Below are 115,343 nucleotides of genomic sequence, written 5' to 3'. Positions count from 1 at the left end.
CGAGAGCCCGAGCGATCTCCACCATCTGGCCCTCATGCAGGCTGAGGCTGCCGACCAATCGATGGAGCGCCTTGTCGGCGAAATTCCTGTCGATCATCGACAGGGCCGCGTGCGCATGCTTCATCCCAACATTGCGATCAAAAAGACCGATGCCGCGGTTGTAGTGCGGCAAAGCGATGTTTTCGACGACGGTCAAGTGCGGCAGGAGCGCGAGTTCCTGATGGACGACGGCGACCCTACGGCGACCTTCGCTTTCGTTCCGCAAGAGGCCTTTCGGGCTGCGAAACTCGATCTCGCCGCCATCCTTCGCTGCCGTACCGGTGATGATTCGGATCAGCGTCGACTTGCCCGCCCCGTTGCCGCCGAGCAGCGCATGTATCTCCCCTCTGCGAACGGAAAAGTCGACGCCCTTCAGGACGGATGTCGCGCCGTAGGTCTTCGTAAGGCCGCGTGCCGCGAGGATGATCTCGTTGGTCTCCAACTTAGGCACCCTCTTCAATGCAGGCGACCGGGGAATAAACCCACGACGAAGAGGAGACGCATGGCCATCAGGAGGTCGGACCGCTGCTTCCGCATGGTCTCGCCTGGTTCAGCCTTCGCAACGGAGGATGAGGCCAGAAACGTGGTTCTGGTAAGCGACGTGTCTAGGCCAACACCAAGGCCGGCCACCATCACCAGTCGGGACCGTATCCGGTCCAGTTCGAGATGACGCGAAGGCGAGGCGAACGACGTTGCCGCAGTTCTCGAAGTCACCGGTCGATCGATCTGCAAGTTCATTGTATCCTCCCTACCCATTGCTTGGCGTCGTCTCCCGGCGTCCTCCTAGCCAGACAAACGATTCAGTGATTACTCATCAAGCCATGCTTTCAGCGAAGCGACGACGCGTTCCGTGGAAAGTCCATATCGCTCGTGAAGCGTCGGCAAAGCCCCGGCCTCCAGGAAGGCATCGGGCAGCGCGATCTGGCGAAAGGCTGAAGGTCGGACGGCCGAGCGCATGAGCGTCGCCGCCACCGCCTCGCCAAGACCGCCGACAAGCGTATGGTTTTCCGCAACGACAACTAGCCGGTTCTGCTTCCCGCATTCTGAGAGGATTGTTTCCTCATCGAGAGGCTTGATCGTCGGCACGTGAAGCACGGCTGCGTCCACGCCGTCGCGCTGCAACAGCTTTGCCGCCTCCAGAACTCGCATGGTCATGATACCGGACGATATGATGAGTGCATCGCGCCCGTCGCGGATGCGCTTCGCCTTTCCGAGCGTGAAGCTGTAGCCGTATTCTTCGAGGACGAGCGGCACGTTGCCACGTAACAGGCGCATGTAGACCGGACCCCTGTGCGCCGCGATCTGCGGAATCGCCTGCTCTATGTCGAGCGCGTCGCACGGATCGATGATCGTCAGGTTCGGCATGCCGCGAAGAATTGCCAAGTCCTCGGTCGCCTGATGGCTTGGGCCGTAGCCGGTGGTCAGACCCGGCAGGGCGCAGACGATCTTCACGTCCAGCTCCTCCTCGGCGATTGCGAGGCAGATGAAGTCGTAGGCGCGCCGGGAGGCGAACACCGCATAGGTGGTCACCCATGGCTGGAACCCTTCCCTCGCCATGCCAGCGGCCGACATCATCAAAAGCTGCTCCGCCATTCCCATTTGGTAAAAGCGGTCAGGATGAGCGGCGCGGAAGACATGAAGGTCCGTGTACTTTGCGAGGTCCGCGGACATGCCTACGATGCGATCATCATTACGCGCCAGCGCGGCCAGTGCATGGCCGAACGGTGCGGCCCGCGTCGGCTGATCGGGACCGGCGATCGAAGCAATCATGGCCGACGTGGTCAGGCGCGGCCTTTCACCGGCGGGCGCAGACAGAAAGTCCGGGCGGACATATTTCGAGCGTCTCATGGAGCGACCCTCTCGTCGATGATCTTGAGAGCCTCGGTCCATTCGCCAGGCTCGACGCGTAGGAAATGGTTGCGCTCCCGCGCTTCCAGAAAAGGCACTCCCTTAGCCATCTTCGTGTCGCAGATGATCACGCGCGGCACCGGGCCCCCGTGACGTCGCGCCTTGTCGAAAGCAACTACCAGCGCGTCGATATCGTTGCCGTCGACACGTTGTGTGTACCAGCCGAAAGCTTCGAACTTTGGAGCGAGCGGCTCGAAGTTCATGACGCCGAGCGACGGACCATCTGCCTGCATCTGGTTGACGTCCACGATACCGATGAGGTTGTCGAGCTTGTGGGAACCGGCCGACATAGCAGCCTCCCAAGTCGATCCTTCGTCGAGCTCACCGTCGGAGAAAAGAGTATAGATGAAGGAAGAAGAACGCTTGCGCTTGAGGCCCAGGCACATCCCCACGGCTATGCCAAGACCGTGACCCAGCGAGCCGCCGGTGATTTCCATGCCCGGCGTGTAGGCGGCCATACCCGACATCGGCAAGCGGCTGTCATCCGTGCCGTAGGACTCAAGCTCATCCTCCGGCACGATCTTCGCCTCGATCAACGCGGCATAGAGCGCAATTGCATAGTGGCCGATCGACAGGAGAAAGCGGTCTCGTTCTTCCCATTCCGGGTCGTCCGGCCGATAGGCCGTGGCGTGGAAATAGGAGACAGCCAGCACATCGGCGATACCGAGCGCCTGGGCGATATAGCCCTGCCCCTGGACCTCGCCCATTCGCAGGGCATGGCGGCGAATGCGTCGCGCGCGCTCGTGCAGGCTGATGTTGTGACCGATAGAGCTCATGTCTGGACCATTTCCCTCTTCAACGCGGGCCTGACACGCAGGCTCAATGGATGAGCATTCCGCCGTTCACGTCCATCACGGCACCGGTCACGTAAGCCGACAGATCCGAGGCTAGGAAAAGATAGATGTTGGCGACATCACGCGCTTCCCCCAGACGGCTTAGGGGGATCCCCTTCAGGATGTCGGTGCGCATTTCGGGGGTGAGCTTGTCGCCGGTGATATCCGTCTGGATGAGCCCCGGCGTCACCGAATTCACGCGGATGCCTTCGGGGCCGAATTCGCGCGCCATCGCCTTGGCAAGACCGAGCACGCCGGCCTTGGCGGCAGAGTAGTGCGGCCCACCGAAAATGCCACCGCCGCGCTGCGCGGAGACGGACGACATGCAGGCGATCGAGCCTCCGCCATGCTGACGCATATTCGGAATGATCGCCTGGCTGAGATAGAGCACGCCGGTCATATTGACTCCGACGATGCGCTCCCAATCCGCTGAAGAGATGTCCAGCGTTTTCACGGGCTGCGTGATGCCAGCGTTGTTGATGAGGATGTTGATCGCGCCGAAGGCGTGGGCCGCCTCTTCGGCCGCGGCGACACACGATTGGCGATCCGCTACGTCGCAGCGGATCCCGATATGATCGCCTTGCTCGACTGGTGCGAGCGTAGCTGCCGCATCCCGTGCAGCGGCTGCATCGAGGTCGAAGATGGCGACGCGCGCGCCGTGCTCCGCGAAAAGCTCCGCCGTAGCCCGGCCAATTCCACGCCTGCTCGCTGCGCCGGAGATCACGGCGGTTCTACCCTTCAGAAGCATGTCTTTCCTCCCCGGTGCCGCGCCGGTCTCCCCCGTGCCGCAACCCCGCATCCTCATCCGTCGGCGCTGCCTTGCCAATGACGACACCCTTGCCTCCTCGTCCGCGAACGGACAAACGCGAAGTTTACACCGTGAGGTGAATCTGGTTCACTAATCATATGCTAAAAATGCCTTCGCTTTCCGCTATGCGTATTTTCGAATCAGCCGCGCGTCTCGGATCGTTCCGCAGCGCCGCGGAGGAACTGCACCTTTCGCCAAGCGCGGTCAGTCACGCGGTCGCTAAGCTCGAGAGTGATCTTGGAGTCGCTTTGTTCGAGAGAACGACCCGTCACGTGCGACTGACGCTCGCGGGTCAGACCCTGCTCGCGCATACGGCTAGCGCTTTCGAAGAATTGCGTCGTGGAATTGAGCGAATTTCATCGAATGCAGCTTCGCTACTGAGATTGCACTGCGCGCCTAGTTACGCTGCTAAAGTCCTTTCCCCCCGTCTTCCGCAGTTCCTGCGCGAGAATCCAGGCGTGGAAGTGCGCGTCGCGGCGAGCACGAGCTATGCGCGCTTTGTAGATGGTCTCTTTGATGCCGATATTGTCTATGGCGAACCTGTCGATCGAGGAGATCTCATCGTCGTTCCACTGGGTGAGGAGATTGTTTCCCCGCTTTGTGCCCCCGATGTAGCACTGAGACTCAATTCGCCCATTGACCTACTGTCGCAGCCCCTGATCCGAAGTGACCTCAAGCGAATCCAATGGATCGACTGGTTCGAAGCTAACGGTCTTGGTCCAGCGCCGGGTCCGTCGATGAGCTTCGACCGAAGCTTCCTGGCTATCGACGCCGCAGCGAACGGCCTTGGCGTCGCTCTGGAGTCGAATGTCCTAGCACACAGAGAACTAGCGAACGGTCAATTGGTCCGCCCATTTGGGCCGACATTCCGGCACAATCGATATATCGGCCATTATCTCGCATATCCGAAGTCAGGATCTCAACGACGTCTGGCCAGGAAGTTTGCCGACTGGTTGGTGGACTTCAGGTAAATGAAATAAATCTGCCCGTACGTTGACGCGCCGGACATCACCTTTCAGCCTTTGGCGAACGACATAGGCGACTTGATCTCCCGAACCACATCAACAGACGCGATGGTCTCCAGCGGAACGTTCTCGAGTTTCTTGCTAGCTAGAACGATCTGATGGCGTGGCAACTCAGCTTGAAAACGGTGCGAACCGTCGCCCAAGAAATCCCTCGACCAGCCGTAGAATATTCCAACTCTCAGAAGAGCGGCCGACCGGCAGTAGGAGCCTTTCCACGATACGCGGTGACAGCATTTCCTATGACAGGTCTCGGCATCAGCACGGAAACAATGGAAGCGGCTGCGAATAGGCGGGCGTTATCTGGATTTCGGTGTTCCGCCGGTCGAGCCAACACCTCGATCCAGAGGCTTCCGTTCCAGTGTCGCCACCCGGCAGCCTAGGAATTCGACGCCGCTTACGCAGTGGTGAAGGCGATGCGCCACCTCGAAAAGAGGCTATCGGATCCTGGATCCGCCTTCGTCGAAGAAGCGGCGGCGATCGAACGGCAGCGTCAGCCGCACCGTCGCTCCGTTGGCAATTTCCGCGTCGCCGGTCAGCTCGGCCGTCAGGCTCTGGCCATCCTCGAGCGTAGCATAGAGGAAGCGGGTAGATCCCAGATACTCCGTGAACTCCACCCGGACCGGAATGCCTTCCTCGTCGGCCCTAGCAAGCGACATATGCTCGGGGCGGATGCCGAACCACAACGGGTCGCCGGGACGGAGGTCCGCCCGCTCGGGCAAGCCGGAGAGCTCTGCTCCGGCCAAGGAAATCGTGCCCTGTCCCCGCGAAACAGCATTGAGGAGGTTCATCCGCGGCGAACCAATGAAGCCCGCGACGAACATATTGTCGGGATCCTCGTAGATCCGGCGCGGCGAGCCCACCTGTTCGACCCGTCCGTCGCGCAGCACGACGATCCTGTCGGCGAGCGTCATGGCCTCCGTCTGATCATGGGTCACGTAGACCATGGTGTTGCCAAGCTGGCGATGGAGCTTGGCGATCTCGATGCGCATCGATACCCGCAACTCGGCGTCGAGATTTGACAGCGGTTCATCAAACAGGAAAATGTCCGGCTCGCGGACGATCGCGCGGCCGATCGCCACGCGCTGCCGTTGGCCGCCCGAAAGCTGTCCCGGCCGGCGGTCCAGCAAGGGCTGGATCTTCAAGATCGAGGAGGCGTGCGCCACCCGTCGGGCGATCTCATCCTTCGGTGTATCTGCCATCTTCAGCCCAAAGGCGAGATTGTCGCCGACGCTCATATGCGGGTAGAGCGCGTAGGACTGGAAGACCATGGCGATGCCGCGATCCGACGGATCGAGATCCGTCACGTCACGCCCTTTGATGGCGATCTCGCCGTCAGTCACTTCCTCCAGCCCTGCGATCATCCGCAAAAGCGTGGACTTCCCGCAGCCGGAAGGGCCGACGAACACCACGAATTCGCCATCCTGCACCTTGAGGTCGATGCCGTGGATCACCTGAAGCGCGCCGTAGCTCTTGCGCACGTCGCGCAAGACGAGACTGGTTCCTTTCATAGCCGTCAGCCCCGATCAGTCCGCCTGCATCCAGACAAGCATCTCTCCAGGCGTCCGGTTATCCCACAGGTGATAGGGAATGAGCCGGACCCTGGCGTCGCTTCGGTCCGCCGGACGGCTGCGGTAAAGGGCGTCGCCCCAGCGTCCCGCGTCCTCGCGCTGAAGGGTCAGGTCGATAGCGACCGCACCGTTCAGTTCCGGCAGCATTACGGTCGAGCCTTCGGGGATCGTTTTCGGCACGACGATGGCATTGAGATCGTCACCGTTGTCGGTCGTCTCGACGCAATAGACGAGCGGGCCGCGCATGAGGGCCACGCGACCCGCATCCTGGCGCACGCGGGGATTTGCGAATTGCGGCCTGAGCACAAGCGGTAGGACAAGCTCCACCCGATCGCCATCCTGCCAGTCGCGATCCAGGCGCGCGTAACCGTCGATCAGTGTCGAAGAGACGTCCACCGGCGTACCGTTCACCGCGAGCGTCGCACCCTCCGCCCATTCGGGGATGCGCAGCGACAGGGCGAAGCGAGCAGGCGATCCCAGACCGATCTCGAGACCGATCGCGCCGTCCCAGGGATACTCGGTCTTCTGCTTCAGCGTCACCTCGGAACCGTTCGCAAGCTCGCAGGTCATCGTGCTTTCGCCGTAGAGGTGGATGGCGATCTCGTCATCGGCGACCGCATACATGTAGGAACCGATCGAGGTGACGAGCCGGGCGATATTCGGCGGGCAGCATGGGCAGTGGTGCCAGGTCCAGCGGTGATGCTTGCCGGTGCTTTCGAGCGGGTTCTCGTAGAAAAACGTCTTTCCGTCGAGCGCGAGACCCGGCAGGGCACCGTTGTAGAGCGCCTGCTCCATGACGTCGGCATAGCGGCGGTTCGGCCCTCGACCGAGCATGCGGTTGGCCCAGAAGACCAGTCCGACGGAAGCGCAGGTTTCGGCGTAGGCCGTGTCGTTCGGCAGGTCGAAATAGTCGGTGAAGCCCTCGTTGGAAGCGGCCGGTCCGATCCCGCCGGTGATGTACATCTGCTTCGTTGTCAGATCGTCCCACAGCCCCTCCAGCGCCTCGGTGAGACTGTCGTCGCGATACTCGGTCGCAATATCCGCCATACCCGAATAGAGGTACATGGCCCGCACCGCATGGCCGACGACCTTGCGCTGGTCGCGGACAGGCTGATGCGCCTGGCCGTATTCGTAGGTGCGCTGGTGGAAGTCGGAAGCGTCGCGGCCATCGCGCTGGGCCTCCTCGGTGAAGAAGTGCGGCTCGGTGCCGCGCTGGTCGACGAAGAACTTCGACAGATCGAGATATTTGGGTTCGCCGGTGACGCGGGCCAGCTTCACCAGCGCCAGCTCGATCTCCTCGTGCCCGTCATAGCCGGGCATCTGCCCCTCGCCCTCGCCGAAGACCGTCAGCATGTAATCGGCGTAGCGGCACATGATATCGAGCAGCTTGCGCTTGCCCGTCGCCTGGTAGTAGGCCACCGCGGCTTCCATCAGATGGCCGGCGCAGTAGAGTTCGTGATGGTCGCGCAGATTGGTCCAGCGACGGTCCGGCTGCACGCGCTGGAACCAGGCGTTCAAATATCCGTCCTTGTCCTGCAGCTTCTCATAGAGATCGATGATCGCGTCGGCCCGCGCTTCGAGTTCCGGGTTCGGCTTGCGGTAGAGCGAGAAGGCGATCGTCTCGATCGACTTCCCGAGGTCGGAGTCCCAGAACATCTGGGTCGAGCCGCCCCACGGAGCGATCGGAATGACGACGCCCGGAGAGGGCTGATCGACGTCGATCGCCTGGATCATGCCGGCGGCCTCGCAGCGGTCGAGCAGGATGGCGGCTGTCGTCTCGCTGACGGCATCCTGCCACTGACCCCAGAAGCCCGAGAGCGTGACGGAGGGGACGGTGACGGGGCGGAACTGGCGGTCTTTGTGGCTCATGTCTAAGGTCTCTCCATAGGTCTCAAAGGTTATTTCACCGCGCCGGCCATCAGCCCGCGCATGTAGTAGCGTTGAAGAAGAAGGAACATGATCAGGCATGGCACGACCATGACCGTGACCCCGGCCTGGACGGCACCCCAGTTGATCGCGCCGAGGCGACCAGCACGTACGGCAGTCATCAGAACGGGCAGCGTGTAGTTGTCGTTGGACGAGAGCAGCACGAGCGCGGCGAAGAACTCGTTCCAGGCGTTGAGGAACGCGAAGATCGAGACGGTCGCCACTCCAGGCATCACGAGCGGCAGAAGCACGCGGGCGAGGAGGCGCAGGTCGCGCGCTCCGTCGATCCGGGCCGCCTCCTCGATCTCCTTCGGCACCGCGTCGAACGCGTTGCGCATCATGAAGACCGAGAACGGCAGTTGCAGCGTCACGTAGACAAGCATCAGCCCGAACAGCGAGTTGTTGAGGCCGAGCTTCGCGAGGATGATGAAGAGCGGCGTCAGGATCGACTGGAACGGGATCATCAGCGTCGCGATGATCAGGACGAACAGCGCGTTCTTGAACGGGAAACGGTAGCGGGAGAACCCGTAGCCGGCCATGACGCTGACGGCGACGGTCAGCACAACCGTGCCCAGCGAGACGACGAGCGAGTTGACCGTGTGCTGCCAGATGCCCGCGCCGAAACCGTCGAGCGCGCGATAGGCATCGATACTGAAGCCCATCCGCGGCCAGGGCGGCAGCGGCGGCGTGCCCGACTCGGCATTCGAGCGAAAGGACGAGAGCACCATGACGATGAAGGGTGCGAGGAAGAAGATGGCCGTACCGATGCCGACTGCATGATATGCGACTGCATCGATGGCGGCCCGCCGCGCTCTGCGCGCTCGCCGGTCGGTCATTGTTCTCCCTCCCGCACCCGGAGCAGCCAGAGCTGGACGACGCTGAGCGACACAAGGATGGCCAGGAGCACGATCGACAGGGCCGCGCCGTAGCCGAGATTGAACGAGACGAAGGACTGATTGAAGATGTAGTAGACGACGGAGATCATGCGGTTCTGCGGCCCACCCGAGGTCATGATGTAGAACTGGTCGAATGCGAGGATCGAGCCGGTCACCGACAAGATGAGCGCGAGCGCAAGCGTGCGCCGCATCAGCGGCAGGGTCAGGTGGCGGAAGCGCTGCCAGCGCCGCGCACCATCGATCCGGGCCGCCTCCGTGAGGTCGGCCGGAATGGCCTGAAGGCCGGTCAGCAGGATGATCATGGTGAAACCGGCGATCTTCCAGACCACCATAACGATGATGGTGAGGAAGGCCGTGTCGAAACTAGCAAGCAGGTTGATCCGGCCATTCGTCAGCCCCAATCGCTGGAAGAGCGGTGCGAACAGGCCGCTGTCGACGTTCGCGAGCCACACCCAGAGAAGAGAGGCCGAAGCGAGTCCGACGACCACCGGCAGGAAGATCACTGTCCGATAGGCGGAAACGAAGGGGCGCTGCTTTTCGACCAGGATGGCCAGGGGGAAGGCCACCACGAAGATCGCGATCGTCACCACCAGCGTATAGTAGGCGGTGAAGCCGAGGGCGGCGAAGAAGCGCGTATCCGTCATGAGGCGGGCGTAGTTGGCACCCCAGTTGAAGGTCGGGAGGCCGAGCAGCGGCCACTTGTGGAAGCTCATCCAGACCGTGAACAGTACCGGCAGGACGAAGAAGACCAACACCAGCAACATGGCCGGCGCGATGTAGGCGAGCCCGCGCCAGCCCGTACGGCGAGACCGCCGGCGCGGGGCGCGCATGGTCGAGGATTGCATGATCGTCTCCAACTGGGTCCGGCTTGGGTCAGGGCGCAGGAGGCCGGCTTTCGAACGGCCGGCCTCCCTTTTCGCTCACTGCGCGTTGTCGATGATCGACTGCATTTCCGATTGGGCGTTGGAGAACGCCGAATCGACGTCATCGCCGTAGATCGCGGCGTTGATGAACGTGGCCCAGGGGCCGTTCGAGGAGTTGATCAGATCGTTGAACTGGAGCGTGTAGGGCGTCTTGGCGACAGAGATCGCCTCGATGCCGACCTTGAGCCGCGGATCTAGACCCTGAAGGACTTCGTCGGCGATGTCGCCGCGGGTCGGCAGGCTGCCGAACTTGGCCATGATCTTCTGCCCGTCCGGCGAATAGACGTAGTCGAGGAAGCCCTTGACCGCGGCGAGCTTCGGCGTGCCCTTCGTAACGACGACGTTGTCGCCACCGGCAAAGGAGGATGGCTTCCCATCGACCCCCGGAATCAACGTCACGCCGAAGTCGATCTCGGGATGCTGGGTGACCAATGTGCCGATCGCGAATGCTCCGAGGCTCTGCTGGCCGATCTTGCCGTTGGTGAAGCTCAGGAAGTTGACGCCGTTGTCGCTAGCCGATCCGGCGGGCACGGTGCCTTTGGCGACAAGGTTGCGATAGATGTCGATCGCTTTGCGCATCTGCGGAGTGTCGAGCGTCGCCGTCTTGCCGTCTTCCGACAGGATGTCGGCACCCGCTCCCCACACCAACGGCGTGAAGGTGAAGATCATGCAGCCGCCGCAACCGCCGCCGGAGAAGTAGAAGCCGTACGTGTCATCGCCAAGCGCGCGGATCTTCTCGGCATTCGCGGTGATCTCGTCCCATGTCTTGGGTGCCTTTTCGGGATCGAGGCCCGCCTTCCGGTAGAGGTCCTTGTTCCAGGCGAAGATGGACGTCTCCACCGAGAGCGGCAGCCCGTAGATCTTGCCGTCATAGGTGCCGAGCTTCACGTGCGAGGGCGACAGAGAGTTGAAGTAGGGCAGCGACTTCGCCCAGTCGGTCAGGTCTTCAAGCTGGCCGGCGGCGGCGAAGGCTGGGTTGTAGATCAGGTCGAGCGACAGGGCATCCGGGGCCTGACCGCCGGCGATCGCGGTCGCATACTTCTGCACCAGTTCGGCGAAGGGGACCTCGGTCATCTCGACCGTATCGCCTCCCTTGGCATTGTAGGCCTTCACGACTTCCTTGAAGGAGTCGCCGATACCGGAACGCACCCACATGGCGATCGTCTCGGCAGAGGCCGCTGTCGTCATAATGGCAGATATCACGGCCGTAGTGGCCAGTAGTTTCTTCAGCATTGTCCTTCTCCTCCTCCAGTCGAACCCGCTCCACCGGATTCGCTCTCCTTCACAACGGCTGGCCATCCCCTCCACAGGATTGGCGAACCACGAGCTTGCATGGCAGGCGTCGGAGACCCGGCTCCACGTTCTTGCCTTCTGCCAGCGCGAGCACGGTGAGACCGGCCTCGCGCCCGAGTTCCTTCAGATTCATGTCGATGGTGGTCAGCGGCGGCCGGGTCTGCGCCGCGACGATCTCCCAGTTGTCGAAGCCGATGACCGAGACATTCTCCGGAACAGCGACGCCGCGCTCCCGCAACGCATCGACGACGCCGCGCGCGATCTGGTCGTTGCCGCAGAAGATGCCGTCCGGCTTCGCGTCGCCAGACGACCAGAGGGCGGCGACCGCCTCGTGCCCCCAGGCCTCCGACCACGCGCCGTTGAGGACCCGAGCGTCTGATCCTGCAAGTTCGCGGAACGCGGCAGCGCGCTCGCGGACCGAGACGAAATCGGACGGCCCCGTCACGTGGACAAGTCGCCTTCGTCCCAGCTTTCGCAACCACTCCGTCGCGAGAGCTGCGCCATGCCCATCGTCGGAGGTCAGCGTCACGCTGTTCGGCTCACCTTGAGTGAAGGCGTATACGACGGGAACCGGCAGTCTGGTCAGGTCGACCGGCAGGCTTCGATCGATGCGCTTGCCAGTCGCGATGATCCCGTCCACCTGCTTGTCGAGCATCGCGTCGACGTGGATCTTGCCAAGGGCCGGATCGTCTTCGATCGCGCAAAGGAAAACCGAGACGCCGTGATCGACCAGCGCCTCGGAGATCCCGGCCATTACAGGGAGGGTGAAACGGCCGTAGGTATCGTTTGTCAGAAGCCCGACGGTTAGGCTGCGGTTGCTGAGCAGACCTTTTGCGAGCGCGTTGGGCCGGAAGCCGATCTCGCGGGCGATCCGCTTGATACGCTCTCGTGTGTCGAGAGCCATGCGACCGTTGTCGTTCAGCGCTTTGGATACTGTCGACACGCTCACATCTGCTGCCCTGGCAAGATCGTGAATCGTCACTCGACTGCTTTTTGTCCGCTGCGCCACTTCCAACTCTCCCGCTTGCGGAAGAGAAAAGCTTTTCCCTATTAGAAAGTCAATATGAGAAAACGTTTTCTCATGAAATTTGGCCGATAGTAATGTTATGTGGTCGGGGGAGCGGGCTGGATCGCTACGCAGTTCCAAGTACGCTCTGATGCATGAAGTAGTCTGGAACCATACCGCCCTGGCTGGCCACGTCCGACGGCACGTTGTTGTTGTTCAGCTCGCGCCGCGCCTAGATCCGAAACTGGAAGATGATGTCGCGGAAGCCCGCGACGTCAGATAGCCCTGATAGGGACCAGCCCGATGATCGGTTTCAATCCAGCTTCATAGACTGCAGTCTGACATGTAAGGCAAGTCTTACGAGGTGCGGAGGCTCGGATCGTCCTGGTAGGGACCACCTTGGGTCCGTTCGACACGCAGCAGTCCCCGCTGCCAAATATCCAGGCTGGCTTCCTGATCCCACGCGGTATAGGCACGGTAGGAACCGCATCCTCGAACCTTCAAGCGCCACCGTCGATCCGAAGCCAGGGCCAGCGACCGGCATATCGTTACCATCAAATTCCCGGCCGCCTATGAACAGCAAGAAATTCGGTTACCTGTACGTCCTTCTTGCAGTCGCAATCTTCGCCGGGCAGGACGCTTTCTCGAAGATCCTCGGTGAGAAGTACCCTCCGATCATGGTGACGATGATCAGGTTCTGGGCCTTCGCAGCGTTCGTGACGATCCTGGCTGCGGCGGCTCCGGGCGGGATCCGAGCCGCTGCCAGCACCAAACGTCCCATCCTGCAGGTGCTCCGCGGACTTCTGCTGGTCGGCGAGGTCGTGGTCGTGGTCATCGCGTTCACGACGGCTGGGCTTGCCATGAGCCAGTCTATCCTGCAGGTGACACCGCTAATGGTGACTCTGCTGTCTGTTCCGCTCCTCGGCGAACGTGTCGGCTGGCGGCGCGGGCTGGCGGTGGTTGTCGGCCTCCTCGGCGTCATGGTCATCCTAGACCCTCTCGACGTCTATTTCGACCTGCGCCTGATCATTCCGCTTGGTGCAAGCCTTCTCTACGCTCTCTACGGCATTGCGACACGAGCGGCGGGCACCAGCGACAGCGCGGTAACCAGCGTGTTCTACGCAGGCGTCGTCGGCGCGCTGGCGGCCTCGGCGATCGGACCGTTCTTCTGGACGCCGATTGCGATAGAGGACTGGCCGGCCATGGCGGCGCTCTGCATCTGCGGGGCGACGAGCCACTATTTCCTGATCAAGGCTTATAGCCATCTGACCGCCGTGGAAGTGCAGCCTGTCACATATCTTCAGCTCGTCCTGAGTGTGGTTTTGGCAGTCCTTGTGTTCGACGAGCGACTGACACCGAACATGATCGTCGGAGCCGTCATCGTGGTGGGAGCTGGCCTCTTCACAGTGTGGAGGGAGCATCGGCGGGAGCCGCTCCAGACGCAACTTGCTGGAAGTGGCGAACAGGGCGATCCGTAGCCAGCCTGGAAACTGGGACAGCTCACCTTCATTACGGTCTGCGCGTTCCGCCGGTCACGGGCAGACCGAGGTGTTCTAATGGTCGATCGGAACGCTGAAGTCGCTCGGAGCTGCGCATGGACCTCGAACGCGGCTGGCATCTCCCTACCCTCCCGCCTCTTGTTCACTTGCGCGCGAAGGTCGGACGCCACACCCCTATCGTATCGGCGTCCGGATGCATCGTTTCAGTACATCCGGTGTTCCAGCCGGTGCGGTCGCTCGGACGGGCGCTGGGCAGACGAATAGGGCACAGTCTGTTCACGGCGTCCCGAAACGGAACCACTTTCCTGCCGCCTGCTCGAACTCCTGAAAGTCCGTAGCGGTCCGAGCTACCCAGGCCACGACACCGTCCGGTCTTACGAGCAGCGCCGAAAGTCCGAGCCGATCCTTTACGCCGCTCCTTATGTATTCCACCTCTCCTTCGAGATCGCATCGGCGGAGCAGACCGGCCCCGAAGTCCACTACGAGTCCTTTGCCCTTCCTCAGATGGTCGCCGGGCCTGCTGCCGTCTTCGAACTCGAAGTCTGGTGCACTCGCTCCAACCAGAGGATCGGTACTGCCGAGGTCATAGCGCAGACAGGTCCCCCATACGCGTTCGGCGAAGTATGTCGCACCGTCGCTAGTCTCGATAAGATCGCGGACGATCGCCTCGAGCGCCCTCGAACTGCGACTAGGTCGCATGAGCGCGACCTGCGCACGGGACCAGTCGAGGACCTGAGCGCCGACTGGATGCCTTTCATGCGTGTAGCTGTCGAGAAGACCTCCGGGTGCTGTCCCAAGAACGGTGGCCGCAAGTTTCCAGCCGAGGTTCATGGCGTCGCCGAGCCCGAGGTTGAGCCCCTGGCCACCGAGTGGGGAATGGATATGGGCGGCGTCGCCCGCAAGTACTATGCGTCCGCTGCGGTAGGCCGTTGTCTGGTAGGCACGATCGGTCCAGGTCGCCGCCAGCCGCAATGCCTTGAGCGTGATGTCCATTCTGCACACGTGGCACAGGACCGACTGGACATGATCGAGGGTGAGCGGCTGCGTGCGGTGCGAAGCGCCGCCGTCGAAGTCGACCATCGCGATCGTGCCGGGCTTCTGGTATGTATACATCCCGGTCTCCGTGTAGTGTCTGCCGACACGAAGCCGGTCGGGATCCTCCATTTCCACGAGAGCGGAGTATCCTGTGAACTCAGGATCGGTTCCGACGAATTCGAACCCGCCAAGTCTACGCACCATGCTCCGGCCGCCGTCGCAGCCGACGAGCCAGCGGCCGCGGAACGTCGAGCCTCCTGCTGTGAGGGTCACACCATCGGCGGACGGCTGAAGATCATCTACTTGGTGATCGAACAGGATCTCGATGCCCTTGACTTCCAACCGAGCCGATAGAACGGTCTCGACCTGTTCCATCGTTGTCGCGAGGTGCGTGCCGGCGGAGCCGGCCAGCCTATGGGACCATCGTTGTTCATCGATCATGTCGTGAAAGAACTGGATACCCGCGAAGTGACCGGCGGGCCTACGTGACTGATGCGACCAGTGTGCCGCGGAGACATCCCTGCCAACATCGGACTTGGGAGTAACCGAAGGCATCGAGATCTCATCAAGCATTCCCCGGCGGTAGAATGCTTCCAGGCTGGGAGCGGAAAGTCCGCGCATGCCGAAGGGGAGCTTCTTGAGGCTGGAGCCGGGGTCCTTTGCCTTTTCGAGTACGAGAACCGAGACCCCTGCAATGAGAAGCTCGTTTGCGAGAAACAGGCCAACCGGTCCCGCTCCAGCAATCACGACATCGTAGATTGGATGGATTCTGTCCATGAAGCGCTCCCGTGTCATTGTCCGACCGGAGCAGTTGTCGATCTGACGACCACACGGACGAACATCTGGACGCGTGAAAGCGTCCGTTGTTCGTCGTGGGACTCATGCATCGCGCATGGACAGAGCTTTCGTTTCCGAAAGGACTTGGGCTAGACCACACCAAATCTGCCTTTTTCGACGGCTTCGTTCTACCACTGCCGCTTACCCTGCGCAACGCCTGGCTTCCGGATCTGCCGTTGACGGCCGACGGAACCCTCTCAAAGCTGCTGACTCTGAATTGACCTACATCTCAGCCCGGCTAGATCCCTGCGGGGCCATCCGGACTTTAACGACATCGCAACATGTGGAATGCAATCAGTCCTTGAAACGGGAAGCTGACATGCATGCTAAAGGATGACGTCCACACCTTCGCGATCGGCGATGTCCATGGGCGGGCCGATCTGCTCCGGGACCTTCTAGAAGGAATACGGTGCAAAGCCCGGACGAAGCGGTTCAAGTACCGGGTCGTATTCCTCGGCGACATCATCGACCGAGGTCCGGACAGCCGCGGGGCGATGGACCTAGTGATCGAGACACTGCGTGAAGTGCCCGGCTCCGAGCTAATCCTCGGAAACCATGAGTCGCTGCTTCTGCGCGTCATTGATGAGGGCGACGGCAGGTTCTACAACTGGTTCACCCAAGGCGGAATGGAAACCCTCAGGTCCTACGGGCATCCCGTCGGCGTAGTAGCGAACTCTGACACTGCACGGCAGCTCATCCCAGATGAGCACATCGGGACAATGCGCGCAGCGGCGCACTATGTCGAACTCCCAGACTATGTACTCGTCCATGCCGGCATCAGACCGGGCGTCCCGCTGGAGCAGCAGGACCCCTACGATCTGATGTGGATCCGTGCCGGGTTTCTCGATCACATGCGGCCGTTCCGGAAGCTGGTCGTCCACGGGCATTCCCCGACCAGATCGAAGCTAGTGGAGCAATGGCCGGGCAGAATCGCGATCGACACGGGAGCCTGCCGCGATGGCCGGCTCTCCACGCTGCATATCCAGCCTTCCGGAGGTCTGTCGGTGATCTACGCTTCCGGCTGTGCCGAGGGCGGCCTCCCCACGACGACGGAAAGCGTTCCGACATGCATGGAACTCGAAGCCTCGACGGAGGAACAGGTCAAGCGATGACGGCGTTCGAAGGGCGGGCCATACCGTGATGAGTGCCGGCGCTGGCGCGCTTCGAACTGGAACAGGCATCGGAGTAGGGGCACGAGGCTTGGAACGTCGAAGGGCGGGTCGCCGCCGCATTTCGATCGCCGTCTCTAGTGCTTGGATTGACGTGGTCAGCAACTCGGAGCTCGATTCCTCGCTCACATGGATGCGGAGGCTTGCGTCTCATGCTCTGGCGAAACGATGACCATACGGCCGGTCTTATCGACGAGAGCAGACCTGCTCGACCATGTCGAGCATCATCTGATGCTGACGGTCGGAGCCCCTGTCGAGCCATTCGCTGCCGCATCGTCGTCGCGGATATGCGACCTTACTTCAGATCGAGATGCCGTGTCGGCGATATGTCTCCGAGCAAGCACGGTGGCATGCCTGCGTTCATCGGCAACGATGAGGATTTCATTCGGTTCGTTCAACCGCCGCTGGATTCCAGCCATAGGTGAGATAGATTCCGTGGTCGAGATCGATGCCATGATCTGGGTGGAAACGGAGAGTGATGAAGATGCCATCGGCTCGACCGCGCGATGTGGGATCTCACTTCGAGAAGGCAGCCGGATGGCACGCTTGTTGCTGGCGCTCCCAGCTCTGCCCTCGAGAACGGCGAATTCTGCTCGATCGCGCTTGCTCAGGTCAAGGGTGATGCCGACAGGAGGTATGAGATGGCTCGCCGTCATCTACCTCTCCTGGCAGCGTGCAGTGGTCACGGCTTGAGAAGTGGAACGACCGCCTCGGCGATCGTAACCTCGCCGACGAACTTCCGCCGCTCGTCCTGAATGAGGATCGCGGTAATCAGAAGGCGTTCTCCCTTTGGAAGCTGCTCGGCGGCGAGAGCGCGGAGCGACGATGTCGCCGATATCGTCGCGGCAGCCACGTCCGGCAGCAACATCCCCTCCCAGTCTCTGGTAACGACGTTCTGCGAATGGAAGTCCAAGAAGAAGCGCTGCATTCCGGCGATCCGTATGGAGGTATCCGAGTCCCGCGACTTCGACGGAGCGCTATCGCAGGGCCGCACTCGCGTAGCCAAGCCAACCGCCGTAGACACGCGAGAGACCGATGTAAGTGACCTCGGATCTCTCGTTTTCAATGCAACGGGACGGTAGCGTACGGTCCAGGGGTCATCGGAGATGAGCCCGGCGAGAAGATGGCTTTGTGTTTCCGCGCAGACCTATTCCATGACTTGGGAGAATGCGGGATAGGCTGACAGGTCCGGTGACTTCGGCTGTCCTGCGAACAATCTCGCGGCCGTATCGCGCACGAGCGGCTTGCTGGCGACATCCAATGCGCCATGGAGCAGGTGGATGCCGAGCCTGCTGCGTGGATGCATGAGCCTTGGCGCGATCTTCGGGACCCCCTGACCATCTTCAACCATCGGGCGCATCGTGGCCTCATAGCGCTGCAGGGCGGACGTGATGTCCCCGCCGCGATGCAGTTCTCCGGCCAGCACGTAGGCTCCGGTGATCGCCAGCGTCGTGCCGATGCCGTCGAGCGGCGTCGCACACCAGGCGGCGTCCCCCGTCAGAACGACGCGCCCCTTCGACCAACGCTTCATGCGAACCTGCCGCAGGACGTCGAAATAGAAATCCTGCGTATCCTCCATTCCCCTTAGCACCCTCTCCGCCTGCCATCCGGCGTCGGCGAAACGATCGCGGAGGTAGGCCTTCTGACGCTCGGCATCCCACTCCTGTTCGCCCTCGGGCGCTTTCTGGATCGTGAGATTGGCCCGCGTCGTACCATGGTTGTCGGGTCGCAATGAAATGCTCCGTCCGCAGGTGGCATTGTACCATCGCCACATACGGTTATCGTCCGGCGCGCGGGGGATGGTGAAGTAGGCGATGGTCAGATCCATCCATCGCGGATCGTTCTCTCCCGGAAAGACGCGGTCGCGTGTCTTGGACCCGACCCCTTCCGCGACGATAACCAAGTCATAGCGCTCGGTCGCGCCACCGGAAAAGGTCACGATCGCAGACTCGGCGTCGTCGTCGATGCGTTCAATCGTCTCGCCGAAGCGAAACGTCGCGCGCTCGCCTGCGGGCTCGTAAAGAAGGCGCGCCAGATCGCCGCGCAGGATCTCCATCTCGGCGGTCGGACCATCGCCCTCGATGTCGTCGGTCGCGAACTCGGCGACGACCTCGCCCTTCTCGTCGACCCAGGTCGTGCCCTCTTCGCCGGTGCCATGGTCGAGAGCCGCCTGTTCAAGGTTCATTCGGCGCAGAACCTCGCGGCCGACACCCCGCACGTCGATGTTCTGGCCCCCGTCTCGGAACTCAGGTGCGCGCTCGACCACCGTAACGTCATGGCCAAGGCGGCTCAGCCAGAAGGCTGCCGTGTTGCCGGCGATACTCGCACCGGAAATCAGAATACTATGAGTCATGACGCGTGATCCTCTCGATCATAAATATCACGCGTGATGTAGTTCCTGAACGTTATCGGTCAAGGTTGGCGATCAATCGTTGGAGAAGCGCAACGAGCAGGCTGGCCTCCTCGGTCGAGAAACCTTCGAGACCGCGGGCGTTACCGTCGAGCAAGGCTGTGCGGCCGACCCCCGCGGCCTCGCGTCCGGCCTTGGTCAGATCGACCAGGGATGCACGGCGATCAACGACAGACGGCTCGCGGGCAATCAGACCCATGGCCTCCAGCCTGTCCAGCAGAGCTACCATGGCCGGCTGCCGGACCGCAGACCACCGCACGATGTCACGTTGGAGAAGCGGCCCTTTCCACGAGAGAAGCAGGAGCGGTCCGATCAATGCCATGGTCAACCCATGCGGTTTCAGAGCCGCATCGACGCCTCGATTGAAGGCGCGTGCAGCGTGGTTGGCGAGATAGCCTGGGGCGACCGCGGCCTCCGGGTGGATGTCGTCATGATTATGCATGATGCCAATCTGCGCCATCGATGCGGCCGTTGTCACCCTCGCCATGTTTAGAAACACGATCTTCGCAGCCTGACTTCGCAGCTCCGCAATCTTTTCCCGAACCAGCCGTCTGCTCGAGCCGCGGCGCGGACTTTTCGTCTATTCGCCAGACCTCGAGACAATGAACGAGGGCGAGACACTACCCAGGGGCAACATGTGCCCGCATGCCCAATCCTCCGAAATTCGCACTGCGTCGTTCGTACCAGTGTCCTTCGAGATCGCGGTTCTCGGATCAACCGATCTCCCGTCGCTCGCACTGACGGCGCTCGCGGCCTTCGGCGGCATTGTCGCCGGGGTAGTTGCCTCTCACTCTCTCTGGTTCATGAGAGCGTCAACCGGTCACCTAGCACGGAAAAGCGGGACGATGGCACGCATCCCACGGAGTTAGGGCGAAGGGAGTGGGTCAAACCGCTTCCTTTCGTTTTTCGGTAGTGGTTTTCAGATTCGAATGTACCGGAATCACGCTCGTCGGGATCTCCAAACTCCGAATAGACCTGGACTTCGGTGGCGGGCCGAGACCGGCACATTGCTTTCTCAGTAGGCTTGTCGCCAAACGCCGAAGACGGTGCACGCCTACTTCGGGAGCCTATCGAGCGGAGGCGATCGCTACCCAAATGGATCGAACAACCGTATCGATTCAGGCCATTCCCTGGGGCGCGAAACTAGGACAAAGCGAACTCGGCGTCATAGCCAAGCATGACGAATCGCTGCTCCACCTGACCCGCGTCACTCCCGCCGGCACATGGTATCCTACCATCACGGGGACGCGATGCCGTCCTCCACGGAGGCGGAGTCCCGGCAACCGCCCGGCGTGTTAGGTCCTCGTCTGGGCGGCTGAATCGACACTCTTAAGGACACGCCTTTCCAGACCTACCCCGATACCGATCTGCCATCGGGTGAAGGCTGCTTCGACGGGTGAGTTCGGAAGAACACCGAGCGTCGCTACGATCATCCCCTGCGACAGGGCACCGGCCATCCCGGCAGCGATGCCCACAGCTCCCTCCGTGCAGACGACGGAGCCGCGCGGTGTGTTCCACGGATCGAAGGGGGCGATGCTGGTCTCGTCGACCGACACGGTGACTGCGGGTACGATCAGACCCTTGTAGCTCTTGTTATCCTTGCAGGGAAAGGCTTGGAACCTATGGTCCCCGTCAAGGATGACGAAGAAGGGCACCTCCCCGGATGACGCCACGACTCCGCAAACATCCTTCGCGGACCGGGGAAGTATCAGGCTCACTGGAGCAGCATCCGCCAGCGTTCCAGGAAAGAACTCTTTTAAGGCGAGCATCGATCTCCCTCCTCAACGCTCTCGCTGAAGCGGTGACATGAAGATCGACCAGAAATATTCGGCCCCGCCTTCCGGCGCGAGCTTCTCCCTGCCATTGTTCCCGGCGGCGAGGCGCATGCCTAGTCCGGTCAGGAATAGGGACTGGTCATCGGAGCCTACGCGCAGCATCTCGCCGAAGCTGTTGCTCTCGCTTGTCTCGCCCTCGGTGAAGGCAATCCCATTCGCAAAGCCGCTGTCACCTCCCATGTATATAGTGCAGCGGCTAAGGGCCCTGCCGTTCCGGTAGACGGAAGCATGGAAGCGGTTCGCGTCGATCCGGCGGAAATCGCCTTCGATGCCATCGTTTCGCCTCGAGAGTTCTTCCAGCGAGTTCTCGAAGAATTTTGCAATTAAGTCGAACGCCTCCCGCTTGAAGCGGTCCTTGTCCCGGTCGGTGAAGGTCTTCGCGATACGTAGGTTCGACGACCGCGGAGCGTCGTCTGCGACCGGCGGCCTGAGCTGGCGGGCGGCGGACTGGCGTGGGGAAGAAGGTTCGGCAGACGTCCGACCGCCACTCAGCTTCCTCGCCGCCGCCTGAACGGCGTTGGCGACCTCAAGGAAAGCCTGGTCCCGATCCACCGCCTGCGTGATGGGACGGCCGTCCGGCGGGGTCGCATTCAGCTTCCCGAACGGAGCACCGTGCCACTGACAGGCCCTGAGGATGACCGGAATGACGATCGCGTCGCCGCGCTCATGGCGTTCCATGGCGACCATCATCTCCCGATCGTAACAGTAGTCGGAGTTGATGAAGTCGGGACTGATGAGGAGAAGGATGATGTCCGACTCCATCAGAGTCCGACTGATGGCCGCGTCGATTTCTTCGCCCGCCTCTATACGGCGATCGTGCCATGTTTCGATGGCTCCTTGCCGCTTGAGGATGGACAGTTGCTTCTCGAGCTGGTCGCGGAGATCCTCGTCCGCGTGTGAGTAGGAAAAGAATACGATGGCCACGTTTTGCTCCGGGATGGCTGCCGTGAGCACCCTTCGATGCCTGCATGCCGCGGGTTGAATCCTTCATCATGCTCCAGCGAGCCGATACCAAAGCGCTCTCGACGCCTCGCATCACCATCACGGTCGCCCCCGCCTGCCCCTCATCAAACGGGACAATATAAGTATGACCGACAAGCCCCCGGACAAGACCTCATCGTGGCTTTCTCGAAGCCCTCGCCTCACCTCCCGCCCGTGCCTTCCCTCCGAGTGCTCGCTTCACACTCCATACCGTGTCGTGCAGCCGCGGAGCGGTTTCCGGCCATGACCCGTGCGGCTCCGGCCGTCCAGGCGGCGCGGGGTTATCGACCCCCTCACCGCCCCTCTGATCCCAATCGCCAAGTTCTTTGCATCAGCCAGTACTGCATCGCAATAAACCGCTGCCGAGCTGGTTTGATTAACTTCGATTTAATTAGATTTGTTTCGAATACACACTGCCGTGATCCGAGCGTCGGCGTCAAGCCAGGAGCCTTACGAAGAGGGATGAGCGATGTTTAAGAACATACCTGCTTCTGCGTCGTTGCAGGACGATTCCGACTTCCGGTCGATCTTCAAGTTCCATCCCTCCCCGATGTGGGTGTACGAACCGGACACGCTGCGCTTTCTGGCGGTCAACCGTGCCGCACTGCAGCTCTACGGATACCCGGCTGACAGCTACCCCTCGATGACCGTGCTCGACCTCCGCCCTGAAAGCGAGCGGCAGCGGATGCGCGAGGCGGTACGCCGGCGCGACGATATTGAACGAGCCGAGAAGTGGACGCACAGGAAAGCCGACGGATCGCTGTTCGAAGTGCTGACGTACGGCCGCGAGATCCGCTTCGGAGGACAGAACGCCATACTCGCCATTGTCCAGGACCAGTCTGAACTGCAAAGCGCTCGTCAGACCGCAAGCGACACGCGCGCTCTTTACGACGCGATCGTCGATCACCTTCCGATCGGCATCTTCGTCAGGGACATGCACTACGATGGCAGGTTCGCCGTCTTCAATGCCGCATGCGGCGATCACTTCGGTGTCGACGCATCCCAGGCACTGGCGAACAAGGGAGAACAGATGCTCGGCTGGCTCGGCACAGACGCCTCCTTGTCCACCGAAAAGGCCGCGCTGCAAGCGGGAAGCGCGGTGACACTCGAAGAGAGGATCTGCGGCTCCGATGAAACGGTGCGCTTCATCCGCACGACGAGGCAGACTCTTCCCGTTTCCGAAGACGAACATGGCCGGTACGTGCTCGGTCTTTCCCAGGACATCTCGTCGGAACGTGCCGCCGCCGAGCGGCTGTCCCACATCGCGCTCCACGACGGTCTCACCGGGCTGCCGAACCGGGCGAACTTCACGGAGGTGCTTGATCGTCGGCTCCGGCACGCCACCCCGTCCGCCGGACTCGGCCTGATCTACATCGACGTCGACAATTTCAAGATGATCAACGACACCTGGGGACACAGCGCTGGCGACGCGGTCCTGCTCGAGGTCGCAGCACGGCTGCGGAGACAGTGTTCGCGCGGAGAGCTGCCGGTCCGGCTCGGTGGGGACGAATTCGCAGTGGTGTTTTCCGCACCGGCGGAAGCTCAGGCGGAGTCGCTTTGCGGCGAGATCCTTAAGACGCTTGAGAAGCCGTTCTGCTTCGAGAACAGACTGATCCCGGTGACATGCAGTCTTGGTGCTGCCATGGTGTTCGGGACTGACGGGGGTGCGGAAGCACTGCTGAGGAACGCGGACTTCGCACTCTACGCCGCGAAAGGGAGCGGGCGCAATTGTTTCCGTCTGTTCAAGCCCGAGATGCGGATGAAGGCGGAGGAGCGTGCCGTTCTTCTTTCGGAAATGACCCACGCACTCGCGCACGATCCCGCACAGTTCGAGGTGTTCTTCCAGCCGGTATTCGACGTCTTCGAGGGCAGTCTGAGCGGATACGAGGCCCTCGCGAGGTGGAACCATCCCGACCGCGGGATGATCCCGCCGCTGCAGTTCATACCCATCGCCGAGGAGTCCGGCCTCATCGTGCAGCTCGGCGAACTGATCCTCGACAAGTCCTGCACGGCAGCCGCGGAATGGCCCTCCGAGCTCACGGTGGCGGTCAACGTTTCCGCCCGGCAGTTCGATGGGTGCGGGCTCGTCGCATCGGTCGTCTCCGCGCTCGACCGGTCGGGACTCGCCGGGCCGCGTCTGGAGATCGAGATTACAGAGTCGATGTTCATCCGGGACACGGTTAACTTCATTCCGACGCTTCGGTCCCTCAAGGCCTTGGGCGTGCGTATCGCGATCGACGATTTCGGTACGGGGTATTCGTCGCTGAGCTACCTGCGTTCGTTCGAGTTCGACAAGATCAAGCTCGACCGTAGCTTCCTTGCCGGCATCGAGTCGAACGCGCCGAACTTGTCGATCATCCGGGCAGTGATCGGCATCGGCCGGGGGTTCGGAGCGGCGGTTCTGGCGGAAGGCGTGGAGACATCCGACCAGCTCGATCTCGTGACGAAGGAAGGTTTCAGTCACGTCCAAGGCTATCTGTTCGGCAAGCCTGCCCGCCATCCCGCTAGGCCTGCATTCCCTATACCGGCTAGACGCGTCGCGGGATAGAAGGACAAAACGCCAAGGTGGCTTCCCCGCCCGCCGCGTGCCTCTACGACTAGCGAACGGAAGAATGCGATCATCGGACCAATTTCTTCCAACCTGCTGATCGTCGAAGTGAAGGTCCTCATGAAACAAAATGCTCTTTAGGGCATAGTTCTTGCGAACTGCCGCGTCCGCCGTCTGTCCTGATCGGGCGCTCTGGTCGCAATCACAGAAAATCTCAGACGCGGCTGTCCTCCGCGACGTAGTGGGATCAGGTCTCTTCGCGGGAGCTGCGGAATATATCGCTCACTATTGGCTTTATATTATGTATATCGGATATACTTAAATTGTGTCGATATTTTACGACATCAAACGCGATTATGTCGTTTATTACTGACTTTTGTTGACGGGAAAAGTTGGACGATATACAGTTGTTCGTACCCTGCGACACCCCTTTGCGCTACTGGAGACGGGACGACACGATATGCCACGGAAGACAGTGCCATTTCAGGTCGAACAGGTTCTCAAGGAGCTTGGGCACAACATTCGAAAAGCCAGAGTGCGCCGCAACATCTCCCTGGCGGAAATGGCCGGGCGTCTGGGAGTTCACCGTACCCTGCTCTCCGACGTCGAGAACGGCAAGCCGGGCACTTCGATCGCCGCCTATGCAGGAATGCTCTGGGCCATGGATCTACTGCCCGGCCTGCAAGCCGTGGCGGATCCTGAAAGTGACAGCCACGGTCTTGCCCTTGCGAGCCGTGAGGAGCGCGAGCGTGCGTCCTCGCCCAGAGGAATGGACAATGACTTCTGAGTGCTTTGTCTACATCACGCTGCCCGGCACGACCGACATGGTAACCGCCGGACGCTTTCGCCTTGAAACAGACCTGCAAGGCAACGCTGTTGGCCGGTTCGTCTACGGCAGGACATATATGGCGCGGGCAGATCGCGTCGAGTTCGATCCACGCGAACTGAAGATCGCGCAGACTGTGTTCACTACGGCAAAGCTGGGCGGGGTCTTCGGCGCTTTGCGCGACGCGGCTCCCGATTCCTGGGGCCGCCGCCTCATCGATCGCCAGATCGGCGTTCCGGGGCTGAACGAGATCGACTATCTCCTGAAGTCTCCCGACGACAGAGCGGGTGCGCTGGGCTTCGGTCTGAATCAGCAGCCGCCGGCTCCCGTGTGGAAATTCAGCAGGACCGTCGATCTGGGATCTTTGATTGATATTGCCGACAAGATCGTCGCAGATGACGTGGATCCCGATGCGGGACCAATCGACCGGGACGATCTAGAGCAAGTCGAACGGCTTCTGCAGGCGGGAACTTCGATGGGCGGGGCGCGCCCGAAGGCGACCGTGGAGCATGACGGGCATCTTTGGCTCGCGAAGTTTCCGATGATCGGAGACAAATTCAACAACCCGCGTGTCGAGCACGCCGCCATGACGCTCGCACGCAGATGCGGCTTGGAGACGGCCAAGTCGGACGTTGTCAGCGTCGGACAGCGCGACGTGCTTGTCGTCCGCCGGTTCGATCGTGATGCCGCGGAGAACGGCTACTACCGCAAGCGCATGGTCAGCGCTCTTACGATGCTCCAAGCCGACGAGACGAGGGACAGTCGCTGGTCCTACGTCGCGCTGGCCGAGGAGATGCGGCGGTTCGTATCGGGCAACATCGACACGCAGCTTCATGAGCTTTTCCGGCGCATGTGCTTCAACTGCCTCATCTCCAACACCGACGACCACCCGCGCAACCATGCATTCGTCGCTGACGGCAATGGGTGGCGGCTATCGCCTGCGTACGACATCACACCAGCACCTACGTCCTCGGTGTCCCGCCGGGATCTTGCGATGGACATCGGCCGGGCGGGACGGTACGCCAACATCCACAATCTCATCTCCGAAGCTGCGCGGTTCAGTCTCTCGCGCCAGGATGCGGAGTCGATCATCCACACGATGGCCGACCAGGTCCGCAGCACTTGGTACGCAACGGCGCGCGCGGCCGGGGTCAGCGAGCTCGACTGCGAGCGGATCTCTTCGGCGTTCGTGTATGATGGCTTCTCGTACGAGGGCGAGCCACGTGACGAACTTCTATTCGAAGCGTCATTCGGGCGGTAGCAGGCAAAGGAAGTCGTTACATGCACTATGTATGATACGACTTCGGTAGGGGGCCTTGGAGCCTTCCAGGCCCGCTCCGGTCCTGTTGCAGCGCTGTGGTAGCCTGACGGATCAGTTGAGTTGCGGAAGCGAGGCAGAGCACAGAAGGGCCACCTCCTCTGGCGGAACGGTCAGGAGACCGATGCAGCCTCGATCGTGGATCTCATAGCGTCGAGCTTCACCAAGCAACATGTCATGGGACCTTCTGAGATCCTGCACCGCGGCCGCCGTGGGCGCGCGTTGCGTCCTGCATGCTGCCGTGCCGGATTTCGGTAGGATCATCAAGCCTGCCGTCGCTCGCAATCAGGTTGAAACTTCGGGCCAATTTAGTAGACAGCCAAATGCCCTTCATCCGAGCTTCTATTCGGCTGAAGCATACGACACGCGTTATACTATGTTGCCCAAAAATAGTATAACCCGCGAAGCAAGCTGATCGGCCGGCATGCGACCGTGGGATTGCCGTCGTCCTGCCCTTTCCGCTGTGGTGGTGACGCTTTCAACCTGACATACTTGCCCATGCCGTCTCCTGTCCACCATCGAATGCCGGATGGACCGCCGCAGTCGCAAACTCCACCGAAATGCTCACCAGGCATGCCCTACCAGTTCGCCGGCCGGAGTGCAGGCCTGGAATGCGGCAGTCTGGCCGAACGGGCCTATCATGGCCAGGGCGACGGCCGAGCGCGCGCCGATGTCGGGTGCATGACCGGGGCCGTTGCCGGTTAGATCCGTCGAGGTCAGGCCGGGGTCGGCCGCGTTCACCTTAATCCCGTGGGGATCAAGCTCCTTGGCAAGCTTGACGACCAGCATGTTTAGGGCGGCCTTCGAAGCGCAATAACCCGCGAAGCCGACGCCCCAATTCTCGCTGCGCATGTCGAGTGTCTCACCAATGGACCCCAGACCGCTGCTGACCATCACTATCCGGCCCGCGTCTGACTTTCGCAGAAGCGGTAGGAAGGCCTGCGTGACGCGCAGCGCGCCGAAGACGTTTGTCTCGAAAATGCGCCGAATGTCTTCGATCGATTCTTCTGCCGCCGGCGGGGGAGGTCCGAAATGGATGCCCGCGTTGTTGACAAGAACGTCGAGCCGTCCCTCGTCTCGCTCGATACTCCGCTCCGCCTCCTCGACCGCGTCCCCGACAGTAACATCGAGGACGAGCGCTCGCGCTTCGATACCGGCAGCGCGAAGAATGCCCGCCGCCGACTCACCGCGATCGGCGTCGCGGCACCCCAGTATCACGGCATGACCGCGTTCGCCGAGCTGTCTAGCGATAGCGAAGCCGATCCCCTTGTTAGCACCCGTGATCAGAGCGATACGTTTACTGCTCATCCGAATAGTCCTCCGTTACGTCCGCGAGAATAGCATCCGTCCGTCATCAGTGGATGGGCGATCCACTCGATGCCTTGCCTGATCCTCGCAAACATGGTCGTGTCAGCGGATGGACATGGAAACTGAGATCGCGTCTCTGGGAGTTCTCGCGGACCCGCTGACCCGGCCGGGACAGGAATGCGCGAGCACGGGACTGGAGGTACCCGGACTGGGCGTCTGGCACAGCTCGGTGTCTACGGCCTCCGAACCGGCCATGTTCGATCCGAGGCTGTACGTGGTCCTGCGCGGGACGAAGACGATGGCGTTCGCTGGCCGGCACACACGGTTGACGCCGGGAATGTGCGCTCTCTCGTCGATAGGGGTACCCTTCGTTACCCGAGTAGAGGCCGCGCCCTACCTGGGCATCGGCCTACAACTGAACACTGAGATCGTAGGCAGGATAATGCCGGCCCTACCCGAGCGCCGGACGGAGTCCGCGGCTTCGATCGATGTGGGCCAGATGGACGAATCGTTGATCGACCCCCTGAAGCGGATGTTGGCCATGTGCCGTTCGCAAGGGGAAGCCGAGATACTCGGGCCATTGGTCGTGGAGGAAGTTCACTACCGTCTGCTGACTGGCCGTTTCGGTGACACGGTTCGCCAACTGATGGGTGGAGGCCGTCGAATGGAGCAGATCCGGGAGGCTGTCGCAGTGATCAGGGCCATCGACGACCCGCTTCCCGATGTGGGTGAGCTCGCGAGGACGGTGGGCATGAGTGTCGCGTCGTTCCACCGCCACTTCAAGCTGATCACCGGCCATGGCCCGCTCGACTACGCGAAGCACCTCCGGCTTCTGCGGGCGCGCGAGCTGCTGTACGGTGGAGGCGTGTCGGTGGCGGAGGCCGCGGGACAGGTCGGATATGTCAGCGCGTCGCAGTTCAGCAGGGAATACAAGCGCAAGTTCGGAACCGCGCCGCATTGTCATGCCCGGAGGCCTGGCCAATCTGTCGCGCTGCCGTGATGCGGCAGGTCACCTTCGCTTGTAATGCCGGAGGGTGCGATGTCATCTCACGGAGCCTGCATCCCGGCGACTTGACGGCGTGCTACGTCAGAGTCCGGCGTTAGACTCGATCCTTGTAAGAACCCGCTTTTCAAGACCTTCGCCGATACCTGACATGTTGAATCTAGTCGTTGTCTTATATTTTCGAATGTGCCAATGCCAAATACCTTAAGAAATGGGCGGGTATCGCGCGAGCTCGAGTCTCGCAAAAGCGCTCGCCGGCTCCTTGAGGTCCACCTCTGATACCTACATCCAATTGCGCGCGAAGCCCCTCGATCGACGCGAGTGCATCACGCAACAGGCTGCTGCCGTATCTGTCAGGATCAAGTAGCCCTTGGCCTTGTGACACGAGTGAAGCTGCCTTCGTGCTTCCGCTTCCTTCTCCCACCGCGAATCTTCGCGGAGAACGCGAGCAGTTACAGTCGAAGCTTTGGGGACGAAGGCAGTGCTGAGCCTGTTCCGACCGGAATTTTCGATCATCAGAGCAGCGAACCGCCATCCAGCCGCTTTCCACTCGCACTGTCGAACAGGTGCAGCTTTTCCGGCGGAAACCGTAGGTCAACCGCCGAACCTAGCGTGTAGTTACCATTATTCGGAGTGCGGGCGACGATCCGGCCCAAGGCGGTTGAGAAAAACCAGAGCGTCTCGTGACCGAGGTTTTCTGCAGCGTCGAGGGTACCCGCAATAGCCGGTCCGGCTCCGCCATTGATTGACACGTGTTCGGGACGGATGCCGACCGTGATGCTCGGAGGTAGCGACATGCCCATGGCCACACGCGTGTCGCCGATCAGGATATCATGGCCGTCGCCACGGAACTCGAAGATGTTCATCGGTGGCGAGCCGATGAATTTCGCGACGAACAGATTGGCGGGGCGGCTGTAGACTTCGTCCGGAGTCCCGAACTGCATGAGATTTGTGTTGCCAACCTGCTTCAAAGGGGCGAGCACCGCGATGCGATCGCCCATCGTCATGGCCTCAACCTGATCGTGGGTAACGTAGATCATGGTGGACCCGAGTTCGCGATGGAGTCGGATCAATTCCTGGCGCATCGCCGCGCGAAACTCGGCGTCCAGATTGGAAAGAGGCTCGTCGAACAGGAAAACCTTCGGCTTGCGAACGATAGCACGTGCCAGCGCCACGCGCTGTCGCTGGCCGCCTGAAAGCGCGCCCGGACGCTTGTGGAGATGCTCGCTAAGCCCGACCATCCGCGCAACATTTGCAACGTTCGCCGCGATGCTGCCCTTCGCCTCGCCACGAAGACGCATGCCGAAGGAGATGTTGTCGGCCACCGACATGTGCGGGAAAAGCGCATAGTTCTGGAAGACCATCGCGACGTCCCGCTTGGCCGGATCGATGTCGTTGACGACGCGTCCGCCGATCGACACCTTGCCGGAGCGGCCTTCTTCCAACCCCGCGATCAGGCGGAGCGTCGTGGACTTGCCGCAGCCGGACGGGCCGACGAACACGACGAACTCGCCGGAGCGGATGTCCAGATCGAGATTGCGGACGACATCGACAGTACCGTAGGAGATATCGATGCCCTGAAGGGAAACGGCGGACATGGCTGGCTTTCCTTGTTGGATCGTTTGCGGCGTCACTTGACAGCACCGAGGCTGAGGCCTTGGACGATGCGCCGCTGCGCTAGGATGGCGAACAGCGCCATCGGCAAAATGATGATGATTGAGGCGGCAGACATAGCGCCCCAGTCGATGGACGCGTAGCCGCGGAAGCCGGCGACGGCGAGCGTCACCGTCTGCGCGTTCTCGAACGTCAGCGCCAGCGCGATCGTCAGCTCGTTCCACATCTTGATGGAGTTGAGGATGACTGTCGCGGCGATGCCGGGGGCGGCGATCGGCACGTAGATCCTCCATACGATCCGCCATGTGCCCGCGCCCTCGAGCCGTGCCGCCTCGGCCAGCGCTTCGGGAATGTCGGCGAAGAACGCACGCAACAGCCAGATCGTGAAGGGCAGCGTGAAGACCTGATAGATCAGGGCTAGCCCTATGACGGTGTCATAGAGCCCGATGGACTGGAAAAGCACGTACATCGGAACGATGAAAAGAAATTCCGGTAGCATGTACGAGATCAGGAGCCAGATCAGGATCGTCCGTCGTCCTGGTACGTGCCGCTTGTTCAGATAGTAGGCGGCCGGGATGCCGGCAACGAGAGCGATAATGTTCCCAAGTGCGCATATGATCAGGCTGTTGAAGAAGGCCCCGGAAAATCCTGTCGAGGACCAGGCCCGGCCAAAATTCTCCCATACCGGCGAGAATAGCCAGACCGGCGGCATGGCGAATGCATCGACACGGTTCTTAAGCGCGATCGTCAGTATCCAGAAAATCGGAAAGATCGATACGGCGACTGCTGGTAGGGCGATGGCATAGGGCCAGAAGGCGTGTTTTGAGGAGACGCTCATGCCTTTTCTCCGTCGTCGGTATCGATCACCAGATAGATGATGCAGAGGGTGAGGATGATCAGCGCGAAGACGACGGCAATCGCGGCTGACTCTCCGAACTTGTAGGACTTGAAGGCCGTCTGGTAAGCGAGCGTCTGCACACTTTCAGTCGATCTGAGCGGTCCGCCGCCGGTGGTACCGAAGATGATGTCGAACACCTTGAGGGTGTCGATGGCGCGGAAAATCACGATGGTCACCAAAACGGGTTTCAGCATCGGCAGGGTGATATGTCGGAACGTCTGGATCGCGGTTGCGCCCTCGAGCCTCGCCGCTTCGAACGGTTCGGAAGGAAGGCTCTTCAGCGCCGAGGACAGGATGATGAAGGTGAAGGCAGTCTGCCACCACGTATCGATCATGACGATGGACGGCATTGCTGTCGGCACCGTGCCGAGCCATGCCGGTCCGGGGATCCCTACCAGCGACAACAGATAGTTGACGATACCAAGCGTCGGATCGAGCATCACCTTCCAGATCAGCGACACCGCGATACCGGATACCATAAGCGGAAGGATCATGAGCGTTCGAATGAGACCGGCTCCGTAACGGATGCGGTTGATGGCCAGCGCGAGCGCCAGGCCGAGGATGGTCTCGATCACCACTGCGAAGACGGCAAAATAGAATGTGTTGAAGAGTGCTTTCGGAAAGCCGCTGCCGGAAAGGATCCGTACGAAGTTCCTCAGGCCGACGAACTTAGCTTCACTTCCCCAGTTCCACTGCAGCAGCGAGAGATATCCGGCGTAGATCACCGGGTATAAGGTTCCTGCAGCAAGCAGTGCGAGGGCCGGCACGATGAGCCAGCGAATGTTTCTTTCTCGGCGCATGGTCGATACCATCCTGATGTCGGGAAGTGCGGGACCGGCAATCCGGCCCCGCCGGGAGAACTGGCTATTCCAAAGTGTCCTTGACGTTGGTTTGCAGTTCCGCGACGGCATCCTCGGGCGAAGTGCCCTGATACATCTGGTGGATCGCGTCGACGATCAGCAACACGACGTCGCTCCAACCTTGACGGAACACCGACGTGGCGCTGGTATGCTGCATTTGGTCCTTGACCGCCGCGACATAACCCGCATTCAGCGCCTTGACGTAGTCGGCGTCGGCCCAGGCAGAGTCACGCGGCGCGCCCCCGGTTGCGACGCCAAGTGCCGCTGTCATATGCTTGTTGGTCGCCCACTGTACGAAGAGCCATGCGGCGTCCTTTTTCGGCGAGTTCTTGGCGATGGAGATACCCCAGGACCAGTGCCCGCTATAGCCGATCGACCCTTCCGAGGGCGGCAACGACGCGTAGCCCACCTTGCCTGCAATGGCCGAGGTCTTGGGATCCTCGAAACCGGGGCCGAACACCGAGGCATCGATGAAAAAGGCGGCATTCCCTTGCGAGAAGAAGCGGCTGGCATCTTCCCAGCCATAGGCCAGGGCACTCGGCGGACCTGCCTTCAACAGACCGGCATAGTAGGAAAGGCCCTTGGCGATACGCGGATCGTCGAAACGCGGCTTCGTCCAGGCACCGTCGAACCAAATGTTGTAGGGTAGAGCCGCCGGCTGATCACCCCAAGCGTCGAGCACTATGCCGGTCATTGTATCGACGAGTTCTGCAGAACGCTTGCCGCGCATTGATGCGCCGAAGATCTTGCCTTCGCCTTTGGCGCTGATTTCGTTGGCTGCAGCGACCAGCTCGTCCATTGTCGCGGGCACCTTACCGTTGAGATATCTGTCGACGAGCTCCTTGTTGTAGAAAAGCGTATAGGCTTCGAAGGAGATCGGGATCGCATATAGCTGCGGATCTGGCCCGCCCACCGGGAAGGACGCTCCGGCTCGGAATCCTTCGGGGTAGTCGGTAAGGTCGTAGGCCGGATCAGTTTTGACGGGATCATCGAGATATGGCGTCAGCGGCTCGACGACGCCTGCTTCCCACTGCGTGTAGAGCGCGGAGTCCATCTGAATCATGTAGACGTCGGCGACCGATTGCGTCGAGCGGACCGCAAGGTTCATGCGGTCGGAGTAGAGGTCCTCGGCGAATGCGTCGATCTTGACCTTGATGCCGGTCTCGGCCTCGAACCCGTCGATATGTTTGCGAAGCTCGGCTGTCCACGGATGCTCGCTGAGCAGCACCGTGATCTCCTGACCTGATTGCGCTTTCCAGTCGATCGCGTAGGCACCCGTGGAAAAGACGGAGGCCGCCAGCGCGGCAGACAGCGTGAGAAATCCCCTTCGTTTCATTTTCTTATGCTCCCGGTTGATTTGACCACATGCAGCGCGTTGTTCGCTTGACAACTTGTTACTACATGTTAAAGACCAGCTAACACAGGCTCGAAACGCTGTCTAGTGGCCTAGCCAACAGGAAAGCGCGGAGCTGGAGGTCTCAATCGGGAGAGGAGCCGCAGAATGACTGAAGGTTACGAGAACAGGACGAAGGCCAACGCCAAGGAATTCGACTTCGTTATCGTCGGCGCAGGGTCGGCTGGGTGCGTTCTCGCCAACCGCCTGACTGAAGATCCGGCCGTATCCGTGTGTCTTATCGAAGCCGGCTCTAGCGATCGCAGCATCTTCATCCAGATGCCGGCGGCCCTGACCTTCCCGATCGAAAGCGATCGGTACAACTGGAAATTCGAAAGCGAACCCGAACAGGAGCTGCACGGCCGCAGCATCGGCCAGGCTCGCGGACGCGGCCTCGGCGGCAGTTCGTCCATCAACGGCATGGTGCACGTGCGAGGTTCCCGGCAGGACTATGATGGCTGGCGCGCCCTCGGGGTCGAGGGCTGGGACTTCGAAGAGTGCCTCCCCTATTTCAAGAAACTTGAAACTTTTGAGGGTGGACGCGACCCGATGCGCGGCGGTTCCGGCCCGATCAGCGTGACGCGCAGCAAGGCCGATCACCCGCTATATCGGACCTTTCTCGACGCCGGCAAGCAGTTCGGACTGCGCGATGCAGGCGACTATAACAGCGGCGATCAGGAAGGCGTCCATATCACACAGGCGACCATCCGGGATGGAATACGCTGCTCGACCAGCCTTGCCTACCTGACCCCGGCGCGACATCGCAAGAACCTGACGGTCATGACCGATTGCCTCGTGGAGAAGATCCTGGTTGATGGCCGTACGGCAGTCGGCGTCGTTTTTTCCCGCAACGGCGGGCGTCAGACGGTCCGCGCCGCACGCGAAACCATACTCTCGGCTGGCACCGTAGGGTCCCCGCATCTGCTGATGCTGTCCGGCATTGGCAATCGGGAGGACCTGAAGACGCATGGGATTGCCAATGTCGCGCACCTGCCGGGAGTGGGTGCCGATCTGCAGGACCATGTCGTCGCGCCTTTGCGCTTCAGTTCGCCCGGCGGCGTTTCGATCCGACGACAGTTGAACATGGTTGGTCGGATGAAGCTCGGTGTAGAATGGCTGCTCTTCAAGCGCGGTCTCGGCAGCACGAATTTCTTCGAGGTCGGGGCCTTCTTCAAGAGCAGCGATGCGGTCGACTATTTCAACATGCAGCATGAGTTCCTGCCTTTCTTGGCCGACTTCCAGTCCGGGAAGGTGACGATCTCCGATGGCTTCCAGTATTTTGTGAGCCAGATGCGGCCCTTCAGCCGAGGTCGGGTCGAGCTGAAATCCGCCGACCCGAAGGCCAAGCCCTCGATCCGCTTCAACTATCTGACGGATCGCCGGGATATTGCGGAAATGGTCGATGGCATCCGCCTTACGCTGGAGATGGCGAACCAGTCCGCCTGGTCGCGCTACAAGGGCAGCGCCGTCGACACGCCAGATCGCACCGCTAGCGACAGCGAGCTTGAGAGGTGGTTGAGAACCGTCGCAAACACTGAACACCATCCGACGAGCACCTGCCGCATGGGATCGGACGATCTTTCCGTTACCGATTCCACCGGCCGGGTACATGGCCTCGAGAAGCTCCGAATTGTCGACGGTTCCATCCTGCCTCGCGTGCCCTCCGCCAACATCAACGCCCCCATCATCATGGCCGCGGAGAAGATCGCCGCTGCGATGAAACGGGGCTGAACCGGAAAGGCAATCCCGGCAGAAGGCGATCTTGCCCACTTGTCTCGACATGTTAGAGACTGGGCATCCAAGTCTTGAAAGGGAGGAAGCGATGAACGAAACCTGGCTGAAGAAGAAACCGATCCGCAAGAGTGGTGCCGTCCCGATGTACGTACAGGTGGCGGAAATTCTCGATACTGAGGTCAAAGCAAGAAACGGAGCCCATTTCGCCCTTCCTTCGGAAGGCGAACTTTCACGCGAGTTCGGTGTCTCACGCGTCACCATACGGCAGGCGCTGAAGCAGTTGGAAACGCGGGGCGTTATCTACAGCGAACATGGGCGCGGCTATTTCAGTACAGCCTCTCGCATGCGCGGCGTATCCGGCTTCCATAGTTTCACGACAGAGGTACGGAAGCTCGGCGGCGAACCCGGTTCGACGATCATCGCCTATGAAGAAGAACGGGAGCTGTCGCCCGCATTCCGTAAGCACCTACAAACGGAAGGTAAGAGCACGGCCGACTTTATCTTCCTGCGCCGCGTGCGCACCATCGATGGCGACCCGGTCGCGCTCGAAGACGCCTATCTGCCGATGGCGCTCTTTCCGTCAGCGACCCGAACGATCTTCGAAGGTGCCTCCCTTTATCAAGAGATGACAGCGACCTGGGGTATCGTTCCCACTTGGACCGACGCCCTGTTCGAACCGGCGGCTGCATCAGTCGAGGAAGCCGCGCATCTCCGGATAGAGGCTGGAGCACCGATCCTGATCGTATGGCGGGTGACCGTCACCGACACCGACCAAGCCGTCGAATACGTGCGGTCGGCCTACAAGGGCGATGGCTTCATGTTGAACGTCAACCGATATCGTCTTTAGGAGCCTCAGTGTGGATTTCGCAATCGGCATAGATATCGGCGGAGGCAGCACGAAGATCGGTCTGGTTTCCGCAGACGGCACCGTGATTGATCGACGCCGCATTCCCTTGGCCCGCAGCCGTGACGACAACGCGCCGCGCATCATCGCGCTTTATGCCGACGCGATCCGGGATCTGACGTCCACACATCCACGTGCGAAGCCGTGTGGCATCGGCATCGGGTTTCCAGGACCCGTCAATCCCGATCATCTGTCCGGCACGCTTGGCAACATTCCGGCGCTCGACGACATTCCGCTGGCCGCCATGATAGGCGAACAGTTCGGGTTGCCAGCCCGCATGGAGAACGATGCGACCGCGGCCGGGCTTGCCGAAGCACAGTTCGGTCGCGACCGCGATGCTGGCCGGCTGCTCTTGATCGCCGCCGGCACGGGCATCGGCGTCGCCTTCACGGTCGGCGGAAAGCCGTTCGTCACTTCGGGTGGATGTCTCGGCGATGCGGGGCATCTGATCGTGCGGGCAGACGATGTCCGCCGCTGCCGCCAAGGCTGTCTCGGATGTCTGGAGTCGCTCGCGTCCGGCGACGCGTTGAACGGCACTGCCGCTCGCTACTGCGCTGACCGTCCCGAGAGCGCTCTCGCAGGCCGCGCGCACCGGTTGGGTCGTAAAGTGGATGCATCCGACGTTATCGCCTGCGCGAAGGACGGCGATCCCGCATCCATGGAGATGTTGAACGAGGTCGGCCGGTGGCTTGGGCGAGGTGCTGCGACCTGGGCGCATATCTTCGCGCCAAACGTCATCCTGCTCGGCGGCGGATTGAGCGCTGCTGGCGATCTGATCCTGGGGCCGCTCGAGGAGGAGGCGCGCAATTGCGGCCTCGATATGTATCTCGGACACGTCCGCTTCTCGCTCGCCTCGCTCGGAAACGACGCCGGCATGATGGGCGCTGCAGCGCAAATTTTCGCCATAACCTGATTGAAAACGGAGCCTCCATGTCAAAATCCTATCTCGACGAAATCGCCGAACAGCCAGCGGCGATCCGCGGGCTCGGCCTGCTTATCACCCCTGCCATGACCGCCGCGGTAGAGGCGATCCGGGCCAGGATCGACGCAGGAGAAGTTCGACACATCATCCTGACTGGGATGGGCGGATCTCTGTTCAGCGCCTATGGCACCTCCCTCCGCCTAAGCCACTCGCTTTCGGTGCCGGTGTCGCTTTGGGATTCGTCTGAGCTCATCCAACAAGCGCCGTCCGTTCTGCGGCCCGGCACGCTCGTCATAGCCATTTCCCAATCCGGTGAAAGCATCGAACTCCGCCGGATGGCGGAACTTGATCGTGGCACGAGCGTCAAGGTCGCTATCACGAACACGCCCGACAACACGCTGTCGCGCTGGGCGGACCTGAAACTGGCGACCAACGTCGGCCCAGAACAAACCGTCTCGACGAAGACCTATACTGCAGGTCTCGTCGCCCTCTACATCCTTGAGCGATTGCTGATTGGCGATACAGGAACGCTGGCTGTCGAAATCGACACACTGGCCAATGCGATCGAAGACTTGCTATCCACCTTGCCCGGCAAAATGGAGGAGACTCTTGCCTTCCTCGGCCATGACATGCCGCTGTCCTTCATCGGGCGAGGCGCGAGCTATGCGAGCGCGATGATGGCCGCCCTCGTCACGGCCGAGGCTGCCAAGGCATCGACGCAAGCCTTTTCCGGAGGCCAGTTCCGTCATGGCCCATTGGAGCTCGTGCGTGAAGGCTTCCGTAGCGTATTGTTCATTGGCGGCGGGGATGCGACGTTCGACCTTAACTTGAAGACGGTCTCAGACATTGCCCGCCTCGGCGGCCGCTGCCTTGTAGTCGCGCCGGAGCATACGGCGGCCGCCCTTCCCCACGACCAGATCGCTTTGATCCTACCGAGCGTTGTCGAAGGCCTGCTGCCCGTCTTGGAGATCCTGCCGATCCAACTGCTGATGGTGCCTATGGCCAGCGCTCGCGGCTTCGAACCCGCGAAATTCCTTAACGGGTCGAAGGTTACCGTGATTGAGTAGACCACTCGTCGGTGTCTCGCCAAAGTTAGGCGGGACACCGACTCCTGAACCGCACCGGGGTTCCCGAAGACTAAAACTTATCCGCAAGTGCCGTCGACATGAGCAAGACAACGAGCAAGTCTTCGCTCGAAATCTAAGGACGTGCTATCTGCATGGTACTGGATCACGAGGCGGAACACTCATCGCGACGGGTGGCGGTTTCATCTACTGCAGGTAAGACTGGTTGCCCGCCAGCCACGCTGCACGAGTGGTGAAGGAACCGAGGTTGATAGCGACAAAGAAACAGCCCCGCCGAGCGACGCGGCCGAGAATATGAATGCTCTTAGGCGAGAGACCCGCCAGCTTCGTCAGGCCAGCCGATCTTGCGAAAGGCATCCGCTTACTTCGCGGTGGCACAGCAGACGGATGCAACCATTCGCCTGCTGGGCTAAAGGAAGCTTGAGCGCACCTTCAATCGATTATGTAGTCCATCTACGAATACCGTGGCGTGTTCGAAGTCGGGCCGATCTGCAGGCTCTTGAACGTTGCCTTGTCGAACTACCGCGAGAACGTCGCGGCAGTTATGACAATGCTCTCGCCAAACAAGTAATGGCTTCCAGATCGCTACTTCCTTCGCAGCGTGATCCTGATCAGCTCCGAAGTAACACCAAGCCTCAGCGCGAATCCAGGCCAGAGACAGGTCCCGTCGCTGACGTACAGCGTCATGGCACCGATTTCATAGCGACCGGAAGCAAAGCCGTTGTTGACTCGGGCCACCAGGAAATCCAGTCCGCGGATCATGCCACCGAGAGTATGTCCGGAAAGCTGAAGAACAACACCTGCCAGCGGATCTCCGAGCCATCGTGGGCTGGTGATCGAGCAGGACTACGGGAACGTCGGGCGGTGCAACCGAAAGGGCCTTCGTCAAGTCAGGCGGCAGTTCTGTTGATTTCCACTGAGAATTGACCCGGCAAGTTCCACCAAGATTTGACCCGCCTTTTATGTATGGTCCTGATCTGTTGTGCCGGTCAAGGTTCGTGCTTTTTCCATTCTTTTCTGGGTTCCTGGGCTGAGCTGACCGGTCTCGTCTCCACCTGCAAACCAATCCTACCTTACTCCGATTGCTTCCTGACGGGCCATGTGCGTGCCATCGAGGCCGTGTCGGTCGAACCGCGACCGGCAATCATACAATGGAACCATCTATCGCCATGGATCACTGTCGCGGAGGGACGGTGCTGGTACCGGACCAGCACCGTCAGTCACTGTTAGTTCGGGTTAATCAGATCGAACACCTTCTTGAACTGTCCTGCCCGCTCGGCTGTCCTCTGGGGAATTGCCCGCTGGACGATCACTTCTTCCGGGGTCACATCCGCGCATAGCAGGCCGACGGCCTCTTCGATAAACGCGTCCAGCGGCATCGCGTGCGGATTGCGCGACTGGCCGGGCGTGAGTTCCGTTGCCACCAGCGGAGGCGCGATCTCGACCACAGAGATATTCGTACTGCGCAGCTCATGGCGAAGGCTCTGGCTCCAGGAGTGCATACCGGCCTTACTCGCGCTGTAGGCTGACGCAGAGGCGAGCGGTACGAAGGCCAGACCTGACGAGACAGTGACGATGGCAGCTTCCGGCATGGCGCGCAGGTGTGGAAGGAGGGCGGATGTCAGCCCGATCGGCGCGATCAGGTTGGTCAGGACCACCTTCTCCACGGTCTCCATGTCGTATCCGCCGAGGACGCTTTCGTAAGCGAGGATGCCGGCGTTGTGGATGACGGCGTTGAGTTCGGGGTGTTCAGTCGTGACCTGCGCCGCAAAAGTATTGATACCCAAGCTGCTTGTCACGTCGAGCTCGTAGGCAGACATACCAGGGTTCGCCTGGACAACATCGTCTAGCCGATCCTTGTCTCGCCCGGTGATGATGATCTTTGCGCCTAAGTCAGCGAGGGCTTCGGCGAGTCCGCGGCCTATGCCCGAATTGCCGCCTGTGATGAGGATGGTTGCGTCTCGAAAGTTCATGTCATTTACCCTTTGCTCGTTCTTAAATGTGGCCAGCCTGCAATCGGAACCAATAGTGGTCGGATGTCAGGTAGGACCGCAGGAAACGCCAAACCGCTTCGCCGACGTCCGGAAGAAAGCGTGCTCAGTCGCACGCACGCCAGGTGCCTGATGCGGATCGATAATATACAGCCCTCGCCGATTTCTGCATGAGTGGGCGGCTGACAAGAGTCAGCTAACTGTTGCACCGAACACACTGCTGGAAGCCCATCTCCAATCGACGAGATGCAACGATAGCCGGACGCCGCATGATGATAATCAGGTGTCAGTTGACATCATTGTTCCGTTGTCGATAACAATGCAGGCATGAACCTGCTGGACAGTATGAACCTCTACCTTCGGATTGTGGAGCGAGCGAGCTTCACTGCGGCAGCCAACGATCTCGGGGTTCCCAGGGCTACAGCCACGAACGCGATTAAGGCTTTAGAACGCCGTCTTGGCGTTCGGCTTCTTCAACGGACGACCCGGCACGTAGCTCTGACATCCGAGGGCGAGGCCTACGCTCAGAGATGCCGTGCACTCCTAGCCGATCTCGAAAGCATGGAGGACGAATTCGCGACGGTATCGGTCAAAGGTCATCTGCGCGTCGACATACATGGCAACCTCTTCCGTCAGTTTCTCCTGCCTCATCTGATGGGTTTCACAACGGACCACCCACAACTGACACTGCACGTCGGAGACGGTGACAGGCTCGTTGATCTCGTTCGGGAAGGCGTCGACTGCGTCGTGCGTGCCGGAGAGCCGGTCGAGAGTGGCATGATCGTCCGCCGCCTTGCCTTGTTGGATGAGATAACGGTCGCCAGCCCGCAATATCTCGCGAAGCATGGAACACCGATGTGCATCCCGGATCTGCATACGCAGAGTCACAGGATGATAGGGTTCGCTTCTTCGAGGACCGGCACCGTGCTCCCGCTGGAGTTCGTCGAACCCCAAGGGGTCCGCCTTGTAACGATTTCTTCACCGGTCACCGTTAACAGTTCAGATACAAGTGCGGCGCTGGCGCGAATGGGATTCGGCCTGACACAGGCACCGAGATTCCGGTTCGAACAGGATCTGGCATCGGGTGTGCTCGTTGAAGTTCTACCGAACTGCCCACCTACCCCGACGCCGGTATCAGTCTTGTACCCTAGCCAGCGATATGTCCCCCGGCGACTGCGGGTCTTCATAGACTGGCTTGCCTTAGTATTTTCGCAAATGAAGGTGGTCGGAGAGATCGCCGAAACGCCGTCGTCTCAAGGGAAGTCCAAGGCTGTCGGTCATCAAATGGTTCCGGCTGCTGGTTCCCCGGAGGTCGTGTCGCCTAGGCCAACAGGGCTCGACGCCAGCCGCCCTAGAGGGGCCTCGGGCAGTGCGGGATCGGAAAGCATCAGTCGACACCGCCGTCGGTCTACCTGACGTCCTGAACAAGACGCCATCCGGCAGCTTTCGCTTGGAGACATCGCCGGACCAGCTCATGTCACAGACTGCGTCGCAGCGTGATCCTAGTCAGCTCCGAAGGAACACCAAGCCTCAGCGCAAATCCCGGCCAGAGACCGGTCCCGTTGCTTACGTAAAGCGTCATGGCACCGATCTTGTAGCAGCCGGAAACGAAGCCGTTGTTGGCTTGAGCCACCAGAAGATCCAGTCCGCGGATCATGCCACCATGAGTATGGCCTGAAAGCTGAAGAGAAACACCTGCCGATGCAGATCTCCGAGCCATCATGGGCTGGTGATCGAGCAGGACTACCGGAACGTCGGGCGGTGCACCCGCAAGGGCCTTCGTCAAGTCCGGCGGCGGTGCGCCGTGTTCGGCCGCCGACAAGTCCGTGACACCGGCGAGGACGATCGCCTCCTTGTCTCGCTCCAGTACGGCATGATCATTCAACAGCAACTTCATGTTCATGGTGGCCAGATGGCGCATCCAGGTGTCATAGCTGAAGAAGTACTCGTGGTTGCCGGGTATGGCGTAGACCCCATCTCTGGCACGCAGTCCGGCGAGCGGCGTGATATCTTCCGTCCGGTCTCCCACGCTGCCGTCGATGAAGTCGCCGGTGATAACGATCAGATCGGCGTCCAGCGCATTCGTCCCCTCAACGACCTTCTCCGCCCAAGAGGCTGGAAAGAGGCGGCTGAGATGCAGGTCGGTCAGTTGCACCAGTCGATATCCGTCGAACGCTTCGGGCAACCCGTAAATTTCAACTTCCACATCCCTAACGGGCGGAACCCGAACTGCCTGGCTGACCCCCAGCGCCGACAGTGTGAGCGCCAATACGCCGATTGCGTATCGAAACGGCGTAGGGACCGGCCGGAGTCCCCCCTTGACGGCCGCCGCTCCGAGAAAGAGAAGATCCGTCACGATCTGGAACACGGCAAGCAGCACCAGCGCGCCGAAGAGGATATTGAAAGCGAGGATCAGCGGCCGGGGGAACTCGGGGGAGAACACCGAACCGGACGAGATCCGACTGAATAGATGGTACTGCGAGGCGATCAGAAGAACGACCGCCACCGTTACCTTCACCGACCAGAGCCACGGTAATGGCTGGAGGTAGCGAAGGACGACGACCAGCCATGGGAGGGCGAAAACCAAATGGAACATCACTCGCCTTCAGTTGCCGATTCCGCTAAAGCCGCGACAAGCGCAGCGATCTTTCGTGCCCGCGTATCAGGTCGTTTCACGGTGACGATTGGAAGCAGCAGATCGTATCGCTTCGATCTGCCGAGCGCCTCGAACGCGGCGTGTGCGGTTCCATTCACAGATAGCGCCATGGCCACGTCGTCGGGAACTCCGATCCTGCTCGGCGACGCGTATGCGGCTTCCCATCTGCCATCGGCTTTGGCAGCCTCCACCTGCGCCAAGCCACCAGGCAGCATCCTACCCTCGGAGACAAGCCTGTCGACGTGCACGCGGTTCACCTGCGACCAGAGACTCCTCGCCCTCCGCGGGGTGAAGCGCATCAGGAAATGCCCTTCGTCATAGGTCGCCGCCTGACCATCGATCCACCCGTGGCACAAGGCGACATCAAGGGCGGAGCTCTTGTCCAAGGTAGGTAGCACGTCCGCCTTCTTCTTCGCGAACTTGATCCAAAGGCCGGGCGCTTCAGGATTGAAACCGAGCCATGCCTCCAGCGCGTCGGCGTCGGGGAAGGATAGAACCGGCAGACCGGCCTTCATCTCCGTCATCGTCGAAGCCTCAGGAAACGAGATACACGACCGCGCTGATCAGGACGCTTGACACAAAGAAATACGCAGAGCTCAGGAGACCGTAGGCGATCGGCCGCGGAATGTTCGGGTTGATCGCCATGTTCATCGACGTAGCCGCCAGAAAGCCGAGACCGACGACCGCTCCGAAGCCAAGCGCTTCGCGTAGGCTAGCGACCCGCTGGGCGCTCATGAGGTAGGCGATAGTGAACGCCGTCACGAAAACGCAGATCGAAGGCCCGACGATAAATAGTGGCCCCATAGCGTCGGGCTGGCCGACACGTCCGAGAACGACGGCGTACCGTCGCTTGAACGCCACGGCGAACCAGAGGAAGCCGAGAACCATGACGGCTACGGCGGCGACGAAGACGGCAGGGATGCTGACGTGGTCGAGTACGGTATTCACGGGAAGTCCTTTCGTGCAGTTTACAGTCTAGTTGGAGGAGCGTCGGGGTGAGGTAAGTGCGGGGATGAGGACATTGTCGATCATCGCCGTGAGGAACGGTTTGTCGACGGGCTTGCGCAGGATGACGCTGCGATACGCGGACATTGACGGGATCACCTGGGACAGCGTGTCGATGTCGACGTCACCGGAGAACTCTCCGCGGTCGACGGCACGCTGGATCAGCACCCTGTTCACCGACGTCCACGGTTCGACTATGACGGCGTTGGTGGCGTCGGCAAGCTCCTGGTGCTGAGCGAGCATCGACGAAAGCCCGGAGAGTGCCTTCATTTTCAGTTCGCTTTCCTGCACCGATTTCGGCTTGAACAAGGCCAGGAGATCGCCGCGCAGCGACCCCGTGTCCGGCAGGTTTCCGGGATCGACCTGGTCGCGCTTCATATGAGCGACGGCGTCCAGGACGAGGTCGGACTTCGACGGCCAGCGACGGTACATGGTCGCCTTTCCGGCCTTGGCTCGTGCTGCGACCATGTCCATCGTCATCCGGTCGTAGCCTGTCTCGGCAAGTACCTGGATGGCGGCTTCGAGGAGGTCCGCGTCGCGTGTTTGGTCCCTTTTCCTGCCGACGCGGGATGCGACACCGCCGTCGGTCGCCTTGCTTGGGGCTTCGTTTATAGTCGGGGACTTCATGACGCACGTCCTTTCCTAACAATTTGATACACTGCCGTATCGGAACTTGCAAGTCTCGTAATAGTGTGTTTTCTAACTGCCGCGCCGGGCTTCTCCAGCCTGCGATGCATCACTCGAAGGACACATAACATGCGCTACAACCCTCTAGGCAAAACAGGACTGTTCGTGTCGGAGCTGTGCCTCGGCACGATGACCTTCGGCCAGGCAGGAGGTCGCTACGCCGCCGCAAGCGGCGTGACTCAGGATACCGTCGATGCCGTCATCCGCCGTGCGCTCGACGCCGGGATCAATTTCATCGATACCGCCAACGTCTATGCGAACGGACAGGCCGAGGAGATCGTCGGACATTCGCTCAGGACGCTGGGAGTGGCGCGCAAGGATGTCGTTTTGGCGACGAAGTTCGAACATGCCATCGGTTCCGGACCCAACGACGGCGGCGGATCGCGCGTCCACATCGTGGAGGCGGTCAAGGCCAGCCTCAAGCGGCTCGGAACCGATCATATCGATCTCTATCAGATGCATGGATGGGACCCTGCCACGCCTGTCGAGGAAACGCTCCGCGCGCTCGACGATCTGGTCCGGCAGGGGCTTGTCCGCTACATCGGTGTCTCAAACTGGGCAGCCTGGCAGGTGGCGACCGCGCTCGGGATCTCCGGTTCGCTCGGAAACTCGCAGTTCCAGACCTATCAGGGATACTATTCACTTGTAGGACGCGGGATCGAGCGCGAAGTCGTTCCGATGATCGAGGCCCATGGTCTCGGCCTGCTCGTATTCAGTCCTCTGGCGGGCGGATACCTGACCGGGAAGTATCGCGACCAGAAGGGCGGACGGCGCGCCACCATTCCCTTCCCTCCCGTCGATGATGCGAAGGGCACCTGGGTTCTCGATGTCATGGACGGAATCGCGGCCGCTCATGGAGTGTCGCACGAAGCGGTGGCCATTGCATGGCTCCGGCAGAAGCCGGTTGTCACCAGCATCATCACGGGCGTCAAGAACGTGGATCAGTTGAACGCCAATCTTGCGGCGGTGGACCTGACTCTGACCGAGCAGGAGATCGACGCGCTAAACAAAGTCGGTGCGAGCTCGCCGGAATATCCCGGATGGATGCTCGCACAGGGAAGCGCCGCGCGCATGGCTCTCCTTTCCAGCGGCCTTCTGCCGGAAGCCCACTGATCACTCCGACAGAGGCATCCCGGCAGGGTGCCTCCGGTTCCTGTATCCGATAGACGAGGACCACATGGACGACCAAGACACGCAACACATCGATACGGATGTCCTTATCATCGGAGCGGGGCCCATCGGCCTGACGACCGCCTGCGCGCTCGCTCATCACGGAGTGCGTTTCCGGATCATCGAGAAGGCGCATGGCATTTCAGGGGCGTCGAAAGGACATAACGTCATCGCCCGCGCCCAGGAGCTTCTCGGCTCCATCGGGGTGCTGGATCCGATCTCCGACAAGTCATACCGAGCGCCGTTCACGCAGTTCTTCCTCGATCAGGTTCCCTTCGCGCGTCTCGACGCACGCGGATCGGACAGTCCATACGAAGGGGTGCTGTTCTCCAACCAGGGCGTGATCGAACAGGTCCTTACCGACATACTGGCAGGGCGCGGGATCGCCGTAGAGTATGGCCGCGAGGCAACCGCGATCAAGCAGAGCGACGACGGTGTCTCGGTGGAGGTCGCTCCCGTGGACGAAGACGGCATCCGGGTCGGTGGCCACGTCTTTTATAACTGTCGCTATCTGGTCGGTTGCGACGGCGCTCCCGGTACCGCGCGCAAGGCGGCCGGTCTCGACTACGAGGTGAAGGAGTTCGAAGGGCGTGCGCTGCGACAGATGGACGGGACGCTGCATTGGCGCAGGTCGACTGAACCGCACACCGCAAGGTTCTTCCTGTTTCCACACGGTTTCGCGGGAGTTCTGCCCGTATGGGAAGGCGGCCACCGACTGTTCGTTCTCGAGCAGAGCGAGAAGATGCCGGATCGCAAGCCGACACGCGAGGAGATGGTGACGAGAGCGCGCGAAGTCACCGGCGATCAGTCATTCGACCTGACGGACCCGACCTGGTCGTCCTACGGCACCTTCAGCCATGGCGTAGCACCGGCCTATGCGAAGGGCCGGATATTCCTCGCCGGAGATGCCGGCCACCGGACGCTGCCGATCGGCGGACAGGGGATGAACGCCGGCTTCCTCGATGCTGTCAGCATCGCATGGCGTCTGGCAATGACACTTTCCGGCGCTGCCGGTCCGCTGATCCTGGAGAGCTATGGGCCGGAGCGGCATGGCGCGCACGAGGCTCTCGGAAAGCAGCAGGTCAGAGGCTTCGAGCAGCTTATGCACCGGAACAAGCTTGCAGACGGCCTCATCGGAACGATCGCCGGATTGGTCCCCAGTATCGGGTCCTACGTGTTCGGTGGCAGCGATCTCGAACAATTGACCGTCGGGTACCCGGACAGCTTCATCAGCGAGGATCATTTCTCGGCGTTCAACCCGAAGCGTGCCGGCGCGCTTCGCGCCGGAGATAGAGCGCCTTACGCCGAGCTGACGGACAGCGCGGGTCATGATGTTTCGCTGTTCGACATGTTCTATGGAAACCGCCTGTCGTGGGGCTGGCGACTGCTTCTCCTCGATGGCGGCGATCAGGCGTCCCATCCGCTTCTATGGGAAGCCGCTGGGACAGCATCAGGAGTCGATTGGATCTCGCCTACCATCGTCGTGGCTGATCCGGACGCCTGTGGTCATCATGGGGCGGAGACGGTCTTCGATCTCGACGGCCTGGTTCACGAAGCGTTCGGCCTGGCAGGCCAGTCTGCCGTCGTGCTTGTCCGACCCGACGGGCATATCGCGTTTCGGTGCCCGGCCAAATCCTACACGCTACTAGCGGCTTATCTAGCAAAGATTTCGGGAAACCCGACCGTCGCTCAGTGAACCGAGGCCGCGGAAGAGCGTAGCGGCCTGCGACTCTGCTCCATGAGATAGCCGGAAGGCATAGGAAACGCCGAACGCGATTCATCCGGTGGAGGAACGTCGGATACTCGTTGGCTGCGCTATCGGAACGACTGAGGAACGGCAGGCTGTAGACGACCGGCATTTTAGCCAGCCTTCAGGATGTCCATTATGGTGAAACCTATTCCTCTGCAGAATGTCTCGAGGCCGGAAGAGGGCGAAAGCGAAAGCGTTTTCTGGCGGGACGACCGAACTCCGGAACAAGAAAACCGAAAGATTACCAAAGACCTGACGCTCGAGATCGAGAACCGCCTGCGGGTACTTCTCGACACTTCGGACTATACGCCGCCGAACCTCGCCGCCGCCATGCGGCATGCCTTACTCGGTGGCGGCAAGCGTTTCCGTCCGCTGCACTTCGTCCTCACCATACTCCAACCGGCGCACCGGGGGCTGGCAGTTGATGTCGGATGCGCGATCGAGATGGTTCACACCGCCTCGCTTATCTTCGATGATCTTCCCTGCATGGACGATGCTGCTCTGCGCCGTGACAAGCCGACGACGCATGTCGTCTTCAGCCAGTCAACCGCAATCTTGGCCGGCATTTCCCCTCTTACCCGCGGCATGAACATTCTGGCAACCATCGAGGGCCTGCCCGGCGAGGCCCGCGCCCGCCTGGTCGCCTCTCTCAGTCTCGCTGTCGGCGCTACCGGCCTCGCCGCTGGACAGGAAGTCGATCTCAACGACGGACAAAGCCCCGAGATCGATGTTGAGCGCAAGAACTGGCTGAAAACTGGACGCCTCTTCGCCGCCATGGCGGAGATGGCATGTATTCTCGACCAACGCTCGTCGGATCAGTCGGAAGCGCTGGCGGAAATGGCCTTTCACGTCGGCTCCGCCTTCCAAGCGCTCGACGACCTGCTGGACGTGCTCGCGCTGACCCAATCGCTCGGCAAGGACAGCGGCAAGGATATCGGCAAGCGAACCTTGATGAGCGAACGCGGGGAAGCCAACACACGGCGTTCATATTATTCGCATATCGGGTTCGCGACCTCGGCACTGAGACGCTGTGGCGTCGAGGACGGGCCGATCTGCTATATGTTCCGCTCGATCGACCGACTGGTCCCGCCATGAACGTTCGACGGGTAGACCGCCTGAGCCCTGTGATCGGTCCGCGCTTATCCGGGATCATTTGGGTCGATGTGCTGATGCCGGGCTCCCTCGCAGTCCCAGCTCCTGACAGGTTCTCTATACTCGACGACGTCGCGGCTATCGTGAAACTCGCTGCCGGATCTCTGGACGACGTGGCTGCTCAGGCAGCCAGGGCTAGCGTCAAAGCAGACGGCGCGCTTATCGACGATGCTGAAGTGACACTTTCCTACGTGATCGGCCTATCGCGAAGACGTGAGCTGCCGATCATCTGGCAGATAACCACCGAAGAACGGCTCTGTTGACATCATGTGCACAACTGCAAACATGGGTTGTTTCAGTCTGAAGTTGTGATCTGGTAAGGCATCTCGTTTGATCGAATGCAGGGTCACCGGAGTTCCACATGTCTCATGCGATGTATTACCCTTGCCTGAGTACCAAGGCGTTCGAGCTTCTCGCCTACGAGAGGGCATCTGAAGACGTGAAGGACCGCTGCTTCCCAGTCGTCACACTGACACGTCACCGTAACGCGGAGAGTTTCGCGGAAGCTGCCGCGGCCCTCCTCGATGCCCTAGCGGGCCGAGGTGCCATCGTTGATTTCGATTCCACGCCGGCGGCCATCACCTCCGCAGCCGAGGCGGAACAGGAGCGGCGGAGGCGCAGCGCAGAGTTGGTTAGGCTGGGCGGCGTTCCGATCCGAGAGAGGAGTGAAAGGCAGCTTGCCTCGGATCAGAGGCAACGCGACCGCAAGGAGGCATTTAATACGCATCTACGAATGCTTGCCGACGAGGTCGAGGGGCCGCTTCAGTGGATTCGCATCGTGGCAGGTTTGGACAACCTGCTCCCCTGCATTCGCATGACAACGCCGGAGGGGATCGCACGGCAGATTTCCGTCGCATCCGAACTGGGCCGTTGCGCAGCATTGCGTATCCGACTGAAGGAACCCGGAGAACCAACTCTGTTCCTGCGCGCCTTGCCACTTATCGGCTACTGGCCGCCGGCAGGCATGATCCTGCTAATCGATGCGGGGTATGTACGGAATCGTGTTCCCGCGAATGTCGACCAGATCAGTTCGTTCCTGGCTCAGGTGAGGCAGCAGATGGGACAGGATTTCGAACGTCTACCAGTCGTCGTGCTCTCGAACAGCTTCCCGAAGGATTCGCTGAAGGATCATCCGGAAGAGATCATCATGGACGAGATCTCGCTTCATCGTCTTGTGGGGCGATCGTGGAGTGTCGGCTACGGCGACTACATGTCGGTCGCCAAACGCCCGCCAGGCTCTGGCAGCAATGGATGGTACCCCCATGTGGATCTAGTCAAACCTGAAAGCTGGCAGGTCAAGCTCGACCTCAACAAGGACGATCCCCAAGGTTTCATCCGCTCTTCCCAAGCTCTCGTTCGAGATCCGTCTTGGGCGGGCAGGGAGAGGTGCTGGGGAACGCAGGTCATCGAAGCTGTCGCCGGGGGAAACCTTCGCGTGGGGCCGACCGCCTTCACAGTGCCCGGCCCATGGCTTTCGGTCAGAGCGAACCAGCATCTTTCGAGGATGGCCCGCAGATGATAGCCGAGCGGCCGTAGGCAGACATCCCACCCAGCGCCTTGAACACAGTCCGAACTTTCAGCGCATGCCTAACGAACGCAACGATTTCTCCGCGCGGAATCTGCCCGGCCGCCGTGGCGACGAGGTCTGGAAGCGATCTCTTCGAAGCACCCTTGCACGCGCCGTGACCCGATAGGAGTGCGATGAGCTCGTGGCGTTCGAGCATCCTAAGCAGGGCCTCGATACTCGTAGCGCCGTTGAGCCTGCCGCGCCGATCGCGGACAAGACGGCAGCCATTTCCAGCACGTCTTGCCACCATGACCGCCCACCAGTCTGGAATCCGAAGAAGAGCCTCGTCCCGATGCGACTCGCCGACGACAAGCGTCATACGGTCTGCCACCTGTCCATAGAGGCCGACTTGGTGATCCAGTCTCTGGAGCGTGTCGCGGTCGCTCTTGATCTCGTATCCGTCGATATGTCCGTTGACGACAGCCACATCTATGCGAGCGCCGCCACGGTTGACGCGGAGCTCGTCGACGATCACCGCATCTTTTCCCAAATGGGCTGCCGAAAGCCTGCGCCGGATTTCCGCACGGATCATGGGATCGCTGGTGTCGTTCATCGTCTTCCTGCAGAACCGAAGTGCCCGGCAATCGCCTGGTTGGCGGCTCCTATCGTGACGGCCGGCGGCCCGCAAGTCACGTTTGAACATGCATATCCGGAAACTCCTAAGGATATCACAACATCGGAACGAGCCGAGTATCCCGACCTGTCCGCACCCCGCCAGCCATGTATCCCGCCGGCTGCCGTTCATACAGGTGGCGGAATGAAGTCCCCCTGCCGATTAGCAGGGTACGGTAGTCGTCATCGTCAGCTCGGACGTCGTCGTGACGAATCCGTACAGATACCACAGTGCCGCCGTAGGCTGCAGGTGCCGATGCTGCCCTCTCTCCGAACGGCAATCGCACGACCAACGGGCCAAGCCGTGCTCCGAAGCTTAAGATCGGCTGGCGTGCCTGAAGAATCGAATGTAGGTATCCTCGAGCACTTCCTCTTCCTGGAGCGCGGGAGCCCGAGCCTCGAAACAAAGAAGCGTGAGCTCGAAGTCATGCCTGCCGGAGCGCACGCACATCTCCAAGACTGGCTCGGGGAACCAGACCCCTGCTGGCTGAGCGACGCCCTGCAACGCCTCCGTCCCGAACGCATTTCTGACTGCCAGAGACGCAGCCGGCATCTCGAACAGCCCTGTTCTGGTCTGCAGGAAGCGGCCTGACCGAAGAGCCGCCTCGCTGGACTTCGCCCAGAGCGCGAACCCGTCGACCGAAGCTATTACCATAGCCCTCGTTGTCGTATATTCGAGCCATCGCAGGGTCGCGGCGGTCAGGGAGACCCCGTATCGGATGGCCACGCCGCCAAGTCTTTCGAATGTGGCAGGTCGGTCAGAGGGTATCTGCCGGCGGTAGTCGTCGAGCGGCATGAGGAGATTGGCCGCGAATTCGTTGGCCTCCTTCTCGATATCAGCGCCTGCGCCATGCTCGACCGCCTCCTTCGAGCAGTGGAAGCCGCCGTCGAAGTCGGGATCCTCATCCACAAGCCGACGATGGAGCAGGAAATGTCCGAGTTCATGGGCGATGGTGTAGGCTCGGCGTCCAGCGTTCTGCCTTCGGTCGTACATGATGGCCCAGCGGCGTGGGAGTGCGTCGCCGGGCACGAGCGCTCCGTCGCATCCGGGAAGATCCTCCGCGACAACCTGTTCGATGTGACTGTCCGGCGAGATCTGCTTCGTATAGTCGAGGGCAAGCTGCCCGACGTCGACCGGGCCGTGGTCGAAGCGGTCGTTCCCGTAGGCCGCGTTCAACACCAGCGAGATGCTGTTGGCGACGCTGCGCGGCGATCTCGGCGTCACTCCTTCCGACCTCCGAGCAGCCTCGCCATCGCGCGGATCTTCTCCCGCGTGTCGGTCGGCATCTGGCTATACTCGCGGAAGAACGCCTTGTCCTGTGCGTCGGCAAGCGTCACGTCCTCCCGTCCGATGAGGTAGTCGGTGGTGACGCCTAAGGCGGCGGCGATGGCGGCAAGCTTCTCGGCCGACGGACGCGGCGGATCCTTGTTCTCCAGTTCCCAGATGTAGCTTTTCGAGGAGCCGGTCGCAGCAGCGAGCTGGTCGAGGGTCAACTCCTGCTTCGTCCGCAGCTCCTTGATCCTCTTGCCGAATGTCGCCTGGCTCATGACAGTATCGCTTCGCTCGTTTTCATTGTTCGGTGTAGCGATACGATATGGGTCTTGACTCCGGAAATCAACATTCCCACCTTGTTCGGAGTAGACATACTTAAAAGATCCCTAGTGTGAATCTGACTTCTGGACAGACCCGCACGCAGGTCGGTGCCGCCGAAGGCCTAGACGCAATAAGATCGGAAAGAACCATGAAGCTGGTGAGCGACTTCAACGACTTCCTGAAGGGCACCGTAAATCTGAACCAGACACGCATCGATCTGCTCGGGGCCCGCGTGGAAGCTATCGAGGAGTTCCTTCAAGAGTCGGACTGGCACCCTCGCATCCTCCAGTTCATCGAGCAAGGATCGTGGGCGCACGATACGATCATCCGCCCGGTCGACCAAGGAGAGTTCGACGCGGACCTGCTCGTGAAGGTCAGGCCGGTGGATGGCTGGAGCGCGGCGCAGTATGTCAAGGAGCTCGGACGCGTGTTCCGGGAAAGCAAGCGCTACGGCGAGATGACAGTCGTCTACGACTACTGCGTCACCATTACCTATGCCGACGACTGCAAGATCGACATAGCCCCCCTGGTCGCTGACCGGGAGCATCAGGGAACCCTCGAGGTCTGCAACAGGAGGACCGACGAGTTCGAAGCCTCCCAGCCGGTCGAGTACACCCGCTGGATCAGGGAGAAGAACGGCTATTCGGGCAACAACTCCTTCCGGAAGGCGACGCGGCTGATCAAGTACATTCGTGACATCAAGAAGCGGTTCAGTTGCGAGTCCGTGCTGCTGACAACGTTGATCGGCCACCGGATTGAATGGTGGGACAAGGGCACGACGGCGTTCGCGGATACTCCGAGCGCTCTTCAGACGATCATGTCGCGGCTCGACGACTGGCTTCAGGATCGCCCCGACAAGCCGAAGGTCGAAAACCCATCCCTCCGATCGCAGGATTTCGCGGAGCTCTGGAACGACACGCAGTACGCGAACTTCCGGAATTTTGTCCACAAGTACCGGACTTGGATCGATGAAGCCGTGGAGGCGACTGATCGGGCGGGCAGCATCGAGAAGTGGCGCAGGGTCTTCGGAGACGGATTTGCCAAGGGCGAGAACGTGAAGAAGGCCGAGGCATCGGTGACCGATCGTGCGCGGGCTCTTCTCAGGGACACCGCAGCCCACTTGGACGGCCTCGTCGACACGGTGATCGACTACGGCGTCGGCATCTTGCCGTCGATCTTCAAGACTCCCCGTCATCAGCAGGCACCACCTTGGCCGATGGCCGAAACCGTTTCACGGAACGTCCAGATCTTCGCCGAGCATAGCACGACGAAATTCAAGGGAAGAGGACATCGCGTCCTCTCGGGCGAAGCGCTCGCCCGCGGTGGCGGGCTCTGGTTCGATGTACGCATCAACAAGTTCCAGACCGTGCCGGCTGATTGCTATGTCCGCTGGCGCATTACCAACACGGGTGCGGCGGCGATGGCCGTCAGATGCGGCAGGGGCGGTTTCGAGAAACCGACGGACGGCGACCGCCGCTGGGAGGGGCTGCAGTACCGGGGTGTCCATATGGCCGAGGCCTTCGTCATTAGGCGGCGGGACAACCGTATCGTGGGTCAGAGCGAGCCGTTCTACGTCGTAATCAAGTAGGATACAGACCATGCCGCAGATCGATACCGTTGGAACCAACTATTATGCACCCCTCGCGCTCATGGATCGCATCGGAGGAGGGCTGTTTTGGGCGGTATCCATCCTGTCCGTAGTGACTCTCCTGATCGACAAGGCTGCTTACCCACAGGCGAGCATCGGTGTCCAGATCGCCTTTCTGATAGCCGCTCTCCTTTTCTTCGTTCATGGGCTGGTGCAGAATCTCTATCTCTTCCCGAGGGCGGAGGATGCGAGGCGACGGCAGGTGCTCTCGAACAGCTTCGACGTCGCGCTTACGCATGAAGAGACGGTCGGATACTACAACAACGACCAGAAGGACCCGCTCAGGCGCTTGGCGGCGAACTCGATGGAAAGCGTATTCTTCACACGCTCCATCGTCCGGAGAATGCTTCGCTGGCAGCGCATCACCACCCTTGGCTATCTCGTCGTCTGGATCGCGTTCATGGCGCACCGCCAGACCGATCTCGAAATGATCGGCGTTGTGGCGCAGGCGATCTTCAGCGGAGAGATCCTCGGCCGGTGGCTACGCATGGAGTGGCTGCATTCGCGATGCGATACCGTTTTCAACGACTTCAACATCCTCTTCAATGGCAGCCGCAAGTCGCAAAAGCCCGTCGACCGAGCTCAGATTATAGAACTCTTCGCTCACTACGAGACGACCAAAGCGACCGCAGCGATCCTCGCCTCGACGAAGATATTCGACGATCAGAACGAAGCGCTGACTGCCGAGTGGGAGCGGATACGCGCCCGGCTCGGCATTTGAGCTCCACATCGAGCAGCTTGCTGGCAGTCCCGTTCCGCGATCAGGGATGGCTGTCGAGTCCGATCGGAGAAAGCCATCTGACAACAGCATGAACATGTTCCCGCATCCGACTCGAAGTCTCAAGCGTGCGGCATGCAGTCGCGAAAACCATTCAAGAGCCCGCTGCCTTCGCTTCTCCCTATAAACTCCGGTATTTATGAAGCAGTTGCCAGAAGCTCCCACTGAACGCGAATGCTATCTCCATGACGCGTCCTAGGAGTGCGGATATGGTAGAAATTATTGACGTATTGACGGCGGAGTTGGCCGAACTCGCTACCGGATTGGCAGAGTGGCGATGTGCTACCGTCGTCCTCGACGAACAGAAGACGGCATCTGAGAAAGTAGTCCGGGTCTAGAAGACCAGCTTCGCACTGGATGCGTTCCCTGCAAGGAAATGACGCCCCTAGGCGTAGCTCACCCAGCCACGGAAGCTCATTGCCTGAAAAAACTGAGTCGACTCCTTGAAGCCGGCCGCGCGAAGATCCTCGAGATCCTGTTCCGGGGCGCGGATAAATGTCTTCGCTCTCATGCCGGCCTTGGCCGAAGCTCGCCGATCGGTGTTCATATCGGCAGTCGCCCCGAACTCGACATGTCTGCCAATCCAAATAGAGCGTTCCGGCTCCGTAGAAGGAATGCTGACATGGGCAAGGATGAATGGCGCGTCAGGCCGCAGACGACGGCGGATGCCTTCAAGCGCCTTTCTTCTGTCTTCAGGGGAGATGTGATGGAAGACCAACGAACAGACAGCGCCGTCGAAGGGACCGTCAGGAGCGGCGGAGATGTCGCCCTGGTGAACATTGATGCGTTCCAAGTTGCTGGAAGCGGTTCTCCGCGCCAGGGCGAGCATGTCTGAAGAAGGGTCGACACCATCGAAAGTCCATCCGCATTCCTGCTCCGCGAGTGCCTGCAGCTCAAGACCGCCGCCCGCACCGACAACCAGGACCCGTCCATCGACAGGAACCCGTTCGGCGAGAAGCAGCCACGTCATTCGGTGAAGACCGTCGAGGCCCGGCACGTTTCGCCGCACGCCGTCGATGTAACCGTCCTGCCGACCATCAAAACTACTCACCGGACTTCATTCCGAACATCAACGAGCGATGAGCGTTGACCCCAGCCAGATTGCCGTCGGCGACTGCGAGCGCGATGGATGCCATCGGTCGTGCAGCATCTCCGCATGCGAAGACGCCGGGCACGCTGGTCTCCTTCATTGCATCGGTCCTGATGATGGAGCCGAGAGGGCTCTCTTCCATGTCGAGACCGAGTTGTTGTGGGATCTGGCTCGTGATCTCGAAGGGGGCCAGTGCGAACAGACCCTCGAAAGACAGGCAGCTTCCATCTAGCAGCCTCACATCTGCATGACCTGTTATGCTTTTCACCGGTCCACGTTCAAGGACAACACCGCGAGCCGCGAGAGCTGCAAGCTGATCAGCATCAGGCGTGAATGCCTGATTAAGCAGGAGAGTGGTCGGTCCCCAATCGGGAAGCATCAACGCATGATGCATCGAAAGCGCCGAGCCTGCGATCACTCCAATCTTGCCTTGGTTCAACTCGTAGCCATGGCAATATGGGCAGTGGAATACGCTTTTGCCCCAGCGTTCCTTCAAGCCTTGGATCTCTGGGAGAACGTCACGTACGCCGAGAGCGAGAATAATGCGGCGGGACTGGTAGCGGCTAGCCTCGACCATTACATCGAAAAGAACCTGCCCAAATGTCGTCAACCCGTTCCGTTGTACGGTCTCCGCGCGGCCGGAAACCCAGTCCACCGTGCTGTATTCCATCAACTGGCTACGAGCGTCCGCTGCTATGACCGAGGGATCAACCCCATCCTGGGTAATGAAGCCATGCGAGTGCGAAGCGAACCGGTTGCGCCTTAGACCCTCGTCGATAACCAGAACCTTCCGACGGGCGCGAGCTAGTTGGAGGCCTGCGGAAAGGCCGGCGTAGCTGCCACCGATGATGATGACGTCGTAAGTTTTGGTCATGCTTTCTCCTTCGAGTCACGCAACAACATAAGTACCATAACCTTACGTTTTCAACGGTCACGACACATCGAATGTATCATGGCCTCCCAGCTATGTGCGTGCTACGGTGCTGAAAGCGGAGAAGGGATCGGGGATGAGAAAGAACAGTGGACTGTCGCGGATGCTGCATGTCCTGATCCACATGGGGCGGCACGACGGGACGATGACGTCCGAGATGATTGGGCGAATGCTGGATGCCAACCCCGTTGTGATCCGCCGCACCATGGCAGGACTGCGTGACCAGGGCTATGTCAGTTCGGTCAAGGGCCATGGCGGCGGCTGGAAGCTGACGCGACCGCTTGCCGAGCTGACCCTTCTCGACATCTATCGCGCCGTTGGCGAGCCATCGATGTTTGCGGTTGGCCCTGCGTATGACATGCCCGGTTGCAAGATCGAGCAGGCGGTCAACGCCACGCTGGATGAAGTCTTGACCGAGGCGGAGCAGCTTCTCCGGAACCGGTTTGCGGCTGTGACGCTTGCCGATGTCGCTGAAACGTTTCCAAGTCCCCCAGAGCTAGACGGCAATGCATGTGCGTCTTCATAGCCCATGTTGCATCTCGAACGCTTGCTTGACCGGACTTGACGTCCCTAGCAATCATCTTGACACGCAGAAGCTAGAACCGCCTCATTCAGCTCCCTCCAATATCTTCCTGGAAACCACATAAGAGCCCCCCAGCGCCAACCGCGAGCCTGACATCCTCACCTGCAATCTGATGCTCACGCAGAAGTCGCTTTTGAAGTTCAACACACACCTGCTCGTTTTCTCCGAGGATGTACCTGGCGCGGTCAAGCTGTGTGCGCAGAGTCGTGTCCACCAGCTTCATCAACGCCGCATCCGAGTGCCTGAGTGACTTCGAAACCCGCTCGTTCAGGGGACCGTAGGAAGCCAGCCGGCTGCCGAACCCATGCAGCCGCTCGACCTCGATTGCCACCTTTGTCGCCTGCTCGAGGTCCGAACCGTCGTGGCCAGACGATCCGTCGTCGCGCAAGCCCAGGAACAGCTCCTCGGCGGCCATGCCGGCCATGTGCAGGGCGATGAGGTCGAAGTAGTGCTGCAGCGTGCGGCGCTTCCAGCGCTCCGTCTCGAAGCAGGCTCCACCCAGAAATTGGGCTGTGCCCGTTTCAGGAATCACCGGCGATACCGCCACGTAGCTCAGATGCAGTCCGAGGACCGTGCCCACGACCGCATGGCCGATCTCGTGGATGACTGCCGCGCGAAGCTGTTCATCGGAGACCTGGACGAAATGTGGGAGTGCCGATTGGAGATCAGCCTTCTCGAGCGGACGCCGGTCCTTTCTCGCAGCCCTGCGCGCCTCCCGTACGATCCGGGCGATGTCCGCACCGGAAAGACTAGATGTCGTCGCTGCGGCGATGTCGAGTTCTTCGTCGGCCAGTTCCCCTGCCACGTGCATCCTGAAGATCGCCTTGCGTGCCGGCGTGTCGGGAGGCCCGATTACAATGTGCCGATCCAGCCGGCCCGATCGCAGGATAGCGGGGTCGATCAGGTCCGGGTTGTTGCAGGCCGCGACGACGACCACCCCTTCCCTGCCCAGGGTACCGTCGAGACATTCGAGAAGGCCGTTGATCGCCTTGACGTCGTAGGACCTATTCTGATGTTCGTCCGCGCGGTCTCCGAAGGCGTCGAGCTCGTCGATGAAGAGGATGCTCGGTGCCTGGGCACGTGCGCTGTCGAAGCTGCGGATCATCGCCTTCAGGAAGTCCCCCAGATGGCCTTTTGCCTGCCACCGCGCCGCTGAGGCATGGACGAGCGGAACGTCGCAGGTTCGTGCCAGAGCCTTCGCGAAGATCGTCTTCCCGGTTCCCGGCGGCCCAGATAGAAGAAGCCCCGGATCGACATCCTGCCATCCGATCCTCCCGCTTCGCCAGTCGGCGAGATCCGCCGCCAGTTGGAGACCCCAGTCCCGTGCGGCACCATAGCCGGCCATCTCCTCGAGGCGCGGTGCCGCCTCGCCCCGTTCTTCGCTCCGTACCGTCTCAGGCACGGTTTCAGCGATACGTGCCAGTGCCGACAGAGTTCTGCTCACCGGCCGGCCGGGGCGCATGATCAGCCGCAGACGGTTCAGGCCGGCCTCGGCGAGCAGGCCTGACTGCAGATCGTCGATCTCGATGCTTCGAAACCATCTTACGACGCCCTTGATCTGCCTCGCCGTCGGCCGTGGAACCTCAACGATAGCGTCGAGGACCGGCAGGATATCTGCAGGAACAAGATCCTTCCTCTGGAAGATGAGGATCGCTCGTTCATGCCGGAGAGCCTCTCTGGCGATCTCCAGCTTGCGCCGGGGACCGTCGTCGAACACGACGGCCTCCCCGCTGATGTCGCGCATCCGGTGGTAGCCGTCGGGCTCGATGAACGCCTGCGCCGCCGCACGGTAGATCTCGACGTCGTCCCAACGGTCGACGACGAGACCGATCGCGAAGCATTTCGCGCGGCACAACGGACGGATGCGGCTGCGGATCGCGGAATAGGCGAAGTACTCGGCCAGCCCCAACTGCGGCAGCCTGTGTGAGATCATCTTCATGGGATCATGCCTCTGGAACAATGGTTGAACGGACGCCGGCGTCTACCGTTCTATTCGCCGCACCACCGTCTCAGGGCCGAGCGGACCCTCGTCGAGATCGACCTCCAGGTAGCCGTGGAGGATCATGGAAGCGATCGTCGCCACGGCGTTGCGCTCCCGCACGACCGAAAGGCATTCGGCCATCGTCAGGCTTCCCATCTCCGCGAGTGCTGCCAGCAGCCGGATGCGGTCGCCGAGCGCGATATCGAAGTGGCCATAGCGGAGGAGATCTCTTGCATTCTTCAGCCTCCAGCCGGATTCCGGATCGTATGGCGATACTACCCGGCAGTCGTGGCCGGCCTTCTGCGCCACTGGGACCAGCCAGTCCAGGACAAAGAGTTCTCCTTCCCGGACCTTCACAAGAAAGCCCGAGCCTGCAGAGGACACGTCGAAATCGACGACGACTTCGTCCAGGCCATTGCTGAACACGATATCCGAGGGTTCCCAGACCGAGACGGCGGGATCGACGTCAAGAAGACACGCGTAGTCTCGGGCGGCCTGCGATCGATAGAAGGGTAAGCCTGCGCACTTGATCGTGGCAGACGGGAAATAGGACTGGAACGTCGATGGACTACTCGGCGCTCGACCATCCGGTCTGCTGCCGCCTGAGAATGCCTTCATGGCAAACACCTCCGATCACGAATTGAAAAGCCGATGGCCGGACTCCGTCCGGTCGGTTCAACCTATTCGTATCTGGGTGCGATGGCTCGACATGCCTGGAACGAAAACAGAACAGAAAGATGCTGTCAAGCCTTCTACTTCCGTCAGCCGGAACTTCCGATAGCATGGACTCCCGTCAGGTTGAACAGACATAGCAAGTGGCAGACAAGAAGTTGCATAGCCAGTATCGATATCGAAAACCTCGATATAGATCTTGCGTGAAATCGATTCGACAGATATTGTCAAATTGTAAATCGGATATAGACAAGTTTCTTGCTGTCAATCACCCGTCACGGGTCCGGGCTTGGAGAACAGTTCCTCCAAGGATTGCTTTCTTGGCTTGAATACTATCTCAAACACACCAGTCTTGTCTTCCACGCGCTGGGGGCCGAGCATTCTCGCATCGTCGAATACTTTGTTGATCCGGGATTCAGCCTCGGATCTTGGTATCTTTGGGGATCTTGGCATGAAGGAATCCTTCAGTTCGATAGGCAAACGCCGCTCAAAGGAACGGATCCTGTTCCAGTCGGCTAGTGCAACTTATTCGGTGAAAGGATTCCGTCAATGCAGCAGGACCTTCTACTGCTCGATACGAACGTCCTGAGTCTTACCAGCCGGCAGATCCCTCCTCCGGGACTGCGCCAATGGCTGCTGGATGTCGGCCTCGACCGGCTGGCTGTCTGCTATCCGGTGATCGCAGAGATACTTCGGGGCGCGCACCTTGTCCGCAAGGTCAACGAGCGCCGCTCGGGAGAGCTGCAGACCTGGATCGAAGAGATCCGGGCCACGGACTTCGCGATGCTGGACATGACATGGGAGGTGGCGGACATCTACGGACTTCTGAGCTCGACACGCAGCCTGAAACATCTGTGGGTTCCGTGCCCGTCTGCAAAGCATGAAGGGATCGGCCATGACCTGATGGTGGCCGCGGTCGCCATCGCGCACGAAACACCGATCATAACGGGGAACACGAAGGACTTCCTCAAGATCCACGAGGTGCTGGAACTGCCCGGACTGTTCGATCCCTTGAAGGAGATATGGTTGCTGCCGCCGGAACGGGCGATCGACCTGCCGGCAATGAACCATGGACTGACCACAGCGATCTAGTCGACGCCGCAACTTGAGCCGTTTCGGGACAGTTTATCGGCAGCTTCACCACAAGTGGCGAAGTGTGCCCTTGGAGACCAGGATTCGCCAGGCCGGGGCTCGCCAAACAACCGGGAAGCCGGTACCTCTTCCACCAGACGACAGGAGCTACGCATGGACAGGATACGTCAACTCATAATGTGACCTCCGGAGACGAACTCCGGAGACCCAGTCACGCTATGCCGTATCTTGTTCACGTAAGGACCGCTCCATGCATTTCGCACGTCAGGCTTACCGCCATATCCAGCTTCGCCGCGCCGGCCTCGGCTTCCTGAGCCTCCCCCCGATCCTTCCTCCGCGCACCCATGATGCTGCCGGCCCGACCGGCAGGATCGGCCGCGCCGAAGGATCGGATTGCGGAATATCCTGGAACCCCGGCAGAAGCGAAGACTGAGACCGCTTTCTGGAACGAGCCGGAAGCGTGGCATGCGGTGCGCAAGCCGCCCGCCAAGCATGCCAGGACGCTCCGCGGCTTCTCGGTGCACGGCGACGAGGTCGTGTATCACGAAAGCGGTCTCGAGCGGCGTGTTTCCCTGATCCTGCAGGCCCGCAGGGATGTGAAATCCGTCCACTCCCAGTTCCCTGTACTTCTCTACCGTGACGCCGAAGGTAAGCTGCGGGAGCACATCTGCGACTACTGCGTCGTCTTCCACGACGGGTTGGTGGTGGCGGTTGCTGTAAAGCAGCACAGGAAGGCCGCTTCGATGGCGGATCTCCTCGCCCGCATCAGGGCGGAAGGGTTCGTCCGGAAGAACCGGAACGGCTCCACCGTCAGCGCCGCCGTGCATGACATCCGTCTGATGACGGAGCGCGATGCGACATACGCTGCCGGCGAGAACGCGGAGCGCATCCTGCGGGCACGCAAGATGCGTGACGACGCCGAATATGCAAGCGCGCTTGAAGCCGTGCAGTCTTTCCACGGACCGTTCCGCTTCGGAGAGCTTCTCCGCGGATGCCCCGACCGGGCTCCCCGCCGCACCGCCATCCTTTTGCTGATCGACGACGGCGTTCTCCTGACAGAAACGCGGGATCGCATCGACGACCTGACCCGGCTGATGGTCCGGCGATAGATCAGAAGTCACCCCCCTCCCCGATATCGCCACAACTCACGGAGCAAGCCATGAAGCCTGAACTGCCCCACCGCACCTTTCCCGGCAACTCCCCGGTCGAAATGCGCCCCAGCGACTGCTTCAGCGAAGGAGGCATCGACTGGACGCCGGTCAAGTCGAACACGGAGGGCTGGACGTTTGTCGACCGGAAGAAAGCTGGCGACGAACGGTTCATCTCCCATTCCGAGGTCCGCCAGATGCTCGCCGATGGAAGCGCCCGTATCCGCTGCGGCCGCGACGCTCGCGGGAGTGATCCTGGACGCGCCATCTTCGAAGATCTCACGTTCACGGAAATCACCGGAAAGAAGCGCGATCTGGCGCTCTTCCGCGAGAAGATGATTCACCTCTACGACGCTGACCGCGTGAGCCTCGGCAGGAAGCCGCGCTGGTCCAGGGAGATCTTCGAACGCGATCTGCGCAGGTACCGCAAGCGGATCATCACGGAGATGCTCCGTCCCACACCGGTGCAACGTCGCCTCGAAGAACTGACCAGGCTGATGGCCCGACGGTAGACCCGACAGCTCGGATCACCCACTCCCCCCTGCTGCAGAACAAGGAACACATCATGCAGTCCGAACCCATGATCCCCACCTTTTTCCGGTACGCCCTCGTCAACATGAGCTCCAGCACCCGCTTCAGCGAAGCGGGTGTGGACTGGAAGCCGGTCCGCAGGGACGCCGAAGGCTGGACGTTCGCCAACAGGAAGAACGCCAGCGACGAACGCTTCGTCCCCCATGCCGAGATCTACAACAAGCTTCTCGATGGGGAAGCCCGGATCAGCTACGACTATGACGGGCCTGAGAACGACCGTCTGCGCGCCATCTTCGGAGAACGCACCTTCGCGGAAATCACCGGCAAGAAGCGCGATCTGGCGCTTTTCCGCGAGAAGATGATCCACCTCTACGACGCTGACTGCGTGAGCCTCGGCAAAAAGCCGCGCTGGTCCAAGGAGATCTTCGAACTCAACCTGCGCAAGTACCGCAAGCGGATCATCATGGAGATGCTGAGTCTCGACGATGACAACAGCGTCCGGGCCGACACGATGATGGAGATGTCTGCATTCCCGACGCCTTCGGTGAAGACCTTCCGAAGGGACTACAAGCGGTACCACGCCTGCGGCGGCCAGGTGCTCGGCATCGTGCACCGTCATCACGGTCCGGGTCTACATATGCGCAAGGTCGATGCCGAGTCGCTTTCGCTCGCGCATAAGGAAGCACGCAACTACCTGTCGGACCTCAAGCCCAGCATGGCCGCCGTATACAAGGGATACCTGAAGGAACTGTGGAAGGCGAACGAGGACCGGGCGTTACCCTTGGTCAAGGTCACCCGCTACAAGTTCGAATCCATCATCTACTCCTTCGACGCGTTCGACAGGTGGGACAGCCGACACGGCCGGGCTTCGGCCTTGAAGAAGTTCCATATCAACAAGCGCAGGATCGAGGCTCTGTCGGTCGGCGAGCGGATCGAGATCGACTTCTGGAAGACCGATCTGATGGCACTCTTCGTTGAGACCGGAACGTGGAATCTCCTGCCTTCCCACCTCAAGGAGGCCGTGTCCGGAAGGCGCATCTGGTTCGTGGCGGCGATCGACGCGGCGACGCGCTACGTGCTGGCCTTCAAAGCTGCTCTCAGCCCGAGCGCCGTGGTCGCAGTGGACGCAATCCGCATGATCATGTCGGACAAGCGGCATATTTCCACCCTGGTCGGAGCGGAAACCCCTTGGGTCGGCATGGTTCGACCGCGCAATATCTACAGCGACAACGGCAGCGAGTTCGCAAACGAGGTGACCGAAGCCGCCATGCGCGCCGCGAGGATTTCGTTCAGCCGGCCGGAAGCAGGCAACCCGAAGGCTCGCCCTTTCGTCGAGACGCTGTTCCACGTCCTCGGACCGCTGCTCACCGCGTTCTTCACGGGACAGACCTTCCGTTCCATCGCGGAAAAGGGTGACTACGACCCCGAGCAGCAGATCAGCCTGTTGGTGGATGAGATCATCCCTCTCCTCACCCTCGGTGTCTGCGACCTGTATCACAACAAGCCCCATTCGGGCCTTGGCGGAGCGACGCCTCACAATGCCTGGCTGAGAGCGACGCAGGAGCATGGGCTGAACTTTCCGAGCCAGGACGCAGGATCCATGCTCGACATCTTTGGCAAGCGGTTCAAGCGCCGTATCGGCGGCTATGGCATCGTGTTCATGGGCATCCCCTACGCTTCCGAAGAACTACAGCGCCAGCGGATGAAGTTCGGGCAGATGGAGTTCGACGTCAAGGTCGACCCCGAGAACCTCGCGACTATCTCCGTGAGGGGCGACGAGGGCTGGTTCGAAGTGGGTAACCAGGTCGGGATCGGAAAGGGTCTCTCGCTTGCCGAGTGGATCGAGGCGCGTAACGAACTCAGGAAGCAGAACGCCGCTGAAGCGGAAGCGGGACTGGATGCGATGTACCGTGCGATCGACCGACTTCGCAACTCGGGCCGGGCGGCCGCGCTCCGCGCCAACCTGACGCCGCGTACGCTCGATGCCGAGCACTATCTCCGCATTGAATCCGACGTGTTCGGAGCCTGGGTGGCTGTCAGGTCCGCCGATACCCCCACTGTGACCGAAACGTTCGCGATCCCCGCAGATCCGCTCCGCGACGGTTCGGTCTCGCCTTCGACTGCCGTGCCGGACTTCCACGCCGAGCGTAAGCGCGATGGGAGGAAGAGCAGGACCCGCACGTCTCCAGGCACGGAGCCGATGGAACAGCCTAACGACGTATCCGAAGAGGATACCGGGCAGTCGTACTACGAGGATTATTGAGAATGGACGATAGCATGATCACTCCCGAACGCAGCCCGGCCGTCAACAGGGCGAGGGCGCTCCGCGCCGGCTACCTGCATCATGCGCGCGACAAGCGGCTGGCTTCCATGCTGCGCGAACTGGTGGACAACGTGGAGGCCTGCCGCGAAGGTCTGGGTTCGCGCCGGCGGGCTCTGTTTCTCGTCGGAGCTTCAGGCAGCGGCAAGTCCTATGCCTTGCGCCACCACTTCTCCCTTATCCCGGAACTCCAGCCCTGGACGAACGAATACGGTGAGACGGTACGCCCCCTCCTGAGCATCGAGGCCCCCAAGCCCTGTACCGCGAAGGACTTCGCTATCGCGATCCTCCAGGCTATCGGCGTACCGTCGTCGAACAAGATGACGGAAGGTCAGCTCTTCGCGACCGTCAAGGCGCAGTTGCGCGAGCGCGGCATCGTCTTCCTTCATGTCGACGAGGCCCAGCATCTCCTGCGCCACGCAAGCAGCAGAGCAGTGGCCGACGTGCAGGACCGGCTGAAAAGCCTAATGCAGATTGACGATTGGCCGCTGCACACGATCTATTCCGGCGTGCCGCAGCTTGCGGAGCTGCTCGAGGGTGACCCGCAGTTGGTGAACCGGTCGATGGTCATGCGCTTCATCCCTTTGTCCATGCCGTCCGACAGGAGCATCGTCATGGAGGTGCTGACCGACATCGTCGTGGGAAGATGCGGACTGAAGATGTCGGAGGGGATCCAGGCCGACGACTTTCTCGGACGCCTCTGCGCCGCCAGTGGCGGATGCTACGGAAGGATCATCGAGGCGGTACAGGCAGCGTGCAGTCTCGTCATGCAGAAGGAGAAGGACACCGTCGATGTCCGTGCCTTCGCCCACGGCTACCAGACCAACACCGGCTGTCTGCCGGGCGACAACATCTTCACCGCAGCCCGTTGGAGCGAGATCGACCCCGCGAACGCGCTTACCGATCTTGTCCATTCGGGCCGGAGGGCCGCACGATGAGGCTTCCCATCACCGTGCCGCACCACGACGACGAGGCGGCGATCGATTTCGTCGCACGCCTCGCTGCTGCGAATGGGTTCAATTCGCTAAGCGAATTCCTTGAGCATGCCGATCTCGCATCCTCCGCACTCATCTCCGGGGATCATGATGCCATGTCTATGGTCGGAACGTGGTCGGGTGTCGCTATGGCCCGGCTGGAGGCGATGGCCGTATCGTCGAGCAGCCCAGGAGGCGCGTGGCAGCTCGGCTTCGCGACTTTGAACAGGGATATGCGGCCTGGCCGGACGATGCGCTTCTGCGCCTGCTGCGTCGTCAAGGACAGGCTAAAGGAAGAGGGACGGCTTGCGGCTCGCGCGTATCGTCGCGCGTGGTGGTCGGTTCGCGCGATCGAAAGCTGCGGGCTCCACGGGTGCTCTCTGACCGAGGTGGAGATGGAGGCCGGCACCGATCTCCATGACTTTCCGCTGTTCGTGTTGCGCAACACCAAGATGATCGCCACGGCAGCGGCGTCCGCCGAACGAGCTCGCCAACCACGCCTGGACGCCTATCTGCAGGGTCGTGTCCTCTCGAAACCAGCCGCTGGTTTCCTTGACGGACTCGACGCGCATGTCGCCGTCGAGTTGGCGCGTCATCTCGGCGAGTACATCGCATCCCATGACCTTCAGGACAGGATGATCGAACAGTTCGATCCCCCGGAGTGGGGCTTCAGTGTCGCATCCGAAGGAGCCGACGAGATCCGTGCGATGCTCGCAAAGGACATCGACAGACTCCGTCCGAGGACGAAGCATGTCGGACAGATGCTCGGATCTATGAGCAGATGGCTCCGCCGCCATCAGGACAAATCCGCGTATCAGGAAGTGGTCGATCTCATCCAGGACATTCTGGAGCGGAACATGCCGTTCGGCGAAGGGCAGATCATCTTCAGACCCGTGGCCCGACGCCACCTCTATTGCCTCAACTCCGCTCATGCCGAATTCGGTGTCCAGACGAAGCGGATCAGGGCGCTCATGAAGGCAAGCGACGACAGCTTCGACGACGGGTACTCGGATAGTGCGACCTACATCCCGGCAGACGTGCTTCGCCCGATCCTGCAGAGCGCCGCGGACACTCTCACAAGCGTGGAGGCGGCAAAGATGACAGGGATCAGTGAGAGACGTGTCCATAATCTGGTTTCCGCTGGAATCTTCGAGCAGGTGGAGACGCGCGACGGCAGCGAACGCTCCTACAGCCGCATCAAACCGTCATCGGTCAAGGACGTGCTGTCCCGACTGGAAGACGGGGCGACGCCCCTTTCCAGCGCCGACGGCTACGTCTCCTTGGCTGAGGCGACGAGGTACTGGAACCGTCGGTATCATGAGGTCGTCGCGACCGTTCTCGAAGGCCACGTGGAATCCTACATCATTCCGGGAGACGTACCGAGTATCGTCCGGATCAGAGTAGCGCCTGAGGCGCTCAAACACGTCGTCGATCCTATGGCTGGTGGCGACGAGGAGCTGATGCGCAGGGAGGAGGCAAAACGAGTCCTTGGAACGACGAACGCCACGATCAAAGCGCTGATCAGCCTCGGATACCTCGACGGGCGCATCCTCCCCATGATGAGCGGGCATAAGGTCCAGTTCATCGAGCGGCGTTCTATGTCGGAGTTCCAGCAGAGATATGCAACGCTGAGCCAGATCGGGAAAGCATTCGGCTGGAACCCGAGAAGCGTTCCGTCGAAGCTGAAGGATCTCGGCATCTCGCCGGTGTTCGAGCCGAGGGGAGCAGTCGCCCGCTTCTTCGAAAAGTCTGAACTGGCCAAGGCCGACATCCACATCTAGTCGGCTCGACCCGGTATCGAGTGGCCCGCTTCGGCGGGCTTTTTTGTGCCTTGTCGGCGAAGATGACCAAATCAAATCCAGCGTATGGACCACACCTTCTCGGATACGTCTGGAATCGTCGTTTGATTGCAATAGGAATATCGCGAAGATGGACAAACCAAAACCTCGCAATCAGCCTTCCGAGCGCTGCCCGAAAGTGAGCATTCGAAAAGCGGACGTTTCCAAGATCCGGACCCGGCTTTTGCCCGTGCCACCCTGGCGAAAGCCCCGGCAAATCCGGCCGACCACACAGCAGGGATGACAGACGCGATCGGCGCTCTCTATATAGAGGCCTGTCAGACTGCCTCCGGTCTGCCGGATCCGTCTTTCTCGAGGTCGCCTCTCACATGCCCCTTTCCACCCGTCAGCGCATCACCCTTCTCGGTTCCACAGGGTCGATCGGCTGCAGCACGCTCGATGTCGTCCAGCAACTGGGCGGACGTGATCGCTTTACCGTCGCCGCGTTGACCGGGCATGGCAATATCGAGCTCCTGGCCGAGCAGGCGCAGACCTTCGGCGCCGAACTGGCGGTCACCGCCGACGAGGGGCGTTACCAGGACCTGAAGGACGCGCTGTCCGGCACCGGCATCGAGGTGGCAGCCGGACCGTCCGGGCTGCAGGAGGCCGCAGCCCGCGAGGCGAGCTGGGTCATGGCGGCGATCGTTGGTACGGCGGGGCTCGCCCCGACGCTGGCTGCGGCTGCACGCGGCGCCGATATCGCGCTCGCCAACAAGGAATGCCTGGTCTCGGCCGGCGATCTCTTCGTGCAGGCGGTCCATCGTGGCGGAGGGACGCTGATTCCGGTCGATAGCGAGCATTCGGCTATCTTCCAGGCACTCGAAGACGACCAGCGCCACGCGGTCGAACGAATCGTACTTACGGCCTCCGGCGGCCCTTTCCGCAGCTGGACGCGGGATCAGATGGCCGGGGTTACCGTAGAGATCGCCCGAGCCCACCCCAATTGGTCGATGGGCCTGAAGATTTCGATCGGCAGTGCCTCCATGTTCAACAAGGCGCTCGAGATGATCGAGGCCAAGCATCTGTTCGACGTTCGGCCCGAGCAGATCGAAGTGATCGTCCACCCGCAATCGATCGTGCACTCCATGGTCGGCTATCGAGATGGATCGGTACTGGCACAGCTCGGCGCGCCGGACATGCGCACCGCGATCGGCTATGCGCTCACCTATCCGGATCGTCCGCCGCTCAACGTCGAGCGGCTGGACTTCGCCAAGCTCGCACGGCTGGATTTCGAGGCGCCGGACGAGATCCGTTTTCCGGCCTTGCGCTTGGCCCGGCTGGCCTTGACGCGTGGCGGCCTTCAAGGCGCGGTGATGAACGCGGCCGAAGAGATCGCCTTCCAGGCCTTCGTGGACGGGGCGATCGGCTTTCTGGATATGGCGGAGATCGCCGAGCTGGTAATGGAGACGATGACCGACTGGGCGCCGGCCACGGCGATGGACGACGTCTTTGCCGCCGATGCTGCGGCCAGGGGCCTCGCCCGCGAAGCGATCGCGCGCCGCAAGGCTGCCTGAGGCGAAGCTCGACTCCCCTCGTCGAGCGACGATGTCAGCCGGTGCTCGTCAGGCCTTCCTGCTTGGCGGCAAGCAGTTGCTGGATGGCGACGAGGCGTTCGCGCCGGTGACGGCAGAAGCTCGCCACAAGCCGGGCAAGCCGGCGAAGACGCATCGCCGGTGTCGGCCTCACGCGCAGCGGCTCCGGCAGCGTCAGGGTTGGCACGCTGAAGCGGCGCGCGGCGATGGCATCGATCCTGCGGAAAAACTGTTCGGCGTCGAAGACGCGCTTGCGCCCGCCGGCCCCATCCTCCCGCATATGCAGGAACACCTCGAAATTGACGACAGGCAGGTTGCCGGCTGCCCGCACCCGGCCGATGTCGGCAAGCATGGTCACCGCCATGGCAGGACGACCGCTGTTCGATGCCTGGCGCAACGGCTCCAGCGTGTTGACGATGGTGCTGCGAAGGCCGCGTGCGGCCAAGCGCGCAGCCAGCCACTGGGCGAGCTCAGGCTTGAGGAGTATCAGGATGTCGAGGCTCTGGTCTGTCATGCGATCGTCATGTCTCTTGCGATGATTCGCAATTTACACATTCGACGCGAGGACGCTTCCCCCTTTTTGTAGCAAAATGTTGCGCTGCAACAGCGCAGCGCGACTGCCTGCCTCTCTTCCCGAGCGGCAGGTTTGTTCACGCATTCAGCCAGCCGGCGCCGGTTCGGCCTTTTCCTCCGGCGCTGCACGGCGCTTGCCCTTGAAGATGCGGCGAACCGCGACGAAGAGCAGCGGAATGAAGAACACGCCGAGGAAGGTGGCCGCGATCATGCCGCCCATGACGCCGATGCCGATCGCGTTCTGCGCACCCGAACCGGCGCCGCTGGCAATGGCGAGCGGTGTGACGCCAAGAATAAAGGCGAAGGACGTCATCAAGATCGGACGCAGGCGCTGCCGGGACGCTTCCAGCGTGGCGTCGATCAGATCGCGGCCATGCTTTTCCTGCTGCTCGATCGCGAATTCGACGATGAGAATCGCATTCTTGGCGGCAAGGCCGATCGTGGTGAGCAGGCCGACCTTGAAATAGACGTCGTTCGATTCGCCGAAGATCGTTGCTGCCGCCAGGGCGCCGAAGATGCCGATCGGCACGGCCAGCATAACGGAAAAGGGGATCGACCAGCTTTCATAAAGCGCGGCCAGCGCCAGGAAGACCACAAGCGCCGAGATCAGGTAGAGCTGGGTCGCCTGGCTGCCCGAGAGCTTTTCCTGGGCCGAAAGGCCGGTCCATTCGAGCCGGAAGCCGGGGCCGAGCTCTTCGACGAGACGCTCCACCTCGCTCAGCGCCTCACCCGAGCTGACCCCCGGCGCGGCCGAACCCTGGATTTCGACTGCGGAGGAGCCGTTGTAGCGCTCCAGCCGCGGCGAGCCGAAGGACCAGTCTCCGCCGGCGAAGGCGGAGAAGGGCACCATGGCATTGTCCGAATTGCGCACGAACCAGCGGTCGAAATCTTCCGGCTGCATGCGGAAATCCGCGCCGGCCTGGATATAGACCGGCTTGATGCGGCCGCGATCGATGAAATCGTTGACATAGCGCCCGCCCCAGGCGGCCGACAGCGTGGCATCGATATCGGCCAGGCTGAGATTGAGCGCGCTGGCCTTTTCCTGGTCGATCTGCACGGAATATTGCGGCTGGTCGTCCTGGCCGTTCGGTCGCGTTCCGGTCAGCTTGTCGCTCTTGGCGGCCAGCCCGAGCAGCCTGTCGCGGGCGGCGATCAGGGCGGTGTGGCCCTGGCCGTTCACGTCCTGAAGGTAGAAGTCGAAGCCGCTGGAATTGCCGAAGCCCTGAATGGCCGGCGGGGCCAGCGCAAAGACCCGCCCATCCTTGATGGCGCCGAAGGCCTTGGAGGCGCGTCCGACGATGGCCGAGGCACGCTGGTCGGCCTCCGTGCGCTCGTCGAAAGGCTTCAGCTTGACGAAGGCCAGGGCGACATTCTGCCCGACACCGCCGAAGCCGAAGCCGACCGCGCCGAAGATGCCTTCGACATTGGCTTCTTCCTGCTTCAGATAGAAGTCTGTCACCTGCTTCATGACCCGCACTGTGCGATCCTGCGTGGCGCCGGGCGGCAGCTGGATGCTGGTCAGGAGGATGCCCTGGTCTTCCTCTGGCAGGAAGGAGGTAGGCAGCTTCGTGAAGAGATAGCCGGCGGCTGCGACGATGAGCAGGAAGCCCAGGAGAAAAATGGCCGGGCGGCGGATCATGCCGGCAACGCCGCGCTGGTAGCCATGGGTGGTGCGCTCGAAGCCGCGATTGAACCAGCCGGCCACGCCCTTGCGCTTGGCGTCGGGCTTGGGCTTCTTCAGGATGGTGGCGCAGAGCGCGGGCGTCAGGATCAGGGCCACCAGGACCGAGAGCACCATGGCCGAGACGATGGTGATCGAGAACTGGCGATAGATGACGCCGACGGAGCCGGAGAAAAAGGCCATGGGGATGAACACGGCCGATAGCACGGTGGCGATGCCGACCAGAGCGCCGGTGATTTCTTCCATCGAGCGGATCGTCGCTTCGCGGGGGCCGAGACCCTCCTCCTCCATGACACGCTCGACATTTTCGACCACCACGATCGCGTCATCGACGAGCAATCCGATGGCCAGCACCACCGCGAACATGGTGAGCGTGTTGATGGAATAGCCGAACACGGCCAAGACCCCGAAGGTGCCGAGCAGCACCACCGGAACCGCCAAGGTCGGGATGATGGTCGCGCGCCAGCTCTGGAGGAAGACCAGCATGACGACGAAGACGAGGACCACCGCCTCGATCAGCGTCTTGACGACATCCTCGATCGACAGCCGCACGAAGGGCGTCGTGTCGTTCGGATAGGTGACCTCGACATTGGGCGGCAGCGTGCCCTTGAGACCGTTGATCGCGTTGACCACGCCTTCCGCCGTGTCGAGCGCGTTGGCGCCGGAGGCAAGGTTGATGCCGATGCCGGCGGCGTTGCGGGCATTGTAGAGACCGAGCGTATCGTAGCTTTCGGCGCCAAGCTCGACGGTCGCGACATCGTTGAGGCGCACCAGCGCGCCATCCGGCTGGCTCTTGATGATGATGTTTTCGAACTGTTCGGGCGTCTGCAGCCGGCTCTTGGCCGTCACCGTGGCATTGAGCTGCTGGCCCTTGCGCTGCGGCAGGCCGCCGAGCTGCCCGGCGGAAACTTGCGTGTTCTGCGCCTCGATGGCGGTGGAGACATCGCTCGCCATCAGCGAATATTTGACCAGCTTTTCCGGATCGAGCCAGATGCGCATGGCGTAGCCGGAGCCGAAGATGCGCGTATCGCCAACGCCTTCGACGCGCTTGATCGTGTCGTTGAGCGTGCTGTCGATATAATCCGCGAGATCCAGCGAGCTGAGCGAGCCATCGGTCGAAACGAAGGCGGCGACCATCAGGAAGCCTGTGGCCGATTTTGCCACCGTGATGCCGTTTGCCTGCACCGATTGCGGCAGCTGCGATTGGACGAGCTGCAGCTTGTTCTGCACCTGCACTTGGGCGATGTCGGGATCGGCCGCACTGGTAAAGGTGACGGTGATCGAGGCCTGGCCGTTCGATTGCGAGGTCGAGGTGATGTAGTCGAGGTCGTCGATCCCGGTCATGCCCTGTTCGATGACCTTGGTCACCGAATTTTCCACTGTCGCCGCATCGGCACCGGGATAGGTCGCGCTGATCCGCACCGTGGTGGGCGCGATCTGCGGATATTGCGAGATCGAGAGCTGCAGGATCGCCAGCACGCCGGCGAGCATGATGACGATGGCGATGACCCAGGCAAAGATCGGCCGGTCGATGAAGAAGCGTGACATGACCGATCCTTATTTCGCGGCAACGGCGGTGGGCGCGACACCGGTTGTGGCATCCGCCTTCTTCTGCGGGGCCGTATCCGTCTGCGGCGATGCGTCCGGCCGGGCATCCGCCTGCTCGAGCTCGCCGGTCGAATCATTCACGACGACATCGCTTGCGGTGACCTCCTGATCGGGGCGCACGCGCTGGCCCCCTTCGACGATGACGCGCTCGCGATCCTTGATGCCCTGGGAGACCAGCCAGCTGTTGCCGATGCTCCTCTCGACGGTCAGAACCCGCTGCTCGACCTTGCCTGCCTCGGTCACAAACATGGCGGTCGGCTCGCCCTTGGTGTTGCGCGTCACCGCCCGCTGCGGCACCAGGAAACTGTTCGACCGGATGCCTTCCTGAATGGTCGCCCGGACATAGACGCCCGGCAGAAGCAGCTGGTCGGGATTGGGAAATTCCGCCCGCACGGTAACGGTGCCGGTGGTCTCGTTGACCGCGGCATCGAGGAATTCGATCCGTCCCACCTGGTCATATTGCGATCCGTCTTCCAGCGTCAGCCGAACGGTGACATTCGCGCCCGTCGTCTTCAGCCGCCCGTCCTCGATCGAGCGGCGCAGCTTCAGAAGGTTGGCGCTCGACTGGGTGATATCGACATTGATCGGGTTGATCTGGCGGATCGTGGTGAGCGCGGTCGTCTGATCCGCCGTCACCAGCGCGCCGACCGTGATACTGGACGCACCGACCCGTCCGGCGATCGGCGCGCGGATCTTGGTGTAGTCGAGGTTGATCCGCGCCGATTCGAGCGCGGCCTTGGCGGAAGCGACATCGGCCTGTGCCTGGACATATTCCGCCTGCGCCTGGTCGAAATCCTGCTGGCTGACGGCATCGCTGCGGCTCAAGCCCCGATAGCGGTCGAGCTTGGCCCTCGCACTCGGCAGCAGGCCCTCGGCCTTCTGGAGAACGGCCACCTGGCTGTCATAGGCGGCCTGATAGGTAGCGGGATCGATCTCGTAGAGAATATCGCCTTGCTTGACCGACCCGCCTTCCTGGAAATTGCGCGAGCGGATGATGCCGCCAACCTGTGGGCGCACCTCGGCGATGAGTGAGGCATTGGTGCGGCCTGGCAACTCGGCGGTGATGGCAACCGATGTCGGATGCAGCACCATGGTCGAGACTTCCGGCTTGACCGCGGGCGGCGCGGCCCCCGCCTGCTGCTGCTGCTCCTTCTGGTCGCTGCAGGCGGCAAGGGCGAGAAGACCGATCAAGGCACTGGCACGCAGCAGCGGCCGAAGCGGAGCAAGCGGACGGGAAGGAGACATTCGATGTCCTTGTCGGAAACTGACGGATTGGCGATCGGCGGCGCGCCGATGCGTCGAGGCTGCGCGGTCCAGCCCTTATTCGTCCGAAATTGAAAACGGATGCCTGAAGTCAAGGCGCGGGCGCTCAACAACTGGTGATGAGCGGTGACCAGGAACTTCCTTGGCCAGCCGCCGGTTGGTCAGCGACGAGCAAAGGCCGACGGAGCCGTGCTCGTTCCGATCCATCCTGAACACGGAGAGACACGATGAGCAGTTCCGAAACGACCGTCGATCACGACACGATCCGGGAATGGGCGGAGGCGCGCAACGGCCGGCCTTCCGTGATCCGCACCAAGGGGAAAGGCGGCATCCTCCGCCTCGATTTCGGCGAGAAGGAAGAGGATTTCGAGGAAATCGAGTGGGACGAGTTCTTCGCCATCTTCGACCGCAACAAGCTCGCCTTCCTCTACCAGGACAAGACGAAGGACGGCGAAACGAGCCGTTTCAACAAGTTCGTCGAGGGTGACAGCTAAGCCGCAGCGCCGCCGTCTCCACTGAGCAAGACAATAGCCTTGCGCCGACCGGCCTTGGCAAGCACGGCCGAAACACGCAGTCTCCATCGCGCGGCAGGAAGCGCATGCCGCGCGCATCCGGGAGGGGAAAAGCGATGACGAAGAAAGCCTTGATCTTTTGGGGTGGATGGGACGGGCATACGCCGCAACAGAGTGCGGCCGTGGTGCGCGACATGCTGACGGCGCACGGCATGTCGGTCACTGTCGAGCCTGGGACGGCCGTTCTTACCCGGGCGGATCTCTCGGCCTTCGACCTCATCGTGCCGATGATCACCATGTCGACCATCGAACCCGAGGAACTCAAGGCGCTGACGGCAGCGGTCGAGGCCGGGACGGGACTTGCCGGATTTCACGGAACGATGGGCGACAGTTTCCGCGCATCGCCGGACTACCAGCTCATGACCGGCGGACAATGGGTCGCCCATCCCGGCAATATCATCGACTATCGGATCGACATTACCCGCCCGGACGACCCGATCATGGCCGGCATCGACAGCTTCGACTATCGGTCGGAGCAGTATTACCTGCATGTGGATCCCGCCAACGAGGTGCTGGCGACGACGACCTTTTCAGGCGCGTATTTTCCCTCGATCGAGGGCGTCGTCATGCCGGTCGTCTGGAAGCGTCGTTATGGGAACGGGCGGGTGTTCTACAGCGCGCTCGGCCATACGGCGGAAGAATTTGCCGTGCCGCAGATGCGCCGGATCTTCGAGCGCGGCGCGCTCTGGGCCACGCGCTGAGGCAGGTCGCTTCAGGTCAAGCGGAAGGCCGCATCGACGCAGCCGCGGAACAGGCTGCGTACGATCATCGCACGTCCATCGACCTCGTTGCAGGGAAGGCCGACAGCTGCCGAGGTGATCAGCAGATTTTCCGCATTGCCGCCGATAAAGACGAGAGATGTCGGCTGGGCGGCCGGCAGGGTGATGGTTTTCTGCCAACGGCCGTTCGGTTCATAGGCATCGAGCGAGGCCGTGCCCCAGCGCACGTTCCACAGCGTGCCGCCCCGATCGACGACGCTGCCGTCGATCCCGCCGGGGCGATGGCTGCCATCGAAGAACACCTGCGGCAGACCGATCGGCAGGCCCGACTGCGGATCGAGCGCAACGCGGTAGATGACCCCGTCCGGGGTGTCCGCAAAGTAACCCGCTGTTCCATCAGGCGAGAAACAGATCGAGCTCGGCACGGTCAACCGGTCGAACAGCAGCTGCGCCTGGCCATTGCGCACGACGTGGATCATGCCGCAGCCATGGGCAGCGTCATGATGCATGCTGGCGATCCACAGCGATCCGCTCGGATGCACGCGCCCGCAATGGGTGCGCATCTTGGCCGAGGCCCCGGCATTCAGCGTCAGATACGGATGGAACCGGTCTTCGCCGCGGTCCCAGACATGCAAGCCGTCGTCCATGGCGACCAACGGATGCGCGCCATCCGTCGGCACCAGCAGACTGGCGCGTCCCGGCATGCGGATGGTTCTCGACACGCCCGTCTGAATGCTGCGTTCATGGAGAACCGGACACAGAAGATCGAACCACCAGGCGGTGTCCGTGTTCGGATCGTAACCGGCCCCCTCGCCCAGGCGGCAGGGTGCGGAGTCGAGCACCGCAATACGCCGCGCCGAGAAGGGCGTTTCGCACTGAGAAGGAAGGATGGAGTTGCTCTGTTCGGCTGAGATCACGAGCTGGGCCTGCCGCTGGTTTTCGCGTCGGTAGGACAAGCGCAGCGCACCGCCGGGAGAGGCTTGCTGCGAAGACGAGGGTTCGGACATGTCAATCGCGCCTGAGATGATTCCATGACGTCCGGACCATGCACGGGGGCAGCGCATCACAATGAAGCATGTCGTGCTTCGGCGCGACCGGTTGTAAAGACGTGTGATATAGTCCGTTCAGGAATATGAAGTCAACCTAAATTGCACTCCGCGCAGATATGATGCGATCGACGCGCGCCGCGGCCATCATGGCCAGGACCGGCGGCCCCTTCCCCCTCGGGATGCCTCACTCATCATCAGGGCCGCGCAGTCTGAAGCTAATCCCAACCGCTTTGAATCGCTATGGCGAGGATTCGCGATAGTCGAATCGGTTGAAGTCGTGGCAGGTACGCAACGTAGGTTGCGCATGGTCACTTAGGTCACGCCCAGGTATCCAAAGCGCTTTGGAAATTTGCCTATTACGTCATCCTGAGTTAACGCTTATTGAATGATGCCACTAAAACGTGTGCTCGCCTGACGAGTAGCCGTTCATAATGTCAGGACCTTATCGACCGCCACCAGGTGCTTTCGTCGCACCCGCTGCCGGTAGGCGAAATTTTCAGCTTTCCGTCATCGGCTCTTCGCCTACATCTCGTCCCATCGCCCTGATCGAACGGGCAAAGGACAGAGGATATTCCATGCAGATCGGAATGATGGGACTGGGCCGGATGGGCGCCAACATGGTGCGCCGCCTCCTGCGCGGCGGGCATGCGTGCGTCGTCTACGACATCAACCCCGCAAACGTCGAGGCCCTCGTCAGGGAAGGGGCAACGGGCGCCAGCTCGATCGAGGATCTGGTCTCGAAGCTTTCCAAGCCCGCCACAGTCTGGCTCATGCTGCCGGCCGCGATCACCGGCGAGAATGTGGAGCGCGTGGCGGGCCAGATGGTCCCGGGCGACATCATCATCGACGGCGGCAACTCCTTCTACCATGACGATGTCGATCGCGCCGAAGCGCTCTCGTCTCGGGAGATCAACTATCTCGATGTCGGCACCAGCGGCGGGGTCTGGGGGCTGGAGCGCGGCTATTGCCTGATGATCGGCGGGCCCGACCACGCGGTCGCCCATCTTGACCCGATCTTCGCAACGCTGTCTCCCGGCGGTACAGGGCGCACGGACGAGGACCGGGAAGCGCTGCGCACCGCAGACCGCGGCTATCTCCATTGCGGGCCGAGCGGCTCGGGCCATTTCGTCAAGATGGTGCATAACGGCATCGAATACGGCATGATGGCCGCCTATGCCGAAGGCATGAACCTGTTGAAGGCGGCCAATGCCGGCAAGCAGAGCCGCACGGCCGATGCCGAGACCAGCCCGCTGCAGCAGCCGAAATATTACCAGTTCGATCTCGACCTAGCCGCCATCGCCGAGGTCTGGCGCCATGGCAGCGTGGTCAGCTCCTGGCTGCTCGACCTGACGGCCGAAGCGCTGCGCCATGATCCGACGCTTGCCGATTTCGGCGGCCGTGTTTCGGATTCCGGCGAAGGCCGCTGGACGGTGAAGGCAGCGATCGACACCGGCGTCCCGGTCCCGGTGCTCTCTTCCGCCCTTTATCAGCGCTTCACCTCGCAGGGCGAATCCGAGTTTGCCGACAAGCTGCTCTCCGCCATGCGCTTCGCCTTCGGCGGACACCACGAAAAGCCGAAGAGCTGACGAAACGGGGGCGGGCCGACGGGTCCGCCCTCTCCGCCCGGCGATCAGCCGTTCGCCACCTGGCTCAGCCGCACGCGCGGCCGGGCAAGCCGGCGGGTCACCAGCTTCAGCTCGACCGCCTGCGCCTCGCTCAAGGCGGCGCGGACGGCGTCGGTCAGGCTCAAGACCGTGAAATCGGCATTGGTCTCTTCCGAGGTGATCCTCGGATGATCCTGTCCGTTGGCAAAGGGAATGAGCAGGCCGACACGAAGGCCGGGGTCAAGGCGCTTCAGCCGCCGTGTCAGATGCCGGGCATGGGATTTCGAATTGCCGTTCATGAAGGCGATCACCACCGTATCGATCCCCGTGATCGGCAGGTCGCGGGTGGATCGGTTTTCCTTGCCGTCGAGCGGCGCGGTCACCACCTCTGCTCCCTGAACCTCCAGCACCTGAGCAAGCATCGAGGCGGCGGCATCGTCGATGACGCCACGTCCGCCAAGGCACAGCACCCGGCGCCCGCGTCCGTCGGGCAGCTCCAGCTCGGCCTCGCCGTCCCCGGCAGTCTGCGCTGCCGGATCGGCACTGTCTTCCTCTTCCTCCCGCTCTTCCTCGTCGGCAATCTCGTCGAGATTCGTAACGAGCGTGCCGGCGCTGGCGGCAAACAGCCCCAGCTGCGTATCCGACATCACCCCGCGCTGGCGATCGAGTTCGCCGAGCATCAATGCGGGCAGACCGATCTTCTCGTAATAGTCGATCAGATAATCCTCTTCGAGGAAGTCTTCGGCATTGTCGGTCGCTTCGTTCGGATCGCCGGCCAGGAGACGCTGGTAGAGCTTTTCCTGCGGCTCCAGAACCGGCTCGTTGCCGAGAAGCACGTCAAGGAAGCTGAACTGCGGCACATAGCGGCCGAGCACGACGAGGCAGACGGTGAGCGGGGTGGACAGCATCAGCCCCAGAGGTCCCCAGAGCCAGGACCAGAAGATCGCCGAGATGATGATGGCGAGCGGCGAGAGTCCGGTATGGGCGCCATAGAGCCAGGGTTCGATGACATTGTTGCTGATCAGCTCGACGGTGATGAACAGCGCCGCAACCCAGAGCACGAGCGACCAACCCGGCGAAATGGCAAGCGCCAGGAAGAGCGGCAGGATCATCCCGATGACCGGGCCGATATAGGGCACGAAGCGCAGCACCAGGGTCAGCATGCCCCAGAGAATGGCGTTGGGAATGCCGAGCGCCCAAAGCCCGATCGTGATCGGGATGGCATAGAGCGCGTTGACGACCAGCTGCATGAGAAGATAGCGCCCGACCCGCTTGCCAGCGTCCTGCAGCGCTGCCGTCGTCCTGTGCAGGTCGCTCAGGCCCACAAGACGGATGAAGCGGTCCCGCAGCTCCTCGCGTTCCAGCAGCATGAAGATGACCAGCACGATGATCAGGCCGGCCGTGGCGAAGGGGTTGATCAGCGGCAGGATGAAGTTGCCCAGCGTCTGGATCGGGTTGGCGCGGGTGATGATCTCCACCGGCAGCGGTTCGCGCGCTTCCGGCATGGCGGGCACCGGCGCGGCGGCCTCATCCTTGCTTTCCACTGCCCGGTTCTGGATTTCCGTGCCGACGCGTTCCACCACCTGGCTCAGATGATCGAGCACGCCGCTGCCGGAACTGGCCGCCGCCAGAGCTTGAACCTTGGTGACGATGTTGCGCTGATAGGTTGGAATATTATCGGCAAGATTGGTCACTTGGGTGGCGACGACGACGCTGAAGATCCCGATCGCGCAGAAGGCGGAGGCGACAGCCAGGATGACGGCGGCGATCTTCGGCACCGAGCGCTTGCGCAGGAAGGAGACGATCGGCGCGAGCGTGAAGGTGAGCAGGAGAGACAGCGCCAGCGGAACGAAGATTTCCTGGCCGATCTTCAACACGGCCGCGACGCCGATCAGGATGACCAGCGTGCTGCCGGTAAACCGGCTGCGCGCGGAGGCATCGCGCCGCAGCGTGGCCCCCAGCGGCGTGCCGAAATTGCGTCCTGCACTGTCTGCCCCCACGTCAAGCCCCCTTGGAGCTGGTCATGACAGCTCTCCATTTCGTGATGATATGCAGAAACAGCCTCCGCCAGCCTTTCGTTCCGGCTGTGAAAAAAATTGTCGAGGCAAAGACCCGAGGCTGGAACTGTTTTCAAATGAGTCCACTAGCCATCGAAAAGGCCCGCTACATATGAGACGCTCAGGCCTTTAATGGGGTAGGGGCAGATGGGCGCGAGAGCCTGTTTGCCAAGCGGATCGATCCAAGGAGACAACGACCGTGCGCGTGAAAGCTGTTTTGTTCGGAACCGCCATGGCGGTATTTCTCTCTGCCGCCGCGTCACAGGCGCAGGTGGTCGTGTCCTCCAAGATCGACACGGAAGGCGGCGTGCTCGGCAACATCATCCTTGCCGTGCTCAATGCCAACAAGATCGAGACCACCGATCGCGTGCAGCTGGGCGCCACTCCGGTGGTGCGCAAGGCGATCACCGCCGGCGAGATCGACATCTATCCCGAATATACCGGCAATGCCGCCTTCTTCTTCGAAAAGTCCGAGGATCCTGCCTGGAAGGATGCCGCGAAGGCCTATGAGGAAGCCAAGAAGCTCGACTACGACGCCAACAAGATCGTCTGGCTGACCCCGTCTCCGGCCAACAACACCTGGGCGGTCGCCGTGCGCAAGGATGTCGCCGACGAGCACAGCCTGAAGAGCTTCTCCGATTTCGGCAAGTATGTTTCCTCCGGCGGCAAGGTCGTGCTCGCAGCCTCGTCGGAATTCGTCAATTCCGCGGCCGCCCTGCCGGCCTTCCAGACCACCTACGGCTTCACGCTGAAGCCCGACCAGCTGATCACGCTTTCGGGCGGCGACACGGCCGCCACCATCGCCGCCGCCGCCAACCAGACGAACGGCGCCAATGCCGCCATGGTCTATGGCACGGATGGCGGCATCGCCCCCTCGGGCCTCGTGGTGCTGGAAGACGACAAGGGCGTCCAGCCGGTCTATCAGCCGGCGCCGATCATCCGCGAAGCGGTTCTGAAGCAGCATCCCGAGATCGAAGCGCTGTTGAAGCCGGTCTTCGAAAAGCTTGATCTTGTCACGCTTCAGGATCTCAATGGGCGTGTTCAGGTCGGTGGCGAGCCGGCAAAGGCCGTTGCCGAGGACTTTTTGAAGAAGAACGGCTTCATCAAGTAAGGTCGATCGGGCAGCTTCCCGCCGGCTTCAGGGATGATGCCGACGGGAGGCTGAAATGGACCGGGGAGACGGCGTGAGGCGAGGCATCGACAAGCTCGGCGTAATCGTGGCCGCCATGATCGTCTATGGCGGCTTTTTCGCGCCGTTCGTCTCCTTCAGGGCCAACCGCATCGTTCCCGGCGAGGCCCGCAGCCTGTTTGAGGCGCTGCCAATGTCGGCGGCGTTGTTTCTCTCCGCTCTTCTCGTCCTTTCGGTTGTCTTTGTGGTGCTGCGCACGCCAACCGGCCTTCGCCTCGGCCTCGCAGCCATTGTCCTGGCCGCATTGACCCTGATCGTCGGCCATGCCGGAACCGCCCTGACCCCACCGGGCAACAGCTATGCCCGCGTCGCGCCGGCATCCGGTTTCTGGATCCTGCTCTTTGCCTTCGGCCTGCTCGCTGCCGATGCCATCGCTCGGCTCAAGCCGTCGCCGCTTCTGCGCGTCGGCCTGTTGGGGCTCGCGCTGAGCGGGCTTGTCCTTCTGCTCGCGTCCGGCGCCTGGGATGGCCTGTCCCTGCTCAAGGAATATGCAGGTCGCGCCGATGTCTTCTGGCAGGAGGCGGGCAAGCACGTATCACTGGCGCTCGGCTCGCTCGTCTCCTCCGTCGTCGTCGGCCTGCCGCTCGGCATTCTCTGCCACCGGGTCAAAGCCCTGCGCGATGCGGTGCTGAACGCACTGAACCTGATCCAGACCATCCCGTCGATCGCCCTGTTCGGCATTCTGATCGGTCCGCTCGGCTGGATCGCCGCCACAGTGCCGGGCGCTGCCGCGCTTGGCATTCGCGGCATCGGCATGGCGCCGGCTTTCGTGGCGCTGTTTCTCTATTCCCTGCTGCCCGTCGTCGCCAATACGGTGATCGGCCTTGCCGGTGTCCCGCGCGAAGCAAACGAGGCTGCCCGCGGCGTGGGCATGACCGACCGGCAGCGGCTTCTGCGGATCGAATTTCCGCTGGCGCTGCCCGTCATCCTGACCGGCATTCGCATCGTTCTGGTGCAGAATATCGGACTCGCCACCATCGCCGCGCTGATCGGCGGCGGCGGCTTCGGCGTTTTCGTCTTTCAAGGCATCGGCCAGACGGCGATGGATCTGGTGCTTCTCGGCGCCGTGCCCACCGTCCTCCTGGCCTTCGCCGCTGCCATTCTCCTCGATGCCCTGATCGAGGCCAACGCGCCCGCACGCAAAGGGAAGAGCCCCGCATGATCGAGATCGATGCCATCACCAAGCGCTACGGCGAGACCACGGTGGTCGACGCGGTCACGCTCACCATCGCGCCACGCACGGTTACCGTCATTGTCGGCACCTCCGGCTCCGGCAAGACAACGCTGCTGCGCATGATCAACCGGCTGGTCGAGCCCACCTCCGGGACGATCCGACTTGATGGCGAGGATCACCGCAGTCTCGCACCGCACGAGCTGCGCCGGCGCATCGGCTATGCGATCCAGGGCCACGGCCTCTTCCCCCACCGCACCGTCGCCCAGAACATCGCCACCGTTCCCGTGCTGCTCGGCTGGGAGCGCGCCCGCATCGATGCCAAGGTGGAAGAGCTGCTCACCCTGTTTCAGCTCGAGCCCGCGCTCTTTGCCGACCGGCTTCCGCACGAGCTTTCCGGCGGGCAGCAGCAGCGTGTCGGTGTGGCGCGCGCCCTTGCGGCCGAGCCGAACGTGCTCCTGATGGACGAGCCATTTGGCGCACTCGATCCGATCATCCGCGCCAAGGCGCAGGAGGATCTGCTGTCGATCCAGAAGCTGCTCGGCACCACGATCGTGCTCGTGACCCATGACATGGACGAGGCCTTCCATCTCGCCGACCGGATTGCCGTCATGGACAAGGGAAAGGTGGTCCAGTATGCCGCGCCCGCCGATCTTGTCAGAGCGCCGGCCACGCCCTTCGTCGACGAATTGATCGGCGCCGGCGAACGGCCGTTCCGTCTCCTGTCGATCGAAAGGCTGGGCGGCGCGGTGGAGGCCGGCGAGGCGGAGGGCGAACCGCTGCTCGAGACGATCAGCCAGCGCGAGGCCCTGTCCGAGCTGTTGTGGCGCGGGCGGCGGGCCCTGCCGGTGGCCGCGGTCGATGGTCGCCGGCTCGGCCGCGTGACGCTGGAAGGCCTCGCCCGGCAGGCAGCCCAACCTTGATGCGGCGCTGGCTCCCTGCCCTTCTGCGCCTTGTCCTCCTGGCGGCGCTCGCCACCTTCCTGCTGGCGCCCTCCCTGTTCGAGCCGCTCCTGAAGCCGCTGGTTCAGGAAAACGCGCCGGCCATCTACAACCAGGGCAGCCTGCTGGTGCTCACGCTGCAGCATCTGCGGCTTGTGGCCATTGCGACCTGCGCCGCGGCCGTGGTGGCTGTGCTGCTCGCTATCCTCGTCACCCGGCCGTTCGGGGCGGAGTTCCTGCCGCTCTCGCGCAGCCTGGTCAATATCGGCCAGACCTTTCCGCCGGTGGCCGTGCTGGCGCTCTCCGTTCCCGCGCTCGGCTTCGGCGAAAAGCCCACACTGGTGGCCTTGTTTCTCTATGGCCTTCTGCCGATTTTCGAAAACACGTTGACCGCGCTCACCACGCTGCCCGGCCCGGTGATGGAAGCGGCCCGTGGCGCCGGCATGACAGACCGTCAGCGGCTGCTGCGCATCGAACTGCCGCTTGCCATGCCGGTCATCCTTGCCGGAATCCGGCTTTCGACCGTCATCGCCCTCGCCACCGCCACGATTGGCTCGACCGTTGCCGCCAAGACGCTGGGCGAGGTCATCATTGCCGGCCTGCAGGCCAACAACCTCGCCTTCATCCTGCAAGGCGGGCTGATCGTCGGCGCGCTCGCCGTTCTCATCCATGACGGCCTGACCCTGATCGAACGCCGGCTCGGCGCACGCACAGGCCTGCGCCGCGGCTGAGGGCGGCGTATGAGCCGCGCCTCGACGGCCTAGAGCATTTCCGGCGATCACGGGATCACCTCCAATGCTCTATGTCTTTGTTTCGGCCGCATTGTCCGACGCCGAAGCGACCACGCTTCGGCTGGAAAGACTCTAGAAATAGGCCATGCCGTTGCGGTTGAGCGTGATCGTATAAAGACCGGTCGTCGCGGTAATGAACAGCTGATGGCGCGCTCGCCCGCCAAAGCAAAGGTTGGAGACGAGCTCCGGCACGAAGATCTTGCCGATCAGCCGCCCATCCGGCGTCAGGCAATGGACGCCATCGCCGGCGGAGGACCAGAGATGGCCTTCGGTATCGACCCGGAATCCATCGGCATGGCCGGGAGAGATCTCGTGAAAGAGGCCGCCGCCGCTCAACCTGCCATCCGGCGAGACGTCGAAGACGCGAATATGGCTCGGATCCGCCATGCCGACCCGGCCGGTATCCGCCACGTAGAGGCGGGTCTCATCGGGACTGAAGGCCAGACCATTCGGGCAGTTGAAATCCGTTGCCACCGCCCGGATCGATCCGTTCGGATCCAGCCGATAGACATGGCAGGGCAGCTCCTGCTCGCTCTTGTAGCCTTCATAATCGCTGGCAATGCCGTAGTGCGGGTCGGTAAACCAGATCGCGCCATCGCAAGCCACCACCACGTCATTGGGAGAGTTGAGACGCTTTCCCTCGAACCGGTCGACAAGCGTGGTGATCGATCCGTCGAGTTCGGTGCGGGTCACGCTGCGCGTGCCATGTTCGCAGGTGATCAGCCGGCCCTGTCGGTCGCGCGTGTTGCCGTTGGCGTAGTTCGAGGGACTGCGGAAGGTGGTGAGCCCGCTGCCGGGCGTCCAGCGGAGCATACGGTTGTTCGGAATGTCGGAGAAGATCAGGCAGCCCGCATCGCCGAACCAGACCGGGCCTTCCGCCCAGTCGAAGCCGGAGGCCAGCTGCTTGACCGGCGCATTGCCGAGTACGAAGCGCCGAAACGCCGGATCAAACACCTCGAAAAACGACATGCGGCTTTCCTCCCTCACCTGTCCTCCCCCTGCCGATAGCACAGGCACATGCCGGCTGGAACCGGACGTCAGGGGAAGATGGACGATGCGGGCGTCGCTCAGAGCGGCAGAAACTTCCCTTCCGCTGTTGTTGAAGCGTTAAGAGACGCTTTCATAATGTCGCCCGCACATGCCGCGGCGCGCGCGGTCGGGACCGCTTATGGATCAGTTCGCCTTTCTTCTGCCGGTCATTTTTACGGCCTTCGGCATCACCTTTCTCATCGTTGCCGCCTATGGCACGGCCTCAGCGCGTTTCTGGGGTCTCGGCTATCTGCTGGCGGCGGCCGGCTTCCTCATGCCGATCATGCCGGACATCGTACCGGGTCAGGTCCGCGCGCTCGTTGCCGACACGCTGTTCCTTAGCGGACTAACCTTGATCGGCCAGGCGCTCAGCCTGCATTTCCACCGGCCGCTGCCGGTCTGGCCGCGTGCCCTGCTGGTGCCCGCCGGCGTGGCCGCGGCCGTCATTGCCATCTTCGTCGTCGATGATCCGACGCTGGACGCCACGCTCAACGATGGGTTCGCGCTGATCTGCCTCGGCCTCCCCCTCTTCATGCTCCGCGGCCGGGCGAATTCTGCCGCCGACCGGCTGCTCTATGGCCTCGCCATCGCAGTCGCGCTCGAAAGCCTGCTGCGCAATCTGCTGCTCATCAGTCTACGCAGCAGCCCGATCGCCTTCGACAGCTTCCTGTCCAGCACCTACGCCTTCCTGTTCCAGGCAAGCGCCGCCATTCTCGGCCTGCTCTTGGCGCTCTCGGCCCTTGCGGCGGTCACGCTGCGCACGCTCGGCACCTATCGCGACGCTGCGGAGCGTGATCCCCTGACCGGGCTTCTCAACCGCCGCGGCTTCGCGCGGCAGGCGGGCGCCATCGAAACGACCGGACACAAAGGCACGCTGATCGCCTGCGACCTCGACCATTTCAAGCGCATCAACGACCGTTTCGGCCATATGATCGGCGACCGCGTCATCGCTGAATTTGCAACTCTTCTGCACGACACCCTGCCGCCCGGCGCCATCGTGGCGCGGTTCGGCGGGGAGGAGTTCGTCTGCTTCCTGCCGTCGCTCCCGATCGCGCATGCGGCGCACATCGCCGAAACCATGCGGCTGCAGTTCGAGCGCAGTGCCGACCTTTCGGCTGTCGGCGAGCGCGTGACGGCGAGCTTCGGCCTGTCGGAATGGCAGGTCGGCGAACCGAACATCGATGCCAGCCATGCGCGCGCCGATCGGGCACTCTATGCGGCCAAGGCCAATGGTCGAAACCAGGTGGTGCGCAGCGACCGCCTGACCGCGCACGCCCTTGCATCACGGGGCGAGTCCGCGCCCATGGCCCTAAAATCCGCTTCGCTTAGACGGGTAAATTGACTAGAAGGCCCTTGAGAAAAAACGGGCCTATTCGCGCGAACCAGTGAGACACGCATGACCCCTGCGATGCAAGAGCCCTCCTGGCCGATTGGCGGAGGCGAGTTGGGCGGCCGCATCCGCGCGTTCGACTGGTCGAAGACCGCGCTCGGCCCTTTGGCCGATTGGCCACTGACACTCAGGATCAAGGTCAATTCGATCGTCAATTCCCCCATTGCCCAGGTGCTGATGTGGGGTCCCGAGCATGTGATGCTCTACAACGACGCCTATCGCGAGATCGCCGGCGGCAATCATCCGGCCGCGCTTGGCGGGCGGGTTCCGGACATCTGGCCAGAGATCTGGGACTGGAACCGTGCCGTGCTCGAAGCCGGCTTTCGCGGCGAGGTGCAGGGTTTTCGCGATCAGCGGATGACACTTCACCGCAACGGACGGGTGGAGGAGGTCGTGCTCGATCTCTTCTACACCCCGATCTACAATGAAACTGCGCAGATCGCGGGCGTGCTCTGCACCGTTCTCGACAATACGGACCGGGTGGAAACGACGCTGGCGCTCGCCCGCAGCAAGGCCGAGCTGAACCGGCTGACCGACGCCCTGCCCCTGCTGGTCGGCTTTCTCGACAAGGACTTCATCTACCGCTTCGCCAATACCGGCTATCTCGACTGGTTCGGCGTTGCGCCGGACAAGGTGGTCGGTCGGCATGCCGCCGAGATCATCGGCAAACCCTATTTCGAAAGCCGCCGCCCGCTCCTGGAACAGGCCATGGCCGGCGAAACCATGGTCACCGACACGCGCATTCCCCGGCCGGACGGCTCGGTGCGGGCCGCCGAAGTTCGCTACACCCCACGACGCGCCGATGATGGCAACGTGGATGGTATCTATGTGGTGATCATCGACATCGAGGACCGCAAGCGGGCCGAGATGGACCTCCTGACCAGCAATGGTCGGTTCCAAGCCGCGGTGCGGGCGGTTCACGGCGTGCTGTGGACCAACAGCCCCGAGGGACGCATGGTGGGCGAGCAGCCGGGCTGGGCGCAGCTGACCGGCCAGAGCGAGGCGGAGTACCAGGGCTACGGCTGGGCCGATGCCGTTCATCCGGAAGACCGGCAGCCCTCGATCGACGCCTGGAACGAAGCGGTCGCTCAGCGCAAGACCTTCGTATGGGAGCATCGCGTGCGGCGCCATGACGCCACCTGGCGCAGCTTCGCCATTCGCGCCGTGCCGATCCTCGACCAGGAGGGCATCATCCGCGAATGGGTCGGCATGCACACCGACATCACCGAACAGCGGGAAACGGAAAACGCGCTGCGTCGGCATACCGTCGATCTCGAGCAGCAGATCCGCCATCGCCAACGAGCGGAAGAACAGCTGCGCCTGCTCAACGAGACCCTGGAAGCGCGGGTCAGCGAGGAGATCGCCGTTCGCCAGCAGGCGGAACTGGCGCTTCGCCAGGCGCAGAAAATGGAGACGATCGGCAAGCTCACCGGCGGCGTCGCCCATGATTTCAACAATCTGCTGCAGGTGGTGTCGGGCAATCTGCAGCTTCTGGCCAAGGATGTCGCGGGCATCGACCGCGCCGAGCGGCGCGTGGCGAATGCGATGGCCGGCGTCAGCCGCGGCGCAAAGCTCGCCGCGCAGCTCCTGGCCTTCGGCCGTCGCCAGGCTCTGGAGCCGAAGGTCATCAATATCGGTCGCTTCATCGGCAATATGGACGATCTGCTGCGCCGCTCGATCGGCGAGGCGATCGAGATCGAGACGATCCTGGCCGGCGGGCTCTGGAACACCTTCGTCGATCCGACCCAGGTGGAGAACGCGGTGCTGAACCTCGCCATCAACGCCCGCGACGCCATGGATGGCGCCGGCAAGCTGACGATCGAGGTAGGCAATGCCTATCTCGACGACGACTATGCCCGCAGCCATATGGAGGTGGAGGCCGGGCAATATGTGGTGCTTTCCGTGTCCGACACCGGCAGCGGCATTGCGCCGGAGATCCTCGAACAAGTGTTCGAGCCGTTCTTCTCGACCAAGGCGGAGGGCAAGGGCAGCGGGCTCGGCCTCTCCATGGTCTACGGCTTCGTCAAGCAATCGGGCGGCCATGTGAAGATCTACAGCGAGGTCGGCCACGGCACGACCGTACGGCTCTATCTGCCGCGCGCCACGGAGGCGGAGGACCGCGAGATCCTGATCCAGTCCGGCCCGGTCGTCGGCGGGACGGAGATGATCCTGGTGGTGGAGGACGATGACGAGGTACGCGCCACCGTGGTCGAGATGCTGTCCGACCTCGGCTACGGTGTCTTGAAGGCGACCAATGCCGCCAACGCCCTGACCGTGGTGGAAAGCGGCATCGCCATCGATCTCCTCTTCACCGATGTGGTGATGCCGGGCACGATGAAGAGCACCGAGCTCGCCCGCAAGGCCAAGGAACGTCTGCCCGAGATCGCCGTGCTCTTCACCTCCGGCTATACGGAAAATTCGATCGTGCATGGCGGCCGGCTCGATCCGGGTGTCGAGCTTCTGTCCAAGCCCTATACAAGGGAGGCCCTGGCGCGGAAGATTCGCCATGTTCTCGCCAATCCGAAACAGCGCAACGCTGTGGGCAGCCGCCCCGTCGCTCCACCCGCCCCTCAACCGACCGCGCAGGCTCCGGCGGAGACGGCGCTCACCGTGCTTCTTGTCGAGGACGACGCGCTGATCCGCGCCAATACGGCCGAGCTTATCCAAGAATTCGGGCACGCTGTCATCGAGGCGGGCAGCGGCCAGGAGGCGCGCGCGAAACTCGCATCTGGCGATATCGACGTGCTGGTCACCGATATCGGCCTGCCGGATATGTCCGGCGCGACGCTGGCCGCCGAAGCCCGCCGCGCCATGCCGTCGCTCGGCATCGTCTATGCCACCGGCAACGACCAGGCGCCGGATGAAGCGGTGAGCGACGCGGTCCTGCTGCGAAAGCCCTATGACGGCGACGGGTTAAGTGCAGCGATCCGTGCGTCTCTGCGACGAGCAGGCAGCGCCTGAGCGACGGAGAAGAGGCGGCTACTGATCGCCGGTCACGGCCTGCCAGAGCAGCTCGTCCGTATTGAGCCCATCGGAGAAGAGCGCCACCAGATAGGCGGCCTCCGCCTCTGCGCGGGGGCCGGTGGTCGGCATGTTCTTGTGCTGACAGAGGCGGTTGAACACGCGCTGCAGCATGTCGAGTTCGGTCGGTGTGATGACCGTTCCCTCTTGAAAGACGAAGTGGCCGAACATTAGACGCTCCAGCGTGGCAGGTGGCGGTTCGCTGAATGACATGCGAGGTTCAGGATCGACCGGGGCCGCAAGGCCGCTGAGAGGTGACCTAAATCGCAACGGCATAATGTCAATGCGCGCAACGGGTTGCGGAATGCCTTTTCTTCCTTTCCCCGCGCATCAATGCCACGTCTGCCGCCGCAGCGCAGGACTGGGTCGCTCGGCTGCGAACGACCGAACGAAACCGTACAAAATCCTGCAGAACCCACAGAAATTGCTGCGTGATTCCGCGGCCCCCTTGCCGACCGGCATGCGATAGGACACTTCATAGCAGGACGTTCAATTCCCGGTGCGTATCACGCGCCATTGTTCGCGGAGAGTACGGAATGCCGTGGCGTAACGAACTGATGCTTCCCGAACATGTCGATCTCTGTCAGCGCGTTTTCGATGCCGTGCGCAAGAAACGGCGGATCACGTCCGAAAGCGATGCCAACGACCCCGTTGCCGCGCTCGTCCTCACGCTGTTTCGTCATGGGGTAACAGAGGAAGAGGAACTGATGAAGCGCGTGCTGATGGCGCTGGACGAAAAGACGTAAGCGCTCTTTATTCCTGCAGGAAGACGCTGACGCTGGCCGCACGTCCGCGCGCATCGATGACCGTCAGCTTGGAAAAGCCTGCGCCGTCCGGCAGCCATGGATTGACGCGGCGGCGCGACAGTGTGGTGAGCGGCTTGCCATTGGCGAGCCAGCGATAGGGGGCGCGGCCGCCCTGCAGTTTCAGCATCAGCGGCAGGGTGGCGCCGGCGGCATCGGTTCCAAGCTCGACCTTTGCGCCTTCCGGCGGATAGACGATCTGCAGGGGAGCATCCTCGGCCCGGGCGCTGACGAGACCCGCCGGGCCGGCGGAAAAGCGCCGAAGGCTTGGCGGCAGTGCAGCCTGTGCAAGGCGCACGGCGCCCGCCGGCGCGCGCGGCATCGGTGTCAGCCCGACCCCGGACTTGGCGAAGGCCTCGAACAGGATCGGCGCGGCCGTGGCATATCCGGTAATGCCGGGCACCGCTCCATTGTCCGCGCGCCCCACCCACACGCCGATCACCATGCGCCCATCATAGCCGACCGACCAGGCATCGCGGTAGCCATAGCTCGTGCCTGTCTTGTAAGCGATGCCGCTCCGCCGGCTGCCGGAAGGCGGCAGGACGCCGGAGAGAATGTCGGCCACATGCCAGGCGGCAACTGGGTCGATGAGCGGTGCGCCGTCGACGAGACCGGGCTCGCCTTCCACGCCATCGCCGAGTTGCACCGGCCTGCCTCCATTCGCCAGCGCCGCATAGAGCTGCACGAGATCGCGCAGGCTGATGCCGAGACCGCCGAGACCGATGGCCAGACCCGGCACTTCGCCCGCGGGCAAGGCCGGCCGCACACCTGCCCGACGAAACCGCACCATGAGCCGCGAGGGCCCGACCGCATCGAGCAGCCGGATCGCCGGCACGTTCAGGGAAAGCTGCAGCGCCTGGCGAATGGTGACATCACCTTGGTAGCGCATGTCGAAATTGCGCGGGCGATAGCCGAAGAAATCGGCCGGCCTGTCCTCGATGATCGTTTCCTGAGAGACGAGACCCTCTTCGAAGGCAAGGCCGTAGATGAAAGGCTTCAGCGTCGAGCCCGGCGAGCGCGGCACGCGCGTCATGTCGATCCAGCCGGACCTGGCGGAGTCCAGATAGCCGGCGGAGCCGACCTCGGCGAGGATCTCGCCACTCTGCGAATCGGCCATGACGATGGCGACGGAAACGCGCGGACCAGCCTTGGCCGCAGCACTTGCCGCCAGGGCCTCCAGCCGAGCCTGGACCGGTGCCTGGACCGTCGTGCGCTGAACCATGACCGCAGGCGCCCGGCGGCGCGCGGCCTCGGCCAGATGCGCGGCGAGTGTCGGCAGGGCCTGACGTGTTGCGGGCACCGGCGCAAGCGCTGCGCGCTCCGCTTCGCCGGCGCCGATGACGGCCGCCACAGCCGCGCGGTCGAGCACGCGCTGGCGCGCCGCTTCGGCCAGTTTGGCATTCCGGTCCGGCCGGCGGCGTTCGGGCAATTGCGGCAGGGCGACCAGAAGCGCCGCCTCGCCGAGCGAAAGTCGGCGCGGCTCCTTGCCGAAATAGGCCAGGCTTGCCGACCGCACGCCTTCGAGATTGCCGCCATAGGGGGCGTGAGTCAGGTAAAGGTCGAGAATCTCGGCCTTGGAAAGCCGCCGCTCGATCTGCAGGGCGCGCAGCACCTGGCGCAGCTTGGCGCCCAAGGAGCGCGCCTCGCGTGGTTCGATCAGCCGTGCCACCTGCATGGACAGGGTGGACCCGCCGGAGAGGATGCGGCCATGGGTGAGCGCCTGAAAGGCGGCACGAAGAAGCGCGCGGGGGTCGACTCCGGAATGGTGGTAGAATCTCTGATCCTCATAGGCGAGAAGCATTGAAACGAAGCGCGGATCGACATCGCGCGCCTGCGTCCTTAGCCGCCACAGCCCATCCGGCGTTGCGAAGGCACGCAGCAAACGTCCGTCACGATCCTGAACCTCGGCTGAAACCATCCCCGCTTCGGCAAGCGGCGGCGGGAAGGCGCGATCGGCAGCCTCCAGCCCGACGACTGCGCCGACCGCGACAAGGCCGACGGCCACGACAGCCGCCGCCAGCCGAACAGGCCATCGCCGCCACGCCGCGCGGAACCTCGAGAACCACGGCCTCACGGAATGGCCCTCACCTCCATGCGGCCGCTCGCCGTCCGGGCAGAAAATTGCGGGCGATACATATCCTCGACCTGGGCAGCCGGGTGTTCAAAGACACCCGGCGTCACCGCGCGCACCACATAGGCGACCGTCAACAACCCGTCCTCGCCCTGCGCATGGTTGAAGGCGGCGACGAAACGGTCGCTGCGGAATTCCGAATGCGCAACGCTGGTTTCCCCCAGCCATTCGAAGTTGCTCAGCTCGGCGCTGTCGACCAGGCTCGGATTGTCGATCTCGAAACCGCCGGGCAGAAGATCGGTCACCAAGATGCGTGCAGGCCAGTCGTTGAGATCGCGCATGACGAGGACGACGACATAGCGTTCGTTCTGCTGCGCCTGGCTGATATTGGCCGGCTGGCCATCGAGCGTATAATAGGTGCGCTCGATCTCGAAGCCGTTGCCGCCGGCCGGCAGCGGATAGGCGGGTGCCGCCACTGTCGTCACCGTTGCTGTAATCGGCGCGGTCCCGCGATTGGCGATGGTGACCGGCGCAGCGATCAACCGATCGCCGGTCAGACGGGCGGCATAGGCACCGGACTGGCGCACGCCATCGACATCGATCGCCAGCCCGTCATCGCCTTTGGCCAGGGCACGGGCTGCAAGCAGGGTCCAGACCTGTTCCTGCGTCGAGGTGGAGCCGCTGGAATCCCATTGCTTGGAGACGCGCTCGGCGAGCGCCGGCACCACGCTCGGCACCGGCCGGCTTTCGCCCGCCAGCGTCAGAAGCGCCGCATCGTCGCGAAGCGGCGTGCCGTAATCCGAGCGTGCCAGCCCGACGGTCTTGGCCTTGGAGGCCGCGAGCGCCTCGGCAAACAGGCTTTCCGAGCGGTTGGCATCGCCATAGAGCGCCAGCGCGGCCGCCAGATGCCCCTTGGCCAAGGGCGTCGGCAGCTCGTTGCGCTTCGTGTCGGCAAAATAGCGAAGATCGCTGATCGCGGCCTTGCGGTTGCGGGCCAGCACATAGAGCGCATAGGCGATCTGGTTGCCCTGCTCGGCGACATTGACGTCGTAGGACAGCGCGTTCTGCAAATTGTCCAGCGCCTGGACCATGGCGCGTTCGGGCACGTCGTAGCCCTTTTCGCGCGCACGCGTCAGGAAGTCGGTCACATAGGCATCGAGCCAGAGATCGCCGACATCCGGCGCCCAGAGGCCGAAACTGCCCGAACTCGCCTGATAGGAGAGAACGCGCCGGATCGCATCGTCGATTCGGCCCGCCACGTCGGGATCATCGGCGAGGCCCGACTGTTTGGACAGTTCGCTGAGGTAAAGCAGCGGCAGGGCGCGGCTGGTGGTCTGTTCCGCGCAGCCATAGGGGTAGCGGTCGAGCGTCATCAGCAGCGCCGGCACGTCGAAGCCCTGGCTGCGTGCGACGCTGAGGCTGACGGACGCGCCGGGAAGCAGGCTTTCGGCCAGCAGACCCTCGTCCACCCGCAGGCTGGCGCCGGGGGCAAGCGTGATCGGGTTTCGGGTGGTGACCGGCAGGGCGGCTGGACGAACGGGCACGAGCACGGCCTGTTCGAAGCTTTCGCCCGTTGCGCTGACGAGCCGGATCGTCACGGCCCCGGCGCCCGGCTTGACGGCCGAGAGCGGCAGGGTCACGTCCGCCCGCCCCTCCGCCGGCAGATCGAAGCCTTCGGCGAGACGGCTGGTATCGACCGAGAGGCTTCCATCCGTCTCCACCGCAAGCGAGACCCTGCCCGCCGGCGCATCGGTGTTGGCGACATCGAGGCGAAGCTCCGCCGTATCGCCGGGCGCCATCACCTTCGGTGCGCTGGCAGTCACCACCAGAGGATCGCGGATGACGACATCGCCGCTCGCCTGGCCGACGCCCTTGGCGCTCCAGGCCACCGCCATGATGCGCGCGGTGCCGTTGAACTGGGGCAGATCGAAACCGATCGTGGCGCGGCCCTGCGCGTCGAGCTTCACCGGGCCGGAGAAGAAGGCGACAAGCTTTTCGGTCGGCGGACTGCCCTGCAGCGCCATCGATCCGCCATCGCCACCGGTGCGCAGCCGGCCTGTCGCGCCGAGCGAGCCGTCGATCAGGCGGCCATAGAGATCGCGAATATCGAGCCCAAGGCGCCGCTGGCCGAAATACCAGCCGGCTGGATCGGGCGCTTCGTAGCGGGTGAGGTTCAGAATGCCGACATCGACGGCGGCGACCGTCACATAGGCATCCTCGCCGACGTCCGCACCCGCAACCGCCACCGGAATGGTGAGGGTCTGGCGCGGCAGGGTCTTTTCAGGAAGAGCGAGCGACACGGAAAGCCGGCGCTCGGCCGGATCGACCGAGAGCCATTTCACGCCGATCGCCCGCATCGGCATGCGGCTTTCCTGCGCTTCTCCGGGCCGATAGAGCGTGGCGGTGACATAGGCACCGGGGCCGAAGGCCTCGGTGACCGGCAGCGCGATCTCCCCGCCCGCTGCGGCGATGGAGGCAGTGGAGACGCTGACAAGCTTTTCCGACCCGACCGTCACGAGAACCTCGCCGGCAAAGCGCGGCGCGATCTTGAGCTTGGCCGTCTCGCCCACTGCATAACGATCCTTGTCAAGCGCGATATCGAGCGCGTCCGGCGTCTCGGTCGAGGTGGCCTCGACATAGAATCCCGCTTCGAACTCGGCGCTGGAGACAGGCCCGCCCTCTTCCGCGGAAGCGACCTCCAGGCGGTAGCGTCCCCAGGACACCGGGGCGGACAGCGTCGCGCCCTCCGGTCCGACATCGGTCGTGCCGCTCTCGATCAGTTTGGTGGAAAGGACCGGTTCATAGCGCCAGGCCGTTCCATCGCGGTACCACTGGTAGTTCCGCTCCAGGCGCAGCAGCTTCCAGGTCAGCCCGGTCGCCGGCTTGCGCGCTCCGTCCGGCCCCACCGTGATGACAGTGAAGCGGGCCGTGGTGTCGGTGGGAAGCGGCGAAGTGAATTCGGTCTTGATGCCGATCATGTCGCTCTGCGGCGTTACCGGCAGCGTTACACTGCGTTCCACCGCTCGGCCGCCGGGCTCCTGCATGCGGATTGCGACGGTCGCCTCGAGAAGCTTGGTGGTGGCCGGCCCTTCGCCGAGATCGACCTCGAACTGCGCCTTGCCCTCGGCATCCAGCGGCACCAGCGTATCCAGCGTCGTGCGGCTGTCTTCCGTCTCCTCCTCATCCGCCAGGCCGAAGACGAAGCCCGGATAGGCCGGGCTTTCGCGCACCGGCTTCAGGGCCACATCGCCTTCCAGTTCCAGCCCCGCCGCCGGCGCGCCATAGAGGAAGCGGCCATCGACGGTGAAGGACGCCGGCGTGCCCTCGCTGATCGCCGTCGCCTCGGTCTTCAGATCGAAGGCGATGCGGTCGGGCACGAAATCGTCGACCTGGAAGCTCTTCTCGCTGATCGGCGTACCCTTGGGATCGGCGAAGGTCTGCACCGTCCAGGTACCGCGCATGGCATTGGGCTGCAGCGTCAGATCGACCGCATAGCCCCCGAGCTTGGCCTCCGTCTGCACGATCCGCCGCTCCTCCGCGCCGTCCGGGCGCAGGAAGACGAAGGTGAGCGGCAGGCCGGCGACCGCCTTGGCCTCGCTGTCCCGCGCAAGCGCCGCCAGATGCACCGTTTCGCCGGCCCGGTAGATGCCGCGCTCGGTCCAGCTCAGCACATCCACCGCCCCCGGCGCCGGGCGGCCGGTCACCCCGCGGTCGGAAAGGTCGAAGCCGGCCTGCGTCATGTCGAGAAACACATAGTCGCTGGTGCCGTCGCCCTTGCGCGCGGTCAGCACGGCCGGCACGGCCGCATTGCCGCCGCGCAGCAGGCCGGCGGTGAAGGTGGCGCGGCCCTCTTCATCGGTCTGCGCCGTGCCGAGCACCTCGTTGTTCTTGGCCACAAGCTCCAAAGTCAGCCCGGCTTCCGGCTTGGCGGTGGTGAGCGAGCGGGCAAAGACCGTCAGGCCGTCGGTTCCGGCAAAGGTCGACAGACCGATGTCCGAGACGAGGAACCACTGGGTCGCCTGGCTGTCCCATTCATTGGTGACCCCGGAGTCAGGAATGGCGGTGAGAACATAGATCCCGGGCTTGCGCGTGGGCAGGACCTCATCGACAGGGAAGCTGGTCACCACCTCCTTGTTCAATTCGGAGCCGGTGTCGATCGTGCCTTCCCAGACGAGCTCTCCCTGTTCGTCCTGAATACGGGTGGCACTGTAGCCATCGATCTGGCTCAGGAACTGCGAGGCGGTGAGCAGGGGCGCAATCGACCGATCGCCGATCCGATAGAGCTTCAGCTTGGCCCGTTCCAGATTGACCGAGACCAGCGGAATGCCGCGACGAGCAGTCATCGGCAGGACGAAGCTGTTGCCGGTGAAACGGACCATCGCCGGCCGATCCGGCACGAAAAGGTCGAGATCGACCGCCGCTTCCAGCGGTTCGTCGACGGCGGACGGCAAGCCGGGACGGAGCGTCAGCGCATAGCGCTCGCCATGGGCGAGATCCTCTACGCAGATCTGCCGGTCCTTGGCCTCCAGCGCCTTGGGAGCGGCCCCGTTCAGTTGCAAGAAAGGTGCGTAATCGACGCCTTTCTGCAGATCCTCGGAGAACTGGACGCAGATGCGCGGGCTCGCCGCCTCGGCATCGATGCTGTGTTCGAGCACGCGAAAACCCTGGCGGTTGCGCAGATCCGCATAGCGGCTGCGTGTCTCCGGGTTTTCGACGAGCGCCAGGCTTGCCTTGAAGGCCGAGAGCGCCGGGCGAAAGCTCTCCATATGGCTCAGTGCATCGGCCAGTGCCGTCAAGGCGCGGGCGCGGGCGGCGGCGGTGCGCGAGGTCTCATAGGCATTGTAGGCGGCAAGCGCCGATTCGCGGGCGAGCGTGCTGTTGTCGGTCACGCGGTTGGCGATCTCGGAAGCCTCGGCCCAGGCGGCACTGTCGGCGGGATCGATGGCGATGGCCCCCATCATGGCGCGGGTGGCCGCAGGAATATCGCCGGCATCGCGCGCTGACCGCGCCTCAGCGAGCAGCGCCGTCCGGCCGAGACCGGACTGATCCTCCTGCAACGCGACGCTGGCTTTGGCCTTGCGCGCATCGGTGACGAGATCGCCGGGCATGAAGTCGAGCGGCAGGGCGGCGCCGATGTCCGGCCCCCCCGCCGCCTGATCCACCACCCTGCCGGCAATCGCGCCCGGAAAGGCGTTCAGCGTGCTGAAATCCGATTTCAGAAAGCACCATTTGACCTTGGGATTGTAGGTGAAGGCGCGGCAGGCGCGATCGGCAAGGCAGACCGACTTGCACTCGGCGAGCGAAAGATCCTGCTCCGTGCGCAGATCGAAGCCGAAATAGTCGCTGTCCGCCGTCGTCACCACCGCCTTGCCGGCGCCAAAGGCGCCTCCCGCCCCCAGCAAAGCCACGAGGACAGCCGTTATCCTGATCAAACCGCGCATGATCGAATTCCCCCCAACCGGCATCTCTGCGCCGCAGCCCTCAATGCCTGCCAACCGCCGACACTGTTGAATCCGGGCATGCTCTTGTCAACGCGGACGCGCCGGACGTGATCGGCTGTTCGCACGACAGCGGAATGATGGCGTGGCGGGAAGCGACGCTCTCAGACCGCCTGCAGCTGGGGGCGTGAGCGCTGGTCGATGAGCGCAGCCGCAGCATAGGTCTGGGTGACGATTTCCGGCACGAGATCGATATCCGGCAGCGAGCCGAGGCCGAGCGGGCCGATGGCGAACAGGCCGAGCGGACGCCCTCGGGCATCGAGCAGCTCCCCGGTCGGATTGACGGAGAGGCCGAGCATCAGCTCGTCGGCAACTGCAAGCCCGTCCTGCAACGCGGCGGCCACCACCGGCACATCGAGATCGGCGGCCAGGCAGCGCGAATCGATGACACGATCGGCGGCAAAATGGCTTTCGCCCTGTTCGCCCGCCCACCGGACGGTAAGCCCGCCCTGCGCAAGGCCAAGGGCGGTTCCGCGACGCAGCACGGTCTGGCCGCCGGCCAGTTCACGCTCCAGCCGGGCGTGGACATCGGCGGGCAGCCGGTTTCGGTGCGCATCGTATAACGAGCGCAGATGCCGGTTGAACTGGCGTTTCTCGCTCGGCGGCAGGGAGGACCAGAGCGACCGCGCGCGCTTGCGCAGGCCGTTCATGGCCGCCTGCCAGCTCCAGCCGTTCTCCTCCGCCTCCTGGCAGGCCTCGCGCACGAAGCGCAGGATGTGGCGCAGCTTGGACGGCATGGGCTGGGTGGGGAAGACCGAGTCGGCGGCAAGCCGCGTATGCGGTTGCGGCAGGAAACCGCGTCGCGACAGAATGGAAATCCGCCCGGCGAACCCCGCATCGCGCAGCTGCATCACCTGATCGACGGCGCGGAGCCCGCTGCCGAGCACCACGACATGAGTCTCGTCCGACTGCGCAGCCTGCATGTCGGCGGCAAGCGCCCGGGCGATCTCCACCGTCTGCGCCTTCAGCCCGTAGCCGGTGGCCAGAATGACATCGTCGCAGCTGAGCGCCTTGCCGTCTTCGAAGGACAAACGGAACCGGCCGTCTTCCTCGCGGGCAAGACCGATGGCGACGTCGTCGGCCATGCGCACGCTGACATCGCGCCGCTTTGCCAGCGCCTCGGAGAAGCGTTGATAAACGTAATCGCTAAAGATGGCCTTGGGCACGAAGATCTGCCCGAAACCCGGAATGGCCGCCGAGACGGCATCGCGAAACGGACCATTGGCCTGCAGCCAGCGGGTGAAATCCTTAGGCTCGCCGTCGCAGACCGAGAGATCGCGGGCGCGGCTGTTCAAGATCTCGGTGGAGCGTGCGCCGGCCAGCGCCTGGCCGCCGCTGATCGCCGGTGACGGGTCGAACAGGCTGAGCTCGAACGGGCGTCCAAGCGTGTTCAGGAGCGCGATGGCGCTCATCAGCCCGGAAAAGCCGCGGCCGACGACCGCAATCTGGAGCGGCGCATTCTGGCGGCCGCGCGCGGACGCCGTTAGATCGTGAACCGACATATCCTGCCTCCCTGCCTCACGGCCGGATCGTTGACCAGACACCGGTCCCCGACGACCGGCCCTCACGACTGCTACAAGTATGCGGTATTCGTCCTCTGGGAGAAATTAGACCACGAGGTCACAAAAGCTTCAAGCCGTTTTCACACTTCGTTAACGAAGGTCAAACCTTGTCACTTCCAAGCCCTGTTTCGGCACAGGTTCAGTCGCAATGCGGGGGCCGCGCGTGTCGGCCCCCGAGCCGTCAGGCGTCCCGCGTGACGCGGTGGGACTGACGACGCTCCATCTTGCGGAGAAAGGCATTCATCTCGCTGCGGCCGGAGCGGGCCAGACGCTTGCGCATGGCGAGACTCATGATGCGGGCGGCTGTCGAAACGGTCATATCGTCCGTCGGTCCTTCGCTGGACCACGGTTTGGTCAGCTGCACGGTCACCAGCGCCTTCTGGCTTTGCGGAAGAATATCCGTGCAGCCGCGCATGTGACCGAACACCATGGCGATCGGGATCAGGGAACCCTCATGGTAGATCGCCGGTGCCTCGCTCGCCCCGTCCCAATCGTCATAGAGATCGAGCGAATCGCGGAAGAGCTGGTGCAGGGCGATCGGGGCATGGCCCTCATGAAGTTCGGGCAGGAGATTGTTCATCTGCGTGTCCTTTCAACTTCGGTTTCAGGTTCGCCGGCGGCTGCGCCATACACTCTCCGCCGGTCCACCAAACGTGACACCCTCCGGCCAGTTCCGCAACCCTCCCACTTTTTCAAAAGCCCTAGAGCAGGCTAAAATGCGTTTTCCTGCATCACTTTAGCTCGTCATCCATGGTCCGGCGGAGCCTTCCCTTCCCCAGCGCGGAAAGGGGCGGTTAACCTTTATTTTCTATTGAAGGGATGGGGCTTTCGTCCCGCTTTGTCTCCAGTACCAGGGTTCCCCATGCGTCTATCCCGAACGAATCACCCCCATGGTTTCGACACCACGAGCGATCCGGCGGCAGAGCTCTCCCCGCCGCGCGCGGAGCCTCGCAAGCGCATCTATGGCACCCCCGAAACGCTACAGCCGCCCGGCCACCAGACCGGCGCGCAGAATGCCGACGAGATGGCAGCCGGCGAGATCGAAGGGCGCATGGTGGCGCCGATCTGGCAGAGCAATTTCGTCATCGGTCCCAATGTGCGGTTCACCCGCACGCCGGAAAGCGCCTTTCCGCGCCGCACCCGCCCGAAAGCCGTCGAGCACGAGATGGTGGAGGTCAACCCTGCCCCGCCCCAGCCTGTGGTGCAGCTGGTGGAACCGCCGCAAGCTGCAGAGCCCACCGTCATCGAACATGAGGCCCTGCCGCTGACGGACGAGCCGGCGCAGCCCGAGCGCATCGAATCCGAATATGAAGCGGCGCGCGGCGCGCTCGCCCTGGCGCTGCGCCTGCGCCGCGAATTTTCTGAAACGCACAGCCTGGCCCCGCCGGTCGCTGCCCCGCCGGTCGCTGGGCCGCCTCCCTACGACGCGCTCCGCGCGCCCGAGCCAGTAGCAGAGGCAGCCGCCGCTTCGATGCCGGCTGCCCCGCAGCCGACCGGGCCTGTCCCGGTTTCGCCCGTGGCCGGACCGGCCGCGGATTTTCTTCAGACCTCGCATGCGGTTTCGCCGCAGGATAGACCGACACTGCCCATGCCCCTTGCCTTCTCGACCGTTCTTAACGACGCCTTGTTCTTCGAAACCCTGCTCGCCACCCATGAGGAGGATCCGGGCCTGGACGAAGCGCCGCGCGCGGCCCCGGCGCTCCCGCCCGTCATTCACCGTCTCTCGGTGGTCGCTCCGAGCGTCGATGAAACGGAGCCGGTCGTGGCACCGATCATCCTGCCGGCCCCGCCGGCTCCGGCCTCGCACGCGGCACATGAGCTAGAATTCCGTGTTCTGCCGGATTCGGTCACCGCGCTTTATCGGGAAGTGAGCGTCGGCCCGATCCGGGCAGCCTTGAGCGCGCCGGCCGAGACCACCGTCGAATGCACCCAGGCAGAGGCAAGCGAGCCGACCCAATTGGATATACCTGTCGATGCTTCACCTGAGCCGATCCTCGAGACGGTGCCCGAGCCCGTGCTCGCTCCGCCACCCAAGCCGCGGATCCGCGCTGCCCAGGTCGTAGCCAGCCGCCTGACGCCCAATGCCCAGCTGACGGCTGCCGCCAAGGCGATCGAACTGGCAGAGATCGGCGAGATCGAAGGCTACGAGATGCCGCCGGTCGATCTCCTGCAGGACCCGCCGATCCAGGAAACCACCTCCATGTCGCAGGAGGCCCTGGAGCAAAGCGCCGGGCTTCTCGAAAGCGTGCTCGAGGATTTCGGCGTGCGCGGCGAAATCATCGACGTGCGCCCGGGTCCGGTCGTGACACTTTATGAATTCGAGCCGGCGCCCGGCGTGAAATCCTCGCGCGTCATCGGTCTTTCCGATGATATCGCCCGCTCCATGTCGGCGCTCTCGGCCCGCGTCGCGGTCGTTCCCGGCCGCAATGTCATCGGCATCGAACTGCCGAACCCGGTGCGCGAGACGGTCTATTTCCGCGAGATGATCGAATCGATCAGCTATGAGGAAACGAAGTTCAAGTTGCCGCTCTGCCTCGGCAAGACGATCGGCGGCGAGCCTGTCGTGGCCGAGCTCGCCAAGATGCCGCATCTCTTGGTGGCCGGCACCACGGGCTCCGGCAAATCGGTCGCGATCAACACGATGATCCTGTCGCTGCTCTACCGGCTGAAGCCGGAAGAGTGCCGGCTTATCATGGTCGATCCGAAGATGCTGGAGCTGTCGATCTACGACGGCATCCCGCATCTCCTGACCCCGGTCGTCACCGACCCGAAGAAGGCGGTCATGGCGCTGAAATGGGCCGTGCGCGAAATGGAGGAGCGCTATCGCAAGATGTCGCGCCTCGGCGTGCGCAACATCGACGGCTATAACAGCCGGGCGGCCACTGCACGGGCGAAGGGCGAGACGGTCTATGCCAATGTGCAGACCGGCTTCGACCGCTCGACCGGCGAGCCGGTCTATGAGGAGCAGGCGCTCGATCTCGCGCCCATGCCCTATATCGTCATCATCGTCGACGAGATGGCCGACCTGATGATGGTGGCGGGCAAGGAGATCGAAGGGGCGATCCAGCGCCTGGCACAGATGGCGCGGGCGGCCGGCATCCACCTGATCATGGCCACCCAGCGCCCTTCGGTCGACGTCATCACCGGCACGATCAAGGCGAACTTCCCGACCCGCATCTCCTTCCAGGTCACGTCCAAGATCGACAGCCGCACGATCCTCGGCGAGCAGGGGGCCGAACACCTGCTCGGTCAGGGCGACATGCTGCACATGATCGGCGGCGGCCGCATCGCCCGCGTCCATGGCCCCTTCGTCTCCGACGAGGAGGTGGAAAAGGTCGTCACGCATCTCAAAGCCCAGGGCCGTCCGGAATATCTCGGCACCGTCACCGAGGATGCGGACGAGGTGGACGACGCGGCCGAAGAGGATGCCGCCGTCTTCGACAAGACCTCGATGGGCGAAGACGATGCCCAGGACCTGTATGAGAAGGCCGTCAAGGTGGTGCTGCGCGACAAGAAGTGCTCGACCTCCTACATCCAGCGCCGCCTGCAGATCGGCTACAACCGCGCCGCCTCGCTTGTCGAGCGGATGGAGCAGGAAGGCTTGGTCGGTGCGGCCAACCATGTCGGCAAGCGCTCCATCATCAGCGCCGTCGGCCGTGACGCGATCGAGACGGTCGAGAGCGAGGACTGAACGCCTTCCGCCGCACTTTTAACGACAAAGGCCGGGATTTCCCGGCCTTTGTGAGCTCCATGTGCCGTGACTCCACCACGCGACCCTTGAAGACCGCGCGGTGATGAGCCGAAGCAGGGGCGGAAGGAAGGGCCTTGGCCGCCTTGAGAGAAGGCCAATCCCCGCCGCACTCAGTCGAGCAGATCAGCCGGCACCGTGCCGCCATTTTCCGAAAGCCGCTTCAAGAGCGCCTTGTGCAGGAACATGTTCATCTTGCCGGAATCATTCATGTCGCCGTCATAGTGAAGTTCCTGGGCGAGCTCCTTGCGCTCGGACAGGCTGGCTTCCATGCCAAGCGCCTTCATCAGGTCGACGATCGAGTGGCGCCAGTCGAGCTTCTGGCCCTTGTCCTTGACCGCCTTGTCGAGGATGGCGGACACATCGACCGGGCCGTGGGTCGCCGCGCCGCCGGACGGTGCGCCGGCACCGGCCGAACTCGTCGGCGCAGGGCTTGCCGGTGCCGAGGTGGAGGTGGGCGTGCTGGTCTGGCTTGGCACGGGCGTCGCGCTCGGCGCAGGATTGGCGGCGGGCGCCGTCGAGGCGGTCGACCCGGTCTTCATCGGATCCACAGGGGCGGGCGCCCCTGCCTGTGCACCGGGCTTCGGCGCCATGCCGGCCTCGTGCGCAGCACCACCGGCATGATGGCCGAAAATCGCGTCCTTGATCTTGTCGAAAATGCCCATGAGCAAAGTCCTCCATGCGTCAGCGTGTCAAACGACACCGCGGCTCGGTCTCGTCTGCGCGCGTGAGCTTACCTATGCCAGCGCAGGGGCATGGAAAGGTGCAGGGAGCCGGTCGCTCCGCATGAGCCGTCGATTTTCCTTCAATTGCGGCCGGTTTTGCAGTAAAGCGCCTGACGAAATCTCCGTCCCAGTCGCAATCGAAAGTCCGGTTTCATGGATAAGTTCGTCAAGCTCACCGGCGTTGCCGCGCCGCTCCCCGTCGTCAATATCGACACGGACATGATCATTCCGAAGGATTACCTGAAGACGATCAAGCGCACCGGGCTCGGCACCGGCCTTTTCGCCGAAGCGCGCTACAACGAGGACGGTACGCCGAACGAAAGCTTCGTGCTGAACAAGCCGGCCTATCAGAACGCCAAGATCCTGGTGGCGGGCGACAATTTCGGCTGCGGCTCCTCGCGCGAACACGCGCCCTGGGCGCTGCTCGACTTCGGCATTCGCTGCGTGATCTCCACTTCCTTTGCCGACATCTTCTACAACAACTGCTTCAAGAACGGCATTCTGCCGGTTGTCGTCAGCCCGGAAAACCTGGACAAGCTGATGGATGACGCCAGCCGCGGCGCGAACGCGGTCCTGACGGTCGATCTGGAAGCCCAGGAAATCACCGGTCCGGACGGCGGCAAGATCTCCTTCGAGATCGACGCCTTCAAGCGCCATTGCATGCTGAACGGCCTCGACGATATCGGCCTGACGATGGAGAAGGCTCCGTCGATCACGAGCTTCGAGCAGAAGATCGCCGAAACCCGTCCCTGGGCCTGATGCGCGGCTGAAAGACGAGCCGCGACGCGCTTTCCTTCACCCTGATGAGGGGACTGACCATGCGCATTGGACTGACGAACCTCGCCGCGCTTGCCGCCATCCTGGCGCTTTCGCTCCCAGCCTCGGCCCTTGCCAGCGATCGGACGCTTGATCGCTGCGAGGCGCTGGGCGTGAAGGATCTCGCGGCCTCCGGCCAGACCGGAACGATCCGCATCGACCGCAACCCGGACCACCTCGCCATCGATCGCTACGAGGGCAAGGTGGGCAAACTCGCGATCCCGACCGTCTATCACGGTCGGGCGAGCGTCGATACGGGCGCAGGCACGAGCGCGATGCGGTTCATCTGCCTGGACGGCGGTGACCCGAAGCCGGGACCGGTGTTCTTCTACCTGCTGCCGCTCGACGAATAGGCGTCTTCCCCGGCCGCGCCTTCGGCAAGATCCGCCCCGCCACGATGATCGTCCGTACCCTGATCCGTTAGGAAATGACGATCGAGATCGAGGTGACCGCCATGCGGGGGTGAGATTGGGGAGGGGCTGTCGGGCAGCGTGATCCTCTGCGCGAACGCTCTTCCAGCATGTCACGGGTGATATCCCGCCTTCGCGCGAACACGCCTGGGATCAAAACTTGTATTGTTTGGAACAGAGAGAGCGACGCTGATCGTGCTCTGTCGCGCCGGATCGCCACTCCCTCATGGCGCAGTCGATGAGGAGAGGTCGTCAGTCCTGTCGGCAAAAAGCCCCGCCATCAGGCGAGGCTTTCGGTCTTGATCCGATGCCGTTGACTTAGGCCGCTGCGGCGTGGGCGCGGCGGACGTCTTCGTCCGTCAAGATGCCCGATGCGCGCAGAAGGGCGGCGAAGCGGCCGTTGGACTGGCTGAGTTCGTCGAACCCGCCCATTTCCACGATGCGGCCGTGGTCCATGAAGACCACCATATCCGCCTCGCGCACCGTCGACAGGCGGTGGGCGATGATGAAGGTGGTGCGATCCTTGCGCAGATTGTCGATCGCATCCTTCACCCGGTTCTCGGTCTCGACATCGAGCGCCGAGGTGGCTTCGTCGAGCACGAGGATCGGGGCATTCTTCAGGATCGCCCGGGCGATGGCGATACGCTGGCGCTCGCCGCCGGAGAGGCGGTTGCCGCGTTCGCCGACGCGGGTGTCGTAGCCCGTGTCGCGGCTTTCGATGAAGCCGGAGGCGGCAGCCGCTTCGGCAGCCTGCTTGACGTCGTCCAGCGTGGCATCCTCCCGGCCGAGGCGGATATTGTCCGCGATCGACCGGTTGAGCAGGCCGGCATCCTGGAAGACGGTGGCGATCGAGCTGCGCAGCGACTTGCGGGTCACGGTGGAGACATCGACGCCATCGATCAGCACCTGGCCGGCGGTCGGCTCGTGGACACGCTGCAGCATGTTGATCAGCGTGGTCTTGCCGGAGCCGGTCGGACCGACGATCGCGATCGTCTGGCCGGCCTTGACCTTGAAGTTGATGCCATGCAGGCCATCCGTGGTGCCGGGGAAATGGTAGGTGAGGTCGCGGAATTCGACATCACCGGCCACCTGGTCCAGAGCGGCAGTATCGGCCGGCTCTTCGCGGTCCTTGACGCTGTCCTCCAGGCGGAAGAAGTCTTCCAGCTTGGCACGGGCTTCGAAGATCTGGTTGACGAAGTTCTTCATCTGGTCGAGACGGCCGATCAGGAGGTTTGCAAAGCCGATGAAGGCCACGACTTCGCCGACACCCAGTTCGCCGCGCTGAACGAGCAGGGCACCGATGACGAGGATGGTCATCATCGACAGGGCGGAGGCGATGCGGTTCAGGCCGCTGGCCAGAGCCCACCAGTCGAGCACCGGCAGCTGGGCCGACATCAGGCGCTGCGTATAGGCCTTGAGCTCACGGGTTTCCGCCTCGATGCGGTTGTAGCTGTGCACGACCGACACGTTGCTGATGGCATCCGACACATGGCCGAAGACGGTGTGATAATGACCCTCGACGGCGGCTTGGCCGTCCTTGGTCTTTGCCATGACGACCTTGCCGATGACGACATAGAGCGTGCCGAGGACGACGAGAACCAGCGACAGGCGATAGTCCATCGCAAAGGCGGTCGGCACCAGCAGCATCAGCGCCACGGCGGTCGAAAGATGTTCGCGCATGAATTCGAGCCAGAGGCCGAACAGCGTTTCGCAAGCGCGCAGCAGGGTGTGCAGCGCGTTGGAGGTCCCGCGCTGGCTGTGCCAGGAAAGCGGCATGGAGATGATGCGGCCGAAGGCTTCGGTGATCAGGGTCGACCGACGCGTATGCGCCAACCGGTCCGCCTCGCGGGCGACCAGAACGAAGGCCACGGTGTTGAACAGAGCGAGCGTCGCCCAGAGGATCAGGTCGGAGGTAACGGAGGTCTGGGTCGAGATCGCGTTGATGATCCGGCCGAACAGGATCGGCTCGGCGATGGTGATAGCCGCCAGGATGATGTTGGCGATCACGATCGCGGAGACCCGCATCTTGTGAACGGCGAGATAACTCAGGGCTCTCGCATAGATCTGGAACAGTGACACTGTCTTATCCCCTCGTGGGAACCTGCCTTGCCGCACCCGGACCGACCATTCGCCCCGGGCGGGGCATGGAACCTGCAATCGGACGGTGGGTTCCCGGCCGGCCCGGAAAGCCGCGCCGCTTCGCGCTTGCCACCGGATCGAGGCTGGTGCCCCATGTCCCGTCATGGCCCCCGCTGTGCTCGACCGTAAGGCCGAGTGCTGCCGGTCTCCGGCCAGAGCGGCCCGGAGCGTCGGCTGCGTCCCACCCTCTTTCAAAGGGTCAAGCGCAGCATGGTTTCATGACTACGGGGCGGACTATCGCACCCGCAACATGAATGGCCCCTGAACGCGCCCTTCATGCTGCGACGCGGCAAGCGATTCTGTCTTTTACGTTTCTCGGCGTTGCGCGGTGAAGACTGCCGACCACCAAACGGGAAGACCTGACAGTCCAAGCCAGACATGGCGGAAACCCATAAGCGACCTTTGGCAAACGCAGATGCCTATTGCCAAGGGTGAAAATGAGTCGCTAAAACTCTTTGTCGCGCTGCAGCATCTGCCGGTCGAGTTCCAGGAGGAGCGTTCCTTGCCCATTCAGAAAATCCTTGTTGCGAATCGCTCCGAGATCGCAATCCGTGTGTTCCGTGCCGCCGACGAGCTCGGTCTCAAGACCGTCGCCGTCTGGGCAGAGGAAGACAAGCTGGCGCTGCACCGCTTCAAGGCCGACGAGAGCTACCAGATCGGCCGCGGCCCGCATCTTTCGCGCGATCTCGGGCCGATCGAAAGCTATCTCTCGATCGAGGAAATCCTCCGCGTCGCCAAGCTGTCGGGCGCCGACGCCATTCATCCGGGCTATGGCCTTCTTTCGGAAAGCCCGGAATTCGTGGATGCCTGCAAGGAAGCCGGCATCATCTTCATCGGCCCGACGGGCGACACGATGCGCCGGCTCGGCAACAAGGTGGCAGCGCGCAATCTCGCCATCGAAATTGGCGTTCCCGTGGTTCCGGCCACCGATCCCCTCCCCGACGATCCGGAGGAAATCCGCCGGCTCGCCGATGAAATCGGCTATCCGGTCATGCTCAAGGCCTCCTGGGGCGGCGGTGGGCGCGGCATGCGCGCCATCCGCGATCCGAAGGACCTGCTGCGCGAGGTGACGGAAGCCAAGCGCGAGGCAATGGCTGCCTTCGGCAAGGACGAGGTCTATCTCGAAAAGCTGGTGGAACGCGCCCGCCACGTCGAAAGCCAGATCCTGGGCGACACCCATGGCAATGTCGTGCATCTGTTCGAGCGCGACTGTTCGGTCCAGCGCCGCAACCAGAAGGTCGTCGAACGCGCGCCAGCCCCCTATCTGACCGAGGCCCAGCGCCAGGAACTGGCCGGCTATTCGACCAGCATCGCCAAGGCGACCAACTATATCGGCGCCGGCACGGTCGAATATCTGATGGATATGGACACGGGCAAATTCTACTTCATCGAAGTCAACCCGCGCATCCAGGTCGAGCATACGGTGACCGAGGTCGTCACCGGCATCGATATCGTCAAGGCGCAGATCCACATTCTTGACGGCCATGCGATCGGCACGCCGGAAAGCGGCGTTCCGCGCCAGGAAGAGATCCGGCTGAACGGCAATGCCATGCAATGCCGCATCACGACGGAAGATCCCGACCAGAACTTCATTCCCGATTATGGCCGCATCACCGGCTATCGCTCGGCGGCCGGTTTCGGCATCCGCCTGGACGGCGGCACGGCCTATCCGGGCGCGGTGATCACCCGCTATTACGATCCGCTGCTGGTCAAGGTCACGGCCTGGGCGCCGACACCGGAAGAGGCGATCACCCGCATGGAGCGCGCGCTGCGCGAATTCCGCATCCGCGGCGTGGCGACCAACCTTACTTTCCTGGAAGCGATCATCCGCCATCCGAAGTTCCGCGACAACAGCTACACGACGCGCTTCATCGACACGACGCCCGAACTCTTCCAGCAGGTCAAGCGCCAGGACCGCGCGACCAAGCTGCTCACCTATCTCGCCGACGTGACGGTCAACGGCCATCCGGAAGCCAAGGGCCGCCCGCGCCCCTCGGCCGAGATCGCCAAGCCGGTCGTTCCCTTTATCGAAGGGCCGATCACACCTGGCACCAAGCAGAAGCTCGACGAGCTCGGCCCGAAGAAATTCGCCGAATGGGTGCGTGGCGAACGCCGCGTGCTGATGACCGACACCACCATGCGCGACGGCCACCAGTCGCTGCTCGCCACCCGCATGCGGACCTATGACATCGCCCGCATCGCCGGCACCTATGCCCGCGCACTGCCGCAGCTCTTCTCGCTCGAATGCTGGGGCGGGGCCACCTTCGACGTTTCCATGCGCTTCCTGACCGAAGATCCCTGGGACCGTCTGGCCCGGATCCGCGAGGACGCGCCGAACCTGCTTCTGCAGATGCTGCTGCGCGGCGCCAACGGCGTTGGCTACAAGAATTATCCTGACAACGTCGTCAAATATTTCGTGCGCCAGGCCGCGCAGGGCGGCATCGACGTGTTCCGCGTCTTCGACTGCCTGAACTGGGTCGAGAACATGCGCGTCTCCATGGATGCGGTGAACGAAGAGAACCGGATCTGCGAAGCCGCGATCTGCTACACGGGCGATCTGCTCAATGCCGCGCGCCCGAAATACGACCTGAAATACTACACCGCGCTGGCTGCCGAGCTGGAAGCCGCCGGCGCGCATATGATCGCGGTCAAGGACATGGCCGGGCTTCTGAAGCCGGCTGCGGCCCGCGTGCTCTTCAAGGCGCTGCGGGAAGCGACCGATCTGCCCATCCATTTCCACACGCACGACACCTCCGGCATTGCCGCGGCCACCGTTCTGGCGGCGGTCGAGTCCGGCGTCGATGTGGTCGATGCCGCCATGGATGCGCTGTCCGGCAACACCTCGCAGCCCTGCCTCGGCTCGATCGTCGAGGCGCTGGCCGGCTCGGAGCGCGACCCGGGGCTCGACCCGGAATGGATCCGCCGCATCTCCTTCTACTGGGAAGCGGTGCGCTACCAATATGCGGCCTTCGAAAGCGACCTGAAGGGTCCGGCCTCGGAGGTCTATCTGCACGAGATGCCGGGTGGCCAGTTCACGAACTTGAAGGAACAGGCGCGCTCGCTCGGGCTCGAGACCAAGTGGCACAAGGTCGCCCAAGCCTATGCCGATGCCAACCAGATGTTCGGCGATATCGTCAAGGTCACCCCGTCTTCCAAGGTGGTGGGCGATATGGCGCTGATGATGGTGAGCCAGGATCTTTCGGTCGCCGATGTCGAGAACCCGGCCAAGGACGTCTCCTTCCCCGAATCGGTCGTTTCCATGCTGAAGGGCGATCTCGGCCAGCCGCCGGGCGGATGGCCGGAGGCGCTGCAGAAGAAGGCGCTGAAGGGCGAGGCGGCCTATACGGAGCGTCCAGGATCGCTGTTGCCCGACGCCGATCTCGATTCCGAGCGCAAGGAGATCGAGACCAAGCTCGGTCGTGCCGTTTCGGATTATGAGTTCGCCTCCTATCTCATGTATCCGAAGGTCTTCACCGATTTCGCCCAGGCCTCCGACATGTACGGCCCGGTCTCGGTGCTGCCGACGCCTGCTTATTTCTACGGCCTGGCGACCGGCGAGGAGCTGATGCCGGAGATCGAGAAGGGCAAGTCGCTGGTCATCCAGCACCAGGCCCGCAGCGAGCCGGACGACCAGGCCATGGTCAAGGTGTTCTTCGAACTGAACGGCCAGCCGCGGCTGATCAAGGTGCCGGATCGCAACCGTGCCGCCACCACCATCACCCGCCGCAAGGCCGAGGCCGGTGCTGCGACCCAGCTCGGCGCGCCGATGCCGGGCGTGGTCTCGACAGTTGCGGTCTCCGCAGGCCAGAGCGTCAAGGCCGGCGACGTGCTGCTCTCCATCGAAGCGATGAAGATGGAGACGGCGCTGCATGCCGAGAAGGATGCGACGATCGCCGAAGTTCTGGTCAAGGCCGGCGACCAGATCGACGCCAAGGACCTGCTGATCGTTTTCGCCTGAGCGACGGCAACCAAGCGACACGAGACCAGCGGGCGGGAAGGATGTCCCCGCCCATTTTTCGTTAGAGAAACAGCGGTACGATGAGCGCGGTCACCACGGCATTCAGGGCCATGGCGATGCCAGCGAAGAGACCGGCGACGGGATCCACCTGGAAGGCGCGCGCGGTGCCGATGCCGTGCGAGGCGAGGCCGGCGGCAAAACCGCGAGCGGCATAATCGGTGATCCGCATGCGGTTCATCAGGCCGGTGACGATCACGGCCCCGGTAATGCCGGTGAAGATCACGAAGACCGCCGTCAGCCCCGGATCGCCGCCGAGCCCCTCTGAAATCGCCATGGCGACGCCGGCGGTCGAGGACTTCGGCGCCATGGAAATGACCACCGACGGTGGGAAGCCGAAGGCCCAGCCGCAGGCAAGCACCGAGAGCACCGCCGTGACGCTGCCTGCCGCAAGCGCGGCCAGCATCGGCAGCAGGTTCTGCGCCACCAGCCGCGCCTGACGCACGAGTGGCACGGCGAGCGCCACCGTGGCCGGCCCGAGCAGGAAATGGATGAACTGCGCGCCTTGAAAATAGGTCGCGTAGTCGATGCCGGCGCCGACCAGCACCAGCCCGACCAGCACCACCGAGATCAGCACGGGATTGACGAGCGGATGTCCGCTGCAGCGCCTGGCGATCGCGGTCGCGGCGATCCAGGCGGTCAGCGTTGCCGTCAGCCAGAAGAGCGGCGTGGCTGCCAGATAGACCCAGAGTCCCGAATCACCTGCTGCCATCATTTCCGCCTCCAGCGCTGCTCGGCCCTCTTGACCAGAAGGAAGACCCAGACGGTCACGACGAGGGTCGCCACTGTGGTGAGCAGGATCGCGGCCAGAATCGGCAGTCCGAAAGCGCGGACGAGATCGAGATGCTGGATGATGCCGACACCGGCCGGTACGAAGAGCACGCCGAGATTGGCAAGCAGCCCGTCGGCGACCTGACCGCTGCGCGCCTCCATCCGCTGACCGAGCCGGCGCCGCTTGAGGAGGACCAGGGCCAGCGCCAACAGCGCCAGGCCGATCACCGGACCGGGCACATGGCGCCCGCCCGCATAGGAGAGAACCTCGCCGATCAGCTGAAAGCCAAGCAGCCATGCAATTCCTTCGATCATCTCCACCCCTGCGCTCGCTATCCATCTCGGTTGAAGCATGGTCGTGCCCTCGCCGAAAGAGGCGGTTGCGATCATCGAGAAATCGTTTATGCATGTTCGTGCCGATTCATGCACGATTCTTCACCATGTCATCCGATCTCTTGTCCCGGGAGCGCCAGGACGCCATTCGCCGCCGCCTTCAGGAAACCGGACGGGTCCTCGCGGGCGATCTGGCCCGGCTCTTCGGCGTGTCCGAGGATACGGTGCGTCGCGATTTGCGGGAGATGGCCGCCGCTGGCCTCTGCCAGCGTGTCTATGGAGGCGCGCTCGCCCTCCCGCAGGAGCAGCCCTTCTCCGTCCGCATCGGCGACTCGCCCGGTCGCAAGGCCACCCTCGCCGCCAAGGCCGTCACCGTTCTGAAGGACGGCATGACGCTCTTCGTGGATGCGGGGTCCACCAATCTTGCCATTGTCCGGGCCATTCCGCTGCATCTGACGCTGACGCTTTCGACCAATATGCCGGCCATCGCCATGGCCGCGCTCGACCATCCGAAAATCGACGTCATCACCATCGGCGGGCGCATCGACCGGCATGTCGGCGCCGCGATCGGCGCTCGCGCGGAGCGCGACCTCGAAGCGCTGCGGCCGGATCTCTGCATTCTGGGCGCCTGCGGCCTCGATCCGAAGGCAGGTCTGACCGGCCTTGTCTACGAGGATGCGGAGTTCAAGCGCGCCGCCGCCGCGCGCAGCGGTTCCGTTCTGGTTGCGGCGACGAACGAGAAGCTCGGTCTTTGCGAGCCCTTCGCCATCGCCGCATGCGGCCCTGGCCTGACGCTGGTGCTGGAGGGCGACGCTCCTGCCCCCCTATCAAAGGCCTTCACAGAAACGGGCGTCCATCTGCTGCATGCCGCTGCAGTGTCACAGAGCGCCTGACGAGTAGACAAGGCCGCCGGGCGGCCGGGAGACAGGAATGACAGACCGAAATACCATGGCCGCGGAAGCCCCCCGCTCCGCCTACATGCCCAAGACACGGCTTGCCGTGTCGCTGATGTTCCTGATGAACGGCTTCGTCGTTGGAAGCTGGGCGCCGAAGATCCCGGTGCTGAAGGATCGGCTGATGATCGACGAGGGCACGGTGGGTCTGCTGATCCTCACCTTCGGCATCGGCTCTCTCGTCTTCATGCCGATTGCCGGCGGTTTCATCTCTCGCCTGGGCTCCATGCCCATCACCCGCTCGCTCGCCGTTGTTCTGGCGCCGATCCTGCTGATCCTCAGCCTCGTGCCCAATCTGCCGCTCTCCTTCGTCGTGCTCTTCGCGCTCGGCGGCTTCGTCGGCGCCATGGATGTGGCGATGAATGCCAACGCGGTCGCGGTCGAGAAGCAGATGCGCCGCGCCATCATGTCGTCCTGCCATGCCTATTGGAGCCTGGGCGCGCTGATCGGCGCGGCGCTGGGCGGCCCGTTGATCGCCGGTTTCGGCGAGGTGGCGCATGCGGCCTTCGTCATGGTCGCCGGCTTGGCGGTGATCGCAGTCGCCTGGCCGATGATGCTTGCCGACCAGCCGCATCCCGAGGCGGAGAAGGAGAAGCTCGCGCTGCCCATGACGCCCCTTCCCTGGCTGATCGGCATCGTCGCGCTGTTCTCCATGGTACCGGAAGGCTCGATCATCGACTGGAGCGCGCTCTACATGCGCAACGAGCTCGGCGCTTCCACGGCGCTGTCCGGCTTCGGCTTCGCCGCCTTCTCGGCCACCATGGCCATCATGCGTTTTGCCGGCGACCACGTGCGCGACCGGTTCGGCGCCGTGAAGACGCTGCGGGTGTGCACGGTTCTCGCCCTGATCGGCATGGTGACGGCGGGACTCGCGCCCTCCTCGACCATCGCCATCATCGGCTTTGCCATTGCCGGCATCGGCATTTCCAACATGGTGCCGATCGCCTTTTCCGCCGCCGGCAACATGCCGGGGCTGGCACCGGGAATCGGCCTCTCCGTCGTCACCTTCATGGGCTATTCCGGCATCCTGTTCGCGCCGTCGCTGATCGGCTTCATCGCCGAACATACCGGCTTCTCGCTGATCTTCACCTGCATTCCGCTGCTCTTCCTGGTGGTGCTGGCGCTCTCGGGTCTT

The 115,343-nt window shown here is 62.6% G+C and carries 93 protein-coding genes and 3 pseudogenes (2 of these 96 cut by a window edge); 45 read left to right on the top strand and 51 right to left on the bottom strand.

Features of this window, described 5'->3' with window-relative positions; translation table 11 throughout:
• From U8330_RS20085 to U8330_RS20065, 5 genes are all read right to left on the bottom strand, one after another.
• Positions 1-481 carry the 5' portion of a sugar ABC transporter ATP-binding protein gene (locus tag U8330_RS20085; protein WP_323107025.1) on the bottom strand. The gene continues 1,016 nt to the left of window position 1, outside the view, so 481 of the gene's 1,497 nt are visible here — the first part of the coding sequence; its start codon is at positions 479-481; its stop codon lies off the left edge, out of view.
• Between the two features lie 14 nt (positions 482-495).
• Positions 496-777 (bottom strand): hypothetical protein, encoded by a 282-nt coding sequence (locus tag U8330_RS20080; protein ID WP_323107024.1) that lies wholly within the window; start codon positions 775-777, stop codon positions 496-498.
• Positions 778-846: 69 nt separating this feature from the next.
• Positions 847-1,887, bottom strand: a complete 1,041-nt coding sequence (locus U8330_RS20075; RefSeq protein ID WP_323107023.1) for a transketolase family protein — start codon at positions 1,885-1,887, stop codon at positions 847-849.
• Complete coding sequence (locus U8330_RS20070; RefSeq protein WP_323107022.1) at positions 1,884-2,723, bottom strand: transketolase; 840 nt, start codon at positions 2,721-2,723, stop codon at positions 1,884-1,886. Before U8330_RS20070 ends, U8330_RS20075 begins: the two co-directional genes overlap by 4 nt.
• A gap of 43 nt (positions 2,724-2,766) precedes the next feature.
• Positions 2,767-3,528 (bottom strand): SDR family NAD(P)-dependent oxidoreductase, encoded by a 762-nt coding sequence (locus tag U8330_RS20065; RefSeq protein WP_323107021.1) that lies wholly within the window; start codon positions 3,526-3,528, stop codon positions 2,767-2,769.
• Between the two features lie 158 nt (positions 3,529-3,686).
• Between U8330_RS20065 and U8330_RS20060 the strand changes: the two genes are divergently transcribed.
• Positions 3,687-4,559, top strand: coding sequence for a LysR substrate-binding domain-containing protein (locus U8330_RS20060; protein ID WP_323107020.1), 873 nt, complete (start codon positions 3,687-3,689; stop codon positions 4,557-4,559).
• A 488-nt stretch (positions 4,560-5,047) separates the two neighbouring features.
• Here U8330_RS20060 and U8330_RS20055 read toward each other — a convergent pair whose 3' ends face one another.
• The 6 genes from U8330_RS20055 to U8330_RS20030 all read right to left on the bottom strand — a co-directional run bounded on the left by U8330_RS20055 (position 5,048) and on the right by U8330_RS20030 (position 12,201).
• Positions 5,048-6,121, bottom strand: coding sequence for a sn-glycerol-3-phosphate ABC transporter ATP-binding protein UgpC (locus tag U8330_RS20055; protein WP_323107019.1), 1,074 nt, complete (start codon positions 6,119-6,121; stop codon positions 5,048-5,050).
• A 15-nt stretch (positions 6,122-6,136) separates the two neighbouring features.
• On the bottom strand, positions 6,137-8,050 hold the full coding sequence (locus U8330_RS20050; RefSeq protein ID WP_323107018.1) for a glycoside hydrolase family 127 protein: 1,914 nt from the start codon (positions 8,048-8,050) through the stop codon (positions 6,137-6,139).
• Between the two features lie 29 nt (positions 8,051-8,079).
• Positions 8,080-8,943: a carbohydrate ABC transporter permease gene (locus U8330_RS20045; RefSeq protein WP_323107017.1), complete on the bottom strand. Its 864-nt coding sequence runs from the start codon at positions 8,941-8,943 to the stop codon at positions 8,080-8,082.
• Positions 8,940-9,848 (bottom strand): sugar ABC transporter permease, encoded by a 909-nt coding sequence (locus U8330_RS20040; protein WP_323107016.1) that lies wholly within the window; start codon positions 9,846-9,848, stop codon positions 8,940-8,942. The genes U8330_RS20045 and U8330_RS20040 overlap by 4 nt, the downstream gene beginning before the upstream one ends.
• Positions 9,849-9,923: 75 nt before the next feature.
• Positions 9,924-11,159, bottom strand: a complete 1,236-nt coding sequence (locus tag U8330_RS20035) for a sugar ABC transporter substrate-binding protein (RefSeq protein WP_323107015.1) — start codon at positions 11,157-11,159, stop codon at positions 9,924-9,926.
• 49 nt (positions 11,160-11,208) lie between these two features.
• Positions 11,209-12,201 carry a LacI family DNA-binding transcriptional regulator gene (locus U8330_RS20030; RefSeq protein WP_323107014.1) on the bottom strand — a complete coding sequence of 331 codons (993 nt, stop codon included), beginning with the start codon at positions 12,199-12,201 and terminating at the stop codon, positions 11,209-11,211.
• 596 nt (positions 12,202-12,797) lie between these two features.
• On the opposite strand from U8330_RS20030, the gene U8330_RS20025 reads away from it, so the two are divergent.
• A complete protein-coding gene (locus U8330_RS20025) occupies positions 12,798-13,703 on the top strand; it encodes a DMT family transporter (RefSeq protein ID WP_323107013.1) in 906 nt (301 codons plus the stop codon).
• 297 nt (positions 13,704-14,000) lie between these two features.
• Here U8330_RS20025 and U8330_RS20020 read toward each other — a convergent pair whose 3' ends face one another.
• Positions 14,001-15,536: an FAD-dependent monooxygenase gene (locus U8330_RS20020; RefSeq protein ID WP_323107012.1), complete on the bottom strand. Its 1,536-nt coding sequence runs from the start codon at positions 15,534-15,536 to the stop codon at positions 14,001-14,003.
• Between the two features lie 383 nt (positions 15,537-15,919).
• Here U8330_RS20020 and U8330_RS20015 point away from each other — a divergent pair, with 383 nt between their 5' ends.
• Positions 15,920-16,708 (top strand): metallophosphoesterase, encoded by a 789-nt coding sequence (locus U8330_RS20015; protein ID WP_323107011.1) that lies wholly within the window; start codon positions 15,920-15,922, stop codon positions 16,706-16,708.
• 281 nt (positions 16,709-16,989) lie between these two features.
• On the opposite strand, the gene U8330_RS20010 is transcribed toward U8330_RS20015, so the two are convergent.
• The 6 genes from U8330_RS20010 to U8330_RS19985 form a co-directional block, all read right to left on the bottom strand.
• On the bottom strand, positions 16,990-17,421 hold the full coding sequence (locus tag U8330_RS20010) for a hypothetical protein (protein WP_323107010.1): 432 nt from the start codon (positions 17,419-17,421) through the stop codon (positions 16,990-16,992).
• A 26-nt stretch (positions 17,422-17,447) separates the two neighbouring features.
• Positions 17,448-17,693 carry a DUF6894 family protein gene (locus U8330_RS20005; protein ID WP_323107009.1) on the bottom strand — a complete coding sequence of 82 codons (246 nt, stop codon included), beginning with the start codon at positions 17,691-17,693 and terminating at the stop codon, positions 17,448-17,450.
• Between the two features lie 219 nt (positions 17,694-17,912).
• Positions 17,913-19,118 carry an FAD-dependent monooxygenase gene (locus U8330_RS20000; RefSeq protein ID WP_323107008.1) on the bottom strand — a complete coding sequence of 402 codons (1,206 nt, stop codon included), beginning with the start codon at positions 19,116-19,118 and terminating at the stop codon, positions 17,913-17,915.
• A gap of 52 nt (positions 19,119-19,170) precedes the next feature.
• Positions 19,171-19,635, bottom strand: a complete 465-nt coding sequence (locus U8330_RS19995; protein WP_323107007.1) for a MarR family winged helix-turn-helix transcriptional regulator — start codon at positions 19,633-19,635, stop codon at positions 19,171-19,173.
• Between the two features lie 835 nt (positions 19,636-20,470).
• A complete protein-coding gene (locus tag U8330_RS19990) occupies positions 20,471-20,944 on the bottom strand; it encodes a hypothetical protein (RefSeq protein WP_323107006.1) in 474 nt (157 codons plus the stop codon).
• A gap of 12 nt (positions 20,945-20,956) precedes the next feature.
• Complete coding sequence (locus U8330_RS19985; RefSeq protein ID WP_323107005.1) at positions 20,957-21,934, bottom strand: toll/interleukin-1 receptor domain-containing protein; 978 nt, start codon at positions 21,932-21,934, stop codon at positions 20,957-20,959.
• Between the two features lie 526 nt (positions 21,935-22,460).
• Here U8330_RS19985 and U8330_RS19980 point away from each other — a divergent pair.
• From U8330_RS19980 to U8330_RS19970, 3 genes are all read left to right on the top strand, one after another.
• A complete protein-coding gene (locus U8330_RS19980) occupies positions 22,461-24,539 on the top strand; it encodes a putative bifunctional diguanylate cyclase/phosphodiesterase (RefSeq protein WP_323107004.1) in 2,079 nt (692 codons plus the stop codon).
• A 460-nt stretch (positions 24,540-24,999) separates the two neighbouring features.
• Positions 25,000-25,326, top strand: a complete 327-nt coding sequence (locus U8330_RS19975; protein WP_323107003.1) for a helix-turn-helix transcriptional regulator — start codon at positions 25,000-25,002, stop codon at positions 25,324-25,326.
• On the top strand, positions 25,316-26,626 hold the full coding sequence (locus U8330_RS19970) for a HipA domain-containing protein (RefSeq protein WP_323107002.1): 1,311 nt from the start codon (positions 25,316-25,318) through the stop codon (positions 26,624-26,626). The genes U8330_RS19975 and U8330_RS19970 overlap by 11 nt, the downstream gene beginning before the upstream one ends.
• Before the next feature lie 621 nt (positions 26,627-27,247).
• Here the strand turns inward: U8330_RS19970 and U8330_RS19965 are convergent.
• Positions 27,248-27,991: an SDR family NAD(P)-dependent oxidoreductase gene (locus U8330_RS19965; protein ID WP_323107001.1), complete on the bottom strand. Its 744-nt coding sequence runs from the start codon at positions 27,989-27,991 to the stop codon at positions 27,248-27,250.
• A 115-nt stretch (positions 27,992-28,106) separates the two neighbouring features.
• Here U8330_RS19965 and U8330_RS19960 point away from each other — a divergent pair, with 115 nt between their 5' ends.
• Positions 28,107-28,991 (top strand): AraC family transcriptional regulator, encoded by an 885-nt coding sequence (locus U8330_RS19960; protein WP_323106999.1) that lies wholly within the window; start codon positions 28,107-28,109, stop codon positions 28,989-28,991.
• Positions 28,992-29,509: 518 nt separating this feature from the next.
• On the opposite strand, the gene U8330_RS19955 is transcribed toward U8330_RS19960, so the two are convergent.
• The 4 genes from U8330_RS19955 to U8330_RS19940 all read right to left on the bottom strand — a co-directional run bounded on the left by U8330_RS19955 (position 29,510) and on the right by U8330_RS19940 (position 33,702).
• Positions 29,510-30,592 (bottom strand): ABC transporter ATP-binding protein, encoded by a 1,083-nt coding sequence (locus U8330_RS19955; RefSeq protein ID WP_323106998.1) that lies wholly within the window; start codon positions 30,590-30,592, stop codon positions 29,510-29,512.
• 32 nt (positions 30,593-30,624) lie between these two features.
• Entirely contained in the window at positions 30,625-31,446 is an 822-nt protein-coding gene (locus U8330_RS19950; protein WP_323106997.1) for a carbohydrate ABC transporter permease, read from the bottom strand.
• Complete coding sequence (locus tag U8330_RS19945; RefSeq protein ID WP_323106996.1) at positions 31,443-32,306, bottom strand: sugar ABC transporter permease; 864 nt, start codon at positions 32,304-32,306, stop codon at positions 31,443-31,445. The genes U8330_RS19950 and U8330_RS19945 overlap by 4 nt, the downstream gene beginning before the upstream one ends.
• Positions 32,307-32,370: 64 nt before the next feature.
• The gene (locus U8330_RS19940; protein ID WP_323106995.1) at positions 32,371-33,702 is read right to left on the bottom strand and encodes a sugar ABC transporter substrate-binding protein; all 1,332 of its coding nucleotides are present in this window, start codon (positions 33,700-33,702) and stop codon (positions 32,371-32,373) included.
• A gap of 165 nt (positions 33,703-33,867) precedes the next feature.
• On the opposite strand from U8330_RS19940, the gene U8330_RS19935 reads away from it, so the two are divergent.
• The 5 genes and pseudogenes from U8330_RS19935 to U8330_RS22445 form a co-directional block, all read left to right on the top strand.
• Positions 33,868-35,490 (top strand): choline dehydrogenase, encoded by a 1,623-nt coding sequence (locus U8330_RS19935; RefSeq protein WP_323106993.1) that lies wholly within the window; start codon positions 33,868-33,870, stop codon positions 35,488-35,490.
• 91 nt (positions 35,491-35,581) lie between these two features.
• Positions 35,582-36,340, top strand: a complete 759-nt coding sequence (locus U8330_RS19930) for a GntR family transcriptional regulator (protein ID WP_323106991.1) — start codon at positions 35,582-35,584, stop codon at positions 36,338-36,340.
• A gap of 10 nt (positions 36,341-36,350) precedes the next feature.
• Positions 36,351-37,310 (top strand): ROK family protein, encoded by a 960-nt coding sequence (locus U8330_RS19925; protein ID WP_323106990.1) that lies wholly within the window; start codon positions 36,351-36,353, stop codon positions 37,308-37,310.
• A 17-nt stretch (positions 37,311-37,327) separates the two neighbouring features.
• Positions 37,328-38,386, top strand: a complete 1,059-nt coding sequence (locus U8330_RS19920; protein ID WP_323106989.1) for an SIS domain-containing protein — start codon at positions 37,328-37,330, stop codon at positions 38,384-38,386.
• A gap of 152 nt (positions 38,387-38,538) precedes the next feature.
• A pseudogene (locus tag U8330_RS22445) lies at positions 38,539-38,776 on the top strand (IS3 family transposase); the annotation flags it as partial.
• 213 nt (positions 38,777-38,989) lie between these two features.
• Here U8330_RS22445 and U8330_RS19910 read toward each other — a convergent pair.
• Both U8330_RS19910 and U8330_RS19905 read right to left on the bottom strand, forming a co-directional pair.
• A pseudogene (locus U8330_RS19910) lies at positions 38,990-39,299 on the bottom strand (metallophosphoesterase); the annotation flags it as partial.
• Positions 39,300-39,630: 331 nt separating this feature from the next.
• Positions 39,631-40,377 carry an SDR family oxidoreductase gene (locus U8330_RS19905; RefSeq protein WP_323106988.1) on the bottom strand — a complete coding sequence of 249 codons (747 nt, stop codon included), beginning with the start codon at positions 40,375-40,377 and terminating at the stop codon, positions 39,631-39,633.
• A gap of 345 nt (positions 40,378-40,722) precedes the next feature.
• On the opposite strand from U8330_RS19905, the gene U8330_RS19900 reads away from it, so the two are divergent.
• On the top strand, positions 40,723-41,811 hold the full coding sequence (locus U8330_RS19900; RefSeq protein WP_323106987.1) for a LysR family transcriptional regulator: 1,089 nt from the start codon (positions 40,723-40,725) through the stop codon (positions 41,809-41,811).
• 61 nt (positions 41,812-41,872) lie between these two features.
• Here U8330_RS19900 and U8330_RS19895 read toward each other — a convergent pair whose 3' ends face one another.
• Genes U8330_RS19895 through U8330_RS19880 form a run of 4 tightly spaced genes read right to left on the bottom strand, consistent with a single transcriptional unit; the run spans position 41,873 to position 44,683 of the window.
• Positions 41,873-42,991 (bottom strand): metallophosphoesterase, encoded by a 1,119-nt coding sequence (locus U8330_RS19895; RefSeq protein ID WP_323106986.1) that lies wholly within the window; start codon positions 42,989-42,991, stop codon positions 41,873-41,875.
• Positions 42,991-43,575: a YdeI/OmpD-associated family protein gene (locus U8330_RS19890; protein ID WP_323106985.1), complete on the bottom strand. Its 585-nt coding sequence runs from the start codon at positions 43,573-43,575 to the stop codon at positions 42,991-42,993. Before U8330_RS19890 ends, U8330_RS19895 begins: the two co-directional genes overlap by 1 nt.
• 10 nt (positions 43,576-43,585) lie before the next feature.
• Positions 43,586-43,999 (bottom strand): DUF1761 domain-containing protein, encoded by a 414-nt coding sequence (locus U8330_RS19885; RefSeq protein WP_323106984.1) that lies wholly within the window; start codon positions 43,997-43,999, stop codon positions 43,586-43,588.
• 27 nt (positions 44,000-44,026) lie between these two features.
• Positions 44,027-44,683, bottom strand: a complete 657-nt coding sequence (locus tag U8330_RS19880) for a TetR/AcrR family transcriptional regulator (RefSeq protein WP_323106983.1) — start codon at positions 44,681-44,683, stop codon at positions 44,027-44,029.
• Positions 44,684-44,812: 129 nt separating this feature from the next.
• On the opposite strand from U8330_RS19880, the gene U8330_RS19875 reads away from it, so the two are divergent.
• The 5 genes and pseudogenes from U8330_RS19875 (at position 44,813) to U8330_RS19855 (ending at position 50,334) form a co-directional block, all read left to right on the top strand.
• The gene (locus U8330_RS19875) at positions 44,813-45,856 is read left to right on the top strand and encodes an aldo/keto reductase (RefSeq protein WP_323106982.1); all 1,044 of its coding nucleotides are present in this window, start codon (positions 44,813-44,815) and stop codon (positions 45,854-45,856) included.
• 64 nt (positions 45,857-45,920) lie between these two features.
• A complete protein-coding gene (locus tag U8330_RS19870) occupies positions 45,921-47,609 on the top strand; it encodes an FAD-dependent monooxygenase (RefSeq protein ID WP_323106981.1) in 1,689 nt (562 codons plus the stop codon).
• Between the two features lie 189 nt (positions 47,610-47,798).
• The gene (locus U8330_RS19865) at positions 47,799-48,758 is read left to right on the top strand and encodes a polyprenyl synthetase family protein (RefSeq protein WP_323106980.1); all 960 of its coding nucleotides are present in this window, start codon (positions 47,799-47,801) and stop codon (positions 48,756-48,758) included.
• A 74-nt stretch (positions 48,759-48,832) separates the two neighbouring features.
• Positions 48,833-49,057, top strand: a pseudogene (locus tag U8330_RS19860) (DUF808 family protein); the annotation flags it as partial.
• 119 nt (positions 49,058-49,176) lie between these two features.
• Positions 49,177-50,334 carry a beta family protein gene (locus U8330_RS19855; protein ID WP_323106979.1) on the top strand — a complete coding sequence of 386 codons (1,158 nt, stop codon included), beginning with the start codon at positions 49,177-49,179 and terminating at the stop codon, positions 50,332-50,334.
• On the opposite strand, the gene U8330_RS19850 is transcribed toward U8330_RS19855, so the two are convergent.
• The 3 genes from U8330_RS19850 to U8330_RS19840 form a co-directional block, all read right to left on the bottom strand.
• Entirely contained in the window at positions 50,294-50,935 is a 642-nt protein-coding gene (locus tag U8330_RS19850; RefSeq protein WP_323106978.1) for a sce7726 family protein, read from the bottom strand. The two genes, U8330_RS19855 and U8330_RS19850, sit on opposite strands and share 41 nt — an antisense overlap.
• Positions 50,936-51,310: 375 nt before the next feature.
• Positions 51,311-52,219, bottom strand: a complete 909-nt coding sequence (locus tag U8330_RS19845; RefSeq protein ID WP_323106977.1) for an ImmA/IrrE family metallo-endopeptidase — start codon at positions 52,217-52,219, stop codon at positions 51,311-51,313.
• Positions 52,216-52,542 (bottom strand): helix-turn-helix transcriptional regulator, encoded by a 327-nt coding sequence (locus tag U8330_RS19840; RefSeq protein ID WP_323106976.1) that lies wholly within the window; start codon positions 52,540-52,542, stop codon positions 52,216-52,218. Before U8330_RS19840 ends, U8330_RS19845 begins: the two co-directional genes overlap by 4 nt.
• A 194-nt stretch (positions 52,543-52,736) precedes the next feature.
• On the opposite strand from U8330_RS19840, the gene U8330_RS19835 reads away from it, so the two are divergent.
• Complete coding sequence (locus tag U8330_RS19835; protein ID WP_323106975.1) at positions 52,737-54,176, top strand: SMODS domain-containing nucleotidyltransferase; 1,440 nt, start codon at positions 52,737-52,739, stop codon at positions 54,174-54,176.
• Between the two features lie 10 nt (positions 54,177-54,186).
• Positions 54,187-54,957, top strand: coding sequence for a hypothetical protein (locus tag U8330_RS19830; protein ID WP_323106974.1), 771 nt, complete (start codon positions 54,187-54,189; stop codon positions 54,955-54,957).
• A gap of 442 nt (positions 54,958-55,399) precedes the next feature.
• Here the strand turns inward: U8330_RS19830 and U8330_RS19825 are convergent, their stop codons facing one another.
• Together U8330_RS19825 and U8330_RS19820 are read right to left on the bottom strand one after the other, a co-directional pair.
• On the bottom strand, positions 55,400-56,065 hold the full coding sequence (locus U8330_RS19825) for a class I SAM-dependent methyltransferase (RefSeq protein ID WP_323106973.1): 666 nt from the start codon (positions 56,063-56,065) through the stop codon (positions 55,400-55,402).
• Positions 56,058-56,978, bottom strand: a complete 921-nt coding sequence (locus U8330_RS19820; protein WP_323106972.1) for an NAD(P)/FAD-dependent oxidoreductase — start codon at positions 56,976-56,978, stop codon at positions 56,058-56,060. Before U8330_RS19820 ends, U8330_RS19825 begins: the two co-directional genes overlap by 8 nt.
• 133 nt (positions 56,979-57,111) lie before the next feature.
• On the opposite strand from U8330_RS19820, the gene U8330_RS19815 reads away from it, so the two are divergent.
• Complete coding sequence (locus U8330_RS19815; RefSeq protein WP_323107384.1) at positions 57,112-57,561, top strand: Rrf2 family transcriptional regulator; 450 nt, start codon at positions 57,112-57,114, stop codon at positions 57,559-57,561.
• 85 nt (positions 57,562-57,646) lie between these two features.
• Here U8330_RS19815 and U8330_RS19810 read toward each other — a convergent pair whose 3' ends face one another.
• Positions 57,647-59,557 (bottom strand): AAA family ATPase, encoded by a 1,911-nt coding sequence (locus U8330_RS19810; RefSeq protein ID WP_323106971.1) that lies wholly within the window; start codon positions 59,555-59,557, stop codon positions 57,647-57,649.
• Positions 59,558-59,599: 42 nt separating this feature from the next.
• Positions 59,600-60,217, bottom strand: coding sequence for a hypothetical protein (locus tag U8330_RS19805; RefSeq protein WP_323106970.1), 618 nt, complete (start codon positions 60,215-60,217; stop codon positions 59,600-59,602).
• A gap of 603 nt (positions 60,218-60,820) precedes the next feature.
• Here U8330_RS19805 and U8330_RS19800 point away from each other — a divergent pair.
• The 8 genes from U8330_RS19800 (at position 60,821) to dxr (ending at position 69,688) form a co-directional block, all read left to right on the top strand.
• Positions 60,821-61,363: a type II toxin-antitoxin system VapC family toxin gene (locus U8330_RS19800; protein WP_323106968.1), complete on the top strand. Its 543-nt coding sequence runs from the start codon at positions 60,821-60,823 to the stop codon at positions 61,361-61,363.
• A 250-nt stretch (positions 61,364-61,613) separates the two neighbouring features.
• On the top strand, positions 61,614-61,796 hold the full coding sequence (locus U8330_RS19795) for a hypothetical protein (RefSeq protein ID WP_323106967.1): 183 nt from the start codon (positions 61,614-61,616) through the stop codon (positions 61,794-61,796).
• A gap of 37 nt (positions 61,797-61,833) precedes the next feature.
• The gene (locus U8330_RS19790; protein ID WP_323106965.1) at positions 61,834-62,472 is read left to right on the top strand and encodes a hypothetical protein; all 639 of its coding nucleotides are present in this window, start codon (positions 61,834-61,836) and stop codon (positions 62,470-62,472) included.
• 50 nt (positions 62,473-62,522) lie between these two features.
• The gene (locus U8330_RS19785) at positions 62,523-63,023 is read left to right on the top strand and encodes a hypothetical protein (protein ID WP_323106964.1); all 501 of its coding nucleotides are present in this window, start codon (positions 62,523-62,525) and stop codon (positions 63,021-63,023) included.
• A 53-nt stretch (positions 63,024-63,076) separates the two neighbouring features.
• Positions 63,077-65,305 carry a Mu transposase C-terminal domain-containing protein gene (locus tag U8330_RS19780; protein ID WP_323106963.1) on the top strand — a complete coding sequence of 743 codons (2,229 nt, stop codon included), beginning with the start codon at positions 63,077-63,079 and terminating at the stop codon, positions 65,303-65,305.
• 14 nt (positions 65,306-65,319) lie between these two features.
• Positions 65,320-66,300: an ATP-binding protein gene (locus U8330_RS19775; protein ID WP_323106962.1), complete on the top strand. Its 981-nt coding sequence runs from the start codon at positions 65,320-65,322 to the stop codon at positions 66,298-66,300.
• Complete coding sequence (locus U8330_RS19770; RefSeq protein WP_323106961.1) at positions 66,297-68,117, top strand: TniQ family protein; 1,821 nt, start codon at positions 66,297-66,299, stop codon at positions 68,115-68,117. The genes U8330_RS19775 and U8330_RS19770 overlap by 4 nt, the downstream gene beginning before the upstream one ends.
• Positions 68,118-68,503: 386 nt before the next feature.
• Positions 68,504-69,688 (top strand): 1-deoxy-D-xylulose-5-phosphate reductoisomerase, encoded by a 1,185-nt coding sequence (gene dxr, locus U8330_RS19765; RefSeq protein ID WP_323106960.1) that lies wholly within the window; start codon positions 68,504-68,506, stop codon positions 69,686-69,688.
• A 34-nt stretch (positions 69,689-69,722) separates the two neighbouring features.
• On the opposite strand, the gene U8330_RS19760 is transcribed toward dxr, so the two are convergent.
• The 3 genes from U8330_RS19760 to U8330_RS19750 all read right to left on the bottom strand — a co-directional run bounded on the left by U8330_RS19760 (position 69,723) and on the right by U8330_RS19750 (position 74,813).
• Entirely contained in the window at positions 69,723-70,220 is a 498-nt protein-coding gene (locus U8330_RS19760) for a hypothetical protein (protein WP_323106959.1), read from the bottom strand.
• Between the two features lie 144 nt (positions 70,221-70,364).
• Positions 70,365-73,508, bottom strand: a complete 3,144-nt coding sequence (locus U8330_RS19755) for an efflux RND transporter permease subunit (protein WP_323106958.1) — start codon at positions 73,506-73,508, stop codon at positions 70,365-70,367.
• 9 nt (positions 73,509-73,517) lie between these two features.
• Positions 73,518-74,813, bottom strand: a complete 1,296-nt coding sequence (locus tag U8330_RS19750) for an efflux RND transporter periplasmic adaptor subunit (RefSeq protein WP_323106957.1) — start codon at positions 74,811-74,813, stop codon at positions 73,518-73,520.
• Positions 74,814-75,058: 245 nt separating this feature from the next.
• Here U8330_RS19750 and U8330_RS19745 point away from each other — a divergent pair, with 245 nt between their 5' ends.
• Together U8330_RS19745 and U8330_RS19740 are read left to right on the top strand one after the other, a co-directional pair.
• Positions 75,059-75,325 (top strand): hypothetical protein, encoded by a 267-nt coding sequence (locus U8330_RS19745; protein ID WP_323106956.1) that lies wholly within the window; start codon positions 75,059-75,061, stop codon positions 75,323-75,325.
• 134 nt (positions 75,326-75,459) lie between these two features.
• Positions 75,460-76,104, top strand: coding sequence for a ThuA domain-containing protein (locus U8330_RS19740; RefSeq protein ID WP_323106955.1), 645 nt, complete (start codon positions 75,460-75,462; stop codon positions 76,102-76,104).
• 11 nt (positions 76,105-76,115) lie between these two features.
• On the opposite strand, the gene U8330_RS19735 is transcribed toward U8330_RS19740, so the two are convergent.
• Positions 76,116-77,129, bottom strand: a complete 1,014-nt coding sequence (locus U8330_RS19735) for an SMP-30/gluconolactonase/LRE family protein (protein WP_323106954.1) — start codon at positions 77,127-77,129, stop codon at positions 76,116-76,118.
• 617 nt (positions 77,130-77,746) lie between these two features.
• Between U8330_RS19735 and gnd the strand changes: the two genes are divergently transcribed.
• On the top strand, positions 77,747-78,757 hold the full coding sequence (gnd, locus tag U8330_RS19730; RefSeq protein ID WP_323106953.1) for a phosphogluconate dehydrogenase (NAD(+)-dependent, decarboxylating): 1,011 nt from the start codon (positions 77,747-77,749) through the stop codon (positions 78,755-78,757).
• Between the two features lie 44 nt (positions 78,758-78,801).
• Here the strand turns inward: gnd and U8330_RS19725 are convergent, their stop codons facing one another.
• Positions 78,802-80,775 carry an AI-2E family transporter gene (locus U8330_RS19725; protein ID WP_416236887.1) on the bottom strand — a complete coding sequence of 658 codons (1,974 nt, stop codon included), beginning with the start codon at positions 80,773-80,775 and terminating at the stop codon, positions 78,802-78,804.
• Between the two features lie 289 nt (positions 80,776-81,064).
• Between U8330_RS19725 and U8330_RS19720 the strand changes: the two genes are divergently transcribed.
• The 4 genes from U8330_RS19720 to U8330_RS19705 are packed head-to-tail and all read left to right on the top strand — an operon-like array spanning position 81,065 to position 84,864.
• Positions 81,065-81,943 (top strand): ABC transporter substrate-binding protein, encoded by an 879-nt coding sequence (locus U8330_RS19720; RefSeq protein ID WP_323106952.1) that lies wholly within the window; start codon positions 81,065-81,067, stop codon positions 81,941-81,943.
• Positions 81,944-81,998: 55 nt separating this feature from the next.
• A complete protein-coding gene (locus U8330_RS19715; RefSeq protein ID WP_323106951.1) occupies positions 81,999-83,183 on the top strand; it encodes an ABC transporter permease in 1,185 nt (394 codons plus the stop codon).
• Positions 83,180-84,115, top strand: a complete 936-nt coding sequence (locus U8330_RS19710) for an ABC transporter ATP-binding protein (RefSeq protein WP_323106950.1) — start codon at positions 83,180-83,182, stop codon at positions 84,113-84,115. The genes U8330_RS19715 and U8330_RS19710 overlap by 4 nt, the downstream gene beginning before the upstream one ends.
• Positions 84,115-84,864: an ABC transporter permease gene (locus U8330_RS19705; protein WP_323106949.1), complete on the top strand. Its 750-nt coding sequence runs from the start codon at positions 84,115-84,117 to the stop codon at positions 84,862-84,864. Before U8330_RS19710 ends, U8330_RS19705 begins: the two co-directional genes overlap by 1 nt.
• A gap of 132 nt (positions 84,865-84,996) precedes the next feature.
• Here the strand turns inward: U8330_RS19705 and U8330_RS19700 are convergent, their stop codons facing one another.
• Positions 84,997-85,893 (bottom strand): SMP-30/gluconolactonase/LRE family protein, encoded by an 897-nt coding sequence (locus U8330_RS19700; RefSeq protein ID WP_323106948.1) that lies wholly within the window; start codon positions 85,891-85,893, stop codon positions 84,997-84,999.
• Between the two features lie 199 nt (positions 85,894-86,092).
• Here U8330_RS19700 and U8330_RS19695 point away from each other — a divergent pair, with 199 nt between their 5' ends.
• Both U8330_RS19695 and U8330_RS19690 read left to right on the top strand, forming a co-directional pair.
• Complete coding sequence (locus U8330_RS19695) at positions 86,093-87,295, top strand: GGDEF domain-containing protein (RefSeq protein ID WP_323106947.1); 1,203 nt, start codon at positions 86,093-86,095, stop codon at positions 87,293-87,295.
• A gap of 54 nt (positions 87,296-87,349) precedes the next feature.
• Positions 87,350-90,304 carry a PAS domain-containing protein gene (locus U8330_RS19690; RefSeq protein WP_323106946.1) on the top strand — a complete coding sequence of 985 codons (2,955 nt, stop codon included), beginning with the start codon at positions 87,350-87,352 and terminating at the stop codon, positions 90,302-90,304.
• 18 nt (positions 90,305-90,322) lie between these two features.
• Here the strand turns inward: U8330_RS19690 and U8330_RS19685 are convergent, their stop codons facing one another.
• On the bottom strand, positions 90,323-90,577 hold the full coding sequence (locus U8330_RS19685) for a hypothetical protein (RefSeq protein WP_323106945.1): 255 nt from the start codon (positions 90,575-90,577) through the stop codon (positions 90,323-90,325).
• A 323-nt stretch (positions 90,578-90,900) separates the two neighbouring features.
• Between U8330_RS19685 and U8330_RS19680 the strand changes: the two genes are divergently transcribed.
• The gene (locus U8330_RS19680; protein WP_323106944.1) at positions 90,901-91,110 is read left to right on the top strand and encodes a hypothetical protein; all 210 of its coding nucleotides are present in this window, start codon (positions 90,901-90,903) and stop codon (positions 91,108-91,110) included.
• A 7-nt stretch (positions 91,111-91,117) separates the two neighbouring features.
• Here U8330_RS19680 and pbpC read toward each other — a convergent pair whose 3' ends face one another.
• The 4 genes from pbpC to U8330_RS19660 form a co-directional block, all read right to left on the bottom strand.
• Positions 91,118-93,172, bottom strand: coding sequence for a penicillin-binding protein 1C (pbpC, locus tag U8330_RS19675; RefSeq protein WP_416236886.1), 2,055 nt, complete (start codon positions 93,170-93,172; stop codon positions 91,118-91,120).
• Between the two features lie 65 nt (positions 93,173-93,237).
• Complete coding sequence (locus U8330_RS19670; protein WP_323106943.1) at positions 93,238-98,679, bottom strand: alpha-2-macroglobulin family protein; 5,442 nt, start codon at positions 98,677-98,679, stop codon at positions 93,238-93,240.
• A gap of 161 nt (positions 98,680-98,840) precedes the next feature.
• A complete protein-coding gene (locus tag U8330_RS19665) occupies positions 98,841-100,238 on the bottom strand; it encodes an FAD/NAD(P)-binding protein (RefSeq protein WP_323106941.1) in 1,398 nt (465 codons plus the stop codon).
• A 241-nt stretch (positions 100,239-100,479) separates the two neighbouring features.
• On the bottom strand, positions 100,480-100,878 hold the full coding sequence (locus U8330_RS19660; protein WP_323106940.1) for a hypothetical protein: 399 nt from the start codon (positions 100,876-100,878) through the stop codon (positions 100,480-100,482).
• 282 nt (positions 100,879-101,160) lie between these two features.
• On the opposite strand from U8330_RS19660, the gene U8330_RS19655 reads away from it, so the two are divergent.
• Positions 101,161-103,989, top strand: a complete 2,829-nt coding sequence (locus U8330_RS19655) for a DNA translocase FtsK (protein ID WP_416236885.1) — start codon at positions 101,161-101,163, stop codon at positions 103,987-103,989.
• A gap of 170 nt (positions 103,990-104,159) precedes the next feature.
• Here U8330_RS19655 and U8330_RS19650 read toward each other — a convergent pair whose 3' ends face one another.
• On the bottom strand, positions 104,160-104,711 hold the full coding sequence (locus U8330_RS19650) for a DUF3597 domain-containing protein (protein ID WP_416236884.1): 552 nt from the start codon (positions 104,709-104,711) through the stop codon (positions 104,160-104,162).
• A gap of 213 nt (positions 104,712-104,924) precedes the next feature.
• Between U8330_RS19650 and leuD the strand changes: the two genes are divergently transcribed.
• Entirely contained in the window at positions 104,925-105,530 is a 606-nt protein-coding gene (leuD, locus tag U8330_RS19645) for a 3-isopropylmalate dehydratase small subunit (protein WP_323106939.1), read from the top strand.
• Between the two features lie 59 nt (positions 105,531-105,589).
• Complete coding sequence (locus tag U8330_RS19640; protein WP_323106938.1) at positions 105,590-105,940, top strand: hypothetical protein; 351 nt, start codon at positions 105,590-105,592, stop codon at positions 105,938-105,940.
• A gap of 375 nt (positions 105,941-106,315) precedes the next feature.
• On the opposite strand, the gene U8330_RS19635 is transcribed toward U8330_RS19640, so the two are convergent.
• Positions 106,316-108,076 carry a glucan ABC transporter ATP-binding protein/ permease gene (locus U8330_RS19635; protein WP_323106937.1) on the bottom strand — a complete coding sequence of 587 codons (1,761 nt, stop codon included), beginning with the start codon at positions 108,074-108,076 and terminating at the stop codon, positions 106,316-106,318.
• A 562-nt stretch (positions 108,077-108,638) separates the two neighbouring features.
• Here U8330_RS19635 and pyc point away from each other — a divergent pair.
• Positions 108,639-112,094: a pyruvate carboxylase gene (pyc, locus tag U8330_RS19630; protein WP_323106936.1), complete on the top strand. Its 3,456-nt coding sequence runs from the start codon at positions 108,639-108,641 to the stop codon at positions 112,092-112,094.
• Positions 112,095-112,155: 61 nt separating this feature from the next.
• Here the strand turns inward: pyc and U8330_RS19625 are convergent, their stop codons facing one another.
• Both U8330_RS19625 and U8330_RS19620 read right to left on the bottom strand, forming a co-directional pair.
• Positions 112,156-112,863 (bottom strand): LrgB family protein, encoded by a 708-nt coding sequence (locus U8330_RS19625; RefSeq protein WP_323107379.1) that lies wholly within the window; start codon positions 112,861-112,863, stop codon positions 112,156-112,158.
• Positions 112,863-113,237, bottom strand: coding sequence for a CidA/LrgA family protein (locus tag U8330_RS19620; protein WP_323106935.1), 375 nt, complete (start codon positions 113,235-113,237; stop codon positions 112,863-112,865). The genes U8330_RS19625 and U8330_RS19620 overlap by 1 nt, the downstream gene beginning before the upstream one ends.
• A gap of 125 nt (positions 113,238-113,362) precedes the next feature.
• On the opposite strand from U8330_RS19620, the gene U8330_RS19615 reads away from it, so the two are divergent.
• The gene (locus tag U8330_RS19615) at positions 113,363-114,148 is read left to right on the top strand and encodes a DeoR/GlpR family DNA-binding transcription regulator (RefSeq protein ID WP_323106934.1); all 786 of its coding nucleotides are present in this window, start codon (positions 113,363-113,365) and stop codon (positions 114,146-114,148) included.
• 37 nt (positions 114,149-114,185) lie between these two features.
• On the top strand, positions 114,186-115,343 hold the 5' portion of the coding sequence (locus tag U8330_RS19610) for an MFS transporter (RefSeq protein WP_323106933.1). The gene runs 30 nt beyond the window's last position; the window shows 1,158 of its 1,188 coding nt (coding positions 1-1,158); its start codon is at positions 114,186-114,188; the stop codon falls past the right edge of the window.

It is taken from the genome of Rhizobium sp. CC-YZS058 (genome assembly GCF_034720595.1).
Classification (GTDB): Bacteria; Pseudomonadota; Alphaproteobacteria; order Rhizobiales; family Rhizobiaceae; genus Ferranicluibacter.
Note: the sequence above shows the minus strand (reverse complement) of the source record. Positions and strands in the feature narration are given on the sequence as shown.

Bases quoted from the DNA above. Each gene is read 5' to 3' on its own strand.
- U8330_RS20080 (WP_323107024.1), bottom strand. From the start codon at position 777: ATGAACTTGCAGATCGATCGACCGGTGACTTCGAGAACTGCGGCAACG.
- U8330_RS20075 (WP_323107023.1), bottom strand. From the start codon at position 1,887: ATGAGACGCTCGAAATATGTCCGCCCGGACTTTCTGTCTGCGCCCGCC.
- U8330_RS20070 (WP_323107022.1), bottom strand. From the start codon at position 2,723: ATGAGCTCTATCGGTCACAACATCAGCCTGCACGAGCGCGCGCGACGC.
- U8330_RS20065 (WP_323107021.1), bottom strand. From the start codon at position 3,528: ATGCTTCTGAAGGGTAGAACCGCCGTGATCTCCGGCGCAGCGAGCAGG.
- U8330_RS20060 (WP_323107020.1), top strand. From the start codon at position 3,687: ATGCTAAAAATGCCTTCGCTTTCCGCTATGCGTATTTTCGAATCAGCC.
- U8330_RS20055 (WP_323107019.1), bottom strand. From the start codon at position 6,121: ATGAAAGGAACCAGTCTCGTCTTGCGCGACGTGCGCAAGAGCTACGGC.
- U8330_RS20050 (WP_323107018.1), bottom strand. From the start codon at position 8,050: ATGAGCCACAAAGACCGCCAGTTCCGCCCCGTCACCGTCCCCTCCGTC.
- U8330_RS20045 (WP_323107017.1), bottom strand. From the start codon at position 8,943: ATGACCGACCGGCGAGCGCGCAGAGCGCGGCGGGCCGCCATCGATGCA.
- U8330_RS20040 (WP_323107016.1), bottom strand. From the start codon at position 9,848: ATGCAATCCTCGACCATGCGCGCCCCGCGCCGGCGGTCTCGCCGTACG.
- U8330_RS20035 (WP_323107015.1), bottom strand. From the start codon at position 11,159: ATGCTGAAGAAACTACTGGCCACTACGGCCGTGATATCTGCCATTATG.
- U8330_RS20025 (WP_323107013.1), top strand. From the start codon at position 12,798: ATGAACAGCAAGAAATTCGGTTACCTGTACGTCCTTCTTGCAGTCGCA.
- U8330_RS20020 (WP_323107012.1), bottom strand. From the start codon at position 15,536: ATGGACAGAATCCATCCAATCTACGATGTCGTGATTGCTGGAGCGGGA.
- U8330_RS20015 (WP_323107011.1), top strand. From the start codon at position 15,920: ATGCTAAAGGATGACGTCCACACCTTCGCGATCGGCGATGTCCATGGG.
- U8330_RS20010 (WP_323107010.1), bottom strand. From the start codon at position 17,421: ATGACGGCGAGCCATCTCATACCTCCTGTCGGCATCACCCTTGACCTG.
- U8330_RS20005 (WP_323107009.1), bottom strand. From the start codon at position 17,693: ATGCAGCGCTTCTTCTTGGACTTCCATTCGCAGAACGTCGTTACCAGA.
- U8330_RS20000 (WP_323107008.1), bottom strand. From the start codon at position 19,118: ATGACTCATAGTATTCTGATTTCCGGTGCGAGTATCGCCGGCAACACG.
- U8330_RS19995 (WP_323107007.1), bottom strand. From the start codon at position 19,635: ATGGCGCAGATTGGCATCATGCATAATCATGACGACATCCACCCGGAG.
- U8330_RS19990 (WP_323107006.1), bottom strand. From the start codon at position 20,944: ATGCTCGCCTTAAAAGAGTTCTTTCCTGGAACGCTGGCGGATGCTGCT.
- U8330_RS19980 (WP_323107004.1), top strand. From the start codon at position 22,461: ATGTTTAAGAACATACCTGCTTCTGCGTCGTTGCAGGACGATTCCGAC.
- U8330_RS19975 (WP_323107003.1), top strand. From the start codon at position 25,000: ATGCCACGGAAGACAGTGCCATTTCAGGTCGAACAGGTTCTCAAGGAG.
- U8330_RS19970 (WP_323107002.1), top strand. From the start codon at position 25,316: ATGACTTCTGAGTGCTTTGTCTACATCACGCTGCCCGGCACGACCGAC.
- U8330_RS19965 (WP_323107001.1), bottom strand. From the start codon at position 27,991: ATGAGCAGTAAACGTATCGCTCTGATCACGGGTGCTAACAAGGGGATC.
- U8330_RS19960 (WP_323106999.1), top strand. From the start codon at position 28,107: ATGGAAACTGAGATCGCGTCTCTGGGAGTTCTCGCGGACCCGCTGACC.
- U8330_RS19955 (WP_323106998.1), bottom strand. From the start codon at position 30,592: ATGTCCGCCGTTTCCCTTCAGGGCATCGATATCTCCTACGGTACTGTC.
- U8330_RS19950 (WP_323106997.1), bottom strand. From the start codon at position 31,446: ATGAGCGTCTCCTCAAAACACGCCTTCTGGCCCTATGCCATCGCCCTA.
- U8330_RS19945 (WP_323106996.1), bottom strand. From the start codon at position 32,306: ATGCGCCGAGAAAGAAACATTCGCTGGCTCATCGTGCCGGCCCTCGCA.
- U8330_RS19940 (WP_323106995.1), bottom strand. From the start codon at position 33,702: ATGAAACGAAGGGGATTTCTCACGCTGTCTGCCGCGCTGGCGGCCTCC.
- U8330_RS19935 (WP_323106993.1), top strand. From the start codon at position 33,868: ATGACTGAAGGTTACGAGAACAGGACGAAGGCCAACGCCAAGGAATTC.
- U8330_RS19930 (WP_323106991.1), top strand. From the start codon at position 35,582: ATGAACGAAACCTGGCTGAAGAAGAAACCGATCCGCAAGAGTGGTGCC.
- U8330_RS19920 (WP_323106989.1), top strand. From the start codon at position 37,328: ATGTCAAAATCCTATCTCGACGAAATCGCCGAACAGCCAGCGGCGATC.
- U8330_RS19905 (WP_323106988.1), bottom strand. From the start codon at position 40,377: ATGAACTTTCGAGACGCAACCATCCTCATCACAGGCGGCAATTCGGGC.
- U8330_RS19900 (WP_323106987.1), top strand. From the start codon at position 40,723: ATGAACCTGCTGGACAGTATGAACCTCTACCTTCGGATTGTGGAGCGA.
- U8330_RS19895 (WP_323106986.1), bottom strand. From the start codon at position 42,991: ATGTTCCATTTGGTTTTCGCCCTCCCATGGCTGGTCGTCGTCCTTCGC.
- U8330_RS19890 (WP_323106985.1), bottom strand. From the start codon at position 43,575: ATGACGGAGATGAAGGCCGGTCTGCCGGTTCTATCCTTCCCCGACGCC.
- U8330_RS19880 (WP_323106983.1), bottom strand. From the start codon at position 44,683: ATGAAGTCCCCGACTATAAACGAAGCCCCAAGCAAGGCGACCGACGGC.
- U8330_RS19875 (WP_323106982.1), top strand. From the start codon at position 44,813: ATGCGCTACAACCCTCTAGGCAAAACAGGACTGTTCGTGTCGGAGCTG.
- U8330_RS19870 (WP_323106981.1), top strand. From the start codon at position 45,921: ATGGACGACCAAGACACGCAACACATCGATACGGATGTCCTTATCATC.
- U8330_RS19865 (WP_323106980.1), top strand. From the start codon at position 47,799: ATGGTGAAACCTATTCCTCTGCAGAATGTCTCGAGGCCGGAAGAGGGC.
- U8330_RS19855 (WP_323106979.1), top strand. From the start codon at position 49,177: ATGTCTCATGCGATGTATTACCCTTGCCTGAGTACCAAGGCGTTCGAG.
- U8330_RS19850 (WP_323106978.1), bottom strand. From the start codon at position 50,935: ATGAACGACACCAGCGATCCCATGATCCGTGCGGAAATCCGGCGCAGG.
- U8330_RS19840 (WP_323106976.1), bottom strand. From the start codon at position 52,542: ATGAGCCAGGCGACATTCGGCAAGAGGATCAAGGAGCTGCGGACGAAG.
- U8330_RS19835 (WP_323106975.1), top strand. From the start codon at position 52,737: ATGAAGCTGGTGAGCGACTTCAACGACTTCCTGAAGGGCACCGTAAAT.
- U8330_RS19830 (WP_323106974.1), top strand. From the start codon at position 54,187: ATGCCGCAGATCGATACCGTTGGAACCAACTATTATGCACCCCTCGCG.
- U8330_RS19820 (WP_323106972.1), bottom strand. From the start codon at position 56,978: ATGACCAAAACTTACGACGTCATCATCATCGGTGGCAGCTACGCCGGC.
- U8330_RS19815 (WP_323107384.1), top strand. From the start codon at position 57,112: ATGAGAAAGAACAGTGGACTGTCGCGGATGCTGCATGTCCTGATCCAC.
- U8330_RS19810 (WP_323106971.1), bottom strand. From the start codon at position 59,557: ATGAAGATGATCTCACACAGGCTGCCGCAGTTGGGGCTGGCCGAGTAC.
- U8330_RS19805 (WP_323106970.1), bottom strand. From the start codon at position 60,217: ATGAAGGCATTCTCAGGCGGCAGCAGACCGGATGGTCGAGCGCCGAGT.
- U8330_RS19800 (WP_323106968.1), top strand. From the start codon at position 60,821: ATGCAGCAGGACCTTCTACTGCTCGATACGAACGTCCTGAGTCTTACC.
- U8330_RS19795 (WP_323106967.1), top strand. From the start codon at position 61,614: ATGCATTTCGCACGTCAGGCTTACCGCCATATCCAGCTTCGCCGCGCC.
- U8330_RS19785 (WP_323106964.1), top strand. From the start codon at position 62,523: ATGAAGCCTGAACTGCCCCACCGCACCTTTCCCGGCAACTCCCCGGTC.
- U8330_RS19780 (WP_323106963.1), top strand. From the start codon at position 63,077: ATGCAGTCCGAACCCATGATCCCCACCTTTTTCCGGTACGCCCTCGTC.
- U8330_RS19775 (WP_323106962.1), top strand. From the start codon at position 65,320: ATGATCACTCCCGAACGCAGCCCGGCCGTCAACAGGGCGAGGGCGCTC.
- U8330_RS19770 (WP_323106961.1), top strand. From the start codon at position 66,297: ATGAGGCTTCCCATCACCGTGCCGCACCACGACGACGAGGCGGCGATC.
- dxr (WP_323106960.1), top strand. From the start codon at position 68,504: ATGCCCCTTTCCACCCGTCAGCGCATCACCCTTCTCGGTTCCACAGGG.
- U8330_RS19760 (WP_323106959.1), bottom strand. From the start codon at position 70,220: ATGACAGACCAGAGCCTCGACATCCTGATACTCCTCAAGCCTGAGCTC.
- U8330_RS19755 (WP_323106958.1), bottom strand. From the start codon at position 73,508: ATGTCACGCTTCTTCATCGACCGGCCGATCTTTGCCTGGGTCATCGCC.
- U8330_RS19750 (WP_323106957.1), bottom strand. From the start codon at position 74,813: ATGTCTCCTTCCCGTCCGCTTGCTCCGCTTCGGCCGCTGCTGCGTGCC.
- U8330_RS19745 (WP_323106956.1), top strand. From the start codon at position 75,059: ATGAGCAGTTCCGAAACGACCGTCGATCACGACACGATCCGGGAATGG.
- U8330_RS19740 (WP_323106955.1), top strand. From the start codon at position 75,460: ATGACGAAGAAAGCCTTGATCTTTTGGGGTGGATGGGACGGGCATACG.
- U8330_RS19735 (WP_323106954.1), bottom strand. From the start codon at position 77,129: ATGTCCGAACCCTCGTCTTCGCAGCAAGCCTCTCCCGGCGGTGCGCTG.
- gnd (WP_323106953.1), top strand. From the start codon at position 77,747: ATGCAGATCGGAATGATGGGACTGGGCCGGATGGGCGCCAACATGGTG.
- U8330_RS19720 (WP_323106952.1), top strand. From the start codon at position 81,065: ATGGCGGTATTTCTCTCTGCCGCCGCGTCACAGGCGCAGGTGGTCGTG.
- U8330_RS19715 (WP_323106951.1), top strand. From the start codon at position 81,999: ATGGACCGGGGAGACGGCGTGAGGCGAGGCATCGACAAGCTCGGCGTA.
- U8330_RS19710 (WP_323106950.1), top strand. From the start codon at position 83,180: ATGATCGAGATCGATGCCATCACCAAGCGCTACGGCGAGACCACGGTG.
- U8330_RS19705 (WP_323106949.1), top strand. From the start codon at position 84,115: ATGCGGCGCTGGCTCCCTGCCCTTCTGCGCCTTGTCCTCCTGGCGGCG.
- U8330_RS19700 (WP_323106948.1), bottom strand. From the start codon at position 85,893: ATGTCGTTTTTCGAGGTGTTTGATCCGGCGTTTCGGCGCTTCGTACTC.
- U8330_RS19695 (WP_323106947.1), top strand. From the start codon at position 86,093: ATGGATCAGTTCGCCTTTCTTCTGCCGGTCATTTTTACGGCCTTCGGC.
- U8330_RS19690 (WP_323106946.1), top strand. From the start codon at position 87,350: ATGACCCCTGCGATGCAAGAGCCCTCCTGGCCGATTGGCGGAGGCGAG.
- U8330_RS19685 (WP_323106945.1), bottom strand. From the start codon at position 90,577: ATGTCATTCAGCGAACCGCCACCTGCCACGCTGGAGCGTCTAATGTTC.
- U8330_RS19680 (WP_323106944.1), top strand. From the start codon at position 90,901: ATGCCGTGGCGTAACGAACTGATGCTTCCCGAACATGTCGATCTCTGT.
- U8330_RS19670 (WP_323106943.1), bottom strand. From the start codon at position 98,679: ATGCGCGGTTTGATCAGGATAACGGCTGTCCTCGTGGCTTTGCTGGGG.
- U8330_RS19665 (WP_323106941.1), bottom strand. From the start codon at position 100,238: ATGTCGGTTCACGATCTAACGGCGTCCGCGCGCGGCCGCCAGAATGCG.
- U8330_RS19660 (WP_323106940.1), bottom strand. From the start codon at position 100,878: ATGAACAATCTCCTGCCCGAACTTCATGAGGGCCATGCCCCGATCGCC.
- U8330_RS19655 (WP_416236885.1), top strand. From the start codon at position 101,161: ATGCGTCTATCCCGAACGAATCACCCCCATGGTTTCGACACCACGAGC.
- U8330_RS19650 (WP_416236884.1), bottom strand. From the start codon at position 104,711: ATGGGCATTTTCGACAAGATCAAGGACGCGATTTTCGGCCATCATGCC.
- leuD (WP_323106939.1), top strand. From the start codon at position 104,925: ATGGATAAGTTCGTCAAGCTCACCGGCGTTGCCGCGCCGCTCCCCGTC.
- U8330_RS19640 (WP_323106938.1), top strand. From the start codon at position 105,590: ATGCGCATTGGACTGACGAACCTCGCCGCGCTTGCCGCCATCCTGGCG.
- U8330_RS19625 (WP_323107379.1), bottom strand. From the start codon at position 112,863: ATGGCAGCAGGTGATTCGGGACTCTGGGTCTATCTGGCAGCCACGCCG.
- U8330_RS19620 (WP_323106935.1), bottom strand. From the start codon at position 113,237: ATGATCGAAGGAATTGCATGGCTGCTTGGCTTTCAGCTGATCGGCGAG.
- U8330_RS19615 (WP_323106934.1), top strand. From the start codon at position 113,363: ATGTCATCCGATCTCTTGTCCCGGGAGCGCCAGGACGCCATTCGCCGC.